Origin of the sequence: Aureibaculum marinum (genome assembly GCF_003813905.1) — a bacterium.
In the GTDB taxonomy this organism is placed as follows: Bacteria; Bacteroidota; Bacteroidia; order Flavobacteriales; family Flavobacteriaceae; genus Aureibaculum; species Aureibaculum marinum.
The window spans coordinates 288,357-403,699 of the sequence record NZ_RPFJ01000011.1; the positions used below are offsets into that span (position 1 = coordinate 288,357).

At 30.3% G+C, this 115,343-nt stretch carries 96 protein-coding genes and 2 tRNA genes (2 of these 98 cut by a window edge); 60 read left to right on the top strand and 38 right to left on the bottom strand.

Features of this window, described 5'->3' with window-relative positions; all coding sequences use genetic code 11:
- From EGM88_RS09770 to EGM88_RS09780, 3 genes are all read left to right on the top strand, one after another.
- Window positions 1-1,063, top strand: the 3' portion of a protein-coding gene (locus EGM88_RS09770; RefSeq protein ID WP_123898219.1) for a glycoside hydrolase family 31 protein. Its footprint begins 1,352 nt before the window's first position; 1,063 of the gene's 2,415 nt are visible here — the last part of the coding sequence; the start codon falls outside the window, past its left edge; its stop codon occupies window positions 1,061-1,063.
- A gap of 73 nt (window positions 1,064-1,136) precedes the next feature.
- The gene (locus EGM88_RS09775; RefSeq protein WP_123897994.1) at window positions 1,137-2,195 is read left to right on the top strand and encodes an NAD(P)/FAD-dependent oxidoreductase; all 1,059 of its coding nucleotides are present in this window, start codon (window positions 1,137-1,139) and stop codon (window positions 2,193-2,195) included.
- Window positions 2,196-2,255: 60 nt separating this feature from the next.
- Window positions 2,256-2,606: a 2Fe-2S iron-sulfur cluster-binding protein gene (locus EGM88_RS09780; protein WP_123897996.1), complete on the top strand. Its 351-nt coding sequence runs from the start codon at window positions 2,256-2,258 to the stop codon at window positions 2,604-2,606.
- A gap of 7 nt (window positions 2,607-2,613) precedes the next feature.
- Here the strand turns inward: EGM88_RS09780 and EGM88_RS09785 are convergent, their stop codons facing one another.
- The 3 genes from EGM88_RS09785 to EGM88_RS09795 all read right to left on the bottom strand — a co-directional run bounded on the left by EGM88_RS09785 (window position 2,614) and on the right by EGM88_RS09795 (window position 6,400).
- Window positions 2,614-4,437: a cation:proton antiporter gene (locus EGM88_RS09785; protein WP_123897998.1), complete on the bottom strand. Its 1,824-nt coding sequence runs from the start codon at window positions 4,435-4,437 to the stop codon at window positions 2,614-2,616.
- Window positions 4,438-4,517: 80 nt separating this feature from the next.
- Entirely contained in the window at window positions 4,518-5,546 is a 1,029-nt protein-coding gene (locus EGM88_RS09790; protein ID WP_123898000.1) for a glycosyltransferase family protein, read from the bottom strand.
- Complete coding sequence (locus EGM88_RS09795) at window positions 5,543-6,400, bottom strand: UDP-2,3-diacylglucosamine diphosphatase (protein WP_123898002.1); 858 nt, start codon at window positions 6,398-6,400, stop codon at window positions 5,543-5,545. The genes EGM88_RS09790 and EGM88_RS09795 overlap by 4 nt, the downstream gene beginning before the upstream one ends.
- Window positions 6,401-6,582: 182 nt before the next feature.
- Here EGM88_RS09795 and EGM88_RS09800 point away from each other — a divergent pair, with 182 nt between their 5' ends.
- From EGM88_RS09800 to EGM88_RS09815, 4 genes are read left to right on the top strand one after another with little or no spacing between them, the layout of a single operon-like run.
- Entirely contained in the window at window positions 6,583-7,392 is an 810-nt protein-coding gene (locus tag EGM88_RS09800) for a hypothetical protein (protein WP_123898004.1), read from the top strand.
- A 38-nt stretch (window positions 7,393-7,430) separates the two neighbouring features.
- A complete protein-coding gene (locus tag EGM88_RS09805; RefSeq protein ID WP_123898006.1) occupies window positions 7,431-8,045 on the top strand; it encodes a deoxynucleoside kinase in 615 nt (204 codons plus the stop codon).
- Between the two features lie 43 nt (window positions 8,046-8,088).
- Window positions 8,089-8,913 carry a phosphatase PAP2 family protein gene (locus tag EGM88_RS09810; protein WP_162497566.1) on the top strand — a complete coding sequence of 275 codons (825 nt, stop codon included), beginning with the start codon at window positions 8,089-8,091 and terminating at the stop codon, window positions 8,911-8,913.
- 46 nt (window positions 8,914-8,959) lie between these two features.
- Window positions 8,960-9,202 carry a hypothetical protein gene (locus EGM88_RS09815; RefSeq protein WP_123898010.1) on the top strand — a complete coding sequence of 81 codons (243 nt, stop codon included), beginning with the start codon at window positions 8,960-8,962 and terminating at the stop codon, window positions 9,200-9,202.
- Window positions 9,203-9,259: 57 nt separating this feature from the next.
- On the opposite strand, the gene EGM88_RS09820 is transcribed toward EGM88_RS09815, so the two are convergent.
- Window positions 9,260-9,709 (bottom strand): nucleoside deaminase, encoded by a 450-nt coding sequence (locus EGM88_RS09820; protein WP_123898012.1) that lies wholly within the window; start codon window positions 9,707-9,709, stop codon window positions 9,260-9,262.
- Window positions 9,710-9,785: 76 nt separating this feature from the next.
- Between EGM88_RS09820 and dxs the strand changes: the two genes are divergently transcribed.
- The gene (gene dxs, locus EGM88_RS09825) at window positions 9,786-11,564 is read left to right on the top strand and encodes a 1-deoxy-D-xylulose-5-phosphate synthase (RefSeq protein WP_123898014.1); all 1,779 of its coding nucleotides are present in this window, start codon (window positions 9,786-9,788) and stop codon (window positions 11,562-11,564) included.
- Between the two features lie 53 nt (window positions 11,565-11,617).
- On the top strand, window positions 11,618-12,994 hold the full coding sequence (locus tag EGM88_RS09830) for a DUF3078 domain-containing protein (RefSeq protein ID WP_123898016.1): 1,377 nt from the start codon (window positions 11,618-11,620) through the stop codon (window positions 12,992-12,994).
- A gap of 36 nt (window positions 12,995-13,030) precedes the next feature.
- On the opposite strand, the gene EGM88_RS09835 is transcribed toward EGM88_RS09830, so the two are convergent.
- Window positions 13,031-14,368, bottom strand: coding sequence for a deoxyguanosinetriphosphate triphosphohydrolase (locus tag EGM88_RS09835; RefSeq protein ID WP_123898019.1), 1,338 nt, complete (start codon window positions 14,366-14,368; stop codon window positions 13,031-13,033).
- Between the two features lie 204 nt (window positions 14,369-14,572).
- Window positions 14,573-14,645: transfer RNA gene (locus EGM88_RS09840), tRNA-Phe, on the bottom strand.
- A gap of 101 nt (window positions 14,646-14,746) precedes the next feature.
- Here EGM88_RS09840 and EGM88_RS09845 point away from each other — a divergent pair.
- The 11 genes from EGM88_RS09845 to pckA all read left to right on the top strand — a co-directional run bounded on the left by EGM88_RS09845 (window position 14,747) and on the right by pckA (window position 29,930).
- Window positions 14,747-15,466 carry a type III pantothenate kinase gene (locus EGM88_RS09845; RefSeq protein ID WP_123898021.1) on the top strand — a complete coding sequence of 240 codons (720 nt, stop codon included), beginning with the start codon at window positions 14,747-14,749 and terminating at the stop codon, window positions 15,464-15,466.
- Window positions 15,463-16,731 carry a hypothetical protein gene (locus EGM88_RS09850; RefSeq protein ID WP_123898023.1) on the top strand — a complete coding sequence of 423 codons (1,269 nt, stop codon included), beginning with the start codon at window positions 15,463-15,465 and terminating at the stop codon, window positions 16,729-16,731. Before EGM88_RS09845 ends, EGM88_RS09850 begins: the two co-directional genes overlap by 4 nt.
- Window positions 16,732-16,776: 45 nt before the next feature.
- Window positions 16,777-18,144, top strand: a complete 1,368-nt coding sequence (locus tag EGM88_RS09855; protein ID WP_123898025.1) for a tetratricopeptide repeat protein — start codon at window positions 16,777-16,779, stop codon at window positions 18,142-18,144.
- A gap of 256 nt (window positions 18,145-18,400) precedes the next feature.
- Window positions 18,401-18,991: an LPS export ABC transporter periplasmic protein LptC gene (gene lptC / locus EGM88_RS09860; RefSeq protein WP_123898027.1), complete on the top strand. Its 591-nt coding sequence runs from the start codon at window positions 18,401-18,403 to the stop codon at window positions 18,989-18,991.
- 146 nt (window positions 18,992-19,137) lie between these two features.
- The gene (locus tag EGM88_RS09865) at window positions 19,138-19,359 is read left to right on the top strand and encodes a hypothetical protein (protein WP_123898029.1); all 222 of its coding nucleotides are present in this window, start codon (window positions 19,138-19,140) and stop codon (window positions 19,357-19,359) included.
- 8 nt (window positions 19,360-19,367) lie between these two features.
- On the top strand, window positions 19,368-20,627 hold the full coding sequence (locus tag EGM88_RS09870) for a hemolysin family protein (RefSeq protein WP_123898031.1): 1,260 nt from the start codon (window positions 19,368-19,370) through the stop codon (window positions 20,625-20,627).
- A gap of 153 nt (window positions 20,628-20,780) precedes the next feature.
- On the top strand, window positions 20,781-22,922 hold the full coding sequence (locus tag EGM88_RS09875) for a peptidylprolyl isomerase (protein WP_123898033.1): 2,142 nt from the start codon (window positions 20,781-20,783) through the stop codon (window positions 22,920-22,922).
- A gap of 136 nt (window positions 22,923-23,058) precedes the next feature.
- Window positions 23,059-24,423: an OmpA family protein gene (locus tag EGM88_RS09880; RefSeq protein WP_123898035.1), complete on the top strand. Its 1,365-nt coding sequence runs from the start codon at window positions 23,059-23,061 to the stop codon at window positions 24,421-24,423.
- 134 nt (window positions 24,424-24,557) lie between these two features.
- Complete coding sequence (locus EGM88_RS09885) at window positions 24,558-27,290, top strand: PD-(D/E)XK nuclease family protein (RefSeq protein WP_123898037.1); 2,733 nt, start codon at window positions 24,558-24,560, stop codon at window positions 27,288-27,290.
- A complete protein-coding gene (locus tag EGM88_RS09890) occupies window positions 27,287-28,129 on the top strand; it encodes an alpha/beta hydrolase family protein (protein ID WP_123898039.1) in 843 nt (280 codons plus the stop codon). Before EGM88_RS09885 ends, EGM88_RS09890 begins: the two co-directional genes overlap by 4 nt.
- A 166-nt stretch (window positions 28,130-28,295) precedes the next feature.
- Window positions 28,296-29,930: a phosphoenolpyruvate carboxykinase (ATP) gene (pckA, locus tag EGM88_RS09895; RefSeq protein ID WP_123898041.1), complete on the top strand. Its 1,635-nt coding sequence runs from the start codon at window positions 28,296-28,298 to the stop codon at window positions 29,928-29,930.
- Window positions 29,931-29,993: 63 nt separating this feature from the next.
- Here pckA and EGM88_RS09900 read toward each other — a convergent pair whose 3' ends face one another.
- The 8 genes from EGM88_RS09900 to ahcY all read right to left on the bottom strand — a co-directional run bounded on the left by EGM88_RS09900 (window position 29,994) and on the right by ahcY (window position 40,209).
- Window positions 29,994-30,707 (bottom strand): SDR family oxidoreductase, encoded by a 714-nt coding sequence (locus EGM88_RS09900; protein WP_123898043.1) that lies wholly within the window; start codon window positions 30,705-30,707, stop codon window positions 29,994-29,996.
- Between the two features lie 97 nt (window positions 30,708-30,804).
- Window positions 30,805-32,157: an alkaline phosphatase family protein gene (locus EGM88_RS09905; protein WP_123898045.1), complete on the bottom strand. Its 1,353-nt coding sequence runs from the start codon at window positions 32,155-32,157 to the stop codon at window positions 30,805-30,807.
- A gap of 8 nt (window positions 32,158-32,165) precedes the next feature.
- On the bottom strand, window positions 32,166-33,575 hold the full coding sequence (locus tag EGM88_RS09910) for a tetratricopeptide repeat protein (RefSeq protein ID WP_123898047.1): 1,410 nt from the start codon (window positions 33,573-33,575) through the stop codon (window positions 32,166-32,168).
- Between the two features lie 11 nt (window positions 33,576-33,586).
- A complete protein-coding gene (locus EGM88_RS09915; RefSeq protein WP_123898049.1) occupies window positions 33,587-36,742 on the bottom strand; it encodes a TonB-dependent receptor domain-containing protein in 3,156 nt (1,051 codons plus the stop codon).
- A gap of 35 nt (window positions 36,743-36,777) precedes the next feature.
- Window positions 36,778-37,350, bottom strand: coding sequence for a sigma-70 family RNA polymerase sigma factor (locus tag EGM88_RS09920; RefSeq protein WP_123898051.1), 573 nt, complete (start codon window positions 37,348-37,350; stop codon window positions 36,778-36,780).
- Window positions 37,343-38,311, bottom strand: coding sequence for a FecR family protein (locus EGM88_RS09925; RefSeq protein WP_123898054.1), 969 nt, complete (start codon window positions 38,309-38,311; stop codon window positions 37,343-37,345). The genes EGM88_RS09920 and EGM88_RS09925 overlap by 8 nt, the downstream gene beginning before the upstream one ends.
- Window positions 38,312-38,809: 498 nt before the next feature.
- Window positions 38,810-38,883: transfer RNA gene (locus EGM88_RS09930), tRNA-Ala, on the bottom strand.
- Window positions 38,884-38,892: 9 nt separating this feature from the next.
- Window positions 38,893-40,209, bottom strand: a complete 1,317-nt coding sequence (gene ahcY, locus EGM88_RS09935; protein WP_123898056.1) for an adenosylhomocysteinase — start codon at window positions 40,207-40,209, stop codon at window positions 38,893-38,895.
- A 65-nt stretch (window positions 40,210-40,274) separates the two neighbouring features.
- On the opposite strand from ahcY, the gene EGM88_RS09940 reads away from it, so the two are divergent.
- From EGM88_RS09940 to EGM88_RS10005, 14 genes are all read left to right on the top strand, one after another.
- On the top strand, window positions 40,275-40,916 hold the full coding sequence (locus EGM88_RS09940) for a 4'-phosphopantetheinyl transferase family protein (RefSeq protein ID WP_123898058.1): 642 nt from the start codon (window positions 40,275-40,277) through the stop codon (window positions 40,914-40,916).
- A gap of 45 nt (window positions 40,917-40,961) precedes the next feature.
- On the top strand, window positions 40,962-41,693 hold the full coding sequence (locus EGM88_RS09945) for a geranylgeranylglyceryl/heptaprenylglyceryl phosphate synthase (protein WP_123898060.1): 732 nt from the start codon (window positions 40,962-40,964) through the stop codon (window positions 41,691-41,693).
- The gene (locus EGM88_RS09950; protein WP_123898062.1) at window positions 41,677-41,937 is read left to right on the top strand and encodes a thiamine-binding protein; all 261 of its coding nucleotides are present in this window, start codon (window positions 41,677-41,679) and stop codon (window positions 41,935-41,937) included. The genes EGM88_RS09945 and EGM88_RS09950 overlap by 17 nt, the downstream gene beginning before the upstream one ends.
- A complete protein-coding gene (gene pnuC / locus EGM88_RS09955) occupies window positions 41,921-42,634 on the top strand; it encodes a nicotinamide riboside transporter PnuC (protein WP_123898064.1) in 714 nt (237 codons plus the stop codon). The genes EGM88_RS09950 and pnuC overlap by 17 nt, the downstream gene beginning before the upstream one ends.
- Complete coding sequence (locus EGM88_RS09960; RefSeq protein ID WP_123898066.1) at window positions 42,592-43,251, top strand: AAA family ATPase; 660 nt, start codon at window positions 42,592-42,594, stop codon at window positions 43,249-43,251. Before pnuC ends, EGM88_RS09960 begins: the two co-directional genes overlap by 43 nt.
- A 151-nt stretch (window positions 43,252-43,402) precedes the next feature.
- Window positions 43,403-43,807, top strand: coding sequence for an alternative ribosome rescue aminoacyl-tRNA hydrolase ArfB (gene arfB, locus EGM88_RS09965; RefSeq protein ID WP_123898068.1), 405 nt, complete (start codon window positions 43,403-43,405; stop codon window positions 43,805-43,807).
- Window positions 43,808-43,988: 181 nt separating this feature from the next.
- On the top strand, window positions 43,989-45,572 hold the full coding sequence (locus EGM88_RS15930; protein WP_203229451.1) for a hypothetical protein: 1,584 nt from the start codon (window positions 43,989-43,991) through the stop codon (window positions 45,570-45,572).
- 6 nt (window positions 45,573-45,578) lie between these two features.
- Entirely contained in the window at window positions 45,579-45,890 is a 312-nt protein-coding gene (locus EGM88_RS09975) for a hypothetical protein (protein ID WP_123898070.1), read from the top strand.
- 281 nt (window positions 45,891-46,171) lie between these two features.
- Window positions 46,172-46,369 (top strand): hypothetical protein, encoded by a 198-nt coding sequence (locus tag EGM88_RS09980; RefSeq protein WP_123898071.1) that lies wholly within the window; start codon window positions 46,172-46,174, stop codon window positions 46,367-46,369.
- Window positions 46,370-46,372: 3 nt separating this feature from the next.
- Window positions 46,373-47,056, top strand: coding sequence for a hypothetical protein (locus EGM88_RS09985; RefSeq protein ID WP_123898073.1), 684 nt, complete (start codon window positions 46,373-46,375; stop codon window positions 47,054-47,056).
- A gap of 28 nt (window positions 47,057-47,084) precedes the next feature.
- Window positions 47,085-47,486, top strand: coding sequence for a hypothetical protein (locus EGM88_RS09990; RefSeq protein ID WP_123898075.1), 402 nt, complete (start codon window positions 47,085-47,087; stop codon window positions 47,484-47,486).
- A 164-nt stretch (window positions 47,487-47,650) separates the two neighbouring features.
- Window positions 47,651-47,860 carry a hypothetical protein gene (locus EGM88_RS09995; protein WP_123898077.1) on the top strand — a complete coding sequence of 70 codons (210 nt, stop codon included), beginning with the start codon at window positions 47,651-47,653 and terminating at the stop codon, window positions 47,858-47,860.
- Window positions 47,841-48,437: a hypothetical protein gene (locus EGM88_RS10000; RefSeq protein WP_123898079.1), complete on the top strand. Its 597-nt coding sequence runs from the start codon at window positions 47,841-47,843 to the stop codon at window positions 48,435-48,437. Before EGM88_RS09995 ends, EGM88_RS10000 begins: the two co-directional genes overlap by 20 nt.
- A 117-nt stretch (window positions 48,438-48,554) precedes the next feature.
- The gene (locus EGM88_RS10005) at window positions 48,555-50,438 is read left to right on the top strand and encodes an OmpA family protein (RefSeq protein ID WP_123898081.1); all 1,884 of its coding nucleotides are present in this window, start codon (window positions 48,555-48,557) and stop codon (window positions 50,436-50,438) included.
- Between the two features lie 67 nt (window positions 50,439-50,505).
- Here the strand turns inward: EGM88_RS10005 and EGM88_RS10010 are convergent, their stop codons facing one another.
- A complete protein-coding gene (locus tag EGM88_RS10010; RefSeq protein WP_238988419.1) occupies window positions 50,506-50,784 on the bottom strand; it encodes a hypothetical protein in 279 nt (92 codons plus the stop codon).
- Window positions 50,781-51,551 (bottom strand): 5'/3'-nucleotidase SurE, encoded by a 771-nt coding sequence (surE, locus tag EGM88_RS10015; protein WP_123898084.1) that lies wholly within the window; start codon window positions 51,549-51,551, stop codon window positions 50,781-50,783. The genes EGM88_RS10010 and surE overlap by 4 nt, the downstream gene beginning before the upstream one ends.
- A 256-nt stretch (window positions 51,552-51,807) precedes the next feature.
- Between surE and EGM88_RS10020 the strand changes: the two genes are divergently transcribed.
- On the top strand, window positions 51,808-53,919 hold the full coding sequence (locus EGM88_RS10020) for a carboxy terminal-processing peptidase (protein ID WP_238988420.1): 2,112 nt from the start codon (window positions 51,808-51,810) through the stop codon (window positions 53,917-53,919).
- 61 nt (window positions 53,920-53,980) lie between these two features.
- On the opposite strand, the gene EGM88_RS10025 is transcribed toward EGM88_RS10020, so the two are convergent.
- Entirely contained in the window at window positions 53,981-55,777 is a 1,797-nt protein-coding gene (locus tag EGM88_RS10025) for a chloride channel protein (RefSeq protein ID WP_123898088.1), read from the bottom strand.
- A 16-nt stretch (window positions 55,778-55,793) separates the two neighbouring features.
- On the bottom strand, window positions 55,794-57,539 hold the full coding sequence (gene aspS, locus EGM88_RS10030; RefSeq protein WP_123898090.1) for an aspartate--tRNA ligase: 1,746 nt from the start codon (window positions 57,537-57,539) through the stop codon (window positions 55,794-55,796).
- Window positions 57,540-57,554: 15 nt separating this feature from the next.
- On the opposite strand from aspS, the gene EGM88_RS10035 reads away from it, so the two are divergent.
- A complete protein-coding gene (locus tag EGM88_RS10035; protein WP_123898092.1) occupies window positions 57,555-57,851 on the top strand; it encodes a hypothetical protein in 297 nt (98 codons plus the stop codon).
- 16 nt (window positions 57,852-57,867) lie between these two features.
- Here the strand turns inward: EGM88_RS10035 and EGM88_RS10040 are convergent, their stop codons facing one another.
- The gene (locus tag EGM88_RS10040) at window positions 57,868-58,254 is read right to left on the bottom strand and encodes a hypothetical protein (protein ID WP_123898094.1); all 387 of its coding nucleotides are present in this window, start codon (window positions 58,252-58,254) and stop codon (window positions 57,868-57,870) included.
- 180 nt (window positions 58,255-58,434) lie between these two features.
- Between EGM88_RS10040 and EGM88_RS10045 the strand changes: the two genes are divergently transcribed.
- Window positions 58,435-61,008, top strand: a complete 2,574-nt coding sequence (locus tag EGM88_RS10045; RefSeq protein WP_123898096.1) for a carboxylesterase family protein — start codon at window positions 58,435-58,437, stop codon at window positions 61,006-61,008.
- Between the two features lie 52 nt (window positions 61,009-61,060).
- On the opposite strand, the gene EGM88_RS10050 is transcribed toward EGM88_RS10045, so the two are convergent.
- Window positions 61,061-61,597: an RNA methyltransferase gene (locus tag EGM88_RS10050; protein ID WP_123898097.1), complete on the bottom strand. Its 537-nt coding sequence runs from the start codon at window positions 61,595-61,597 to the stop codon at window positions 61,061-61,063.
- 194 nt (window positions 61,598-61,791) lie between these two features.
- Here EGM88_RS10050 and mutS point away from each other — a divergent pair, with 194 nt between their 5' ends.
- The 3 genes from mutS to EGM88_RS10065 all read left to right on the top strand — a co-directional run bounded on the left by mutS (window position 61,792) and on the right by EGM88_RS10065 (window position 65,366).
- The gene (gene mutS, locus EGM88_RS10055) at window positions 61,792-64,365 is read left to right on the top strand and encodes a DNA mismatch repair protein MutS (RefSeq protein WP_123898221.1); all 2,574 of its coding nucleotides are present in this window, start codon (window positions 61,792-61,794) and stop codon (window positions 64,363-64,365) included.
- A 136-nt stretch (window positions 64,366-64,501) separates the two neighbouring features.
- The gene (locus EGM88_RS10060) at window positions 64,502-64,789 is read left to right on the top strand and encodes a Sec-independent protein translocase subunit TatA/TatB (RefSeq protein ID WP_123898099.1); all 288 of its coding nucleotides are present in this window, start codon (window positions 64,502-64,504) and stop codon (window positions 64,787-64,789) included.
- Between the two features lies 1 nt (window position 64,790).
- Complete coding sequence (locus tag EGM88_RS10065) at window positions 64,791-65,366, top strand: phosphatase PAP2 family protein (protein WP_123898101.1); 576 nt, start codon at window positions 64,791-64,793, stop codon at window positions 65,364-65,366.
- A gap of 37 nt (window positions 65,367-65,403) precedes the next feature.
- Here EGM88_RS10065 and EGM88_RS10070 read toward each other — a convergent pair whose 3' ends face one another.
- The 6 genes from EGM88_RS10070 to EGM88_RS10100 all read right to left on the bottom strand — a co-directional run bounded on the left by EGM88_RS10070 (window position 65,404) and on the right by EGM88_RS10100 (window position 74,585).
- Window positions 65,404-66,054 (bottom strand): O-methyltransferase, encoded by a 651-nt coding sequence (locus EGM88_RS10070; protein WP_123898103.1) that lies wholly within the window; start codon window positions 66,052-66,054, stop codon window positions 65,404-65,406.
- 85 nt (window positions 66,055-66,139) lie between these two features.
- Window positions 66,140-71,143, bottom strand: coding sequence for a DUF4132 domain-containing protein (locus EGM88_RS10075; protein WP_123898105.1), 5,004 nt, complete (start codon window positions 71,141-71,143; stop codon window positions 66,140-66,142).
- Between the two features lie 4 nt (window positions 71,144-71,147).
- A complete protein-coding gene (locus EGM88_RS10080; RefSeq protein WP_123898107.1) occupies window positions 71,148-71,564 on the bottom strand; it encodes a hypothetical protein in 417 nt (138 codons plus the stop codon).
- Window positions 71,565-72,084: 520 nt separating this feature from the next.
- Window positions 72,085-72,654 (bottom strand): sigma-70 family RNA polymerase sigma factor, encoded by a 570-nt coding sequence (locus EGM88_RS10090; protein ID WP_123898112.1) that lies wholly within the window; start codon window positions 72,652-72,654, stop codon window positions 72,085-72,087.
- A gap of 103 nt (window positions 72,655-72,757) precedes the next feature.
- A complete protein-coding gene (locus EGM88_RS10095; protein ID WP_123898114.1) occupies window positions 72,758-73,717 on the bottom strand; it encodes a succinylglutamate desuccinylase/aspartoacylase family protein in 960 nt (319 codons plus the stop codon).
- Window positions 73,698-74,585, bottom strand: coding sequence for a RimK family alpha-L-glutamate ligase (locus tag EGM88_RS10100; RefSeq protein WP_123898116.1), 888 nt, complete (start codon window positions 74,583-74,585; stop codon window positions 73,698-73,700). Before EGM88_RS10100 ends, EGM88_RS10095 begins: the two co-directional genes overlap by 20 nt.
- Window positions 74,586-74,825: 240 nt before the next feature.
- Between EGM88_RS10100 and EGM88_RS10105 the strand changes: the two genes are divergently transcribed.
- Genes EGM88_RS10105 through EGM88_RS10120 form a run of 4 tightly spaced genes read left to right on the top strand, consistent with a single transcriptional unit; the run spans window position 74,826 to window position 79,213 of the window.
- Complete coding sequence (locus tag EGM88_RS10105; RefSeq protein ID WP_123898118.1) at window positions 74,826-75,485, top strand: succinate dehydrogenase cytochrome b subunit; 660 nt, start codon at window positions 74,826-74,828, stop codon at window positions 75,483-75,485.
- Window positions 75,486-75,499: 14 nt separating this feature from the next.
- Window positions 75,500-77,503, top strand: a complete 2,004-nt coding sequence (locus tag EGM88_RS10110) for a fumarate reductase/succinate dehydrogenase flavoprotein subunit (protein WP_123898120.1) — start codon at window positions 75,500-75,502, stop codon at window positions 77,501-77,503.
- A gap of 8 nt (window positions 77,504-77,511) precedes the next feature.
- Window positions 77,512-78,258 carry a succinate dehydrogenase/fumarate reductase iron-sulfur subunit gene (locus EGM88_RS10115; protein WP_123898122.1) on the top strand — a complete coding sequence of 249 codons (747 nt, stop codon included), beginning with the start codon at window positions 77,512-77,514 and terminating at the stop codon, window positions 78,256-78,258.
- A gap of 10 nt (window positions 78,259-78,268) precedes the next feature.
- A complete protein-coding gene (locus EGM88_RS10120; RefSeq protein ID WP_123898124.1) occupies window positions 78,269-79,213 on the top strand; it encodes a M28 family peptidase in 945 nt (314 codons plus the stop codon).
- 138 nt (window positions 79,214-79,351) lie between these two features.
- Here the strand turns inward: EGM88_RS10120 and EGM88_RS10125 are convergent, their stop codons facing one another.
- On the bottom strand, window positions 79,352-81,445 hold the full coding sequence (locus EGM88_RS10125; RefSeq protein WP_123898126.1) for a S46 family peptidase: 2,094 nt from the start codon (window positions 81,443-81,445) through the stop codon (window positions 79,352-79,354).
- 282 nt (window positions 81,446-81,727) lie between these two features.
- Here EGM88_RS10125 and EGM88_RS10130 point away from each other — a divergent pair, with 282 nt between their 5' ends.
- Window positions 81,728-82,225 carry a hypothetical protein gene (locus tag EGM88_RS10130; protein WP_123898128.1) on the top strand — a complete coding sequence of 166 codons (498 nt, stop codon included), beginning with the start codon at window positions 81,728-81,730 and terminating at the stop codon, window positions 82,223-82,225.
- Window positions 82,226-82,379: 154 nt separating this feature from the next.
- Window positions 82,380-83,159, top strand: a complete 780-nt coding sequence (locus EGM88_RS10135; protein WP_123898130.1) for an amidohydrolase — start codon at window positions 82,380-82,382, stop codon at window positions 83,157-83,159.
- An 84-nt stretch (window positions 83,160-83,243) separates the two neighbouring features.
- Here EGM88_RS10135 and EGM88_RS10140 read toward each other — a convergent pair whose 3' ends face one another.
- The 4 genes from EGM88_RS10140 to EGM88_RS10155 form a co-directional block, all read right to left on the bottom strand.
- A complete protein-coding gene (locus EGM88_RS10140) occupies window positions 83,244-83,675 on the bottom strand; it encodes a hypothetical protein (protein ID WP_123898222.1) in 432 nt (143 codons plus the stop codon).
- A 40-nt stretch (window positions 83,676-83,715) separates the two neighbouring features.
- Entirely contained in the window at window positions 83,716-85,074 is a 1,359-nt protein-coding gene (locus EGM88_RS10145) for an endonuclease (RefSeq protein WP_123898132.1), read from the bottom strand.
- 70 nt (window positions 85,075-85,144) lie between these two features.
- Window positions 85,145-86,248, bottom strand: coding sequence for a hypothetical protein (locus EGM88_RS10150; protein ID WP_123898134.1), 1,104 nt, complete (start codon window positions 86,246-86,248; stop codon window positions 85,145-85,147).
- A gap of 10 nt (window positions 86,249-86,258) precedes the next feature.
- The gene (locus EGM88_RS10155; RefSeq protein WP_123898136.1) at window positions 86,259-88,799 is read right to left on the bottom strand and encodes a TonB-dependent receptor; all 2,541 of its coding nucleotides are present in this window, start codon (window positions 88,797-88,799) and stop codon (window positions 86,259-86,261) included.
- 491 nt (window positions 88,800-89,290) lie between these two features.
- Here EGM88_RS10155 and EGM88_RS10160 point away from each other — a divergent pair, with 491 nt between their 5' ends.
- Entirely contained in the window at window positions 89,291-91,681 is a 2,391-nt protein-coding gene (locus tag EGM88_RS10160; RefSeq protein WP_123898138.1) for a TonB-dependent receptor, read from the top strand.
- Window positions 91,682-91,728: 47 nt separating this feature from the next.
- On the opposite strand, the gene rlmN is transcribed toward EGM88_RS10160, so the two are convergent.
- The 3 genes from rlmN to queA form a co-directional block, all read right to left on the bottom strand.
- Window positions 91,729-92,766 (bottom strand): 23S rRNA (adenine(2503)-C(2))-methyltransferase RlmN, encoded by a 1,038-nt coding sequence (rlmN, locus tag EGM88_RS10165; protein WP_123898140.1) that lies wholly within the window; start codon window positions 92,764-92,766, stop codon window positions 91,729-91,731.
- Window positions 92,763-94,448, bottom strand: coding sequence for a T9SS type A sorting domain-containing protein (locus EGM88_RS10170; RefSeq protein ID WP_123898142.1), 1,686 nt, complete (start codon window positions 94,446-94,448; stop codon window positions 92,763-92,765). The genes rlmN and EGM88_RS10170 overlap by 4 nt, the downstream gene beginning before the upstream one ends.
- Window positions 94,449-94,609: 161 nt before the next feature.
- A complete protein-coding gene (queA, locus tag EGM88_RS10175; RefSeq protein ID WP_123898144.1) occupies window positions 94,610-95,659 on the bottom strand; it encodes a tRNA preQ1(34) S-adenosylmethionine ribosyltransferase-isomerase QueA in 1,050 nt (349 codons plus the stop codon).
- 212 nt (window positions 95,660-95,871) lie between these two features.
- Here queA and ubiE point away from each other — a divergent pair, with 212 nt between their 5' ends.
- Both ubiE and porT read left to right on the top strand, forming a co-directional pair.
- Window positions 95,872-96,600, top strand: a complete 729-nt coding sequence (gene ubiE / locus EGM88_RS10180) for a bifunctional demethylmenaquinone methyltransferase/2-methoxy-6-polyprenyl-1,4-benzoquinol methylase UbiE (protein ID WP_123898146.1) — start codon at window positions 95,872-95,874, stop codon at window positions 96,598-96,600.
- 87 nt (window positions 96,601-96,687) lie between these two features.
- Window positions 96,688-97,386 carry a type IX secretion/gliding motility protein PorT/SprT gene (porT, locus tag EGM88_RS10185; protein WP_123898148.1) on the top strand — a complete coding sequence of 233 codons (699 nt, stop codon included), beginning with the start codon at window positions 96,688-96,690 and terminating at the stop codon, window positions 97,384-97,386.
- Between the two features lie 3 nt (window positions 97,387-97,389).
- Here porT and EGM88_RS10190 read toward each other — a convergent pair whose 3' ends face one another.
- Window positions 97,390-98,112, bottom strand: a complete 723-nt coding sequence (locus EGM88_RS10190) for an RNA methyltransferase (RefSeq protein WP_123898150.1) — start codon at window positions 98,110-98,112, stop codon at window positions 97,390-97,392.
- Window positions 98,113-98,202: 90 nt separating this feature from the next.
- On the opposite strand from EGM88_RS10190, the gene tamL reads away from it, so the two are divergent.
- From tamL to rpe, 8 genes are all read left to right on the top strand, one after another.
- Window positions 98,203-100,749: a translocation and assembly module lipoprotein TamL gene (tamL, locus tag EGM88_RS10195; RefSeq protein ID WP_123898152.1), complete on the top strand. Its 2,547-nt coding sequence runs from the start codon at window positions 98,203-98,205 to the stop codon at window positions 100,747-100,749.
- Window positions 100,750-100,870: 121 nt separating this feature from the next.
- Window positions 100,871-101,938, top strand: coding sequence for a class II fructose-bisphosphate aldolase (fbaA, locus tag EGM88_RS10200; protein ID WP_123898154.1), 1,068 nt, complete (start codon window positions 100,871-100,873; stop codon window positions 101,936-101,938).
- A gap of 92 nt (window positions 101,939-102,030) precedes the next feature.
- On the top strand, window positions 102,031-102,906 hold the full coding sequence (accD, locus tag EGM88_RS10205; RefSeq protein ID WP_123898156.1) for an acetyl-CoA carboxylase, carboxyltransferase subunit beta: 876 nt from the start codon (window positions 102,031-102,033) through the stop codon (window positions 102,904-102,906).
- Between the two features lie 324 nt (window positions 102,907-103,230).
- The gene (locus EGM88_RS10210) at window positions 103,231-104,229 is read left to right on the top strand and encodes a lipoate--protein ligase (protein ID WP_123898158.1); all 999 of its coding nucleotides are present in this window, start codon (window positions 103,231-103,233) and stop codon (window positions 104,227-104,229) included.
- A 231-nt stretch (window positions 104,230-104,460) separates the two neighbouring features.
- A complete protein-coding gene (gene rpsO, locus EGM88_RS10215; RefSeq protein ID WP_123898160.1) occupies window positions 104,461-104,730 on the top strand; it encodes a 30S ribosomal protein S15 in 270 nt (89 codons plus the stop codon).
- A 149-nt stretch (window positions 104,731-104,879) separates the two neighbouring features.
- Window positions 104,880-107,093: a polyribonucleotide nucleotidyltransferase gene (locus tag EGM88_RS10220; RefSeq protein ID WP_123898162.1), complete on the top strand. Its 2,214-nt coding sequence runs from the start codon at window positions 104,880-104,882 to the stop codon at window positions 107,091-107,093.
- 294 nt (window positions 107,094-107,387) lie between these two features.
- Window positions 107,388-108,251 (top strand): sigma-70 family RNA polymerase sigma factor, encoded by an 864-nt coding sequence (locus EGM88_RS10225; RefSeq protein ID WP_117879914.1) that lies wholly within the window; start codon window positions 107,388-107,390, stop codon window positions 108,249-108,251.
- A gap of 87 nt (window positions 108,252-108,338) precedes the next feature.
- Window positions 108,339-108,989 carry a ribulose-phosphate 3-epimerase gene (gene rpe, locus EGM88_RS10230; RefSeq protein WP_123898164.1) on the top strand — a complete coding sequence of 217 codons (651 nt, stop codon included), beginning with the start codon at window positions 108,339-108,341 and terminating at the stop codon, window positions 108,987-108,989.
- A gap of 52 nt (window positions 108,990-109,041) precedes the next feature.
- Here rpe and recJ read toward each other — a convergent pair whose 3' ends face one another.
- Complete coding sequence (gene recJ / locus EGM88_RS10235; protein ID WP_123898166.1) at window positions 109,042-110,739, bottom strand: single-stranded-DNA-specific exonuclease RecJ; 1,698 nt, start codon at window positions 110,737-110,739, stop codon at window positions 109,042-109,044.
- Between the two features lie 131 nt (window positions 110,740-110,870).
- On the bottom strand, window positions 110,871-111,461 hold the full coding sequence (locus EGM88_RS10240; protein ID WP_123898168.1) for a carboxymuconolactone decarboxylase family protein: 591 nt from the start codon (window positions 111,459-111,461) through the stop codon (window positions 110,871-110,873).
- A gap of 260 nt (window positions 111,462-111,721) precedes the next feature.
- Here EGM88_RS10240 and EGM88_RS10245 point away from each other — a divergent pair, with 260 nt between their 5' ends.
- The 3 genes from EGM88_RS10245 to EGM88_RS10255 are packed head-to-tail and all read left to right on the top strand — an operon-like array spanning window position 111,722 to window position 114,182.
- A complete protein-coding gene (locus tag EGM88_RS10245) occupies window positions 111,722-112,735 on the top strand; it encodes a dipeptide epimerase (RefSeq protein ID WP_123898170.1) in 1,014 nt (337 codons plus the stop codon).
- Complete coding sequence (locus EGM88_RS10250; protein ID WP_123898173.1) at window positions 112,735-113,763, top strand: aminotransferase class I/II-fold pyridoxal phosphate-dependent enzyme; 1,029 nt, start codon at window positions 112,735-112,737, stop codon at window positions 113,761-113,763. Before EGM88_RS10245 ends, EGM88_RS10250 begins: the two co-directional genes overlap by 1 nt.
- Window positions 113,760-114,182: an OsmC family protein gene (locus tag EGM88_RS10255; protein ID WP_123898175.1), complete on the top strand. Its 423-nt coding sequence runs from the start codon at window positions 113,760-113,762 to the stop codon at window positions 114,180-114,182. Before EGM88_RS10250 ends, EGM88_RS10255 begins: the two co-directional genes overlap by 4 nt.
- Before the next feature lie 69 nt (window positions 114,183-114,251).
- On the opposite strand, the gene EGM88_RS10260 is transcribed toward EGM88_RS10255, so the two are convergent.
- On the bottom strand, window positions 114,252-115,343 hold the 3' portion of the coding sequence (locus EGM88_RS10260) for a RagB/SusD family nutrient uptake outer membrane protein (protein ID WP_123898176.1). It continues 621 nt past the right edge of the window; only the last 1,092 of its 1,713 coding nucleotides appear in the window; its start codon lies beyond the right edge, outside the window — the gene reads right to left on this strand; it ends in the stop codon at window positions 114,252-114,254.

Sequence of the window (115,343 nt, forward strand, 5' to 3'; positions counted from 1 at the left end):
TTACCATGGTTTAAAAAAGTTTGCTTTTCCTAAAAGGCCTTTTGTAATTACTAGAGCTGCTTATTCTGGTACACAGCGTTATTGTTGTACTTGGACTGGTGATAATGTGGCATCTTGGGAACATTTATGGATTGCTAACGTACAAGCTCAACGTATGTCAATGTCTGGATATTCTTTTGTAGGAAGTGATATAGGTGGTTTTGCAGAGCAGCCAGATGGCGAATTATTTGCAAGATGGATTCAATTAGGTATTTTCCATCCATTTTGTAGAGTACATTCTTCTGGAGACCATGGAGATCAAGAACCTTGGACCTTTGGAGATGAAGTAACGGGTATTGTTAGAAAGTTTATAGAATTACGTTACCAATTATTACCTTATTTATATACAGCCTTTTGGAAATATTATAACGATGGTACTCCTATACTAAACTCATTGGTAATGTATGATCAATCCGATATACAGACACATTTTAGAACTGATGAATTTATTTTTGGAGATAAAATTTTAGTTTGTCCTATTCTAGAACCTAACTCTAAAGGAAGAAGAATGTATATTCCTAGAGGAGATTGGTATAATATGTGGGATGATGAGTTAATTTCTGGAGGAAAAGAATTATGGGTAAATTCTGATATTGATACGATGCCTATTTTTATAAAATCTGGAGCTATAATACCTAAATATCCTGTTCAACAATATGTTGAAGAAAAGAATATAAAAGAAGTTACTTTAGATGTTTATTACAAATTAGGTGCAGAAAAATCATATTTATTTGATGATGCTCACGATGGATTTGATTACACCAAAGGAAAATACAGTTACAGAACTTTTAAACTTAAAGGAAAAGAAGAGGAACTTATCGTTCAGCAGCATAAATCTGGTAGATATTCTGCAGGGTACGAAAAATTTAAAATAAAGCTACACGCATTACCTTTTATAATGTCTAAAATAGAAATTGATAATGAAGAGATAGAATTAGATTTAGTGAAAGGAAATGATGATAATACATTAATTATTGATAAAGATTTTAATGAATTGCATATATCAGGGCAAAAGATTGTATAGAAATGATAATGTGTGATAATTATCACATTTCTTTAACTTTTAAGTCTTTACTTTTGCAAAAAATTGAATAAAAATGATAAAAACTGATATTCTTATAATAGGTGCTGGTCCAGTTGGTCTTTTTACTGTTTTTGAAGCAGGTTTGTTAAAGTTACGTTGTCATTTAATTGATGCGTTGCCTGTACCTGGAGGTCAATTGGCTGAAATTTATCCTAAAAAACCTATTTATGATATTCCTGGTTATCCTTCTGTATTGGCAGGAGATTTAATCTCAAATTTAGAAGAGCAAATAGCTCCATTTCAACCTACATATACATTGGGTGAACGTGCAGAAACTATTGAAAAATTAGAGGATGGTACTTTTGTTGTAACAACAAATAAAGGAACACAACACAATGCACCAGTAGTCGCAATAGCTGGCGGTTTGGGTTCTTTTGAGCCTCGAAAACCACCGATAAAAGAAATTGGTGATTACGAAGATAAAGGTGTTGAATACATTATTAGAGAACCAAATTTTTATAAAGACAAAAAAGTAATTGTTGCTGGTGGTGGAGATTCTGCATTAGATTGGTCTATATTTTTAACTGATATTGCAAAGGAAGTTACCTTAGTACATCGTAGAACAGAATTTAGAGGAGCGTTAGATTCTGTAGAAAAAGTAAAAGAATTGGTAAAAAAAGGTAAAATCAATTTATTAACAGAATCAGAAGTTATTGCAATTCATGGTAAAGATAAAGTAGAATCTGTAACTGTGAAACACGCCTCAGAAGGTAATAAAATTATTGAGGTTGATCATTTTATACCTCTCTTTGGTTTATCTCCTAAATTAGGTCCAATTGCAAATTGGGGATTAGAAATTGAAAAAAATGCTATTGTTGTTGACAATGCAACTGATTATAGTACAAATATTCCTGGTATTTTTGCTATTGGTGATGTGAATACTTATCCTGGTAAATTAAAATTAATACTTTGTGGATTTCATGAAGCTACAATTATGGTGCAATCTGCATATAAAATTATTAATCCTGATGCTAAAAAGTTGGTTATGAAATACACTACAGTTTCAGGGGTAACAGGTTTTGATGGTGTTAAAAAAGAACAGCAAAAAGCAGTAACTACAAAAATACAATAACAATTATTAGCTCTATTGCTATAAAAAATAGAAAGTTATAGATGCTATTTTAGAATAATCATGGAGGAAAATACAATTAAAGTAACGGTTGTAGATCGTAATGGTAAAACACACGAAATAGATGCTCCAACAGACATGAATATGAATATTATGGAGTTGGTTAGGGCTTATGAATTAGCTCCTGAGGGGACAATTGGAATTTGTGGAGGTATGGCTATGTGTGCCTCTTGCCAGTGCTATATTGAAACCACAGATATAGAACTTCCAGAAATGAGCGTAGAAGAAGAGGATATGTTAGATCAAGCTTTTTATGTTAAAGAAAATAGCCGTTTGGGATGTCAAATATTTTTAAAAGACGAATTGGATGGACTAAAAGTTACGTTAGCTCCAGAATCTGAGGTAGGCGATTAAGAATATTTTATTTTTCAAATTCTTTACCTAAATATACTAATTTAGAACCTTCGCTAATTTTTACTGTTTTGCTATATGAAGGAATAATTTCTAATACACCATTTTTATTTTTGATAAAAATAGGTACAATGTCTTTGTCTTTATTAGTAATTTCAATTAATTGGTCGTAATGTTCTTTAGATTTTAAATCAATTTCATGGATATTAGGATGATGGTTAGCAACTTCATTTAAAGAATAATAATCGTCAGTATGAGAAAATAATCCTTCTTTGGGGTTGCTTTGAGTATCATTCATTTCTGTTGTGGTAACTAATCTAAAAGTACCATTTTCTCCAAAAGAATCTTTAAAGGTATCAATAACATATTTGTTTATATCTGAATTTGCAGTTAATGCCATAAGAAAACCAACATCATTCAATTCAATATTATCCGTTAAGGTATCAGAATATACATCTGCATTCATGGTTTCTAGACCTAATTCTTTTGCTTTATCTAAATTAGATTGATTGCTGTCAATAAGTACAACATGTCTGCCATTTTTTAATAAATATTGACCTATTAAACGTGATATTTTTGAAGCTCCAACAATTAAAATACCCTCTGATTTAGTTAAAAACACCCCTACTAACTTGGCAAATAATCTGGCTGTAGTTGCATTTAATAAAACAGTACCAAGTACAATCATAAAAACTAACGGGGTTATATAATCAGCTCCTTCAACGCCTTTTCTAATTAACTTGCTTCCAAAAAGTGAAGCTATACCAGCTGCTACTATACCGCGTGGTCCAACCCAACTTATAAATAACTTTTCGTTAAATTTTAGCTTAGAACCTGCTGTACTTAAAAAGACTGCTAATGGTCTAATAACAAAAACTACTATTAAAAATAAAATAAGAGTATTCCAATTATAAAGCAACATTAAATTTTTCATATTCATGTTGGCGGCTAATAAAATAAAGAGAATAGAAATTAGTAATACACTTAAAGATTCTTTAAAATATAGTAATTCTTTAATATTATTTAGTTTGTTATTTCCTAAAACCATACCCATAACTACTACGGCTAATAAACCAGATTCATGAGCAAATAAATCAGACTCTACATATACTAAAAGAACAGTAGAAAGTGAAACAACATTTAATAAATAGTGAGGAATTAAATTTTTATTTATTGCAAATGCTAACGCATGGGCAAAGGTGAAACCGAAAGTTGTTCCGAAAAGAATTATTTTACCAAATTCTAGTAAAGCCGTTTTTGTAAAACCACTACCGCCACCAACACTAATAAATTCAAAAACTAATACGGCAACTAAGGCTCCTACTGGATCAATTAAAATACCTTCCCATTTTAATACAGTAGATACGTCTTTTTTTAAAGGAATATTTCTTAAAATAGGTGTTATTACAGTTGGTCCGGTTACTATAATTAATCCAGAAAATAAAAAACACAATTCCCAACTAAGGTTAAACAAATAGTGTGTAACAATAGCGGCACCAAAAAAGGTAATAGCGGATCCTAATGTAATTAATTTAGTAATTGAAGGTCCTACAGATTTAATTTCATTTCTTTTGAGAGTTAAACCACCTTCAAATAAAATAATACTTATGGCTAAGGAAACAAAATAATAAAGTCCTTCGCCTGGAAACAACCCTTTTTCGCCATTCCATACTGGTTCTATCCACTTTGTTCCGTCTGAAGATAAGTATTCTGCAGCTATCGGACCAACCAATAGTCCAATTAGAATCAGAGGTAAAATGGCGGGTATTTTAAATTTCCATGCTACCCATTGTGCTAAAATTCCTAAGATAATAATACCTGCTAACTCAATCATTGGTAAATTTTGGGCTCAAAATACTAATTAATTTTTAACTAATAAACTATAATCTACAATGATTGTAATAATAATATGGATTAACTTATATTTTCAATAATCTCTTGAGAAAGTTCAGTAATAATTATATAGTTTGTAAGAATTTTATCGATAATAAATTGATTTTGATCTGGAAAGGAGATAGACACAATTTTATTTGAATATAGCCATTGTTTTATATCAAAAAGGTGTTTTTTGTCCAATTTATTAATAACCGTTACTCCTAGTTTTTTTAAACTAACAGCATTACATGCTTGCTCGTATTGTCCTTTCATTGGAATAACCAATAATTTCTTTTTTAAAAAAAGTGCTTCAGCAGGAGTTTCAAATCCGGCACCACAAATTATTCCTTTACAGTGGGCCATACTTCTTTGAAATTTCTTGTTGTCAATGGGTTTAATAGTTATATTTTCATAAGAATAGGCTTTTTTACAATTTTTGGAAAAAACTTTCCATTTGGTAGATTTAATTTTTGATAAAACTTTAATTATTCTCTTGTCACTATATGAAGGCAAATAAACAGTATAATAATTTTTTTCTTTTATAGTTTGTTCTCGTATTTCTTTTCTAATTATAGCGGGAAAAATTGAATTGTCATAACTTTTAAAATGAAAACCATATTTTTCGCTAGCAGGTGCATAATTTCTTAGTATAAAGTTTCCTATTCTGCTTTTTGTTTTTGGTTTAGGAACTTTATTTGACAATAAGGCATTTTGATGACTTAAGGAGATGCATTTTTTTCCTTTTAGAAAGCACGCCCATGCAGAAATGGGTTCAAAATCATTTATTACTAAATCGTAATCCTTTACTTTACATTTGTAAATTTCTTTGATAATTCTAAAAAGATTATTGCTAGTAAAGGTTTTCCAATAATCTATACCTCCTTTTTTTCCAAATACGAAAGGAATTCCTTTAAAATCATACTTAACTTCATATGGAAATGGCACTTCAGACTGTTTTCCACTAATTAAAATATCTACTTGAGCTCTATTTAATAACGTGGGAATAATTTCTGTTGCTCTAGTTAAATGCCCATTTCCTGTACCTTGAATAGCATATAATATTTTCATCTTATATAATTCATGTTAATTTCAGCTACTAGTTCTTCAAAAAGTTCTTTATTTGATTTTTCAATTAAATCTGTTTTTTCATCTAAAATTTCAGTATAATCGTCTTCATTATATTTATAGATTGACCATTTGCTTTTATTGTATTCTAAAGTGGTTAAATTTTCTATCCAATCTCCTGAGTTTAAATAAGTAACAGTTCCTTTTTTAGAGTTGTAGATTTTAATTTTGGGCTGGTGTATGTGCCCACAAACAACAAAGTCGTATTTGTTTTCAATAGCTATTTCTGCTGCGGTAAGTTCAAAGTTATTAATGTATTTGACAGCTCCCTTAACGCTATCTTTTATTCGCTTTGAAAGTGAAATCTTTTTTTTTCCTAATAACTTACTAAGTTTATTTATAACTCCATTTAGTAAAATTAAAAAGTCGTATCCAATAGCTCCCATTCTAGTGAGCCATTTCGAATGTTGCATGGTAACATCAAAAACATCACCATGAAAAAACCAAGCTTTTTTTGAATCTAATTTTAATACAACTTTATTTACTATGGTAAACGAGTTTATTTTAAAATTTACAAACTTTCTTAACATTTCATCGTGATTGCCAGTGATATAATAAATTTCTACTCCATCAGTTATCCACTTAATAAAATGTTTTACTATTTTCATGTGAGATTTTGGCCAATAGTACTTTTTAAATTGCCAAATGTCAATAATGTCACCATTTAGAATTACTTTTTCTGGATTAATACTTTTTAAATAAACCAATAATTCTTTTGCATGACAGCCATAAGTGCCAAGATGAACATCTGATATAACTACAACTTCTACGGCCCTTTTACATTTATTTTTGCCCATTTAATTAATTAATAGTTATCAAAAATTGAATGGGTGAAATTTAATAGTGATATATAAACTAAATGTAATCTTAAAATTATTAATTTGTTAAATTAAAGGTAATTAGTAGTCATTATTCAAAATAAACTTTAAAAGTTCTATATAAGTTATAATTGATTATTTTTACGGTAAATTAGGTTTTAATGAAATGTTTACCATTAATTTTTTTCTTTAGTATTTGTTCTTTGGTTAAAGGGCAACAAATAGACTCAATTATTAAAACTTCTTTTGTAAGTAAAATTGAATTAGATGCAGATCAATTTATTGGCGTTGATGAGTTTGATAATATCTACTATATAAAAGAAAATACTTTTTATAAAAAAAGTGACAAAGAAAAAACATCTTATACCAATACGCAATTTGGTACAATAACCGCTGTAGATATTAAAAACCCTTTTAAAATAGTACTTTTTTATGGTGATTTTAACACTGTAATTTTATTGGATAATAATCTAAATGAATTGTCTAATAAAATAGATTTTAATGAGGTTTTATTTTCAAAGAACATTGCATTAGTATCAGGTTCTTCTGACAATAATTTATGGATATTTAGTTCAGATGATAATAAATTATATCGTTACGATTATAATAGAAATAGAATAGTTTCAAGTTCAGCACCTGTAAATTTTCGAGAAAGTGATTTTATACCTAACCGTATGGTTGCTAGTTATAAAACATGTTGGTTAATTCATGAAAATGTTGCATTAGAGTATGATGCATACTCAAATTTTAAAAAGCGTATTGTTTTAAATGAATTTCAATTATTTAACTGGTTTTATGATAGTTATTATTGGGTAAAAGATGGGGAGTTGTTTAAAAGTAATTTAATAGAAGGTGTGTTTAAAATAACATTTAATAATTCAATTACAATAGAATCTTTTTATGTTTTAAACAATGAAATATATATATTTGATGACGAAAAAAAAGTTGTGTATAAAACAGCTAAAATTTAAGTATCTTTAAAAACTTTTATTAAACTAAAAATAACAGCATGCACGTTGCCATTGCCGGAAATATAGGAGCAGGAAAAACTACTTTAACAAAATTATTAGCAAAACATTACAAATGGATACCACATTTTGAGTCTGTTGAAGAAAATCCATATTTAGATGATTTTTATTCTGAAATGGAGCGGTGGTCATTTAATCTTCAAATCTTCTTTTTAAATAGTAGATTTCGTCAGATATTAGAGATACACGAAAGTGGTAAAAATATTATTCAAGATCGTACTATTTATGAAGATGCCCATATTTTTGCTCCAAACCTACATGCTATGGGCTTAATGACTAATCGAGATTTTACAAATTATGCCACATTATTTGAGTTGATGGAGAAATTAGTTTCGCCACCAGACTTGTTAATTTATTTACGTGCAAGTATTCAAACTTTAGTAGGTCAAATACATAAACGAGGAAGAGAATATGAAAACTCAATTAGTATAGATTATTTAAGTAGATTGAACGAACGTTATGAAGCTTGGATATCTACTTATACTAAAGGAAAGTTACTAATAGTAGATATAGATAATTTAAATATTGTTGATAATCCAGAAGATTTAGGTTTTATTATTGATAAAATTGACGCTCAATTACACGGGTTATTTTAATATAAATGACGAAAATAAAATAACAATGTGTATTAATTCAAAAATGAGATTTTTTTTAATACTATTTTTTTTTTCAACATTAATTTATTCGCAAACGGATAGTACTTCTAATAAGAACAATAGAATTTGGGAAGATTTAAAATACGATGGTAATGTTGCTTTTAAAGGGTTAGTAAATTCTTATAAACAACCTCTAAGTTGGAAAAAAGACGATTTTTTAACTGCCGGAGGAATACTTGTGGGTACAGGGTTGATGTACTTGGCAGATAATGAAGTTAATGGTTTTTTTGTAAAACAAGATAAACATATACCGCATTTAGTAAAGCAAGTTGGTTTTTATGGAGGGAAACCCCAAACTTTTTTTTTAGTTTCTGCGGGAGTTTATGGATTTGGTCTTTTAACAGATAATGAAAAAATTAGGCGTACAGGAGTTTTGATAATTACATCTGCTGCAGCTTCTGGTATTCTTCAATCCTTTTCAAAAAACATTGCAGGTAGAGCAAGACCATCTAATGGAGACCATAATGATTTTAAACCTTTTAATGGCAATGCGGGTTTTCATTCTTTTCCTTCTGGTCATGCAATGTTGTCATTTTCTATGGCACACGCTGTAGCAAAACAATTTGATAATTTTTGGGTTAAAGCTGGTATTTATGGAGTAGGTTCTATTGTGCCAATATCAAGATTATGGGCAAATGCTCATTGGGTAAGTGATGTAGGATTAGGAATGGTGATAAGTATTGTTTTTGTAGATGGAGTTGATAATTTTATGAATAAAAAGAATTACTATCCTTCGAATAAACAAACTAAAATTAGTTGGAAATTAAAAGCAGGGTTAGGTACCATTGGTGTTGTTGGTACTTTTTAATAAGATTTGATATCTTTGATGGAATACAATCTATAATTGTCAGTTAATGAAAACTCTTTTAAAAATATTATTTATTCTTTTCCTTGTTGGTTTAACAGTTGGAGGTTATTTGAAATATCAAAATCAGCCTGAAGGAGAAATTGTTATTGGACTTTCAATATTGTTTTTATCTTTTATTTTAATGCCTCTATTTATTTTTTATCGTTTTAAAAACGGAAAATATAAAAAGTATGTAGTAGACCCTAAGAGTAAAAATCCTTTTAAAATTGATAATGAAAATTTAAAATAGGTTGTACAAACAACAAATAACTTCTTTTTACATTTTTCAATGTACTTTATGATACGCTTAGTTCAAATTTCTTTTTTCTATAAAAAAGCGTTTAATAATTTCACTACATTCAAACTCTAAAATACCACCAATTACTTTGGTTTTAGGGTGTAACTGTGTATTGTAATGCTTAAAACCTCGATGTTCATCTCTTGCACCATACACAATTTTACCAATTTGAGTCCAGTAACTAGCTCCCGCACACATTTGGCAAGGCTCTAGCGTAACATAAAGTGTACAGTCTCTTAAATATTTTCCGCCTAAATAGTCTGAAGCAGCAGTAAAAGCTTGCATCTCTGCATGAGCAGTAACATCATTTAAAGTTTCTGTAAGGTTATGAGCTCTGGCAATAATTTGATTTTTAATAACAATTACGGCACCTATTGGTACTTCATTTTTATCAAATGCTGTTTCAGCTTCTTGCAAAGCACGTTTCATAAAATAGGTATCATCAAAAGGATTAATCATTGTATTAATTTTTGGTAAAAGTACAATTTCGCTTGATAATATTAACAAAATCAAAAGCAACTCGTACATTTGTCATATGTCAAAAAGTTTATTGCAACATATATCAACTCCAAAAGAGTTACGTAAGCTCTCTAAAGAACAATTACCTAAGTTGGCAAAAGAGTTACGCGAGTTTATTATTAATATAGTTGCAACTAAAGAAGGACATTTAGGAGCAAGTCTAGGTGTGGTCGAACTTACTATAGCATTACATTATGTTTTTGATACGCCAAATGATTTATTGGTTTGGGATGTTGGTCATCAAGCCTATGGACATAAAATTTTAACTGGAAGAAAAGACGTTTTTGAAACCAATAGGCAATTTGGAGGCATTTCTGGATTTCCAAAACGTAGTGAAAGTGAATATGATGCTTTTGGAGTAGGTCATTCTTCTACTTCAATTTCTGCAACGTTAGGCATGGCAATTGCGTCAAGACTTAATGGAGACGTTAATAAACAACATATAGCTGTTATTGGTGATGCAAGTATAGCTAGTGGTATGGCTTTTGAAGCTTTAAATCATGTTGGCGTTAGTAAGGCAAATATTTTAATAATATTAAATGACAATGCCATGGGTATTGACCCCAGTGTAGGTGCTCTAAAAAATTATTTAACCAATATTAAACACAATAAAAGGGTTAGAAAACATAATATAATTAAGGCTTTTAATATTGACTATTCTGGTCCTATTGATGGGCATGATTTACCTGCGTTATTATTCGAGTTAGAACGATTAAAAACAGTTAAAGGACCAAAATTTTTACACATAATTACTACTAAAGGAAAAGGACTTAAAAAGGCAGAAGAAGATCAGGTAAAATATCATGCTCCAGGAAAATTTAATGCAAAAACAGGAGAACTTATTGCCAAGTCAAATCTAGACCAACAACCACCAAAATATCAAGATGTGTTTGGGTATACATTAGTTGAATTGGCTAAGAAAAATAAAAAAATTGTAGGTATTACTCCTGCAATGCCAACAGGCAGCTCTCTTAAATTTATGTTAGAAGAAATTCCTGAGAGAGCGTTTGATGTAGGCATAGCAGAACAGCATGCCGTTACATTGGCAGCAGGAATGGCCACACAAGGATTAATTCCTTTTTGTAATATTTATTCTACCTTTTTGCAACGAGCCTATGATCAGGTAATTCATGATGTAGCTTTGCAAAAGCTTCCAGTTATTTTTTGTTTAGATAGAGCTGGTTTAGTAGGAGAAGATGGAGCTACACATCAAGGTGTTTTTGATTTAGCTTATTTGCGTTGTATCCCTAATTTAATAATTTTTGCTCCTCGTAATGAAAAAGAATTACGCAATATTATGTACACTGCACAATTGGGGTTAGAAAGACCAATAGCTATTAGATACCCAAGAGGAATTGGTACTACACAAAATTGGAAACAGCCATTTTCGCCAATTGAAATTGGAAAAGGTGAAACTATAAAAGAAGGTTCAAAAATTGCAGTGTTAAGTATCGGAACTATAGGTAATAGAGTTGTTGAAGCGTATTCTGATATTGAAAATTTAGATGAGATTGCCCATTTTAATATGCGATTTTTAAAACCCTTAGATGAAGACTTACTTCATAAAATTTTTAAAAAATATAACACTATTATTACTGTTGAGGATGGCACAATTATTGGTGGATTTGGTTCTGCGATATTAGAATTTTCTCAAAAACATGGGTATATGAATAAAAAAATTAAAAATTTAGGTATTCCAGACAAATTTATAGAGCATGGTAAAACCAATCTATTATTTAACAGTATTGGTTTGTCAATAGATAATCTTAAAAAAACACTATCTTTGCGAACTTAGTTTTTCATTCAAGTACTAAACCAAGCAATTTTAACGTTTTGAAATTTTTAAGTTTGAAAAATAAGACCACCTTAATTCTATTAGCACTTTTTTTTTCGTTAAGTGTTTTTTCACAAATAGACAGTACCAAAATAGATATTATTAATAGTATTAGTAATATTGACTCTACAAGAACTTCTGGTTCTGTAAAAAAAGTGTTAGATATGTTTTTATCTGATACTATTAGTCCTGTTCAACCTCGAGATACAATTAAAAGATTTCAGCTAAATGATACTTTAGATGTTGTTATACAACTTGATTCTGTAGGGAACTATATTAAAATAGATTCAGTTAGAAGATTAACTAAGCTTGATTCGTTAAGAATTAAAATGGAGTCTTTATTAAAGCCATTCTATACTATTGAATTTGACTCTTTAAAGAATGATTATGTTTTTAAAGAACGTTACAGAATGACTGTAAATCATTTAACTAACGATACTATTTATGTCCCTTTACCCAAAGAGAATAGTTATATAGCTCCAATAAAAAACTTGGTTATTGATACTTTAAAAGTAGTTAATCCTATTAAAGTTACAAAAATTAGAAGAAGAAAATATGCAAATGATCCAATTTGGTGGGAAAAGAAAAATAGTATAGGGTTAGATTTAAGTGAGGCTGCATTTGTTAATTGGAGTGCTGGTGGTAATAACTCTATTTCTGGATTGTTAAAAATTGATTTAGTAAGGCTTTATAAGAAATTACACTTACTGTGGAATAATGAGCTTTATATGCGATATGGATTAAATTCGCAGGAAGATAGAGAGTTGAGAAAAACAGAAGATAGATTTGAGTTTAAATCAGTTTTTGGTTATAGGCGAGACACGGTTTCGAATTGGTTTTACTCAATGCAGTTTAATTTTAAAACGCAATTTACAAACGGATATTCATATCCAAATACAGATAGTCCTATTTCAAGAATGTTTGCCCCTGCTTATATATTTCTTGGAGCAGGTTCGCATTATGAAATTAAACAACAGAAATTCTCTTTATACCTTTCTCCAATAACACTAAAATCAACGTTAGTTTTTGATGAAGATTTATCCAACAGTGGTGCTTTTGGAGTTGAAGCCGGACGAAAATCAAGAAATGAATTTGGTTTTTTATTAGAAAGTGAATGGAATAAAGAAATTGCTAAAAATGTAAAAATGTCAAATGATCTCAGTTTGTATACTGATTATTTGAATAATTTTGGAAATATTGATATAGATTATGATTTAACTTTTGCTTTTAAAATTAATAGGTTTTTAAGTGCAAGTATTGGAGGGCAATTAATTTATGATGATGATGTGAAGTATAAAGAAGATATTAATAATGATGGTACCTTAGAAACCCTTGGTCCAAGAGTTCAATTTAAACAATCTTTAAATATTGGATTTTTATACAAATTTTAAAAACGTATATACTTTGCAGGCTCTTTAGTTGTGAAATTATATTTCTATTCCTTTTAGTTTTTTATGTAATAGAATTGCAGATCCGTCTGACATGCTAGCAATAAAGCTACAAATAGAAAGAATTCTATCATATAAATTATCGTTTATATTTTTGTATTTTTCTGGTAATAAACTCATTATTAATTCGTCGTAGCTACTTGGAGTTTGTAAAAATGTATTATTAATAGCTGTAATAAATACATCTAATAAGTCGGCTAATACTTTGTAACCAGAAATTTCTTTTTCAATAACTTCTTTACTTCTATATATTTTATTGATACTTATTTTTATAATATCATTTATCTGAGCTTCATATTTACATTTTTCTAATAAAGAAATTTGATATTGTCCAGCGAGTATTTTCTCTTCGTTTTCTAAAAAGACTTTAGCAGCTTCATTAATTAAGTTGCCAATTGCTAAGGCACGTAAGTAACTTATTCTATCTCGTTTTGTGGTTAATTGATGATATTTTTCAGTGTTTATAGTATCTTTTACCAAGTTTATTAAATACTCTAATGCAAATTCTTCTTCAATCCATCCTAAGTTTATACCGTCTTCAAAATCAATAATAGTATAACAGATATCATCAGCGGCTTCCACTAAAAACGCTAAAGGATGTCTTAAATAAGAAACATCATTTTTTCTATTTTTTTCTAAATTTAGAGATTTAGCAATATCTAAAAACGTTGCTTTGTCAGATTGAAAAAAACCATATTTTTTATCTACTATGTTAGATGTTGGTTTTTTAGGTAAAGATTCTTTTGGATATTTCATAAAGGCTCCTAAAGTAGCATAAGATAATCGTAATCCACCTTCAATACCTTTTCTTGTTTCTGTTAAAATTTTGAACCCGTTGGCATTACCTTCAAAGTCAATTAAATCTTGCCACTGTTTCTCAGATAATTCATTTTTATATTTTAATCCTTTACCGGATTTAAAATATTCTCCAATCGCTTTTTCTCCACTATGTCCAAAAGGAGGATTTCCAATATCATGAGCCAAACAGGCACTAGCTACAATTGCTCCAAAATCGTTAATTTGATATCCCAATTTTTTTAAATTCGGATATTTTTCTAAAATGGCTTTGCCAACAATTCTACCTAAAGATCGACCGACTACAGATACTTCTAAACTATGTGTTAACCGTGTATGTACAAAATCTGTATTTGAAAGGGGAATTACTTGAGTTTTGTCTTGTAAACTTCTAAATGAATCAGAAAAAATAATACGATCGTAGTCCACTTCAAAACCTACTCTTGTTTCGTTTTGTGTTTTACGTTCTCTAGGTTGTGTGTCACCATATTTTTTTAAAGAAAGTAATTGCTCCCAGTTCATATTTGTATTAAATTTTTATGAAGTGCAAGTTACATTTTTTAAGTCTATTTTATACTTAATTAGTCTTTTCATAAAAAATAAGTGCCTTAAAAGATATCATAAATCTACTAAAATAGTATGTATAAAAGGAGTATTATTTGAGTATCAGACCAAAATAAGGAAAGTTGTAAAATCAAAAAACCCAAGTAAAACTTGGGTTTTTTGTGGTGCCTCCAGGAATCGAACCAGGGACACAAGGATTTTCAGTCCTTTGCTCTACCAACTGAGCTAAGGCACCATTGCTCAAATGCGGATGCAAATATAAATTTAAATTTTTTCTAAATCAAAACAATTTCATAAAAAATCTATTTGTATTTTTACATTCTCATAAAAATGTAAATGAATTTAATAATTGATATTGGAAATACTAGAACGAAACTGGCTGTTTTTAAGGGAGATGAGTTGTTAAATAGTTTAGTTTCTGATCATGTAGATATTGAATCAAATATTGAAAAATTATACAATACTTATCAATTAAAAAATTGCATTTTAGCCTCAGTTACTAAATTTTCACCAAATATTGATAAGTATAAGTTCAATATTATTGTTAAATTAAGTCATCAAACTAAGGTTCCTTTTATAAATAATTATAAAACACCTAGTACATTGGGTGTAGATAGAGTTGCTTTGGCTAGTGCTGCTGCTTATCAATATCCAAATAATAATGTATTGATAATTGATTCAGGTACATGCATTACATATGATTTTATAAATAATAAAAATGAGTATCTCGGTGGAGCTATTTCACCAGGATTGCACTTGAGATATAAATCATTACATGAATTTACATCTAAATTACCATTACTAGAACAGGCAGAATATAAATTAATAGGAAATGATACCAATAGCTCAATCCATTCAGGTGTTTTAAATGGTTTTGTACAAGAAATAGACGGTGTTATTTCGCAATATCAACAAAAATATCCAAATTTAACAGTAGTTTTAACAGGAGGAGACACAAATTTCTTGGCTAAAAAATTAAAAAGTAGCATATTTGCCATTCCAAGTTTTTTATTGGAAGGACTTAACAGCATATTGATATACAATCTAAACGAATGATTAAGAAACTTATAGGATTATCACTTATCCTTTTATCAGTTCAAAGCTTTGCTCAAAAAAATAATTCTTCACCATATTCTTTTTTTGGTATTGGCGAAGAGACTTCACAAAAAACAGTTGAAGAAATGAGTATGGGACAAATAGGGGCAGCATTTAATAGTTCATATCAATTGACTTTTACAAATCCTGCAGCATTAGCTCACCTTCAATTTACAGCCTATACAATTGCAGGAGAAAACAAATCCATTCAAATTAATGATGGTGATAATAAGGCAAGTTCCTCAACGGCATCTCTTTCATATTTTGCTCTAGCAATGCCTATTGGTCAAAAAGCAGGTTTTTCCTTTGGTTTACAGCCTAATACTACTGTTGGTTATTCGCTTTCTGAAGAATTTTATACTACTGAAGGAGAACTTAATGAAATTAACTATTTTAATGGAAGTGGTGGTACTAACAGGGTGTTTTTGGGGCTAGGATATAGTGTAGTTAAAAATTTCAGCATTGGTCTTGAAGCTGCTTATGTTTTTGGATCTATTGAAAATACATTGTTAAATAGACGAAATGAAGTGCAATTAGCAACAATGCATAGAACTAATTCTGAGTTAAGCGGTTTTACTGCTAAAGCAGGATTACAATACAATGCTAAAATTTCGGATAAATTACTTTTAAAAAGTGGAGCTGTTTTTCAGTTAGAAAATAACTTATCAGATGATGGTGATGAAGTTTTATTTTCCTTGTTAAATACAGGTGATGGAACAATTAGTCCTAGAGATACTTTATTTAGTAAATCATTCAGCGGCGAAGTGAAAAAGCCTTTAAATACAATATTAAGTGTTGGTTTAGGAGAAGAAGGTAAGTGGTATGCTGGGGTTGAGTATAGTTTTCAAGATGCAATTGAATTTACTGAAGGCGTACTCTCTAATTCTGCTGGTGTAAGCTATGATAAAAAGAATAGAGTTTCTGTTGGAGGATATTATATTCCAAATATAAGCACTCTTTCAAGTTACTGGAAACGAATTACTTATAGGGCGGGGTTTACTGTTAAACAGACAGGGTTAGTTATAAATAATGATAAAGTTAATGATCTTGGCATGTCTTTTGGAGTAGGGTTACCAATAGGTAGACAATTATCTAATTTAAACCTTGGTTTTGAATTTGGTAAAAGAGGAAAGACAAAAAATTCGCTTATTAAAGAAAATTATTTTAACTTTCGCCTCGGTTTAACCCTTAATGACAAGTGGTTTAACAAAACATTTATACAATAGTTTGTGAAACTTTGAAATGATTTATGAATATTAATATCTTTTAAAATGGAAAGAAAAGTTACAAAATTAATTTTAAGCTTATTGCTGGTAGTGGGATTAGGCAATGTTTATGCACAAGACGACAAGTATGGTGCCGAACCTGATAAATGTAAGCAGAATTTATCTCTTTTTCACGAAAGTGTAAAAGCAGGTAATTATGATGGAGCTTATGATATGTGGAAATGGTGTTATGATAACTGCCCAAAGGCTTCGCTGTATATTTATGTTGATGGCTTAAAAATAGCCGAAAATATGTACGAAAAAGGTGCAGATAAAGCTGCAGCAGGTAAATTAATTGACGAAATTTATACAAAACGATTACAGAATTTTCCAAAAAATTCAGCTAAAGTATATAGTGACTGGGCAATTTCTTTACAAGAAAGAGGAGCATCTAACGATGCTGTTTTTGAAAAACTTGAAGCGGCTTTTAAAGAAAATCCAGCTGAGATGAGTATCAAAAATTTAGCACTTTATTTTAAAGAAGTTACAGAAAGAAATAAAGATACTGATCCGCAAAAAGTATTTGATACTTATGATGATGTACTAGATGGTGTAAATGCTAAAATGGATAGATTAACTGTTGAGCTAGATAAATTAAATGAAAAGGATTCTTTAGGGCAACAATTAACTTCTAGAGAAAAAATTAAACAAAAAAATAATGCGATTAATCTTAGAGGATTAAGTCAAGTTGAACCAATTTTAGATCAAACACTTGGAGAAGTTGCTACTTGCGAAAGATTAATTCCATTATATAATAAAAGTTTTGAAGCTAATAAAAATGATGCAAAATGGTTAAAAAGAGCAGTTTCTAGAATGTATCATAAAGAATGTACTGAAGATGATCTTTATCCTAAAATGGTTGAAGCTTGGGTGCATGCAGAGCCTTCAGCTAATGCCTATGTTTTCTATGCAGGTATCTTAGAAGATAGAGGTGAGTCTGCTAAAGCATTAGAATATAAAAACAAAGCAATAGATTTAGAAACAGATCCGTTTAAAAAAGCCAAATTATTGTTAGGTATAGCAAGTCAGTATAGATATAGCAACAAATCTTTGGCAAGAAGTTTCGCATACAAAGCTATAAAAGAAAGACCTAGTTACGGAGATGCTTACTTGTTTATTGCAGGATTATATGGTAGTAGTGCGAACAGTTGCGGTACCAATGAATTTGAGAAAAGAATGGTGTATGTAGCAGCAGCTAATATGGCAGCTAAAGCAAAATCTGTAGATCCTGGTATTGCTACAAAGGCAAAAAGATCTATGAATGGTTATTTAAAACATGTACCTTCGACCAAATTAATTTTTAATGAAGGTAAAAAATCTGGAACTCCTTATAAAATTGGATGTTGGATTAATACAACCGTTAGAATTCCATAGCGTTATAGAAATATAAAATATTAAAAAAAGCACCTTGAGCAATTAATTGCTCAAGGTGCTTTTTTTAATTGATACTTTATCTAAAAGCTGTATACAACTGTTAGTATTATTAATAAGACGAAAAATAAGAGATATTTATTAAAAATTAATTGTTTGATTAATGAAATCGCTGTGTATTACCCTTACATGAATTAAAATAATAAAGTCTTTTAAATTTCCTTGATTTCAGAACGTTAATATTCCGTAAATTTGTAACATGATTAAGTATATATATCAAGTTGTAAAGTATTTTACTTCTATTACATTAGTAACATTACTTTTTTCGTGTGGTAATGATATTAAAGAAGTACAAGATTTTTTAGCTGAAAAAAATATGCCTATTGGTGTGGCTTATGATGTTCATTTAATTCATACCGATTCAGGTAGGGTTAAAACAAAACTTGTAACTCCTTTAGTTAATGATTTTGGAAATAGAACTGAACATCCATATCAAGAGTTTCCTGAAGGGTTAGAGGTAACTAGTTATGATATAAATGGAGATTCTGTTACATTAATGGGTAATTATGCCAAAACATACACGAAAACTAAAATTTCTGAAGTAAAAGGAGATGTTGTGGTAATTAATCATAAAGACAAAAGTAGATTATATACAGATCAACTTTTCTGGGATCAGAATACACATTATGTTTATACTGAAAAAGCATTTAGGTTTTACAGAAAATTAGATACGTTAAAAGGTTCGGGGTTTGAGTCTAAAGAAGATTTAACAAAAGTAATTACCTATAATCAAGGAGGAGTAGTGTATGTAAAAGAAAATAACATAATAGAATCTGACACCTTAAAGTAGCAGAAATATGTTATTTAGAGATAACAAAAAAGCTTAAAAAAACGTTTAAAAAAAAGTAAAATCCTTTCGCATTTTTAAAAGGGCTCTTATAAGGTATATGAACCTTAAAAAAAGCAAAGTGGATTTAGGAGCAATAATATAAAACAATGAAAAAATTAAAACTCTTTTTTGAATTTGGATATTTGATAATAGGTATAGTTTTATTAGTTGATGGAATTTATAGGTTCAATCAACCTGGAGAAAGAAATAATTCATATTTTTTAATTGCTTTTTCTGTGCTAGCTGTATTTATGTTCTTTTTTAAAAGACATTTTAGAAGAAAATTTGAAGCTAGAAATAGTCAAAATAAAAATAATCAAACTAAATAAGCTGTAATTTGGAGCTGCAAATTGTTATTATAATCCTTTCAATATTAATGTCCGCATTCTTTTCCGGAATGGAAATTGCTTTTGTTTCGGCAAATAAAATGCACATTGAATTAGAAAAAAAGAAAGATTCTTTTTTATCTAGGGTGTTGACAAAGTTAACAGAGAATCCTTCTAAGTTTATTACCACAATGTTGGTGGGTAATAATATAACTCTAGTAATATATGGTTACTTTATGGGTGAATTATTAATGCCTTATCTTTTGCCATATTTGTACAACGATTTTGTTATTTTACTAGTACAAACTCTTATTTCTACATTAATAATATTGGTAAGTGCAGAGTTTATTCCAAAAGCAATTTTTAGAGTATATGCTAATGAAACACTAAAAATATTTGCCATTCCTGCTTACATATTCTTTTTGCTGTTTTATTTCATTTCTAGTTTTATTATGATGATATCTGATTTTATGCTTCGGGTATTTTTTAAGTCGTCAGAAGATGAAGTACAACTCGCATTTACTAAAGCAGAATTAGGTGATTATATTAGTGAGCAATTAGAAATTTCTGATGAAGAAGTAGATTCTGAAATTCAAATTTTTCAGAATGCACTAGAGTTTCATAATGTTAGAGCTAGAGATGCGATGATTCCCCGAACTGATATTGTTGCAATTGATGTAAATGATAGTATAAAAAACTTAAAAACACTTTTTGTAGAAACTGGGCTCTCAAAAATAATGGTTTATAAAGAATCTTTAGATGATGTTATAGGTTATATTCATGCTTTTGAATTGTTTCAAAATCCTAAAACTATACGTTCAATATTGTTACCAATAGAAACGGTTCCAGAAACAATGATGATTAATAATATTTTAAATGATTTAACTAAAAAGCAAAAAAGTGTAGCTGTAGTTATTGATGAGTATGGTGGTACTTCTGGACTAATAACTATTGAAGATATTATTGAAGAATTGTTTGGAGATATTGAAGATGAGCACGATACTATAGAACTTTTAGAAAAAAAGATTAATGATAGAGAATTTGAATTTTCTGCCCGATTAGAAGTAGATTATATAAATGAAACGTATCACCTAACACTACCAGAAGATGATGCATATGAAACTCTTGGCGGGTTAATTGTAGCTACTACAGAAAACATTCCTCAAAAAAATGAAGTAATAGAAATTGATAATTATCAATTCACAATTCTTGAAGTTTCTTCATCAAAAATTGAGCATGTTTATGTTAAACGAGTATTTAAAGAAGACTAGCAACCTTGGTTATATCAAATAATTTAGCTTTTTACTTCATCAATCTTTTAATTTTTTTGTATTTTCGCGGACTGAATTTAAATTAACCCTTGTTCTTTTAATTCAGTGCTTTAAGTAATTAAAATCATAATCTAAACATATACATAAATAAAAATGGCAATTTTATCTAAAATTAGAGAGCGTTCATTATTCTTAATTATCATAATTGCATTAGCATTATTCTCTTTTGTAATTGGTGATGTTTTTACTAGAGGTGGATTTGGAAGTCAATCAAATTCAATTGGTGAAGTTAATGGAGAAAACATAGGTCGTGAAGAGTTTGTACAGATGGTAGAACAACAAAAAACATTATCTGGAGGTAGAGGAAGTCAAATGCAATATGTAAATATGGCATGGGAAAATTTGTTGCGTCAAAAAATCTATAAAGCTCAATTAGAAAAATCTGGAGTTACTGTTGGTGAAAAAGATGTTTGGGATGAAATTTTAAAACAACCTTGGGTACAAGAAAATCCTCAATTTAAAAATGAAGTTGGTCTTTTTGATGAAGATAAATTTAAGGAACATATTGCCACTTTAAATGATGCTAAAAATGATGATGAAAGTAGCAGACAAGCTTGGTTAAGTTGGTTAGATTATGAAAGAAATATTAAAAATAGTTTAGAACTAAGAACATATAATAACCTTGTAACAGCCGGATTAGGAGCTACTTTTAAAGAAGGTGAGCGTTATTACATGGCTAACAACACAAAACTTGATTTAGAGTATGTTTATGTGCCTAATACTTTTATTGCAGATAGTTTAGTCTCTGTTACAGATAAAGAAATAGAAGAGTATGTGAAAAATCATCCTAATGATTATAAAGCTGAAGCTTCTCGTGATATTAGTTTTGTAAAATTTGATATTAAGGCATCTCCTGAAGATGAAGCTGAAATAAAAAAAGAAGTAGAAAGCATTATTGAAGATAGAGAAGAATACAGTACAGCGGCTAAAGGTAATGTAAAAATTGAAGGTTTGGCTAATACTGAAGATGTAGAGGACTTTTTTAGAAATAACCCTTCAGATATTCCTTTGGATAATAACTATTATAACAAATCTAAAGTTAGTCCAATATTAGCAGATACTATTTTTAAAATGAATGTTGGTGATGTTTATGGTCCTTATAAAGAGGGTAATTATTACAAGGTTACAAAATTAGTAGCTGTTAAACAATTACCTGATTCAGTTAAAGCTCGTCATATTTTAATTCCGTTTATTGGTTCAACCAATGATCCTTCTGTTATGGAAACAGAAGCTCAGGCTAAAGAAAAAGCAGATAGTCTTTTAACTGTTCTTAAAAAAGATAAATCTCAATTTGCAGAAATTGCAAAAACAATGTCTAGTGATAAAAGTAGTGGAGTAAAAGGAGGAGATTTAGATTGGTTTGTTTACCAAACAATGGTGCCTGAATTTAGAGATTATACTTTTGAAAATAAAGTTGGAGATATGGGAGTAGTAAAATCTCAATTTGGATTCCACATTATAGATATTCAAAATCAAAAAAATATTCAAAAAAATGTTAAACTAGCAACATTTGCAAGAGCTATTGTAGCATCTGATGAAACTGAAAGTAATGTTTATCAAAAAGCAGAAACATTTGCTTCTCAACTAACTGAAGGAAAGGATATTGAAGATTTAGCAAAAGAAGAAGGGTTAACTCTTCAGCCAGTAGTTGGTTTAAAGGCTATGGATGAAAGAGTTTCAAATTTAAGTAATCAAAGACAAATTGTTACTTGGGCTTTTAGTTCTGATACTGATGTAGATGATATAAAACGTTTTGATATTGAAGACGGTTATGTTGTTGCTAAATTAACAGCAAAACACGAAAAAGGATTAAATGTATTAGGTACAGCTAAAGCAACATTAAGAGCTAAATTACTTAATGAGAAGAAAAGTAAATTAATAAAAGAGAAAATGAAGGGTGATAATTTGCAAGATATTGCAAAAGTATTTAATACTACTGTGCAAACTTCTAAAGCGGTATCATTAGGTAGTCCAATATTACCTGGTATTGGAAGAGCTGAAGAAATAGTTGCTGTTTTAGTATATTTAGATGAAAACAAATTATACTCAGGTATAGATACCCGTAACGGTGTTTTTGCGGCAATAATCACTAAGAAAGACAGTCCTAAACCATTAGAAAATTACGCAAGTTCAATAACTGCAGTAAAAAATACAAATAGAACCAAAGCATCTAAAGTTTATAGTGTACTTAAAAAGTTTAGTGATATTGAAGACAATAGAGCTACTTTTTATTAACATTATAATATTGGCAAATATTTAACCAAACATATTACAATTCTAAAAATAATAATGTGAAAAAGTTGCAAATACACTATATTTCGTATATTTGCACAAAATTTAAAAACAGAAACAATAATTTAAATTAATTAAAATGAAACATTTAAGAAAAGTTTTATTCGTAGTTGCTCTTTGTGCTGGAATAAGCATGAATGCACAAGACGAAAACAATCCATGGTCTATAGATATCGGTGCAAATGCAGTTGATTTCTATCCAACAAATCAATCTGGAATGGGTGGATGGTTCGATGAGTTTGTAAACGCTGATGACCATTATAATATTATTCCTTCAATTTCGAGACTAAGAGTTGGTAGATATTTAGGCAGTGGTTTTTCTTTAGGTTTAGCAGGTTCGTTAAACAAAATTGAAAAAGTAGGAGATAATTCTGTAAGTGACTTATCTTATATTGGTGCAGATTTAGATGTTAGATATGCATTAAATAACCTTTGGGGTGGTAAAAAATGGTTTGATCCATATGTACACTTTGGTGGAGGTTATCAATTTATAGATGACAATAGTGCTGGAACTGCTAATGGAGGTATTGGTGTTAACTTTTGGTTTAATGACTTTATTGGTATTAATGTACAAACTGCTTACAAACATTCATTTGATGAAGATAATGTAATGCCTCATTTCCAACATGCTGCTGGATTATCAATCAGATTTGGTGGAAAAGATACTGATGGTGACGGTGTTTATGATAAAGATGATGAGTGTCCAGAAGTTTTCGGTTTAGAAGCTTTCAACGGTTGTCCTGATACTGACGGTGACGGAATAAAAGATTCTGATGATGCTTGTCCTGAAGTTGCTGGTTTAGCTGCTTTAAATGGTTGTCCTGATGCTGATGGTGACGGTGTTGCTGATAAAGATGACCAATGTCCAAATGATGCTGGTACAGCTGCTAATAACGGTTGTCCTGATGCTGATGGTGACGGTGTATATGACAAAGATGATGAGTGTAAAGATGTTGCTGGTCCAAAAGAAAATAAAGGTTGTCCTTGGCCAGATTCTGATAACGATGGTGTTTTTGACAAAGATGATAACTGTCCAAACGAAGCAGGACCTGCTTCTAACCAAGGTTGTCCAGAAAAAGTAATTACTGTTGAAGCTAAAAAACAATTAGATGAGTTCGCTAAGAATATTTACTTCAATACAGGTAGATCTTCTTTCCAACCAGGTGTTGCTGAAAAATTAGACCTTATTGCTGATATTATGAAAGAATATAAAGATTCTAACTTCCATATCGAAGGTCATACTGATAGTTCAGGTTCTGATAAATTAAATCAAAAATTATCTGAAGAAAGAGCTAAAGCTGTAATGGATTATTTATTAGGAAAAGGTATCGCTGCTGATAGATTAACTTCTAAAGGTTACGGTGAATCTAGACCAATTTCTTCTAATAATACAAGAAGAGGTAGAGCTGAAAACAGAAGAGTTGATATTAAATTAGCTAACTAATATATAGTTAAACTAATTAACCATATTAAAGCCATCTCGAATAAACGAGATGGCTTTTTTTTATGAAATAGAATTTTATCTATATGCAAATATGTTACATCTGTTCTTTGTAACTTTGTGTTAAATACTATTTTATGCAAAGCTTTTTAATTGATGTTGTAAAAGATGTTTTTAATAAAAATTCTAATCCTGAACAGTTAACTTTTGTATTGCCTAGTAAAAGGGCAGGTATTTTTTTAAAAAACATTATTAAAGTAGAATTATCTAGTACTACTATTCTTCCTAAAGTAATAAGTATTGAAGAGTTTATAGAAAATCTATCCAATATTAGTGCTATTGACAGCACTACGCTTTTATTTGAATTTTACACCATCTATAAAAAGTTAACTCCAAAAGACGCAGTAGACTCTTTTGAAAACTTTATCAAATGGGCACCACTTTTGTTACAAGATTTTAACGAAATAGATAGGCATTTGGTTGATGCCAATTACCTTTTTTCTTACCTAACAGATATTAAAAGACTTGAAACACTACTTAAAGGAGAAGAAATAACCGATTTAATCTCTAAACAAGTAAAGTTTTATGAAAATTTCGAAACCTATTATACTGCTCTTTATACACATTTGTTAAAAAACAAAGTAGGCTATCAAGGCATGCAATATAGAGAAGCTGTAGCCAATATTCAGTTGTATATTAATAATACTACAGACAACATTGTTTTAGTAGGTTTTAATGCATTGAATGAAGCCGAAGAAACCATCTTTCAAGATTTACTAGATAATGAGTTGGCCACCGTTTATTGGGATATTGATGCGTATTACATAAAAAATAATCCACAAGTAGCAACGTTTATAACTAAGTATAAAACCAAATGGAATTATTTTAATACTAATACTTTTAAATGGGCTACAAACAACTTTTTAGAAAAAAAGAATATTACCATTATTGGAACGCCTAAAGATATTTCTCAACTAAAATATGCCGGAGAAATTTTGAAAGATATAGCCAATGAAACCCAAAATTTTTCTGATACCGCTCTTGTTTTATCTGAAGAATCGTTGTTATCGGCAACCTTAAATTCTTTGCCTAGTGAAGTAGCAAATGTAAATATTACCATGGGTTATGAGCTTAAAAATATTCCTTTAGGTACTATTTTTGAATATTTATTTAAACTTCAAATTCATCAAAAAAACGGAGCTTTTTATTATAAAGAATTATTAGCTCTATTAAATCATCCTCAATTCAAGGCATTTTTTAAAGATGCTACGAGTATTGATGGTTTGTTACATAGTATTGCTAAAAACAACTTTACTTATATTACTAAAAATGCCTTGCTAAGGCTATCAGATTTTGATAAAACATTTAGTACACTTTCTTTTCTTTTTGAGAATTGGGAAAACGATTCGTTTTTAGCCATAAAAAATTGTATTCGTTTTATTGAATTGATTAAGGAAGATACGCATTTAAGTAAACTTGAAAAAGAATATTTATTCCGCTTTTATACCATTTTTAAAGAGTTACTTAACCTGAATCAAAAATTTGGGCATATTCAAGATATTAAAACCTTAACTATATTTTACAATCAGTTGCTAAAGACTGAAAAATTATCTTTTAAAGGAGAGCCATTAGTAGGATTACAAATTATGGGTGTTTTAGAAACTCGTGTGCTCGATTTTAAAAACATTATTATTACTTCAGTAAATGAGGGTATTTTGCCTGCCGGGAAATCTGATAATTCATTTATACCTTTTGATGTAAAAAGAGAAGTTGGTATACCAACATATAAAGAAAAGGATGCCATATTTGCATATCACTTTTTTAGACTAATACAACGGGCAGAAAATGTTTATGCTCTTTATAATACTGAGGCAGACAGTTATGGTTCTGGAGAGCAAAGCCGCTTTTTAACACAATTGGAAATTTTTAAACAAGACGAAATTAAAAAAATAGTAGTTGGTCCGGAGGTTACCAAAACTAATATAAACCTTAAAGAAATTCCTAAAAACGAATTTGTAAATAATGAGCTGAAACAGTTGGCTGAAAAAGGATTCTCACCATCCACATTAACCAATTATATTCTAAATCCTTTAGAATTTTACAATCAAAAAATCCTTAAAATTAGAGAAATTGATGAAGTGGAAGAAACAATAGCGTCAAATACGTTAGGAACCATCATTCATAAAACCTTAGAAGCTTTTTATAAGCCTTATATTGATCGAATTTTAACTGAGCAGGCATTAATTGAGATGAAAGCAAATGTAGCCTCAGAAGTTAAAAAATGGTTTACAGAAGTGTACCGAAACGGAAATATAGCAACAGGTAAAAATTTATTGGTATATAATGTTGCCCAACAGTTTGTGCGTAATTTTTTAAATCAAGAGTTGCATCTTGTAAAACAAGGCAATTCGATTAAAATTTTAGCTTTAGAGAAAAAATTAGACTTAAAAATAAACGTTGAAGGAATTGATTTTCCTATTCAATTAATTGGTGAAGCAGATAGAATTGATGAGCTTAATGGAACCAAAAGAATAATTGATTACAAAACGGGAAAGGTTACACAAACAGATTTAAATATTAAAGATTGGACCTTAATTACCAAAGATTATAAGCATTACAGTAAAGCTTTTCAAGTACTTTTTTATGCCTTATTGTATGCTGAATCAAACCATTTAAATTTAAATAACCAACCTTTAGAAAGTGGTATTATATCATTTAAAAATTTAAAATCAGGATTTTTAAAAGTAAATAAGTCGCTAGTAACTCAAGAAGATATTGACAATTTTAAAACGGAGTTAGATCATCTTTTATTAGAAATTTTTGATGTTAACACTCCTATAATAGAAAAAGAATCACCATTTATATTATGACAATCAAAAGGAATATTCAACTCGTAGGCAAGCACCAAAAACCCATATTAACAGATGTTTTTTATCAAGAAAACAATGACTCAAAACCAATAGTAATTTTTGCTCATGGCTATAAAGGATTTAAAGATTGGGGCTGTTGGGATTTAGTAGCAGAAAAATTTGCCAAAAACAACATCTTTTTTATAAAGTTTAATTTTTCACATAATGGAGGTACGGTAGAGCAACCAATTGATTTTCCGGATTTAGAGGCATTTGGTCAAAATAATTTTATAAAAGAATTAGATGATTTAGAATCGGTTATTGATTGGATTTCAGATGAAAATACCTATACAAATGAAGTGGACATTTCTAATATTACTTTAATAGGACACTCTAGAGGGGGCGGTATTGTAACCATTAAAGCCTATGAAGATAGTCGCATTACCAAAGTAATTACTTGGGCTGGAGTTTCTGATTATGGATCTCGCTTTCCAACAGGTGAACTTCTAGAAATGTGGAAAAAACAGGGTGTTTCTTATATCGAAAATTCCAGAACCAAACAACAATTGCCACATTATTATCAATTTTATGAGAATTTTTTAGAAAATAAAAAAAGGTTGTATATTAAAACCGCAGTAGAGAATTTAAAAATTCCATATTTGATTATCCATGGAACCAATGACGAAACTGTCCCATTAAATGAAGCAGAAAATTTAAATTCTTGGTGTAAAACTAGTGAATTGTATTTGGTTAAAAATGCTAATCATACGTTTGGAGGTAAACATCCTTGGGAAGAAAAATTGTTACCAACACATCTTCTTGAAATAGTTGATAAATCAAACGTTTTCGTAAAAATTTAAGGAAAATTTAGTTTAAATCATATGATAAATATCATGATTATTACTTGTTTCCTGATTTATCTTTGTACATGAATTAAGAGGTTAGCCAATAGGTATTTAGACAACGAAATCATTTAATTAAAATTAATATTAAAATCAACAGGAAAAAACTTTAAATTAGAATAATATGGAAAATTTAACAAATATGAAAAAAGATTTAAATTTAGAAAAGTATGGATTAAATGATGTCACTTATCATTGGAACTTATCTCCAGAAGAGTTACAGAAAATTGCAGTAGAAAAAGAAGGTGGTGTAGAGACTGATAATGGTACATTAGCCATTAATACTGGTAAATTTACAGGTAGATCTCCTCAAGATAGATTTATTGTAAAAGACGATTATACTAAAGATAGAGTTTGGTGGGGTAATGTGAATAAACCAGTTTCTCCAGAAAATTTTGATAAACTGGAAGCAGAAGTTGTAAAATATCTTTCAGGAAAAGAAATTTATGTGAGGGATGCCGCTGTTTGTGCTGATCCTAAATATAAAATGAATGTTAGAACAGTTACTGAGTATGCTTGGTCTAATATGTTTGTTTTTAATATGTTTTTACGTCTTGAAGAACAAGAGTTAGAAAACTTTGAAGAAGAATGGTTGGTACTTTGTGCTCCAGGATATGAGTGTCCAGATCCAAAAGCATATGGTATCCGTCAAGGTAACTTTTCTATTTTAAATTTTACTAAAAAAATAGCATTGGTTGGTGGTTCTGCTTATACTGGAGAAATTAAAAAAGGTATTTTCTCTGCCTTAAATATGATTTTACCTACAGACAAAAATGTATTGCCAATGCACTGTTCTGCTAATGTAGGTCCTGATGGGGATACAGCAATTTATTTTGGATTGTCTGGTACTGGTAAAACCACATTATCTGCTGATCCAGAACGTAAATTAATTGGTGATGATGAGCATGGATGGACTGAAGAAAATAATATTTTTAACTTCGAAGGAGGTTGTTATGCTAAAGTAATTGACTTATCAGAAGAAAAAGAACCAGATATCTTTAACGCTGTTAAACCGGGTGCATTATTGGAAAATGTGGTGTTTAAAGAAGGAACTAAAGAAGTTGATTATTTAGACGGTTCAATTACTCAAAATACACGTGTAAGTTATCCTATTTATCATATTGATAACATTCAAGTACCATCAGTAGCTCAAAATCCTAAAAATATTTTCTTTTTAACAGCTGATGCTTTTGGTGTATTACCTCCAGTTTCTAAATTAACTCCAGGTCAGGCTGCATATCACTTTATTTCTGGTTATACTGCTAAAGTAGCAGGTACTGAAGCAGGTGTAACTGAACCAGTACCATCATTCTCAGCTTGTTTTGGAGCTCCTTTTATGCCTTTACATCCAACTGTATATGCTGAAATGTTAAGCAAAAAAATGAAAGATGCTGGTGTAAATGTATGGTTAATTAATACAGGATGGTCTGGCGGACCTTACGGAGTAGGTTCTCGTATTAAATTAAAATATACAAGAGCAATGATTGCTGCTATTTTAAAAGGCGAATTAGAGAATGTAGAATATCATCAACATCCAATTTTTGGATTGTATATGCCTAAATATTGTCCAAATGTACCTGTAGAAATTTTAGATCCAATTAATACTTGGTTACAAAAAGGTGGATATGTTAGCAAAGCAATAAACTTAGCACACTCATTCCATTTGAATTTCGAAAAATTTGCAAATGAAGCTTCCGAACAAATTTTGGAAGGTGGACCATTAATTGACGAACATCACAAATTAGGTGATGGAGTGTAATGTTTCCTGTTATTTTAATTAAGAAAGAGGGCTTATTTTATAAGCCCTCTTTTTTATTGTAGTTTATTTTAGATCTGGTCGTGATGGTCTAACTTCAATTTTACTTGGTAAGGTACGTGGATGCATGGTTAATAAATCCACTACCAACTTGCCAATATCTTCTGGTTGTATTTTCCAAGCATCGCTATCATCAGGTATATTGTTATTAAAATAAGTAGCTACAGAACCTGGCATAATCGTAGAAACTTTAATGCCATATTTACGTAAGTCTAACATGGCTGCTTGTGTAAAACCTACTAATCCAAATTTTGAAGCATTATAGCCGGCTCCTTGTGCAAAAAAATTAGTACCTGCTAAACTGGCAAGAGTGATATAATACCCTTCTGATTTTTTTAATGCTTCTACACCTGCTTTTAATGTAAAAAATGCTCCTGTAAGGTTGGTGTCTATCATAGCATTCCAATCAGATGTTGTAAGTTCATCTACCGGAGCAAATTTTCCGATGCCTGCATTTGCTAAAACAACATCTAATTGACCCCATTTTTCAATAATTTTTGCAACAGCATTTTTTTCATTTTCTAAGTTGGTTACATTAGATTCTAATGCCAATACTTGGTCTTTGTCACCTAATGTTCTTGCTGATTTTTCTGCAGCCTCTAAGTTTCTTCCACTTATAGCTACTCGCATACCAGCATCAACTAAACATTTGGCTACACCATAACCTATTCCTTTTGTTCCGCCTGTAATATATACTACCTTGTTTTTTAACGTACTCATTTGTTTTTATTTTTAATTTAAACTAACTATAACAAAGATAGTAGAGGAATGTAAACGAATGTAAAAAATAGTATTAAAATATTGTTATAACTAAATTCTATTTTTTAGAAATTAGCATGCTTTTATAAATTACTCCTTTTGAATTCTTTAGATTGGTTCCTAATAGTTTGGCAGCTAATGGAGCTATATCTTCAATTTGAATTTCAGGAATTAAACGATTTTTTTGAAAACTAGGACCAAAACCAATAAATCCGGTTTGGATATTTCTATTATCAGGATAATATCCATGTTTACCTCCATGTGTATTGTTTAGTAAATTACCATCTCTTTTGTTACTAAAACCATAACCATTTGTACCTGAAATGGCCAATACTGCATTAGGATCTGCCCCTCTAGTTATCATTTCTTCTTTTGAAATAATTCGAAACATTTTTTTTATAGAATAGGGTAAATTATTTAGTTTTTGTCTTATTTTTTGTAATGTATTTTTATCATTTTTATCTTTTAAATGTAAAAATGCAGAACCTCCTGTACTAAAGAAAAAAGCTTTGTCTTTTTGGTTATTTTCTTTACTTAATAATCCCAATTGGTTTAACCAGATATTAGGAGATATGGTAGTATGTACAGTAACAAACCCATGATCTCCAGTTATAATTATGTCGGTTTGATTTAGTAAATCAGCCTTTTTTAGTCCTTCAATGATTGTACTTACCGCTTGGTCAGCTCCTGCAATAGCTTTCATTACTAAATCTCCTTCACGTCCTTGTTTGTGTTGAGCACCATCAGTATTAGGAAGATGAATAGTTAATAAATTTGGTTTATATTCTTTTAAAATATAGGAAGCTATTCTAGCTAAATTTTGATCCATTGCTAATGAAGTTAAATTGTATTCATCTATATCTAATTTTCCTGTGGCATTATCTATTGTTTCTTCAAATAATCCTTTTGGATTAGCATATTTTTTGGTTGCATCTCTTCTATCTAATGGATTTTGAAATGACCATATTTCTGGAATATTATAATCTATAAATGGGCAATTAGCAGTTATAGGCCATGAGACCGAAGCAGTTGTTAATCCTTTTTCCTTTGCAACTTCCCATAACGTTTGTTCTTGTATACTTGAAAAATCATATATCCAATTTCTAGATTGGCCTTTATCGTCAATTTCTGTATTGTAATACACACCATGTTTATCTGGACCAACTCCTGTTACTAATGTAGTATGTGAGGGGTAAGTCACTGTTGGAAAAATACCATTAACGCCGTTGACATATACTCCATTTTTTGCTAAAGATTTCAAATTAGGGGTCGGCCATTTTTTTTCTAAATAAAAATCAGGCCTAAAACCATCAATACTTATTATTACTAGGTGTTTATGATTTTGAGAAAATACGCTAATTGAAATTAAGTATAGAGCTATTGAAAAAATTATCTTGTTTAATGTTGTCATAATTGTTTTTAATTAAAAGGAAGAACGTATTCGGATGTTTTATTTGCAACTAAAACACTGTTCATATCATGAAGTATTGTAATGTTTCCAGTTTTAGAATCTACCAAGAAATTGTCAAGTTCAAAATTTAATGGTATAAAATTAGGGATCAGAGCTTGTGTAAATTTATCAGAAATATTAGGATTGTTTTGTTGTTCTGTTTCAGAAACAGGAAATTTAATACCTAAATCTGCAGAACGCCTCCCTTCACTTATAAATATTTCTTGACGCAATCTATATATTAAATACAAACCTTCATCTAGTGTAGTAATATTGTTAATGTCACTAGTAGTCACTTTAGTACCAGATATAGTATGAATTTTAATTTTTCCTGATTGACGATCCAAAACATAATCCGGCAAATATGGTTTGGTGTTGTCAAATCTAATATTAACTGCAGTTTTAGGATAATCATCACGATTACTTCCATTTCTTAATTCACGACTATCATCTATATAAGCGATAGGTCTATTTTCAATTACATCGGTGATTAAATTTTTTAATATCGTTTTGGCTTCTGTAATTTTATTTTCAGTAGTAAGAGCTTCAGCTAATATCAAATAGGCTTCTTCTGCTTTTACTAAAGCTATAGGTTTTTGATCTGAAACTGCGGTACCTTCATCGTAATATTTTGGATCGAGAAAATCTAGTCGAGGTAGTGGAGCAAATCTATTTTCGCTTGCTGTGAAAGTGGCGTTTTGCATTTCATTAATTACACCATTGGTTCCATCAAAATAAACATTAAATAGTAATTCTGTTTCTCCAATAATTTTTGATGCATAAAGTTTTGCATTTACAGTATCTCCTAAAGAGCGATACACTCTAGCTTTTAATAGTTCGTAAACTTTTTGAGTGCTAATATCTGGTTCGTATTCAATTGCCAAATCCAAATAAGAGAGACTTTTTAAAAGTAATTCTTTTGAAGAAAGAACAATTCCATTAGTTTCATCTGGAAGGCCAATAAAATTTTCTCCTGCTAAAATAAGTGCATAAGCTTTTGAAAAATAAGCATATGACCAGTCTGAATCAACAGCTTCAGAATCTTTTGGTAAGACTGTTTCAATGGCATATTCAGCCATTTCTCTTAAAACGCCTATTTCTACTTGAGTTCTATTTACATCTAAATCTGTAAAAACTATTTCAGGCTTATCAAAGACTTTACTGTAAAGAGTGTAATTATTAAAATAATTATCAGAAGTCATTTCGGAATTTATTACCACTTGATTCATTGTTAGAGCTAGTTGCCTTTTAAGACCATTTACCCAACTACTGCTGGGATTGTAAGTGTCAAAAAACACATCTTCTGTAACATTTGGGTTTTCTACACATGAAGTAATAATTAAAAATAATAGTGATATATAAATATATGTTCTTTTCATGATTTTATTTTTTAGAAATTGAATTTTAATGATGTTAAAAATTGACGTGGAGCAGAGTATGTAGCATATGAAATACCACCTGTTGAAGCTCCTCCTTGACCAGTAGCAGAACCACTGATTGTTGCCTCAGGATCAAATGATGACGAGGTAAAGTTTAATGGATTATTTACTGTCAGGCCAATAGAAATTGATTTTATACTATTCTTATTTTTTGGAATTAAATTGTAATTTAGTCCAATAGTTCTAATTTTTAAAAAATCTGTCTTTTCAGTAAATAGGTTTGTAAAATTTAACCAATTTGAAGTTCCGTTTGCATCAACTTCTGCTTGAGGCACAATGTCGTCTGAAGCTCCATAAAGAAATCGAAATTGTTGATCAAAACTGTTAGCGTAGGCTCCCTTTTGATAGTTTGCATTAGCAAAGAAGGTAAGTTGTTTATAATTTAAATTAAGTCCAATATTACCATATAAGTTAGGAATAGTAGTACCTAAATAAGATTGTGCAGTTGTTGATGTTAGAATACCATTGTTATCAAACTTACCTAGATTACCTCTTATGTATCCAATTGGGTACCCTTCTTCTACTACCGTTTGAATAGTTCTTGAACTAAATCCATTAATATTAAAAGGAGCTATACCACCTGAATTCACTACAAGATTCTTTAATGTATTTACAGATATGTTTAGAGCTAAAGTTGTATTGTTAGTTTGTATAGGTACTAAATTTGTACTAATCTCCCATCCTTTATTTTCTATTTCACCTACATTGTATAATTGACTAGTAGAAAAACCGCTTGATGGTGTAGGTGGTACGTAAAATAATGCGTCTTTTGTATTGGCATTGTAGTACCCTGCTGAAAATTGAACACGATTTTTCCATAAAGAAATATCGATACCAAATTCATAAGTTGTAGTTTTTTCTGGTTTTAAATCTGCATTTCCTGGTTGTCCAAAAAATGCAACTTGTCCTTCTCTAAACCCATCAAAATCTATAGTTCTTTCGTTAACAAATGCAGGTGGTAAGTTTCCTGCTAATCCATAATTAGATCGAAATCTTAGTGAGTTTATTATTGATTTTTTTGTAAACCATGGTTCTGAGCTAGCTATCCATGACATTCCAATTTTTGGATAATATTGAGTTCCAATGTTGTCACCAAAAGAAGGATTTTTGTCACCCCTTACACCAAGGTCTAAAAAGAGTCTGTCTTTATAACCTATATTTTCTTGAATATAAATTCCGTAATTTAAAACTTCACTTAAGTATTCATTACTGGTTTTAATCGCAGCTCCATTAATAGTTTGAGCACCATCACGGATATTACTTCCTTTAAATTGAATTTGATGATCTTTATTTCTAAATAATTGACTTCCTAGTGTAGAAATGAACGAAAACGAGCCTGTTTTAAATTTATGTTGAAGGTTAAGTTCTAGGGTGATTCCGAAGTATTTTCTGGTTACATTATCAATACTACCTTCACCTTGAACATTTCTTTGTGTGGTATGAGTAAGATATTCATTTGTTTGAATTGTCTGATCATCTTGTACTCTGAAATCAATACCTCCAGTAAACTTTGCTTCGAAACCATTGAAAGGACGATAACTGAAACTTTGTGATGTTGTGAACCTATTTACATTTATTTGGTTGTCTTGTAATTCTTCTGCTTTATCTACATAAGTTTTTATTGCTTCAAATTCTTCAGGTGTTAAATCGTCTAGTCTGTTATTAAAACCATTTCTCAAAGAAGCACCACTTTCTGTAAACCATAATCCTGTGTACCCCCCTTGATTGCCATTTCTATTTCGTTTAAAAGAATTGTTAACATATATGAATGAACTTTTATATGTTACTTTATCACCAATCTTAGCACGAAACCCAGTACTGAAATCTAGTTTTTCGTTGGCATTATTATTATGAATCTGAACACCTTTATTATTCAAATAATTTCCAGAAAAACTATATCCAAACCCATTATCGTTTCCTCCACTAATACTTAAATTATATTTTTGATAGGATCCAGATTTAAAAAGTAAATCTTTGGTATGTTTGAAATATAGAAAATCTGTTGTTGGTGTAACAACACCAGCTATAGAAGATACGGATATTTGAAAACCTTCTCTACTTCCTTTTTTAGTAAAAATTTGAATTACTCCATTTGCTGCATCAGAACCATATAAAGTAGTAGCAGCACCACCATTTATATATTCTATTCTTTCAATATTATCCATTGGAATGTCAGCAATAGAACTTATTGCTGCTCCTTGTGAACTTCCACCACCTAATGTACTAGTTGTATTTAGGTTATCCATTCTTACTCCGTCAATGTAAAATATAGGAGTTGAACTTAAAAATGCGGAGTTAATACCTCTAGCTCTAATTATTGATGTTGCTCCAGATTGTCCTCCTGTTAAATTAATTTGAGCATTTGGTAATTTAGTTGACAATAATTGATCTATACGTTGGGCAGGAATTTTTTCAAGATCAACTGCTTTTATAGTTTCTACATGGTTGGATAAACGTTTCTTGCTTACACTTGCTCCTTGTCCTGTTACTACTACTTCATCTAATTGTGAAGAATTTATTTCTAATTTAATATTGAGTGTTGAGTTACTTCCAAGAAGTATTTCTTTTCTTTTGTAACCTAGGTAGGTTACTATTAGTTTTTTTACAGATGTAGGAATTGTAATTTTAAACTTACCGTCAAAATCAGTAATAGTACCTATTTTTAACTCTTCAACAAAAACATTTGCTCCAATTGCTGGCATGTTTGTGTCATCCACAACAGTTCCTTTTATTGTTCTTTTTTCTTGATTAGATTTTTTGATATTCGCTTTAATGGTTTTTACTAGAATTTTATTCTTAACTATTTTAAAATCAATAGGAAGAATATTTTTGATGATGATTAAAACATCCTCAAGACTTTGGTTGGTTACATCAATAGATATTCTTTTTTCAAGAAAAGGTTCATTTGATATGTATATAAATTTTTTGTTAGACTGTTTTTCTATAAGTGCAAATACGTCACTAGTTTTAATACTTTTTAAATGTAGGTTTATTTGATTATTGTAGAGATTAATATAATTCACTTTTGGATGTAAATTGGCTGCATATAAATTTGAAAAAATTAATGCAGCAAACGCCAATAGGATAATAGTAATTTTTATTTTCATTGTATATTCTTTTATTGAGATTGTGAAGATGTTTTTTATTTATTTTTGTATTTAGACATTGATTTATTTATGTACTTCAAAGCTAGACCCATGTGATTTTCAACTGTTTTTGGACTTATTTCAAGAAGTTCTGATATCTCTTTATACTTAAATCCATCAATTCTGCTTAATTCAAATACTTGACGAGTTCTTTTTGGAATATCATCTAATATGTTGGTGATTATATTTTTATTGATTTCCATTTGTTCTTTAATAATTATTTCATCTTCAATACTTGGTGTTTTAAAATGATTGTTTATACGGATTGTATCTACATGATGTGTTGTAGTTATTTTTCTAAGGTTGTTTTTTACGATTACATAGAGATATGATTTTGGATTATTAATTTCATTTAATTTGTTTTTATTGTCCCATAGAGCTATGAAAACATCAGCTACTTTTTCTTCAATAACATGAATATTTGTTTCATAAGTTTTTCCAAAATTGCACAAGTCTTTATAGTATTTTTTGAATAGTAAAGTGATAGCTTCGTAATCTCCTTTGTTTATTTTTTTAAACAAAAGCATATCTTCACTTATTAATTCTTTAGCTTTATTTTGTTTAGTCATCTTCTTTTGTTTTAATTATGTATTTATTAGAAGTAAGATGATGGATAGATATATCCATGATGAATTCTAATGAATTAATAAATTGGGATAAATCTTTATCTTTAAATACTCCAGTTATTCTTTTATTAGCTATGTTTTTATCGTTTATATAAAATTGAGTTCCGAAGTAGTTGTTAATTTTAGGAAGAGCTGTTTTTAGAGGAATATCGTCTAGGATTAAAGAATTGTCTTTCCATGACAATACGTCTTTTAAAATAAAATTTCGTTTAGTAATATTTCTTGATTCTGTATTAAAAACAAGCTCTTCATTAGGGTGTAAGTTTAGTTTATCGGAAGATTGTTTAATAAAAATATTTACGTTACCTCTCTCTAAAGAAACTGTTTTGTTTTCTGTAAATGTATTTACGTTAAATGCAGTACCTAAAACATTTATTTTTAGGTGTTCTGTATGAACTATAAAGGGTTTGTTTTTATCATGATTTACATCAAAATATACTTCTCCAAAAACCCATACATCTCTTGTGTTTTTGAATAAATTAGGATATTTAATTTCACTATTTTTATTTAACCATACTTTAGTGCTATCTGGTAATAGTATCATTTTATATCCGCTATTACCAGCGGTTATATGGTTAGAGTATATTACAGTTTGTTTTGTGGAGTAGTATACGCCTATTAAACTAGTTATTATTACCAAACTAACTACTATAAATCTGAGCTCTTTAGAGATTTTATTATTTAAAAAAAAGATATTTTTCTTATTATTTTTGGATGAGAATTTATTATTTAAATGATTTTTTTCAATAGGATAAATTTCCCATATCATTCTATACTTTTCGAATGTATCATAAAGTTCATGATCTATTTTAAGTTCTATTTCAAAGACAGCTTTTTCGGATTTAGACATTTCTTGAGCTAAATATCTTATACATTTTAATTCATTTTTACTGACTTGATTCATTAGGTATTTTTATTTACCTATAGGAGTCGAAAATTAGAAAATACCCTCAAGAATGCGTATGAAGTATTTGACAAGTAATCTTTAAGGAATTGTTAACTCTTTTAAAAGTAATTGTCTTGTTGTTTATAAAACTCATTACTTTAGTAAAAGAAAATATTGATTACAGTTCTTTAATTATCAGTTTTTTTGAAAACCAAGTTCCTATTGTAGTAGTAAAGAATAGGGTTTAAAGACTTAGTTATGTAGTTGATTGAAATTTTTGAGTTGTATTGAACTTATTTCAAAATAGTTGTTTGTTCAAAAATATTCAAACAAGCTTGTTGTTAAATTAAGGATTAACTACGTTTTTCCGAAAAAGTTCCAATTCTGCAAATAGCAAAACTACACCATCCTATTGGATGATGTTTTTTTATTTTATAAGAAATTTAAGAAAGCTCGCTTTCTTAAATTTCTTATAAAATAAAAAACCACACGAAAGTGTGGTTTTTCTGCTTGATGTGGAGCATATCGGATTCGAACCGATGACCCCTACGCTGCCAGCGTAGTGCTCTAGCCAACTGAGCTAATGCCCCAACAATTTATTAATATCTATAATAATCTGGTTTATATGGTCCTTCTACTTTTACACCAATATAGTTGGCTTGTTCTTCATTTAAGGTCTCTAATTCAACACCTATTTTTGCTAAATGTAAACGAGCTACTTTTTCATCTAAATATTTAGGTAACATGTATACTTTATTCTCATAGTTTTTGTGATTTTTCCACAATTCTATCTGAGCCAATGTTTGGTTGGTAAATGAATTACTCATTACAAAACTTGGGTGACCTGTAGCACAACCTAAATTTACCAAACGACCTTCTGCTAATAAAATAATATCTTTACCATCAATAGTATATTTATCAACTTGAGGTTTTATTTCTACTTTGGTATTACCATAATTTGTATTTAACCATTCTACTGCAATTTCATTATCAAAATGACCAATATTACAAACTATAGTTTTGTCTTTCATTTTTGTGAAATGTTTTCCAGTAACTATATCTTTATTCCCAGTAGTAGTAATAACAATATCGGCTTTTTCAATTACAGTTTCTAATTTTTTAACTTCAAAACCATCCATTGCAGCCTGTAATGCACAAATAGGATCTATTTCAGTAACCGTAACTATTGCACCAGCACCTTTAAATGAAGCGGCCGTACCTTTACCAACATCTCCATAACCACAAACAACAACTCTTTTTCCTGCAAGCATAATGTCTGTTGCTCTTCTTATGGCATCAACAGCACTTTCTCTACATCCATATTTGTTGTCAAATTTAGATTTAGTTACAGAGTCGTTCACGTTTATAGCAGGCATGGTTAAAGTGCCTTCTTTCATTCTATCATATAATCTATGAACACCAGTAGTTGTTTCTTCAGATAATCCTCTAATTTCAGAAACCAATTCTGGATGATTGTCTAAAACCATATTGGTTAAATCTCCACCATCATCTAAAATCATATTTAAAGGCTTTTTATCTTCACCAAAGAATAAAGTTTGCTCAATACACCAATTAAATTCTTCTTCAGACATTCCTTTCCAAGCGTAAACTTGTACTCCTGTTGCTGCTATTGCTGCAGCTGCTTGGTCTTGTGTAGAAAAAATATTACAAGAACTCCAAGTAACTTCAGCTCCTAAAGCTGTTAGTGTTTCAATAAGTACCGCAGTTTGAATAGTCATGTGCAAACATCCTGCAATACGAGCCCCTTTTAAAGGTTGTTCATCTTTATATTCTTCACGGAGACTCATTAGGCCAGGCATTTCAGCTTCAGCTAATTCAATTTCTTTTCTTCCCCAATCTGCTAAAGAAATATCCTTAACTTTGTAAGGTATATATGTTTCTGTCTTGGTACTCATATATTTGTTGTTTTTTTAAAATTAAAATTTTGGACTGCAAAGTTACAAAATAACTTGATAAATCTATGCCGCTATATAAAACTCTAAAAGTTAATGAAACCACTAAGGTATTAATTTGGAAAATTGAAGAGTCACTTGAAAATTTAAATAAAGGTATTACACTCACTACACATTGTCAAAACCGAGTGGATGGAATGAAATCGGAATTGCACAAACGTGGATTTATGAGTATTAGACATTTACTAGCTGAAGAAGGTTATGTTGATGCCGATTTATATTATGATAAATTAGGAAAACCTCACTTAAAAGATGGTACCTTTATTTCGATTACACACTCTTTTATTTTTACTGGAATTATTTTAAGCAAAACCAAACATGTAGGTATAGATATTGAGAAACAGCGTGATAAAATTGTTAGAATTGCACATAAATTTACTACAGTAGAAGATTATAAAAATATTAATAATGAAGATGAATTGATTCGAAAATTAACTATTGTTTGGGGGGCAAAAGAAGCTCTTTATAAAATTTACGAACAAGAAGGTCTTAGTTTTTTGCAACACATTTATGTTGATGATTTTACCTTTGATGCTGCAAAAACAACAGCTACAATTACTTATAAAAATAAAAAAAGTACGTATCGCATTTATTTTTTAGAATTTGAAGGGTTTATGTGTACTTATGCAATGGATCAAGTTATTAATTAACAGCTAAATTTCTATACGTATATTTGACGTTTCAAAAAAATACTCTTGAATATATACCAACATATAATTGATTGTGCCCAACAGGGTAAAAAATTACTAGCTATTTTATTAGATCCTGATAAAATAGAAGTAACTAGCATTAAGCCTTTGGTAGAAAAAATTAATAAAAAAGCCAATTTTGTTTTTGTTGGAGGAAGTACAGTACAAAATGGAGTTACTGAAAAATTAGTTGATGCCTTAAAAGAACACACTCAACTACCAGTTGTTCTTTTTCCTGGAAATTATACGCAACTTAGTGATAAAGCAGATGCATTGTTATTTCTATCATTAATATCTGGTGATAATCCTGAATATTTAATCCATCAACAGGTAAAATCTATTCCTAAATTAAAAAATATGGGTTTAGAAATAATTTCTACAGGTTATATTTTAATTGATGGAGGTGTAGAAACTTCTGTTCAAAAAGTAAGTAACACAAAACCAATTTCGCAACAAAATATAGAACTTATTTCACATACCGCTTTGGCAGGGCAATATGCTGGTAAAAAACTTATTTACCTAGAAGCCGGCTCTGGAGCAAAAAATTTTGTTAGTGAAAAAATAATTAAAACAGTAAAAGCAACATTAGATATTCCATTAATTGTAGGTGGTGGTATTCGATCAAAAGAACAGTTACTAAATGCCTATAAAGCAGGTGCTGATGTAGTAGTTGTAGGCACCGCATTTGAACAAGATGTTGACTTTCTAAATACATTACACGATGAAAATTTCAGTTGAATTAACTTTTAGTCCTTTACAAGACAATTATGAAGAGGAAATTATTGCTTTTATAAAAGTACTTAGAAACAGTGGACTCACAGTATTAGAAAATCCATTAAGTACACAAGTTTATGGCGATTACGATCAAGTTTTTGGTATACTTAAAGATGAAATAAAAAAGTCTTTCGAAAAAATTGATATCGGATTGGTGTATATGAAAATAGTTAAAACCGACAGACACGACTATGAACGAAATTATTGATTTCTTTATAGCACCCTACAGAGAAGCATCAACACTAGATATTTTTCTTGAATTTACCGCCATGTTATTTGGCGTTGTAGGGGTTTGGTTTGGTAAAAAAGAACATATTTTAGTATATCCATTAGGGATTATTAGTACCGGTATTTATATTTATATCTGTTACAAATTTGTACTTTATGGAGATTTTATTATCAATATTTATTATACCATAATGAGTATTTTTGGTTGGTATATGTGGAGCAAAGTAATTGACGATAAGAAAAATCATATACCTATATCTAGAACAACTACTTCTGATAATCTAAAAGCTTTAGGCATTTTTCTTTTTACTTCACTATTTGTAATTGTAGTCTATAGATATTATAACGTAATGCCTAATCATTTAAATTTTTCAGAGAGCGTTTCTTATGCTATTAAAAATATGACTTCAGGAAGTTTAGAAGATTTTAGAAAAATAACCCCATTTTTAGATACCTTTACTACAGGAATCTTTTTTGCTGCAATGTGGTTAATGGCTCTAAAAAAAATAGAACATTGGATATTGTGGATATTTGGTAACATAGTAGCTATTCCTTTATATTTTGTAAAAGGACTTGGATTTACAGGAATTCAATTTATCGTATTATTGGTAATAGCTTATTTAGGATATAAAGAATGGAAAAAGAGCTTAGACAAACCAAAGATGCAAACATTGTAAAAGTTGTATTGTTTGGACCAGAATCAACTGGAAAAACAACACTTTCAGAACAGTTAGCACGTTATTATAATACCGTATGGGTGCCAGAATATGCTCGTGAATACCTTCAAAATAAATGGAATAATTATCGCAAAACTTGCGAAAACTCTGATTTATTACCTATTGCAAAGGGTCAAATGAAATTGGAAAATAAATTGGCAAAAAAAGCTGATAAAGTGCTTATTTGTGATACCGATTTGCTTGAAACCAAAGTATATTCTGAAGAATACTATGGAGGATTTGTAAATCCTAAATTAGACGAAGCTGCCATTAATAATACCTATGACTTATATTTGTTAACCTATATCGATACACCTTGGGAAGCTGATGATTTACGCGACCGACCCGATTTGCGAGAAGAAATGTTTACTGCATTTGAAAACGCATTAAAAAAATACAATCGTCCGTATATTTTATTAAAAGGAGATTTGCGTACTCGATTAAAAACTGCAACAAAAGCCATTGATAAAATTTTGGCTGAACATTCAGATTTAGATAGTTTTTCAAAAAATTTAGAAGATTTAGATATGCATTTTTTGCATCAGAATACTGACTTTAGTTCAAATTTTGATTACTAAGTATTTAGTTAGGTCTGTACGCAACAACTAATGAATTTATAAACAGTTTGATGTCAGGCTATTTACTTGTACAGACTAGATTTTTTTGTTTCGTTTTTTTACTAATGGAAAATGAAAATAATACAAACCTTAGTTATTTCTTTGAGAGATTATGAACATAGAAAACCTAATAAAAGAACTTTCTTTTAAAGCTGTAAGAAGTAGTGGTGCCGGTGGTCAGCATGTAAATAAAGTATCTTCTAAAATAGAGTTGACTTTTAATATCGAAGGTTCTGGTGTGCTTACTGAAGAACAAAAAGCAATTTTATTAAAAAAGTTATCCAACCGTCTTACCAAAGAAAATGTACTCATTCTTTTTTGTGACGATAGTCGTAGTCAACATAAAAATAAAGAAATTGCTATTGAACGTTTTTTAGAACTTATAAAAACCGGACTAAAAAAAGTAAAACCTAGAAAAGCCACAAAGCCATCAAAATCGGCAATTCGAAAACGGTTAAAATCTAAAAAACGATTGTCTCAGAAAAAGGCAAATAGGCAAAAACCTGATTTGGAGTAAGGTTTTGCCTTACAATTGCTTAAAGGTGTGTGATTACCTTACTTGATTGCGGTTCAAACCGTAAAAATTTGCGGTCAAACCGTAATAAAAACTAAAATAAGTTTATTAATTTGCCAACAACTCAACTATAGATTATAGGATTCAAAGTTGCTTTATTCTACTAACTTTAAACCTTACTGTTATGAACAACACTTTTAGATTACTTACACTATTATTTACATTTGTGTTGTTGACAAATTGTGAGAAAGAAGAAGTTGCTATTCCAAATTTAAAAAGCGATAATGTTGTAATAGAACAATATAATTTTGAAGAGGCAAAAGAAATACCCGACTTTATTGAACTAACTTCAAAATTTATAGCCATTAAAGATGTAGATGACCAAAATTTCAAAAAGAGTTCGGTCCAAAAAAATACCGATGTTGAAGTAGATTTTTCTACCATTAACAAAATTACTACAGACAGTTTAATTTCATATACTTTTCGAATAATAACAAATAAAGAAAGTGTACGAACTTTTGAAAACTTAGTTATAGAAAAACGTAATGATTCTATTAGAGGTTATATTATGAGATATGAGGACTACTCATTCATTGAAAATGGGGATAATATTGAATTTGATGCCAAAATATTTAAAACAGCTTATCAAAAAAACCTCGACGAACTAATCAATAAAATAAACGATATTAGAAAATACGTTGCACCGGAATGTAGTTGGGTAAATGTTTATACATTAAGGGTTTGTGGAAAGCATGGTGCTTTTAATGACAATAACCCTAGCTGTGCCCATTATGGAAAAGGTAATTATACCGTTAGTAGGAGTTACGTTTGTTCAGGCGGTGGTGGGTCTGGAGGACAAAATGTTGGAGGACAAAATGTTGGAGGAAGCGGTAGAGGAAGCTCTAGTGGGTCTTCAACATCTGTTGTTTATCCTTGTAATGATCCCGTTCACGGTTGTTTGTCAAAAAATATGGCATTGGCCAATCATTTAGGTTTAGAACAAGAAGCCAAAGCTTGGCTTATGAGCCAAAATGAAGATGTAATAAACAATTTTGAGAATTTTTTGGAAGAAAATGATGATAGCCAAGAGGCAATAAATTTGGCTAAAGCTGCAGTTGAAACATTAATGGATGGAATTGAAATAGATTCAGGGTCATCAGATTTTGTCGATGAAGAGCCAGTGAAGACATATCTAGGCACAGTTGATGATTTTAAGAAGCTATTAGATAATAGCCCTAGAGGTGTTGGAAAATTTAAAGGGAAAGAGGCAAGTGATTATTTAAAAAGTTTGGGTGAAACAAAATTTAATTGGAAACAAATGCGACCTCTTCCTACACAAACAGGATATTTTAACACAAAAAAAGGGAGATATATTTATACTAAAAAAGGAGGATGGATAGATATGGCACATTTTATGTTTTACGCTGGTACGGCTTATCAATACCAACTTGACGATGTAGGTAATCCAATTGGAGAGGCTGTTCAGGATGGTTTCTATCAAGAACTATCAGATTCTGTTGTAGCTGAACATTCTGCATATAGTTATGAAGACTTACCAAGTGACAAGTTTGGAGCTGAATTTGCAATAAATTATTTCGACTCTGAAAGTAATTTAAGTTTTGGTGAGCAATTAGCTAATTATTTAAATGATATACTTATAGGTGCTCAGCCCGATGATGCACCAAATTATGACAGTATACCAGATGAAGACTCTAGAAATAAACCGACCAAAACAAATAAAACGACAACCCCTATATACACAAAATAGAATCAAATGAAAAAAATAGTTATTTCCATTTCAGGATCTTTAATTTTGATTATAGCTGCATACTTTTTTTTAAGAAAATCACAACTAAATGATTATAAGGAAAGAGGCGATATAATAGTTCAAAAAGTGAAAAATTATAAATTTAGGAATGGAAATTTACCGAATTCAGTCATTGACATTAATTCTGATTTAGAAATGGGAGAAGGTCCTTATTACGAAAAATTAAATGATACAGTTTTTATAGTCTATTTTAATATTGGATTTGACGATATGCTGCTTTATAATTCTAGTAAAAACGAATGGGAAAGTAAGCCGTAAGCACAAAATAGTACTTATTCTATTTAACCCCCGCTCCCGCCAGTTTTTTATGGCAAAATTCTATGTAAATCCAATAGCGTCCGGTCTAAGAGAATTTGACGAAAAGACGTATCCTTTGATAATTATAAGTATTGGGCATGGACTGGACTACATGATTACGGTGTGTTGATGGAATATTTTACTCCTGAAGAAAATACAATATTCTCTAATTTATCTAAAATAGTTAAAAATGATACACATACAAACGTTTTCATATAAGTGAGAAACTAAATGGAATACCCTTGCCTTCAAGCAACCATTTAACGGAACACGCAAAATACAGTTTAAAAATTGAACAAAAATTAATTCAGTTAAGTACAATTTCTCCTAACAATGAAATTGCTTACCAAAAACTTACAGGTTTTATTAATGATTTGACTATATTAATAAAAAACAATCCTAATAAAAATTTAGGACAAATTGCAGATTTAATAAATTAAATTATGAAATATTATTATTTATCGGTAAGTATTGACTTTAAGGAAGTTGGAATATATCCGCAATCTACTAGTTTTAATGAAATAGGAAGTGTTCAAGAATATGGTTTAGGTTTTAATGCTCCTATCAATAGCATTAAACTACCAGAGCTAATTTTGGATAATAAGGCCAAATTGACAAATTTGATTAGTGTTACTTACATAAATAGAAGTGTATTTTTAATCTTGGATCATAGTTTTATTTCTATGTTAAAATCTAACGATAGTATAAATGATTTTCAATATTGGAATTTAAAAGTTTTAAAAAAAAACAGTACAATAAATAATTATTACTTATTTCATTTGTCATATCCAAGTGATATAGATATAATTGATTTTGAAAAATCTACCTTTGAATTATCAAATGATAATTTGGGCAGTGGAATAAAAAAAAGATTTGAAGATTATATTGATTATAAAAAAGAATGGGATAAAACTATAAACCTGGGGAATACTCTAAAATTTGAAAAAATTTTCCTTGATTTTCGAAAAATGAATAGTGATTTAATAAGGATATTAAATATTGACTCAATGTTTATAGGATATTACATATCTGAACCATTAAAAAAGGCTATTGAAAAAGAAAGGTTTACAGGTTTGGTTTTTCAAGAAATTGAAGAAATTGATAAACGAATAAAAGCTATCTATTAATTTGATTAAAACTACATGAAAAACACTTATGATAAAGATTAAATGTTGTTTGGTGTTTATGCTTTATTTTTCTGCATTTGTATGCGTAAAAGCACAATGCACTATTGAACTACCTGATTCAAATTTGGAAGTAAACTATAATAGTTTAACACCATTTTTCAATGTTAAAGTATGTTCTAATGAAAATGTTTATATAGAAGATACATTAGTTGAAATTGAAAACTTGGCAGATTCTCTTTTTGTATATAAAGATGGAATATCGGCTGAATTAATGTTAAGATTACAAATTCATTTATTTGCTGATAAAAATGTCAAATCCTCCTTAATAGATAAGATAAAATCACAAATAACCAGAGCCCACATTTATACCTTGATGTATAGGACTAATAATATTGAAGATGTTATGCAAGGTATTTTTTTACAAGCTTAAGTCAAACATTCGGAGTATTATTATATCAAGAAAAAGAAATCGAAGAAAATAATGCTATCAATAATACCATTGACTTCCCTAAAATAATCAAAATATCGCAACCTAAAGAGATAGAGTTTAACAATGATATATATGATGTCCTTACTTATTCCGGGCGTACTTACATGGCGAAGTATTTTATAGATCCATTGACATTAGGAATAAGAGAATTTGATGAAAACATACATCCTCTAGAAAATTACAAGTTTTATGCTTGGACTGGTTTAGGTGATAGAGGTAAGTTAAATGGATATATAAATCAAGGAGAACTTGAAAACCTTGCCGGTTTAGCATTAATAATTAAAACTTACACACATGAAAACCCTTGTGACTAAAAACACTATATTCTTTATTATTATTATAACTTTTATAGGCTGTTCGAGTAGAAAAAATACAAATTCTTTATTTAAAGATACTTATACTGATATTTTATCTAAAGAAATATTTAACTTTAGAAGTATTAGACCTCCAACTTTTGAAGAATTTCAAAGAGGTATTGAAGGACCTCTCCCTAGTAAAATGGACACTATAAATCCATTAAGACTTTATGTGCAAAAAGAGCACTTAGATGTAAATTTTAAAGAGTTAAAAGTAAAATTACCAGAAGATTTCAAATTTATTTATCAGATTGAAAGTCAAACATTAGATTATTTACCAGAGGATATAGAACAATACTCAACCAAGAAATATGAATTCATTGAGTTTGTTAGTCTTGATGAAGTTTCAAGAAATGACATAACACTAGAATTAAATTACGGAGGAATTTTACAGTTTAGTAGGGCTTTATTGAATAAAGAACGGAATAAAGCAATCTTATTTGTTAGGGATACTTATGACAAATTAGATTCTGTTGAAAATATAATTTTATTAGAAAAAAATAATGGGAAGTGGGAAATATTCAAAAGTATCTGAATTTCGCTTTCTTAAATTTAATAAGTTTAGAATTCAATTAAAAACCAAACTATTCAGAATAGTTTGGTTTTTTTCTTAACTTTACAATTACCTACTCAGTAAAACGCTAAACAATCCATGAAAAAACATTTCTTAAACCTAACCCTTTTATCTCTTTTCTGTACAACAGTTTTTAGTCAAAACACATACGACATTGTTTTTCCACAAGCTGACAGAGACCAAAAATGCCAATATTATAATCAGCTTTTTAATCAAAAGCCTAAAGAAGTTGGTTTTTCAGTGCAACAAGAAAAAAACAACCTCTATTTTCAAATTAACGACAAAAAGTTTTTTCTACAACTTTTTAAAAAAGTGGGCGATGGTATTGCCATAGATGTTGTACCTAAAAGCCTTTATGATTGTGCTGAAGAAGCCATAGCAGACACCCAAATTAAAGGTATGTTGTTAAAGCCTGTATATATGCAAAAACTAAAGCAAGGCTTAAAACCGTTTGGAAAAGGAACATTTAGAGTATTGGTAGGTACATTACCGGAAGCTCTTGTTTCTGAAGAATTAGAGTTTAATATTTTATTTTTAAACAATAAAAATTTATGTAGATACCAACGTGTTTATGAAATTGAACGTTATCCTTGGGATTTATTGGACATGGGTATGTACTTGGATTCATTGACCTACCAAACCAAAAAAATAAAACCAGCGGATAAAGAGAGTTTTGTAACAAAATACAAGACGTTCAAGTTTGAAATTCCTTTTGAAAAAAATAAAGCTACCTATTCAAAAGAAGATATAAAACCGATGTATGATTCTTTGCGATTGACAGAATTTAATATTAAAACAATAAATATAAGAGCGTACTCATCAGTAGAAGGAAGTTTAGAAAGGAATATAGAATTACAAGAACAACGGGCTAAAAGTATTGCAGATGCCTTACAAACTTTTCAAGAACCTACCATTACAACTGAAGTAAACTCCTCCGAAAATTGGGTAGATTTTTTAAACGATATTTCTAATACAAAACATGCTAATTTAAAAACCTTAAGTAAGGTGGCTATAAAAAGTAAATTGGTAGGTAATCTTGCTCAGGAATTAGAACCCTATTTAAAAAACCATAGAAAGGCTGTAATTACATTAGAATTAGAAAAGAAAGATCTATATAATGATAAATCAACGGAAGAGCTGATATCCTTGTTTAATAAAGTTTTAGCAGCTAATGATGTTGAAATAGCCAATGACATTCAAAATTCAATATTTGAGAAATTAAAGGAGAGTCAATCTTCGCCTGATATTCTTAATAAGATGAATGTGCCTCAACAAGCTAAGTATGCCCGTTTTATAAATAAAAACAGTGTAAATAAATTTCTATTAAAACAAAGTTATTTGTTAATTGCTTATAATGAATTATTAAAGCTTGAAAAATTAGTACCAAGAGATAAAGAAGTAAAGTACAACCTTGTTGCTTTAAAAATGGTAATGTTTAAGCACAACGCCCAACCTGTTGATGCCGAGAAATTTAAAAGACAGATTTATCAATTGAAAAACTACGGAATAAAGCAAATTTTGATTGATAGGATGATGGTCAATTATCACATTATTAAAAGTGAGCAATATATGCGTAAAGGAGATTATACCAATAAAGACAAATCGGTTGCTTATATTGAAAAGAATTATAAAAAATTTCCTCTTTCTGATTATGATTATTTGAGTCTTGCACAATTTTTAACCTATTATTCAAATCACGATAAAGCAGTTAATTTGTTAGATAAAAAAGTGAGAAGTGTTACCGTAGATGAAGATTTGTTGTTTTATTATTTAAACTTAACGTTAATAAAACCTGAATTAACAGCATCATCTAATTATCGAACTATCATGTTAAACGCAATAAATATGAATCAAAAAAGATTTTGTAAAATATTTAATTCCATTAATGATGGTGGAGTAACTTTTCAACTTTTAGAAGATGAATACTTAAGGAAAACCTATTGTGAAAATTGTAATGAATAGGTTGAAGTCTTTCAGGACTAGAAAATTTAATAGTTACGATTGTCCCCTTGAGGGGACTTTAGGGGTGTCAAACAAACTGAGCCACCAATATCATTAAAGCAACGACCAACGTTGCAATTAGCACACCTCTTGCCCTATAATCTTGACGTTTTTTAATAAATATAAAAAAAGCAATTAGGTTGGGTATTGCAGCAATACTTAATACTTGTCCGTAAAGGCTATTTTGTTTTAAAACTGCAAGAGACTCTTCAAATGTACCTTCTAATGCATACTCTACATAGAGATAAAAACCACCAGCAGTAGCCGCCAAACCAACTAAAATTCCAATAATTATTTCTTTTTTCATAGATTCCATGTATTCAAATTTTTAATGTAATGATGTGCTGTCATGTCAAATTGAACAGGAACCAATGATACATAACCATTTTCCAACGCCCACATGTCAGTATCTTCACCTTTATCAAGATTTACAAATTGACCTGTTAACCAATAATAGTCTTCTCCTTGAGGACTAACACGTTTTTCAAATTCTTCTTTCCAGTTGCCATGAGCTTGTCTGCAAACTTTAATTCCTTTTATTTCTTCTTTTTTTAAATCAGGAATATTTACATTTAATACAACGCCTTCTGGCAATCCTTGTTGTAATACGTTTTCAGTAATTGTTTTTACATATTCTTTACAAGCATCAAAGTTAGCATCCCAGTTGTAATCCAATAAAGAAAAACCAATGGCAGGTATTCCTTCAATACCAGCCTCAACAGCAGCACTCATAGTACCGGAATAGATTACATTTAAAGAAGCATTTGAACCATGGTTAATACCAGACACACAAATGTCTGGTCTTTTATTTAAAATTTCATTCACTGCCATTTTAACACAATCTGCCGGCGTACCAGAACAACTATACTCTAATTGTGGTCCCTCATCTACTGTTATAGGATTACATCTTAATGTTGTGTTTACGGTTATGGCATGCCCCATTCCACTTTGTGGATTGTCAGGAGCAACAACCACTACATCGCCAATTTCATTCATTACAGAAATTAAGGTTCTTATGCCAGGAGCAGTGATTCCATCATCATTACAAACTAAAATTAATGGTTTTCTATTCATTTTTATTAGTAATTCTCAGTTTTTACAAAACTACCATTTTTTCTTCTAAAGTAGTTTATAATCACCTTTACTATTTCTTTAACACTTGAATAATAATAGATTTTAAATATGCTCGTTTAGCATAAGCATTGATGCTGCAATTTTTAAATCAATTGCAAAAAATGTGTTAAAACCTTTACATATTCAATTATTGGCACTATTTTAGTAAACTGATTATGTAGTTGTTTGTATTTAAATGAAAAAAATAATAAAATTTATGAAATCGAATTATAAAATTATACTCCCAATAATTTTAGTGGCTGGACTATTGTTGAGTTTTAATTTAAAACCAGATCCAGATCCTGAAAAAGAAAAGATATTATTGGGCTTAGTTAGATCTGCTTTAACTCAAGGACATTACCAACCGCATACTATTAATGATGACTTTTCTGAAGCAGTTTTTAATAATTTTATAGAAGGGTTAGATCCTGCAAAACGCTTTTTTACACAAGAAGATATAGCATCGTTTGAAAAGTATAAATTTCAAATTGATGATCAGATTAAATCTGAAGATCTGACTTTTTATAGGGTAGTTACTTCAAAATACTTACAACGTGTACAAGAGGCAAAAGGGTTTTACAAAGAAATTTTAAAACACCCATTCGATTATAGTAAAGACGAGACTTTTGATGTTGATTATGATGAAAAAGAGTTTCCTAAAAATGAAATTGATTTAATAGTTAATTGGAGAAAACAGTTTAAATTATCTACTTTATCACGTTTACATAGTAAAATTGAAGCTCAAGAAGATAAAATAAAAGAAGAAGATTCTGTTGAAGTAAAATCTTTTGCAGAGCTTGAAGTTGAAGCTAGAGAAGCTACTTTAAAGAGCATGGAAGAATTTTTTGGTTATAAGGATGAGGAAGATGATGAAGATTGGTATGCCGTTTTTATTAATAGTATTTCTACAGAGTTTGATCCTCATACTACTTATTTTGCTCCAAGAACTAAGAAGAGATTTGATATTGATATGGCTGGGAAAATCGAAGGGATTGGAGCCAGACTGCAACGAAAAGGAGAATATACTCGTGTAGATGAGCTTATTTCAGGAGGACCAGCTTGGAGAGATGGCAACCTTGAAGTGGGTGATATTATTTTAAAAGTAGCACAAGAAGATGGAGAACCTCTTGATATAGTGGGCATGCGTTTAGATGATGCCATTGAATATATAAAAGGGAAAAAAGGTACTGAAGTTAGACTTACAGTTAAAAAATTAGACGGTTCTATTGAGATAATTCCTATTACTAGAGATGTAGTTGAAATTGAAGAAACATTTGCTAAAACTAGTATTGTTAAAATGGATGATAGAAAATTTGGTGTTATTGATTTACCTAAATTTTATATCGATTTTAGTGAAAAGAATTTTAGAAATTCTGCTACAGATATGGCCTTAGAGGTTGATAGATTGAATAAAGAAAATGTTGAAGGTTTAGTTATAGATTTACGTAATAATGGTGGTGGATCTTTAGATACCGCAATAGATATTGCAGGGCTTTTTATTGAAGAAGGGCCTATTGTTCAAGTAAAATATAAAGATGGTAAACCTAAAGTACGTTCAGATAAAGATTATAGAATTCAATGGAACAAACCTTTGGTTATTATTGTAAATGAAATTTCAGCATCAGCTTCAGAAATTTTTGCAGCCGCTATGCAAGATTATAATAGAGCTGTTATTATTGGAAGTAAACAAACTTATGGTAAAGGAACTGTTCAAAACTTATTAGCTCTTAATAGATATTTTGACTATGAGAAAGATTTAGGGGCATTAAAAATGACCATTCAAAAATTTTATAGAATTAACGGAGGGTCTACACAACTTAAAGGTGTGGTTTCTGATGTGGCTTTGCCAGATAGATATGCTTATATGGATATTGGTGAACGTGATGAAAAAAATTCCTTAAAGTGGGATAAAATAGAAAGTGCAGCGTATAAAACTTGGGATGGATATTTAAATTTTGATGAAGTTATAAATAAGAGTAAAAAACGAATTGCAGAGAATGAGCAATTTAAGTTAATTGATGCCAATGCAAAATGGTTAAAGGAAGGACAAGATGACACTATAGTTTATTTAAATTACGATAAATATGCTGAGGACCTAAAAATGAGAGAAGAAGAAAGCAATCAATTTAAAGCTCTTTACGATTATAAAAATAATCTAAGTTTTACATCTCCTAGTTATGAATTAGAAGCTTTAAAAAAGGATTCTATTTTAGCTAAAAAGCGTGAAATTTGGCACAAAAATCTTAGTAAAGATATTTATATTGAAGAAGCTTTAAATATAGTAGCAGATTTAAAGGTTAAGAAAGGAAAAACACTAGTAAAAAATTAATTAACTTTTAATAGATAAACAGATTGTAAACTCCCTATAAGATGATATTCTTTTAGGGAGTTTATTCGTTTCCAGTAACATTTATAAGTGTTTGTCTGTACGCAGTTAGCAATCTTGATTTTGAGATAAAACCAAAATATTTACCATTTTTAACAACCACTAAATTCCACGCACCGGTAGCTTTAAATTTATTTAATATATCTTCAGCTGAATGTTTTTCGTAATAAATAATATCTTGAGCACTACGCATTAAGCTTTCTACTTTTACAGTATCATATAATTTTTTATCAAACATGATACCTCTAATGTCATTTAAGGTTAATATTCCTAAGAATTCATGATTTTCATTTACTACAGGAAAATGATTTCTTGGAGATTTTACCACAGCGTTTTTTACAACTTCTCCTAATGTCATTTCTGGTGTTAAAATAATAAAGTTGGTTTCTATAACCTTATCTAAATCTAACATCATTAATACATTTTTGTCTTTATTATGTGTCAATAACTGTCCTCGTTCAGCCAGTTGTTTATGGTAAATATTAAGAGGAACATATTTTTTAGTGATGATATAAGAAATTGATGAAACTATCATTAATGGTATAAACAACTCGTATCCGCCAGTAATCTCTGCAATTAAGAAAATGGCTGTTAGCGGAGCATGTAAAATACCAGCCATTAATCCTGCCATACCAACCATTGCAAAATTTGTTAATGACAATTGGTGTACAAATAAATTGCTATGATTAATTATAAGTGCAACCACATATCCTGTAACACTTCCTGTAAATAGGGTTGGACCAAAAATACCACCAACACCACCAGCTCCAAAAGTGAAAGAAGTGGCCACTATTTTAAAAACAATTAAGCCTAATAAAAGCAAAATAACAATCCAAATATTATCAGTTGGAGAATTAAATATATTATTAACCAATACAGGTTCAATATTTCCTTTTAAAACATTATTGACAGTTTCATAGCCTTCACCAAACAATGGAGGTACAAAATAAACAATAACGCCTAGTAGTATTCCACCTATAAGAAGTCGTTTGTAGAGGTTGGTAATAGATCTAGAAAAATCATTTATTTTGAAATATACTTTGCTAAAATAGACCGATACGGTACCAGATATTACACCTAAAAATACATAGAATATAATGTCTTTAAAACCAAAAGATTCTTGTAATGTAAAGTGTAATAATACATCATCCCCAAAAAAGAAATATGAAGTTAATACCGCTGATATAGAAGCTAATAACAAAGGAATCATAGAAGCCATTGTCAATTCAAGGCTAAATATTTCGACGGTAAAAACTATAGCAGCAATAGGTGCCTTAAAAATAGAAGCCATTGACCCAGCTGCGGCTGCTCCAATTAATAAGGTACGTGTTGTTTGATTTATGTGAAATAATCGTGTAAAATTAGATCCTATAGCAGATGACGTTGCAACCGCAGGCCCCTCTAAACCAACAGAACCACCAAAACCAACAGTTAATGGAGCTGTAATTAAAGAAGCCCACATTTGATGTTTAGGCATAAATCCTTTTTGTTTCGAAATTGCAAACAACGTAGATGGTATACCATGACCTAATTTCTTCTTAATTATCTTCTTCTTGATTATTAGAACAAGAAATAACCCTATTAATGGAAATATAAAATAAAAAGCCTGATGCAATTCTTTTATAAACTGACCTTCTAAAAGTTTTTGAATTAAATGTACTAAGTTTTTAATGGTTACGGCTACTAAACCCGCTAATAAACCAATAACAGCACTTAATATATATATAAATTGTTTTTCTGGAATGTGTTTGTATCTCCAGATTAAAAATTTACGCAATATTATTTTCAGTTGGTCTGGCATTTTTAATTTATAACGACTACCTTAATTTCAAATTTAGTTCTTTTAATTGACTTTCATCTATTGGTGCAGGAGCATCTATCATTACATCTCTCCCTGAATTGTTTTTAGGGAATGCTATGTAATCACGTATGGTTTCTTGCCCATTTAATATGGCTACTAATCTATCTAAACCAAAAGCAATACCACCATGTGGTGGAGCTCCATATTCAAAAGCATTCATTAAAAATCCGAATTGAGCTTTAGCTTCTTCTTTTGTAAACCCTAAATGATCAAACATTAAAGATTGTGTGGTTTTATCATAAATTCTAATTGATCCACCACCAATTTCATTACCATTTAAAACCAAATCATAAGCATTAGCTCTTACTTTTCCTGGGTCTGTATCTAATAATTTAATGTCTTCAGGTTTTGGTGATGTAAATGGATGATGCATGGCATGGTAACGGTTGGTTTCTTCATCCCATTCTAATAGTGGAAAATCAACTACCCATAAAGGTGCAAATTCTTTCGGGTTACGTAATCCTAAACGTTCAGCCAATTCCATACGTAAAGCACTCAATTGTGCTCTTACTTTATTGGTTTGTCCAGAAAGAACACAAATTAAATCGCCAGCTTTTGCACCAGTAATTGCTGCCCATTTGGCTAAATCTTCTTGATCATAAAATTTATCAACGGAAGATTTATAAGTACCATCATCATTACAACGTACATATACCATTCCTAAGGCACCAATTTGAGGACGTTTTACCCAATCAGTAAGTTTATCAATTTCTTTTCTTGTAAAAGAATTTCCTCCAGGTACAGCAATACCTACAACCAGTTCTGCTTTATTAAATACATTGAAATTTTTATGTTGAGCAACTTCGTTTAATTCGCCAAATTCCATTCCAAAACGAATGTCAGGTTTGTCATTACCATATTTTTTCATGGCTTCTTCAAAGGTCATTCTTGGAAATTTCTCTATTTCAACACTATTAATTTTTTTTAATAAATGACGTGTTAATCCTTCAAAAGCATCTAAAATATCTTCTTGCTCAACAAAAGCCATTTCACAGTCAATCTGAGTAAACTCAGGTTGTCTATCAGCTCGTAAATCTTCATCTCTAAAACATTTTACAATTTGAAAATATTTATCTAAACCACCAACCATTAACAATTGTTTAAAAGTTTGTGGACTCTGAGGTAACGCATAAAATTGACCTTCATTCATTCTTGAAGGAACAACAAAATCACGAGCACCTTCTGGTGTCGATTTTATTAAATAAGGCGTTTCAACTTCAATAAAATTTTCTTTAGATAAATAATTTCTAACAGCTTGAGTTACTTTAGAACGAAAGATTAATTTCTCTTTTACAGGATTTCTTCTAATATCTAAATAGCGATATTTCATTCGCAATTCTTCACCACCATCGGTTTCGTCTTCAATGGTAAACGGAGGTAATAATGCTTCATTAAGCACTGTTAATTCAGAAACCAAAACTTCAATTTCTCCTGTTGGGATATTAGGATTTTTAGAAGTTCGTTCTATAACTTTTCCTTTTACTTGGATAACAAATTCTCGTCCTAATTTTTGAGCGTTATCTAAAATTGCTTTAGGTGTACGTTCTTCATCAAAAATAAGTTGGGTAATTCCGTATCGATCACGTAAATCTACCCAAATCATAAATCCTTTATCTCGTACTTTTTGTACCCATCCAGAAAGTGTTACTTCTTCATTAATGTTTGAAGCGTTTAATTCGCCGTTAGTATGTGTTCTGTACATGTTTAAAACCGTTGGTTGAATAAGTCCGCAAAATTAATGAATTTTGATGGGTTTACTATCAATTTTTTGATTCAATATTGCGGTATAATTTCACCTTATTTGATGTTTTATGAACGTACTGGAGGAGGTGGGGCGATTTCAATTTTTTCTAATAAGGATATATATAAAGGCGTTTTAACGTTAATTGAATCAAATGATTTTGTGATTTTATCAAGTAGTTCAATTAGATTGTCTATTTTATCATTTGTTTCATACATAATTGTTATCCCTATTCTTTCAGGTCTATCGCTATACCTAGGGTCTTTTCCATAATTGTTATAATCTTTATTCATGATATAGTACAAACTATGATGGGAAAATTATCTGTAACCTTAAAAACAGAATCTTTAGTTACTTCTATAATGTTTTTTAGTCTGGGACAATAAATTATACCGCTTGTATAGCAAAATTGATAAAAATAAACAGTCTTTAAAATAGTATCAGATTTAAATGAAATTTTGGGTGTACTATCGTTGCAAGCTAGTTCTTGCATTCTGTTGTCAAGTTTAGAATAAGTAGGGTAATTATCAATATTTATTGCTACATAAGTACTATCATTATCTACAATTTTTTGCCCATATTCTTTTCTGATAAGAGTTTCTTTTTTTGAATGTTGCTTTATGCATCCTTGAAGAATAAAAAGAAATGCAATACATAAAAAAGAGAATCGATACATCTAATTGGGTTTGAAAAGCATGTAAATTGCATCAAAAAACAAGCCAAGTCTTTTTATTAGTTTATTAATTCTTTTTATAAAAACTACTTTGAGGTGTTAATAATAGCTCTTGGTCTAAAAAGTTATATCAAAATTAGATTTATTAATATTTTAGAGAATTAAAAACTAACACCCCAATAAATGAAAACAATTAGACCTCTAAAATTAGTATTAACCTTAACCCTAATGTTTACTTTGAGCTATGTTTACGCTCAAAAAACAGGTAATATTGTTGAATACTTCGGTAAAGAGAAAATTAACGAAGTAAGTGAAGGTAAAGTATTGCATATATTTAAAACTGGATTGGCATTAAAAATGCAGCGTTTTGGTTTTGAATCTTCCTCTTTTCCAGAAGACCCTGTTTTTAATCGATTTTTAATTGATAACAATTATAGGGCAACCAAAGCATCAACTTTTGATATTGATTTTTTAGGAAATCCTATGCAGTGGAAATCTATAAAAGTAGATAGTGCTAGCAGTTTTTCTGGTCGTGATTTAAGATCTGCTTATGTCTACTTGTCTTATAAGTCAACTTCTGAAAAAGTTGTACTTTTTGAAGCATCAGGGCATTCTGTAGCATTAATTAATGGGTTTCCTCATGAGGGCGATCATTACGATTTTGGCTATAGCTTAATTCCTATAAAACTTAAAAAAGGAGAAAATATATTCGTTCTAAAAGTAGGACGTTTTCCAAGAATTAGAGCTCGGTTAATTACACCTTCAACGGGATTGCAATTTACTACTAGAGACATGACGCTTCCTGATGTTCAACAAGAGGAACGTAAAGAATATTATGGAGCAATTAGACTTGTAAATGCTACTGAAAATTGGATAAAAGACGCCGCTATTGAAGCAAAATTGGCAGACAATACTACTAAAACAATTGTTGCTAATATGCCACCCTTGTCAGTTCAAAAAGTGCCCTTTTCTTTTACATCTGACCCTATTGAGGCTACAAAAGAGAATGTTGAATTACAATTAAATTTAAAGAATAAAAAAGGAACAACTGTTGATCATCAAAAAATATCTTTAAAGGTAAAATCTAAATTTAAGCATCATAAAAAAACGTTTATTAGTAAAATTGATGGTAGTGTACAATATTATAGTGTAGCTCCATCAATAAGTAAAGAAGAATCACAAGCATTGTTTTTGTCTGTACACGGAGCTTCTGTAGAAGCAGTAAATCAAGCGAATGCATATCAACAAAAAGATTGGGGTAATTTAGTTGCACCAACAAATCGACGTCCGTTCGGGTTTGCTTGGGAAGATTGGGGAAGGTTAGATGCTTTAGAAGTATTGGAAGATGCAACAACTATTTATAAACCTGATCAGAGTAAAATTTACTTAACAGGACATTCTATGGGAGGACATGGCACTTGGTATTTAGGAGCTACTTATCCAGATAAATTTGCTGCAATAGCACCTTGTGCTGGTTATCCTGATTTATTAGCATATCGTGATGGTTTTTCAAATCAATTGTTAACAATGTCTCCAGAAGAGCTAAAAGAACGAGGAATTTCAACTAAAGTTGTAGAACGTATGAAGTTGAAATCTGTTAATACACCTCTACAAAAAATAATTACAAGAGCCGGTACACCTAGTAGAACATTAAAATTAGAACGAAATTATTTACAAAGTGGTGTGTACGTTTTGCATGGTGAAAAAGATAATGTAGTGCCTACAGCTATTGCAAGACAAATGAGAGAGCGTTTGGGTAAATTTCATAACGATTTTACCTATTATGAGTATCCTGATGGTACGCATTGGTATGGAAACCATAGTGTAGATTGGCCTCCAATTTTTGACTTTTTTAAACAACGTACCATTAAAAAAGATTCTGCCGTTAAAAAATTAGAGTTTTTTACTGGGTCACCAGGAGTTTCGGCAACATCTCACTTTATAACCATCCATCAACAACAAATACCTTTTGAGGTAAGTTCTTTTAACTTTTCTAGAGAAAATGGAGTACACATAACAACAAATAATGTTGCATTGTTAGAAGTTGATTTGTCTCCGTTAACAGAAAATATCAGTGAAGTTACTATTGATGGAAATGTATTGAAAGTGTCTTCAAAAGGTAAAACTTTCTTTAAAAAAGATAACGAGAAATGGATTACAACATCTGCTCCATCATTAAGTGAAAAAGGTCCTCATAGAAATGGTGGTTTTAAAGATGCATTCAGAAACAATGTAGTTTTTGTATATGCAACTAAAGGATCTGCTGCTGAGAATAATTGGTATTACCATAAAGCTCTTTTTGATGCGGAAACATTTTATTATAGAGCCAATGGAAATGTTGAAATGATTAGAGATACTGACTTTTCTTTGAAAAAATACGCTGATAGAAATGTTATTATTTATGGAAATAAAGATAATAATGCCGCATGGAGAGTATTGTTAAAAGATAGTCCTATTCAAGTTAAAAATAACCAAGTAAGTTTTGGTGATAAAAAATTATCAGGCAATCAATGGGGGTTGTATTTTACTGTGCCTAGAAAAGATAGTGATATAGCAACCATTGGTGTGGTAACTGCAACTGGAAATGAAGGAATGAAAGCTGCTTATGCAAATCATTATTTAGTAAATGGTACTACCTTCCCTGATGTTGTACTTTTTGATAATCAAATATTAAGTCAAGGTATTAATGCTGTTAAACAAGCTGGCTTTTTCGGTAATGATTGGACTATTGAAAATGGAGACTTTGAGTGGAATTAAAAATAAAATAGGTTTTAGACGTGAGATTTTTTTTATTTCTCACGTTTAAAATTTAATGTTTTGTCGCTATTTTATTAAACAAATCCCATAAAACTACACCACAACTTACCGAAATATTTAAGGAATGTTTTGTGCCGTATTGCGGAATTTCAATGCAATAATTAGAAGTTGATACTACGGCTTGTTGTACGCCTTTTACCTCATTTCCAAAAACAACGGCTAATTTTTTATCTTTTGTGGGATAAAAATTTTGAAGTTCAATACTGTTTTCAGCTTGTTCGATAGATGCAATTTCAATATTTTCTTTTTTTAATTTTTTGATAAGAGTTAGCGTGTCTTCAGCATATTCCCAATCAACAGAATCAGTAGATCCTAAAGCCGTTTTATGAATGTCTCTATGTGGAGGTTGAGCGGTAATACCACAGAGATAAATTTTTTCAATTAAAAATGCATCTGAAGTTCTAAAAACGGAACCAATATTATTTAAACTTCTAATATTATCTAAAATTACTATTAAAGGTGTTTTTGAGGCTGATTTAAATTCTTCTGTGTTTAATCTTTCTAGTTCGCTATTTTTTAGTTTACGCATTATTATTTAGTCTTCAGTAAAAAATATGTAAGTTTTAGCACGTTGCTATTTAATTTTCAAAAGTAAAAAATAAATATGATGATTGTGAATAATTGATTGAGCATGATTTTAAACTCACCTCAAAAAAATGTAACTTCGCGTCTTATCAATTAATCTTTAGAACATTGGGCAAAAAGAAGAAAGTTACTCCTTTAATGAAACAGTACAACACCATCAAAGGTAAATATCCTGATGCGATGCTGTTGTTTAGAGTAGGCGATTTTTATGAGACTTTTGGAGAAGATGCTGTTAAAGCCGCAGGTATTTTAGGAATTGTTTTAACCAAACGAGGGGCAGGAAGTGAAAATGAAACAGCATTAGCCGGATTTCCACATCATTCTTTAAATACCTATTTGCCTAAACTGGTTAAAGCTGGAATGCGAGTTGCTATTTGCGATCAGTTGGAAGATCCAAAAATGACAAAAACCATTGTAAAACGTGGTGTTACAGAATTAGTTACTCCAGGAGTGGCATTAAATGATGAGGTATTGCAATCTAAAACCAATAATTTTTTAGCAGCAATTCACTTTACCAAAAGACAGTTAGGAATTTCTTTTTTAGATATTTCTACAGGTGAATTTTTAGTGGCAGAAGGCAATGAAGAGTATATTGATAAACTACTTCAAAATTTTAGTCCAAGTGAGATTTTAGTTCAAAAACAATATAAAAATAAGTTTAAAGAAGCTTTTGGTGAACGTTATTATACGTTCTATTTAGATGATTGGATTTTTCAAGATGATTATGCTAATGAACAACTTACTGAACATTTTAAAATAAAATCTTTAAAAGGTTTTGGTATTGACGATTTGCAATATGGTATTGTTGCTGCAGGTGCAATTTTATACTATTTGTCAGAAACGCAGCATAAAAAATTAGAACATATTGCTACCATTCATCGTGTAGAAGAAGATCATTATGTATGGATGGATCGTTTTACAGTTCGAAATTTAGAACTGTACTATTCTAATCAACCTGAGGCGGTTACTTTATTAGATGTTATTGATAGAACCATTTCGCCTATGGGTGGCCGACTATTAAAACGTTGGTTGGCATTACCATTAAAGAGTATAGAAAATATAAAACAACGACACGAAATAGTAAAGTATTTAATAGATAATGATGCTTTTTATAATGGAATTACTTATCAAATTAAACAAATAAGTGATATTGAACGGTTAATTTCTAAAGTAGCTACAGGAAAAATAAATCCACGTGAAGTAGTTTTACTAAAAGATTCTTTAAAAGCCATTTTACCCATTAAAGTAAATACTGAAAAAAGTAATAATAAGGCTCTACAACATTTAGGGAAACAATTACATAATTGTACTGATTTAATTGAAAAAATATCAAAAACGTTAAATAATGATGCTCCCGTAAATATCAATAAAGGAAATGCTATAGCAAGTGAGGTATCACAAGAATTAGATGATTTGAGGTCAATTTCTGTTAATGCCAAAGATTATCTGGATAATATGTTGGAAAGAGAAACAGAACGCACCAAAATACCTAGTTTAAAAATTGCATTTAATAACGTTTTTGGATATTATATTGAGGTAAGAAATACACATAAAGACAAGGTTCCGGAGGAGTGGATAAGAAAACAAACATTAGTTAATGCAGAGCGTTATATTACCGAAGAACTTAAAGAATATGAAACTAAAATTTTAGGTGCAGAAGAAAAAATTGCTGTTTTAGAACAACAAATTTTTGCTGATTTATTACAGTTTATGACTGTGCATATTCAACAAGTTCAGGAAAATGCCCAACAAATAGCAAAATTAGACTGCTTATGTTCTTTCGCTCTTACCGCAAAAGAACATAACTATGTACGTCCGAAAATAGATGACACTACAGATTTAGAAATAAAAAATGGCCGCCATCCTGTAATAGAAAAACAATTGCCCATTGGTGAGCAATATATTGCAAATGACGTAGTTTTGAATAGACATCAGCAACAAATTATTATGATTACAGGGCCTAACATGAGTGGTAAATCTGCTATTTTACGTCAAACCGCATTAATTGTATTATTGGCTCAAATGGGAAGTTATGTGCCAGCTCAACAAGCTAGAATTGGTGTTGTTGATAAAATTTTTACAAGAGTAGGGGCTAGCGATAATATTTCTATGGGAGAGTCTACTTTTATGGTAGAAATGAATGAAACAGCTAATATTCTCAATAATATTTCTGAAAGAAGTTTGGTGCTATTAGATGAAATTGGTCGAGGTACAAGTACCTATGACGGAATTTCAATTGCATGGGCAATAGCTGAGTATTTGCATGAACATCCTGCAAAAGCGAAAACATTATTTGCAACACATTATCATGAATTGAATGATATGACCGAAACCTTTGAACGTGTTAAAAACTTCAATGTTTCCATAAAAGAATTGAAAGACAATGTTATTTTTCTTAGAAAATTAATACCTGGTGGTAGTGAACATAGTTTTGGAATTCATGTAGCAAAGCTTGCCGGAATGCCAACTTCGGTAATTCATCGGGCAAATAAAATGTTAAAAAAATTAGAAGCAAGTCATTCTTCAGACGAAATAAAAGACAAATTAAAAAAAGCTACAGAAGAGGATGTTCAGCTAAGCTTTTTTCAACTTGACGATCCTTTGTTAGAAGATATAAAAGAAGAAATTTTAGCAACTAATATTGATGCATTAACTCCGATTGAAGCTTTAATGAAGTTGAATGAAATTAAACGGATGTTGATAAAAAAATAATTTTAATGCTTTAGTTTCTAATTAGATTCTTTTTTAAGAAAAGAAATAGAATCAAAAATTTGAATTATATAGCGTTGAAAATAAATAACCAATTCTTCTAAATTCTATTATCTTTGTATCTTACTTAATTCTAATTATGTATTTTTTATTTATAAGTGGAGGCGAAATATTTGTTGTGCTAATAATAGTACTTATGTTGTTTGGTGCCGATAAAATTCCTGAAATTGCTAGGGGATTAGGTAAAGGAATGCGACAGTTAAAAGACGCCACAAATGAAATAAAAAAAGAAATTACAGAGACAGCAGAAAAGCAAGGAATAGACACTGATTTAGCAAAAGACTTTAAGAACGATATTAAATCTTTAAAAGAAGATGTAAAAAGTAGTGTTGATGATATTACAGGACCCATAAAACGTAATATGTAAATTGGATGTTTTAGATCAAATAATAGAATACGACAAGAGATTATTTGTCTTTTTAAATACGTTAGGATCTGAATCTTGGGATGGGTTTTGGAAAATTCTTACCAATCAATTTAATTGGACACCTTTTTTCTTGTTACTATTTTATCTGGTGTTTAAAGCCTATGGTTGGAAAAAAGGTATTGTTTTAATATTAGTTACGGCTGCTTTGGTTACGTTTTCTGATCAATTTGTTAATTTTATAAAAGATACTGTTGCTAGGTTACGGCCAAATAACGATCCTACAATTAATGAATTAATTAGAATTTTAAAAAGACCCAAAAGTTTTAGTTTTGTTTCTGGTCACTCCACAACCTCATTTGCTGTAACAACTTTTATGATTTTAATACTAAAGAAACATTATAAATATACATTTTTATTGCTTATCTGGCCTATTTTATTTGCTTATAGTAGAATTTATATTGGGGTACATTTTCCTATGGATATTTTTATAGGGATGTTATTAGGTATTGTAATTGGTTTGATTTTTTATGAAATTAGTCTGTTTTTTTTAAAAAAGCTTCAGAAAACAAATACTTAAACCAATTAGTAACGCTTATTTAATGTGGTAGGTAGCATTAACTTTTATTTTTAACACGACTTATTGTTAACCCATCTCTTATTGGCAATAAAACAGTCTCAACTCTAGAGTCTTCTGCAAGTAATTTATTGTATGCAATCAATGCTTTAGTGTCTTTGTCTTTTGGGTTCAATTTTTCTACTACTTTTCCACTCCATAAAACATTATCTGATAAAATAACACCACCAAAATTCATTTTATCAATTACTAATTTAAAATAATTTGCATAGTTACTTTTGTCAGCATCAATAAAAACTAAATCAAATTTATCGTTTATTTTCGGAATAATATCTAAGGCATTACCTATGTACTGTTTTATTTGATTTTTATATGGAGATTTGCTAAAATATTTTTCTTGAAGTGTAGCCAATTCCTCATTTCGATCAATGGTATGTAATGTTCCATTTTTAGCCATTCCTTCTGCTAAACACAAGGCAGAATAACCAGTATATGTTCCAATTTCTAAAATAGATTTTGGTTGTATTAATTGTGATAACATAGCTAATAAACGCCCTTGAAAATGGCCACTTAGCATTCTTGGATTTAAAACTTTTTGCCAAGTTTCTCTATTTAACTGACGCAGTAATTCAGGTTCTTTTTCTGAATGAGCAATAATATATTCTTCAATTTTTTGAGGTAAAAAATCCATAGCGTAAAAGTAAAAAATCAATTTTCAAACACCAAATAGCCTTAGTAGTTTAATTAGTGAAAATAGCAATAAATAGGTTTTATTTTTAATACGAATTCAGTTGAGCCAAAATAGTTGGATCTTTAATTTTATCATCTTCAGAAAGTAGTTTCATTTTCGAAATAATTTCTGCTGATTTTGGATCGTCATCTACAAAAGGTAAAAATAAACGTCCTCTATGTTGGCTGTGAACAGGAATAATAGAAAGTCTTAATCCGTTTTTACTTATTAATCCGCTTCCTAAATGTATGGTATAATCTGCTAATTTACCATTGATTAAAATATGTCTTTCTTTAACTTCTACATTTGTTGCTTTAAATAAGCGGGCAGTTTCTCTTGCTAGTGCTCCCCGCATTTGCATGGTAGAGTGGCTAGCTTCAGGGTCAACACCACCCACATGAGCAACACTTACTACCAAATCAATATCTCGCATTACTTCACTAAACGTAACAGCATCAATATCTTTTAAAGGTATTGGTTTATAGTCTTTTCGTGAATAAAAACAAACTTGTTCTAATGTTGGAGCTTCAATATCTGATGGTGAAAACCAATCAGCCATTGCATACATAGTAGCAATATATCCCTTTTTATGATATACTTTTTGTAAGCCTTCTTCATTACTCACTGTCCAACCTCTAGAGCGTAATAATGCAATGGTTTTTTTAGGTTGAATTTGATGTCCTTGGTATCGTTCAGACTTAATGCCTAATTCAATTTCATCTTTAGTGATAACATAAAGTTCTCTAAAAATCTGTTTAAAAGGTTGTGTAAGTTTAGTGTCAAAAGCATATTTTTGATATAAATCCCATACTACATTTTCATATAAATGAGATGGATGTGCAATTACAAATGAGTCTTCTTTTTTAATTTTAATAATTTTACCTTCCGCTGTTTGTAAATTTCCATTATTCCAAAATCCAAATTCTTTTGTTTTTTTATTAAACAGTACAAGTTTTTTTAATAATGGATTTACTATAGGATGAATCAAAATTCCTGAGATTTCTTCTGCACTAAACTCATCTTCTCTTAACATAGCATTTTCTAGTGAAATTCGAGTTCTTGAGTATTGTTTTTTAAGATAAGATCTGTTGTTTTGCAATGCTTTTACAGCTTTTTCCTTTTTATACTTTGCAGGAATTGTTTTTTGTGATTTACCATCTTTAGTAACTGTAATATTAGTTTTACCGTCTTTGTTTATAATAAGTTGTATAACAACATTATCAATGGTTACTGTTGCTTGTTCCATAATGGCTTGTGTAGCCTCTGCTTCCATAGCCCAAGAAAAGCGGATACTGTCTTCAAAACCTGCATTTCTAGATAAATTATCTAGAGCAATGTTAACTGCACTTTTTTCACTTTCTTGTCGTTGAGAGCCAAATTGTTTACTTTCTTTTAAAAAATCTTGTAATAGATTATATCTTGCTAATAAGTCTTTTTTTGCATTGGCCTTGCTTAATGGAACTAAACCTAGTGCTTTTACATAATCCTTGTCTCGTTTCTCTTTAATCTTGGCTAATGTTTCTCGAATTTTTATTTCACCTAACATTACTCCAGAATATAATTTTACTTGTCGGTGTCCATTACCATCTGTAATATATTTTGCTGCATCATGTAATAGTTTCCAATTTGATTTTCCAGTTGCGACATATACTTCATTAAACCAATCTATGTCTATTGCACCTTTAACAAAATCAGCTCCTTCTATGCTTGAATAGCGAGAAATTACAGTTTCTTTTTCGGCATTCATATAATCAGAGCCATGAGCGTGAAACCACCAAATAGCATCTTCTAATTTATCTATTTTTAAATATTGTTCAATCCATGAAGCCCATTGTGGTGCATACAAAGCCAATTCTAACCAACGTTTTTTAGTAATCTTAGAAGTTTTGGCCAATTCAATAAAATCTTCAACAGTTTCATGAGGTGCAGGTACACTCTTTTTTATTAATCCGCTAAAAGTATTTTTTCTAGATTCATCATAATAATATCCGCGACTAAAATTATCTTTTCCTAAACGACTTAATAAATCAATTAAATAATGACTTCCTTTAATGGTGTTAAAGCAATTCATATAAGGTGTAGCTTCTGTTTCTAAATCACCACGTTCTAATTCTGTTTTTAGTAAGTTTTCTTTTAAACTTGTTATAATGTCTTTTGGAATTTGATCAATTCCCATTCTTTTGGTACGGTAATTAATTTTACCATCAACGGCTTCAAATAAATTGGTGTTTAATAGACATTGATAGCGAAAATCATTGTCTCCAATAGCATTATTTTTATACAATAAAACGGTGTGTAAGCCAGAAGGTATTGGTAACGACTTCTTTTTAGGGTTTATAGTTGCTACCTTAGATATAGATTCTGGTGGGTTTGGAATTGACAGTTTACATGCGGTCAAATACATTTTTAAATCCCAGTAGTGCAATAGTTGATTGGTACTTAGTTTGCCATTTTCAATGTCCTTTTCAACAGTACCCATTCCTAAATAGATTAAGTTATCGCACCAATAATTGCCATTGTTACTCCATCTATTTTTTGTTAGAGGCTCATTTTTTAAATTTTCAGGAAAGCGAGCAATCATATCTTCAAGTACATCTATTTTAAACTGTGTTAGTATAGTGTAATCAGCATTAGCCTCTTGTAAATAGCTTAGTATTGTGTTTATTTTTCGGTTAATACTGTTCCAATGAGCACTTTTATCCAAATTTATTGTTCTGAGTTCTGGTATGTATTGTTTTAAAAAAGGTATTAATCTGGAAGTTGAAGAATAGGGATTTGCAAATTTATCGCTATAATGAATTGCAGCCATCATTTCAAAATTATTTAATTTTGAATCGTTGTACCATTTTTTCCAAACTTCAGCTAGTGGCAACGCATCTAATTTTTCTTGTGCGGTAGCATCTTCACGATTATAGCGTTCGTAGTTTGTTAAGTTTACACCGTTTTCAAGTATTACTGTTTCTACACTATCATCTGCTCTTCTGATTTGATATTCGTAATTTTTGTTTTTTATAAAAAGGGCAATTAAATTATTTATTGCATTAATTGTCTTTTTTTCATTAATAATATCATTAAATAAAAAAGTTGAGGTATTTGGTTTTATCAGTTTAGATAAGAAGTTTGTTTTCTTATTTTTAAACTTTAATTGCGGTTTAAGTAAAGGTCTTAAATTATTATAATTAACGATATTAAACCCGTTGGCAAATGTAAATTCTTGAGCATTTCTTGAAAATTTATTTAAAAATACACTTTCGTTTTTCGAAAGTTTTGGTCGTTGTTTATAGCTTGCTACTTGCTCTTCAACAAAAGTTGACAATTGCTCTCTATCATGCAATATGGTTAGTATTTCTAAGCCTGCTAATCGTTGCTCTATTTTATTTGAAGAGACTAAGTTAGATGTAATTTGTTGTGTCTTTTTATCTTCTTGTTTTAAGATAATATCAATTACAAATTTTCTTAAAATTTTTGCTTTTCGAGTTAATAAGTCTTCTAAAATATCAAAATCATCGCTAGTTAATTCCATAGAATCGAAAAGACGCATTCCGGTTGCCATTACAGATTCATTTCTATCCATTATACATTGATGTATTAATGGTTTTTTCCAAGGCTCACTTTTAAAATCAATACTAGGCAATTCTTTTTTATCATAATTATAAGACCATGTATAATGATTAGGGAAAATTTTTCTAATTAAATCTAATCGTTTTTCAGAAGGAATTTGGCTAATATCAGAAGCCAAAGATTGAACTTGATCATCACTTCCATACCGAATTAAAAATTGGTAAAAACTATCAGCAGTAACCGTATAAGAATTCCATTCAAAAACAGATCCAGTAAATTGTTTGCCTGTTTTAGGTAAAGCTTTTGCAATTTCTATACATTTATCGAACACTTCTTGTTTTAATTCAAATTTAAAAGGCACTGTTTTTAGCAACCAATAATCTAAATCTAGGTTATTGCCAAAATTATCGTTAATTACATTTACCACATCACTAAAAGTGCGTTCTGTTTGAACAATGAACATGCAGGCTAATATTTTTTTCTCTTTGGTGCCTGTTTTCATTAAATCTATGGCCAATAAGTTGGCTTTATCAACATCTGTTAAGCCAATAAACCATAAAGCGGTATACACTTCTAAATTGTCTTTACTTTTTAAGGCTTTTTCAGTTAAATTAGAATCTTTAAAATACGATTGACATAAGGTTAAAATCTTTTTAATAGTAGTGCTTTTTGGGGCTTCCCAACCAAAACCAAACCAAGTGTCAATAGCTCTGATTACACTACTAAAACGAACAAGGTTGTTTTCTAAAATAACGTTTATAAAATAATTTAAAGCACCTATAGAAGTTTCATCTAATGCTTCTAATATGGTTTGGCGTAACCCTTCTTGACGCTGTGCAGCAAGTAATAAATCTTCAACTAACTTCCAATTTTCATTAGCATTACTTAATAATAGACCCTTTATTAGATTGCGAGAAACCCCACCTATTTCATCTTCACCTTGAATTATATCTTTAATTAATTCAAATAAACCAGATTCGTTTCTGTTTAATGCAACAGCAAAAATATAGGCATGTTGACTGTAAAAATTAGTATAAACATCATATTGAGCTAGTTCTAAAATATCCAAATTAGATTGACCTAGCTTTATTGATTTGTATAACTGTTGTAGGTAAGCTATTTTATTCTTTAAATACGTATTTTTAGGTTTAGCTCTAAAAGATCTGCGATTCCAGCTTGTTTGATATGGAGTAGTTTCTATGATATCCCAAACATCTGCAATATATTTATCTTGTTTTCCGAAAAGTAAGGTGGCTAAGGTTGCTCCTTCTTTACTTTTCCATGGGTTTACGCTGGCATCTTCACCAAAATATTTTTTAAATGTGGATAAATGAGATGTAATTTTTGTAGTTACATTTTTTTTAGAAGGTGGAACAATTATTTTAGCGAGTTCCCGATATGCTTTGCTAAAATTATTTAAACTAGATTCTGATATACCACTTGTTTTTTTGCTTTCGAAATAATTACTAGCTTGTTCTTGTTTAATCATAATATTACCAATATGTTCCTGTTAAAAATGTCATGCGTATTATAGAGATTTCATCCTTTGGTTTAAGATTAATTTCTTGATTTAAAGAAGTAATTTCATTATTGTTTATAAACACTAAAAACAAACCATTTTCAAAGCCAATTAATACATTTTCTATACTTTTATCGATGTCGGCTAAGTTTTTATTATCGATGTCTCCAAAACCTATCTTTCCAGTTTCTGATTGTTCTTGTATGGCTGATGGACTTAAGAAATTTAAGAGTATAATGCTTTCTCGTTTCTTGTTAAACGTATTAACCTGTTGTTTTACACATGCAGTTAATAGCATTTTTAAATTCTTAGGCTGTTGTTCAATATCTACTTCAGTTTTATAGATTTTCTTTTTGCCTAATCTTTTTAAATTGATGGTAAATTTGTTCATGTTTTATTTTAAAAGTGATACTCTGAAAAATAGATATAAGTTTACAACCGTATTAAATTAACTTCATTATCATCACAAATATATTGTTTAGATATTTTTTAATACCCCCTGAATTCAGTGATTTAAGTAAAAAAGATTTAAAGAAAAAAATAAGAAGTATTATTGAAGAATAAATTTATCAATTTGTTAGTGCTGAGGCTGCGTGTTTTGAAAAATTAAAAATGTACGGAAAAGAAAAGTGCTAATGTTTGTCTTTTATTTTTTTTATTACTTCAGTTTGTAATAGTTCTTTTTCTTCCTTACAAAGTTTGTATTTTTTATTTGTTTTGTGTAAATGTTTGCTACAAATTTTGGTTACTGTTGCATTTTGTTTAGAGTATGTTCTACAGAGTTTACAGCTAAAAATATGATACCTTAATTTGATTATCTCCCAAAAAGAAGCTTCTTTGTATTGGCTTTTATTACAAATTGTAGTAGCCTCATCGCAGTTAATAATAAATTTTTTACTCATAATAAAATGCTATTTTGCAAACCAATTATCTTCTAGACATTTTCTTAATTGATGTCTCGCTCTATGTATAATTACCCATAAATTAGACGATGTAATACCCATCTCATTACAAATTTCTTCGGTTTGAAAATGTTCAACATTTTTTAGTATGAATACGGTTCTGTATTTGTCAGGTAAATTATCTATACATTTATTTAATACATCTTTTAACTCGGTATTTTCAATGTCATTTTCAACTTTATTATCCCATAATTGGGGTACACGTTCTTCTAACCAACTTCCTTTTTTATCTCCTTCTTCATAAAAATTGACTTTTAGCTCTGCTTTTCCTTTTTTAGAATTAATTTTTCTATAGTGATCAATTATTTTTCGTTTTAATATGGAAATAAGCCATGTGCGTTCTGAAGCTTGTCCTCTGTAATTTTCAGCAGCTTTTAATGCTGAAAAAAAAGTTTCTTGTACTAAATCTTTAGCTTGCTCGTGGTTGTTAACACGTGTAACGGTATAATTAAATAAAAAATCTGCATAGTTTTTTACCCAATTATTTGGTTCTAGGCTATATTTTGTTTCCGTTGACATATATGGTTTACGAACTTTGGTACAAAATACGATAAAAAAATGTTTTAATTATTAAAAAATAAAAAATGGTTAACAACTGTTCTTCATACTCTGATATTCTTTGTTATTTACCAATATGAAAAAGTGCGTCTCCTCTATTGATTACTGGAAAGTGATTTACTGCAATAATATAGCCATTATAGGGAGCTTTTACACTTATGGTTGATGTTCCGTATGTATCTGTAATGTATGCTAAAAGTTGTCCTTTGGTGACTTTATCTCCATTTTTTACTCTTAAGTTTAACATTCCTGCAATTTTAGCTCTAATCCACTTTCTGCTTGTTATTTCAATAGATGGATGTATTTTTTTTAATTTTCTTTTCGGAATCATGTCAAAATGCTCCAAAATATTTAAAATACCTTCTTTACCTTTTTTAATAGCAAATTTGTTAAACCTTAGAGATTCGCCACCTTCATACACAATTATAGGAATGTTGTAGTTGTGAGCTGCTTTTCTAAATGATTTAGAAATTAACTTTGAAGCGAGTAGATAGGGTGCATTAAAAATTTCTGCTAAAGTTTTTCCTTCTTTAGATTCTGGTGTGTATCTTATTTGTGGGTAGTTACTCCGTTGTTTTCCTCCTGTATGTATGTCTATTCCAAAATCAATATTTTTTGCAATTTCTCTGATGTGAAAGTAAGCAATTCTACTGGCCAAAGAACCTGTTTTCGATCCTGGAAAACTACGGTTTACATCTTTGTCGTGTACATCTCTAGAAAAGTGTAAGAATCCAAAAACATTCAATAACGGAACTACAATTACACAACCTTTTTTAACATTAAAATAGTTTTTGCTCAGCATGCTACGAACTATTTCAATACCATTTAGTTCGTCTCCATGTAAACCGGCTTGAACTAACACGGTTGGTCCAGCTTCTTTGCCATTAAAAACATAGGTTGGAATTTCAATTTTGGTTCCTGTAGCCAATCTGTCAATTTCAAATTTTATAAGTTTTTGCTCTCCCAACCCCACTTCAATACCTTTTAGGTTTACAGGTTCGTTTTTAAATTCTTTTTCGAACATTTTTTTCTATATGTTTTATAATATAATATGCTACATTAATTTGAGTGTAAGCCTCAATGCCTTGTAATCCTGGAGAAGCATTTACTTCTAATAGTAGAGGGCCTTTTTTAGATCTAATAATATCAACTCCTGCAATTGGTAAATTTAAATGTTTTGAGGCTTCTAAGGCCATCTTCTTTTCTTGGTTTGTTAGGTAAGCTATTTCTCCAGTGCCACCTCGATGTAGGTTTGACCTAAATTCGTCTATTTCTCCTTTTCTTTTCATAGAGGCGATAATTTGATCACCAGCAACTATTATCCGAACATCTTCACTGTTAGATTCTTCAATAAATTCTTGCACTAAAAAACTAGTATTCATATTGTAAAAAGTATCCATGATAGACTTAGCTGATTTTCGAGATTCAGCTAAAATAACACCAGTGCCTTGCGTACCTTCTTGTAATTTTATAATAACGGGTGGCCCACCTAACAATTCAATTTGTTCGTCAATGTTTTTAGGATTAATAGAAAAAACAGTTTGAGGAATAGGAATGTTTTTCTGATTCATTATTTGTAAGGTGCGAATTTTGTTCTGAGCTCTTAAAATTCCCAAAGAACTGGCAGTACTATATACACCATTCATTTCAAATTCTTTAACAATGGCGGCTCCATGTTTACTTACTGAAGTACCTATTCTAGGGATAATTACATCAGGAATGTCAATGATGTTTTTACCTTCAAAAATTAGTTGTGGTTTGCCTTTTCCTAATTTTACTGAACATTGAGTGTGATTAATAACATGAATGGAATGCCCTAAGTTTTTGGCTTCTTGAACTAATCTATTTGTAGAATAGATGTTTTTACCAACGGAAAGAATATAGATATTCATTGATTTTATTTAGCTAAAATGATTTATATTTATAAGAAAGCTTGTATTTGTGTTAAGTATCACTTCTTGTGGGGCTATAAAATGAATGTTTTTTAGATACATAATTTTATATTACTTTGTTAAAAGTGTTAAATATAATGTTTTTATAATCATTCTAAATAAGAAAAATATTCATGGACTAGTTGTAATTAAAAGAATGTAAATATTATCTTTGCTAAACATTCAAAAAAACTAATTAATATGAGTGGATTTTTATCTTCTTCAATAGCTCGAAAGTTTGCAATGGCATTATCTGCACTCTTTCTGATTTTCTTTCTTATTATTCATTTAGCAGTAAACATTACCTCAGTTTTTAGTGAGGATTTGTTTAATCAGTTGTCTCATTTTATGGGTACAAACCCAATGGTACAGTTTGCTTTACAACCTGTTTTGCTTGTTGGCGTAATTTTCCATTTTGTAATGGGGTTTGTATTAGAGATTAGAAACAAAAGTGCCAGAGATGTAAAGTATGTTAATTATAAAGGCTCTGCTAACTCTTCGTGGATGAGTAGAAATATGATTTATAGCGGACTTGCCATTTTAGCCTTTTTATTAATACACTTTATTGATTTTTGGGCTCCAGAAATGAATTACAAATACATTGAAGCCTTACCAGAAAACCCAACACGATATTACCATGAGTTACAAGAAAAGTTTATGCCACTTTGGCGTGTTGTACTTTATGTAATTGCTTTTGTTTTATTAGGATTACACTTGTTACATGGATTTCAATCGGCTTTTCAATCTATTGGGTTTAATAATAAATATACAAGTTTTGTAAAAGCGTTAGGAAAATGGTATTCTATTCTTATTCCTGCAGGATTTATTTTTATTGCTTTATTTCATTACTTTAACCATTAATCTTAAACTATAAAATGACGACTTTAAATTCAAAAGTACCAAAAGGTCCAATAAAAGATAAATGGACAACTTATAAAGATCATATTAATCTGGTAAATCCAGCTAATAAAAGAAATATTGATGTCATTGTAGTAGGTACTGGTTTAGCCGGTGGTTCTGCTGCCGCTACATTAGCCGAATTGGGTTACAATGTAAAGGCATTTTGCTATCAAGATTCACCACGTAGAGCACACTCAATTGCTGCTCAAGGAGGAATAAATGCTTCTAAAAATTATCAAGGAGATGGAGATTCTGATTATCGTTTGTTTTATGATACTATAAAAGGTGGAGATTATCGTTCTCGTGAAGCGAATGTTTATCGATTAGCGGAGGTGTCAGGAAATATTATTGACCAATGTGTTGCACAAGGGGTTCCTTTTGCTCGTGAATATGGAGGATTATTAGACAATCGTTCATTTGGTGGAGTATTGGTTTCTAGAACCTTTTATGCGAAAGGTCAAACAGGACAACAATTGTTATTAGGTTGTTATTCTGCAATGAACCGACAAATTGCTCGTGGTAAAATAGAAATGTACAACCGTCATGAAATGCTTGATTTAGTGAAAATTGACGGTAAAGCTCGTGGTATTATTACACGTAATTTAATTACAGGAGAAATTGAACGTCACTCAGCACATGCAGTAGTTATTGCTTCTGGTGGTTATGGTAATGTTTATTATTTATCAACCAATGCCATGGGATCTAATGCTACCGCTGCTTGGAAAATTCATAAAAAAGGAGCATTTTTTGCAAATCCATGTATGACGCAAATTCACCCAACTTGTATTCCACGTTCTGGTGACTATCAGTCAAAATTGACATTGATGTCTGAATCTTTGCGTAATGATGGTAGAATTTGGGTTCCTAAAAATATTGAAGATGCTAAGGCAATTCAACAAGGAAAATTAAAGCCAACAGAAATTCCTGAAGAAAATAGAGATTATTATTTAGAAAGACGTTATCCTGCTTATGGTAACTTAGTACCTCGAGATGTGGCATCTAGAGCTGCCAAGGAGCGTTGTGATGCTGGTTATGGCGTTAATGCTACTGGAGAAGCTGTATACTTAGATTTTTCGTCTGCTATTGAACGTTATGGTAAAATGGAGGCAAAAATTCATGGTATTCACAATCCTTCCAAAGAGAAAATTACTGAATTAGGTGAGGGTATAATTCGAGCTAAATATGGTAATCTTTTCCAAATGTATGAAAAAATTGTTGCAGAAAATCCATATAAAACTCCAATGATGATATATCCTGCTACTCACTATACAATGGGTGGTATTTGGGTTGATTACAATTTAATGACCACAGTACCTGGATTGTACTGTATTGGAGAGGCTAATTTCTCTGACCATGGTGCTAATAGACTTGGAGCCTCAGCTCTAATGCAAGGATTGGCTGACGGATATTTTGTATTGCCTTATACAATTGGAGATTATCTTGCTGACGATATTCGTACAGGTAAAATACCAACTGACTTACCTGAATTTGAAGAAGCAGAAAAAGATGTTAAAGAGAGAATAAACTTCTTCCTTAATAATAATGGAACTCATTCTGTTGATTATTTCCATAAAAAACTAGGAGTAGTAATGTGGAACAAAGTTGGTATGGCTCGTAATGAGAAAAACTTAAAAGAGGCCATTAAAGAAATTCAGGAAATTAGAGAAGATTTCTGGAAAAACGTTAAAGTTACCGGAAAAAATGAAGAATTTAATCAAGAATTAGAAAAAGCTGGTAGAGTTGCTGATTTCTTGGAATTGGGTGAATTATTTGCCAAAGATGCTTTAGAAAGAAAAGAATCTTGTGGAGGACATTTCCGAGAAGAATATGTTACTGAAGATGGAGAGGCTTTACGTGATGATGAAAACTTTGCGTACGTTGCTGCTTGGGAATATACTGGTAAACCAAGTGAAGCTAAATTGCATAAAGAGCAATTAGAGTTTAAAGATATTGAATTGAAGACGAGATCGTATAAATAAGATACATTATGAATTTAACGTTAAAAATCTGGAGACAAAAAGACTCAAAAAGTAAGGGTCAGATGGTCGAATATAAAGTAACTGATATTTCTGAACATATGTCTTTTTTAGAAATGATGGATGTTCTTAACGAACAACTCGTTTCCAAAAATGAAGAACCGATTGCTTTTGACCATGATTGCCGTGAAGGTATTTGTGGGATGTGCTCATTACATATAAATGGAGAAGCTCATGGTCCTGATAGAGGAATTACTACTTGTCAGCTTCATATGCGTATGTTTAAAGATGGTGAAACCATTACTATTGAGCCTTGGAGAGCAAAAGCTTTTCCTGTAATTAAAGATTTAGTTGTTGACCGTTCTGCTTTTGAACGAATTCAGCAAGCTGGTGGGTATATCTCTGTAAATACCTCTGGTAATACTCAAGATGCTAATGCAATTCCTATTCCTAAACATGATGCTGATTTATCTATGGATGCAGCAACATGTATTGGTTGTGGTGCTTGTGTAGCTTCTTGTAAAAATTCTAGTGCTATGCTGTTTGTTTCTGCTAAAGTATCTCAGTTTGCTTTGTTACCTCAAGGTAGAGTGGAGGCAACAGAACGTGTTTTAAATATGGTAAGACAAATGGATGAAGAAGGTTTTGGTAACTGTACAAATACCGGAGCTTGTGAAGTTGAATGTCCTAAAGGAATTTCTTTAGAAAATATTGCTAGAATGAATAGAGAATATTTAGCAGCTAGCTTAAAGAGATAACTTTTAATTAATGAACTCCAGATATTTTTTTTACGCATGGGCGTTTTTAGTGATATTTTCTGGATGTAAATCACAGTCAGATACTAAGAGGCAAATTGTTGCTAATAATAAGTCAAGTACGTTTTCTAAAGACTCTTTATTGCACCATATAAAAGTGTTGTCTTCAGATAAATTTGAAGGGCGTAAAACGGGTTCTGAAGGTGCTGCAAAATCTAGAAATTACATTACCTCTAAATTTGAACAACTAGAAGTTTTACCTTTATTAAAAAGTTATAATCAATCTTTTTCTTTTATTAGTAGAAGAGACGGTAAAGAGTACAATGCTGTTAATATTTTGGGAGTTGTAAAAGGTGAAGTAAATCCTGATAAATACATTGTTATTTCAGCACATTACGATCATTTAGGAATAGAAGATACTATAATTTTTAATGGGGCAGATGATGATGCTTCTGGTGTAAGTGCATTGTTTAGTTTTGCTGAATATTTTAAGAAGAACCCTCCTAAACATTCTGTTATTTTAGCTGCTTTTGATGCTGAAGAAATGGGACTTCAGGGTTCAAAATATTTTGTTGAAAATTCTGTTGTTGAGAGCCAAAATATATTGGTAAATCTCAATATGGATATGATTAGTAGAAGTGATCGAAATGAGCTCTACGTTGTTGGATCACGTTTCTATAAAAATTTAGAATCAGCAATTACAGCAGTTCAGCTTCCTGATAATTTTAAATTGTTAATTGGTCATGATGGCTCTGATGGTAAGCAAAATTGGACTAGTTCTTCTGACCATGGTTCATTTCATAAAAAGCAAATTCCGTTTTTGTATTTCGGTGTAGAAGATCATGAAGATTATCATAAAGAAACCGATGAGTTTAAAAACATTCATCCTCACTTTTATGCCAAAGCTGTAACAGTTATTATCTCTGTTTTCAAAGAATTGGATAACAGAATAGATTGAATTAAATAAATTTTAATTGTTATTGATAATTGGCTGTTTTTTAGGAATAAAAATTTACCTATACTTTTAAAGTGTAAAAACAAATAACCCTCAATTATTAAATAATTGAGGGTTATTTGTTTTTTGAACTTTATTTGTCTATTTAGTTTTTTTCGGATGTACTAATTTCATTTCATCAATTAAATGTTTTGCACCCGCGTATTTATCAATAATAAAAAGAACATATCGTAAGTCAACCATTATATTTCTACAAATTTCTGGGTCGTAATAATAATCACTCATTGTACCTTCCCAAACACGGTCAAAATTTAAACCTACTAAATTACCGTGAGCATCAATAGCCGGACTACCTGAATTACCACCAGTTGTATGATTTGTACCTAAAAAGCAAACAGGAACTTTACCTGTAGCATCTTTATATTGGCCATAATCTTTGTTTTTATATAATTCTTGTAATTTTTCAGGTACGTCAAATTCATAATCTCCAGGAACATACTTTTCAATAACACCGTCTAAATAGGTCAAAGGCTCATAATAAATGGCATCTCTTGGTTTATACCCTTTTACTTGTCCATAAGTAACACGCAATGTGCTGTTGGCATCAGGGAAATATCGCTGATTTGGTAATACTTCCATTTGTGCCTTCATATAGGTAGTTTGGTATGCATTTATCTCTGTGTTAATTCGTTGAAATTCAGGTTCAATTTGAGTATAAAATTCAATAATATATGGCTTGGCATATTGATAGGCAGCATCTGAATTTAATTTTTTAACTATTTCATCAGGTTTGCCGTCTAAAACAGCAAGAGCTTTCTCTAAATCTATAAAACTTGTTTTATCATAAATTGATGCATCAACATTATCGGTATAAAAAGGCATAATAGCTTCAAAAACTCCTTTGTCCACATCAACATTATAATTTTTATGGACATTTTTAACCATTGAAATCATTGAAGGTAATAACTTTTTAAAACGTTCTTTATTTTGGTTAGCAGCATTCTCTAATTGAGTAAGTCTAAACATCATCTGCATTAATTCGTTAGTACGAATAAAAACCTCAATAAAATTAGAACGTTTTACTGTTATAGGTTCAATTTCAGTATATAATTTTTCAAATTTTGGGAGTAAATATCCATATTCGCTTTCTAATTTTTTTGCTTTTAGTTGTTGAGTAAACTTAGATTCAAACGCTTGTCTTTTGGCAATGGCATTTGTTTTTTTAAGACCAAGGTTTTCACCAATCCATTTTTTCCACGCATTTGCAATTCTTGCTTGTTTTGAAGCATATTGAATTCTAATTTTATCATCACTTTTCATGGCAGCATCAATTACTTTTAAGGCTGCTTCTCTAATGGCAATATTACTTGGGTTTATTTTTTCGACAATTTGTTCAACTGCAACTGCTGGTAAATATTCGTCTGTACTTCCTGGAAAGCCAAAAACCATTGTAAAATCACCTTCTTCAACACCGTCTAGAGATATTGGAAGAAAGTGTTTTGGGGTATATGGTTTATTGTCTTTTGAATATTTTGCTGGGCGATTATTTTTGTCAGCATAAATACGGAATAAGGAAAAATCACCAGTATGTCTTGGCCATACCCAGTTATCAGTATCTGAGCCAAATTTACCTATACTTGATGGTGGTGCACCAACTAAACGGATATCTTCAAAACGTTCAGTTACAAACAGAAAGTATTGATTGCCTTGAAAAAAAGCTTTTACTTTAGTGTTTTGCCAAGCTTCTTTTTTAGTGTTTTTTTGAATAATGTTACTGTTTTTATCTATTAATGATTGCTTTTCTTGTTCAGACATTTTTTTGGTTATACCTTTCAAAACAGCATCAGTTACATCTTCAATACGCACAATAAATTCAATATATAAACCTTTATTGGGTAATTCTTCTGATAAATTCATTGCCCAAAACCCATCTTTTAAATAATCGTTTTCTAAGGAAGAATGAGATTGTATTTGACTAAAGCCACAGTGATGATTAGTTAAAATTAATCCTTTAGGAGATATAACTTCACTTGTACAACCTCCATTAAAATGACCAATAGCATCCTTTAAGCTAGAGTTATTTATATCGTAAATGTCTTTTGCTGTGAGTTCACTACCTAAGGCTTGCATTTCTTGTTCGTTCATACCTTCTAATAAAGAAGGAATCCACATGCCTCCTTGTTGAGCAGAAAGTTGAAATGCAATTAAAAAGATTAAAATTTTAAATATTTTCATAAGATTAGATTTTTATTTTGATAAACATCAAAGATAAAAAAAGTAGGTCTATTAATTAATCAATTTATTTTTTTAAGTCTTAAAACATATTAAATACAGATTTATTTTAAGTTACCTAATGTGGAGACTTCTATTTTTAGTACGGATAGTATTGATAAAAAAATACTATGTTTTTTTACAAAAAGAGAGAAATGCTAGAAAGAGCGATGGAGGTTTTAACTAAAATATAAATGTGTACATAGCTATTTTGGTTAACTTTGCACAAATTTAAAACGTAATACTATGAAAAAGAAAAATGGATTTATAACACTTGTGTTATTGCTAATGACATTCACTTTTGTACAAGCTCAGAAAGTGGAATATCAAGGTAAGGAGTACAAAATAAAAAAAGATTTAATCTTTTTAGATGGTGTAGATGTAACTCCAACTTTGACTGTATCTGAACAAACCGCAATAAAAGATGCGTTAAAGAATCAGATTGAACTTGAAAAAGCTGAAAAGGAAAAGAAAAAAGCCGAAAAAGAGAAGAAAAAAGCGGAGAAGGAAAAGAAAAAGGCTGAAAAGGAAAAGAAAAAAGCAGAGAAAGCAATTAAGAAAAAAGAAAAGGCCGAAAGTAATTTAGAAAAAAGTAAAAAAAAGTTAGTAAAAGATACTGAGAAATATGAAACTTTAAGAGACAAAGGAAAACTATCGCCGGTTGATGAAGAGAAATGGTTAAAGAAATTAGACAAACAAAAAGAGAACATTGAAAAGGCAGAAAAAAAATTAAGAAAGATGTAAAAAAGTAGCTATTTTCTTAATTTGATTTTATATATAAAAGGTTACCCTTAGAAGGTAACCTTTTTGATATAACGTTATTCGGTTTATTGATTATTTTAGTGTTGTCTTTTGAAGTGCATCATTAATTTATATAAAAAAGAGAAAAGAAACTAAAATGTCAGAAATTCTTAAAATAGCAATAATTCAAACAGATTTGATATGGGAAAACCCAGAACAAAATCGGGCTAATTTGGCTATAAAAATTGAGGGTATTGAAAATGATGTAGATTTAATTATTTTACCAGAAATGTTTACTTCTGGTTTTACAATGCAACCTAACAAGGTTTCAGAAACCATGTCTGGGGTTACAGTATCATGGTTAAAAGAATTGGCTTTAAAAAAGAATTCTGCAATTTCTGGGAGTTTAGTTATTGAAGAAAATAATAAATACTATAACCGTTTATTATTTGTTTTTCCAAATGGAAGTCTAAAAACGTATGATAAACGACATACTTTTACACTAGCTGGAGAGCACAAATTATACACAGCAGGCTCTGAAAAATTGATAGTAGATTATAAAGGATGGAAACTCTGTCCTTTGATATGTTACGATCTTCGTTTTCCTGTTTGGGCGAGGAATGTAGAGACTTATGATTTATTGTTTTACGTTGCAAACTGGCCAAAACCCAGAATTGAGGCTTGGAGCAGCTTATTAAAAGCAAGAGCTATTGAAAATATGTGTTATTGCATTGGAGTAAACCGTATTGGTACTGATAGTAATGGACATGAATATACTGGAGACTCTGTTGCATTTGATGCGTTAGGATGTCAAATTTCTAATATAAAACTTCACGAAGAGACTACCGAGATTATAACCATCTCAAAAGTAATACTTTCACGTACACGCAAAAAATTCAAATTTTTAGATGATATAGATAAGTTTACCATTAAATAATACTTACTTTAAAACTATTTATAAAATTAAAGAGAGTGTCATAGAAGGCACTCTCTTTTTTTAAGTAGTATTTTTATTAATAATCTATGAATTGAACCACTGTGTCCAAGGAATTCTACTCAATACAAATAATAACCCTAGACCATAAAAAATAGCAATTGCTTTAAATTTCCCTTTATCTGTAGTTTGCTTTTTATGCTTAGACCATCCTATTGTAATAAAAATTATGGCTATAATCATCATTAAAGGATGTTCTACGGTTAATAAGCGTAATCCGGAATTGCCCATAGCTTCTCCCATACCAACCTCTTTTAAGGCTTTATAGGAAGGAGACATAAAGTACCAGCCAAGTCCAATTAATAGTTGAATGTGGGTAACTATTAGCGTAAATAGTGAAATTCGTAAATCTTTATCTTTAAATTCTTTATTTTGAGTTAAGCCTATTATTGCATTTACTGTTGCTATAATTAATAAGGCTAACACTAAGTATGCCCAATAAGAGTGGATTATTTTCATCATGATGATTTAGTTTTTATAGTTAATAGGTGTTTAATTATTATTCCCAAGTATTTTCAGCATCAGTGCCTCCCCAAATTAATGTGGCCATATATGGATTATCAATAAACGGATTTCTATTTCCTTGTGCAGCTTCTATTACATTGTTGCGTTGTATCTCAAAATCAGAAACAGGATCTTCTCTATTCCATTTTAGAAATAATTCTAAAGAACCTACTTTTTCAAATTTTTCACCATATCTAATATTTAAATACATAACCATTCTTGCAACATCGCCTTTCCAATCGTCTCCTGGATACCATTTCTCATTATCTAATTTATAGGTTCCACTTCCTTCAGTAAATGGATGGTTACTTCTGCTTGAGTTAACAGCATCATTACATGATCTTAAATGATGTAAATCTGTAACTGCTGTAGTTGAGCTCAGTAACGATTGTGGATAAATATGTTCTGTATTAAAGGTTTGCGGACTATAAGTATTTGAATTAGATGTGTATTCTTTCCAATAGGTTTTAACACCAGAGTACATTAATACAACACTATCTGTATCAATTAGATCAGCATCTGCATTGTAAAGATAATTATGTCTTTCTCCGTAAGATAATATGGTGGTGTGTTTTTCAGTTGTATGATTTTTCAATAACTCATAATTCAATTCTTTATTAGTTGTTAATCCTAAATCTGAATAGTAATCAACTAATTCTGTTGGAATGTTAAAAGCTATTGTTTCAAGTATAGTAACAGTTATTGTGGCTGTAGAACAAGTAGCTGTAGGAGAGTCATCATCACAAATTGTATATGTAAAGGAGTCTTCTCCAATATAATCATTGGCAGGAACATATGTTATACTACCATTTTCATTTAAAGTGACTGTACCTAGAGTACCATGGGTGTCTATTGAACTTAAAGTAGCATTATCCAATAAATCATCATTATCTAAAAAATCAGAAAATGTTCTTGTAGTATTTTTAGTACTGCTATAGTTATCATCAATAGCAGTTGGTGAACCTTCATCAATAACAGTTATGGTAACAGTAGCTGTTGAGCAATTTTCAGGTGTTTCTCTATCACAAATCGTATATGTAAATGTATCAGAACCAACATAACCTTTGGGAGGAGTATATGTATAAGTATTATTTCTGTTGTCAACTATAGTTCCATTATTAGTACTAGAGGAATCAAAGCTGGTAATTCGTGCAGTGCCTAAATCTGTATCGTTTGTTAATAAATTAGATAGTATTAATGGGGTATCTTCGGTAGCTTCAAAATTATCATTTACTGCAACTGGTTTTTTGATTTCAGGATCTGGGTCAGGATTAGGTGTAACACTGTTGCCACTGTCACTGCTACAATTGATAAAAAATAAACTGATAAATAGTAAAAATACAAGGTTTTTCATAGTGTGTAAAGATAAAAAAACCTCCCATTATTTTAAGAATGGGAGGTTTAAATTTAAAAATTTTAACTTTTTATTGTAGTACGTATTCTGGACCTACTTTAATAACATTCATTGTATAAACTGCATTAGAACCGTTGTATACGTTGTATGAAACTGAAAATTTTTGCCCCTCTTCAGCATCAGGGAAATTGTTCAATAATATGGTATTAATTTTCTCTAAACGAACAGTTTCACTTTCTTCTGCTTTACCAGCTCTAACATCAAAATTTTTGTAATAACCATTACCAACCAATTCATAATCAGCAGCAGTTAATGTGTATTTAATAGTGTTGTCTGGTACCCAAGTAGAGCCATCATGACCAAATTTTACAGTTTCTTGAGCTACATTATTATATTCAGACCAAGAAGTACCATCAAAAATGAAATATTTTATATAACTATATGTTGTGCTATCTTCTGTTGAGCCGTCTCCGTCTAAATCGCTTACATCTGAAGTGTACAATTTATACATAGTAGCAACTATATCTCCAGCAGCGTAATTGTCGTACTTAAATTTATCTAACAAAAAGATAGGAATTTTAGCAGTAGCTTCATCTTCAGAAGAAAAATTTGGATAACCTTCTCCCATGCTTTTGTATTCATCTTCAGTAAACCCTTCAATAAAGTGCCATTCGTTATCGCTATAGAAAAATCCATTATTTAACTCTCTATTACTTCCATCGTAATAGTCATATGTAAGCGAAACTAACATATTGTTTACAGGGTTAGGAAATTTACTTTCTACCAAATCGTAAATTTGATCTAAATCATCAAAATTACCATAGCTTGTACCAAATTCATCATAGTCATCAGATGATACAGTATATACAATTATACTATCTTGATCTTGTTTTGGAGCATATACATCAAAAGTAACTTCTACTAAGGCTCCTTCACCCCAAACTGGGTATTTATCAGAAAGTAAACTAGGAAGCATAGCTTTTGCATCGTCAACAGAATTAAAGTTACCATAACTTAAATCTAACTCGTCATAATCTTCATCAGTTAAAGTATATGCTATTTCACCAGTAATTACCTCTTCTTGTGCATCAATATCAGCATGAATATCTTCCATTGGGTCACAGCTCGTTAAGACTACGCCCAACATCATTATTAAATAAACTATTTTTTTCATTTTTTTTTGTTTAAAAATTAATTTTAGCACTAAAGTTAAAAGTTCTTCCGTAACCATACCAAACTAATGCACTATAAGCATCGTGGTTTGCACCATCCATTGCATCAGCAATGTATTCAGTATCAAAAACATTGTTCATGCGAGCAGTTAATACTGCGTCAAATGGGCCAAAATCAAAGCCATATCTTATACTTGCATCAAAAGTGCTGTAATCTGGAGCTTTCCATGATTGAGGAGCTCCTTCTGTAGTTCTATCGTTAGGATCGAAATCTGCGTAATAATCGCCAAAATAGTTGTAATCTACAGTAAAGAAAGTTTTATCCATAATTTCCCAGTTTAATCCTAATGCAGCAGTTGTTTGTGCAGCATCAGAAACTTTTAAACCTTCAATATATAAATCTATAGGATCTCCCACAGGATTGTTTGATTCGTCGTAAACTTGTGCTCCTAAAACATTGTTATCCCATTCCCAATTACCTAATGATAACATTCCTGTTAATGATAATTTATCTAAAGGTCTGTAATCAAAATCAATTTCTACACCTTGATGTAAAGCATTTACACCTAATAAATTTACAAAATAGTCAATATTATCTTCAGTAAAGTTATCAGTAAAAGTTCTATCATCCCATTTCGTATGGTAAAGGTTAACATTAGCAGCTAATTTTTCGCTTCTATATCCGTAACCTAATTCAAAGCTAAATATTTTTTGATTTACAGCATCTTCATTAATATGCTCATTATCATAGTTTAAGAAAACAGCATCAAAACCAGGGGCTTTTTCGAAGTATCCAAGGTTAAGAAATACATTATGGTTTTCATTTAAATTGTAGTTTGCACCACCTTTAATACCAAAACCACCAAAGTTATATTTGTCAGTTTCTTGTAATGGGTCACTATCTAAATAGTTAAAGTAATCAATTCTTTTATAAGATGTGTTAGAAACTGAAGCAGAAACAAAACCAGCAAGAACGTCATTATTGTACTCTAACTGAGCAAATAAACCTTGCCAACCCACTTTACCATCATTCCAATAGTCACGTTTATCACCTACTTTTAAGGCTCTGTTAGGGTTGTTTACATCACTATCATCAAGTGCATAAGCACCTCCTAATAAGTCAGTAACTTCGGAGAAGTGTTTACCTGTATATGTTCTTATATCAATACCTCCAACAAAGGCTAAATTATCAGTTAAATCAGTTTTAAAAGTAGATAAGCCACCAAACCAACTATGGTCATTTCTAGAAGCTCTTAAGTATGCTACAGATCCAAAACCTTGTTCTCCGGCAGCTCTATTTAGAGCCACTATATTGTCAATATCAATAGGTTGATCATCACCACCAATTCTTTGAGTAAATAAGCTAGTGTCACCAGCAGTTCCACCGCCGCCACCTTGACCCCAAGATGCATAAAGAGCTGTAGATAAACTTGATTTTTCACCTATAGTCCAATAGTGGTTTAATGAAGTTTGTGATTTGTGATAAAAATTATCTTCAACATTTACTACATTACCGTCTCTTAAACCCCAATCTGGATTAAATTTAGTACCGCTTTCTGCATTTCTATAGGTTTCAATAGAACTTCTGTTTTGTCTTTGGCCATGCCATTGTGGAGCACCAAAAGTAGTAAATGACAATTTGTGATTTTCATTTAATTGTTTAGAGATGTTTAAGAAATAGTTATATCCTTCAAATTGAGTTCCATCAACATAACCATCACCTGTTGTTTTTGCTCCAGAAGCTGAAACAGCAAATCCATTATCTAATAAGCCTGTAGAAATTGTAGCACCGTATTTTTGATAGCCATCATTACCTACACCAACAAAAATATTTCCGCCTTTTTCAACATCTGTAGTTTTTGATAATATATTAACGGTACCACCAATAGAAGGTACAGCAACTTTAGAAGCTCCTAGACCTCTTTGCACTTGCATAGCACTTGTTACATCTGCTAAACCAGCCCAGTTAGACCAATATACTCTTCCGTTTTCCATATCATTAACAGGTACACCGTTAATCATTACAGCAACGTTTTCAGAGTTAAAACCTCTTAAGCTTAATCTACCATCTCCAAAACCACCACCAGACTTGGTAGCATAAACACCAGGTGTAGATTTTAAAATTTCAGGAAATTCTTGTGTTCCTAATTTTGCTTCAATTTCTTGAGCTTTAATTGTAGAAACAGCAACTGGAGTTTCTCTGTCAATAGCAAAAGAAACAGCTGTAACAACAATTTCTTCAAGTGTATTATCAGAAGCTAATGAGATAGTGCCTATGTCTTTAGTTTCACCTGAAGCCAATTTAAAGCTAATCTCTTTATTAATAAAGCCGATAAAGGAAATTACAATTGTTCCTGAACCTTCTTTCACTTTTAACGAAAATTTTCCGTCAAAATCTGTTGTCGTACCATTAGTTGTACCTTTTTCCAAGATATTAGCTCCAGGTAACGGTCCTGATTCATCTTGTACCGTACCTGTAATGGTTTGTGCATAAATTGCTGATGATATTATAAAAAATAATAGCATCAAACATAATTGAGTAATTTTTTTCATTTGTGTAAATTGAATTTAGTTTTAAATTTTACCCAGCAAAAATAACTATTTAAAAACAATTACAACTTTAAGAAAACATTAACTTTTCAACTGTTTACTTCTTGATGTTGATAAATGTTTAGTGTTTGATTGTCATTTTTATGAATAATGTATTTTTTTTTAAAAATACTATGTATTTATTAAATTTTTAGTTAGGTATTTGTGGAACTGCTATTTTATTGACAACTTCATGTTATTTTTTTTAAGAAAAAAATGAAAATGATTGGAAGCAATTAATAATTCTAATCTATATTTGTGGCATCTCAATAAAGGGGTGCCTAATATCGGCTGAGATTATACCCATTGAACCTTGAACAGGTAATGCTGTTTAGGAATTCTAAGTTCTAATGCTTATTAAGCATTTTTCTTAGAGAAAATTCAATACAATTTTATTAAAAAAGAATAATTACCTCTTTTTATTCGATTAACTATTTTAAAATATACTTAATCGTATGAAAAATTTATTTTTATTCACACTGTTTTTTTTATTGTCAATTTGCGTTTTTGCACAAAAATTTACTATTTCCGGTAATGTTATTGAACAAAATGGAGAACCCTTGCCCGGTGCTTCTGTTCTTGTAAAAGGTACAAATAAAGGTACTTCTACAGATTTTAATGGATTTTATCAATTAGAGTTAGATAGAGGGCAATATACCTTGGTTTTTAGTTTTATGGGACGATCTATTGAAAAATCAATTTTTTTAGCTGCTGACAAAACGTTAAATGTCAATATTGATCAAGAACCTGAAATGCTTGATGAAGTTTTAGTTAAAGCTGTTAGGGTTGAAGCTACTTCACCAATAACACATTCCAATCTTGAAAAGGATGAGATTGTCAAGCGTAATTTAGGGCAAGATGTTCCTATTTTAATGAACTATATGCCTTCTGTGGTAACTACCAGTGATGCTGGTGCAGGGATTGGGTATACTGGCATAAGAGTACGCGGTGTTAGCTCTCAGTCTACTAATATTACTATAAATGGTATTCCGTATAATGATCAAGAATCATTAGGTACTTTTTGGGTTAATTTACCTGATTTTTCTTCGTCAGTGGAAAATTTGCAATTACAACGTGGTGTAGGTACTTCTACTAATGGTTCTGGAGCTTTTGGAGCGAGTATTAATGTGCTTACTGATGCTGTTTCAGATGTTGCTTTTGGTGAAATTTCAAATTCTTTTGGAAGTTTTAATACCAGAAAACATACTGTAAAATTTAGTACAGGGTTATTAAATGACCATTTAGAATTAGCAGGACGTCTTTCTCAAATAAAGTCTGATGGATATGTTGATAGAGCTGAGGCTAATTTAAAATCGTATTTTTTACAAGCCGCATATGTAGATGAAAACACATTGTTAAAAGCAATAGTTTTTGGTGGGCATGAAAACACCTATTTGGCATGGAATGGAATAGAAGATTTAGATATTTTAGAAAATAATAGAACTTATAATATTTCAGGTAGATATACAGATGCTGAAGGAAATGAACAGTTTTATGAAAATGAAGTTGATGACTATAAACAAGATCATTATCAACTCCATTGGAATGAGCGAATTTCTAACAATTGGTCAACAAATATTGGACTCAACTACACTTATGGTCGTGGTTATTATGAACAGTATAAAGAGGATGAAAGTTTTGAAGATTATGGTTTAAACGAAATTACAATTGGTAATACTGTAATTAATGAAACTGATTTGATACGACGTAAATGGTTGGATAATGATTTTTATGTGGTGAATGCTTCTGTAAATTATAAGAATAATAAGTTAAACATTACAACAGGTACTTCTTATAGTTATTATGATGGAGATCATTTTGGGGAGATTATTTGGACTCAATTTTCTGGTGATAATTTTAAGAATCAACGGTATTATGAAGGTAATGGTATTAAAAAAGATTTAAATTTCTTTTCAAAGGCAACTTATAAGTTGAATGAAAATATTAGTCTGTTTGCTGATTTACAGTTGAGAATGTTAAATTATAATACTACTGGATTAAATTCAGATAGAACCCCTTTAATACTTGATAAAGATTATAGTTTTTTTAATCCCAAAGCGGGAATTACATATTTGTTAAATGAAAATAATAATTTCTATTTTTCTTATGCTAGAGCAAACAGAGAACCTAATAAAGATGATTTTGAAGCGAATGCTAATGTAAAGCCAGAGCAGCTTAATGATTTTGAATTGGGATGGAGGTATAGCACCAATAAAACTAAAATTAATACCAATTTATACTATATGTTATATAATGAACAATTGGTTTTGACTGGAGCTTTAGATGATGTTGGTTCTCCAATAAGAGCCAATAGTGGAGAAAGTTATCGTTTAGGTTTAGAAGTAGATGCTCAGTTTCAAATTCATAAACAGCTTTCATTCCAACCAGCCATTGCTTTAAGTTCAAATAAAAACATTGATTATAATACAAAATTAGACGGTGAGTTAGTAAGTTTAGGAAAGACAAACATATCTTTTTCACCTGAAATTGTAGCTTCAAATGCTTTAGTATATAGGCCGATTGATAATTTACAGGTAACTTTATTAAGTAAGTATGTGGGTGAGCAATATATGGGTAATGTAGATTCTGAAAGGTCTAAATTAAAATCTTATTTTGTAAGTGATTTTAATTTGTTTTATGAAATTAAACCTAAAAGTATATTTAAGTCTATAGTAATATCAGCATTGGTGAATAACATATTTAATAAAAAATATGTTTCTAATGGTTATTATTATACTTATGACGATACATGGTCAAATCCAAATCAGACCACAACAATAGAAGGAGCTGGATATTATCCACAAGCAACTACTAATTTTTTAGTAGGGGTTTCGTTAAAATTCTAATTTTAAAACCTCAGAGATTTTAAAATCTCTGAGGTTTTAATTTTTTATTAGCTTTTGTTTGCCAGTTGACCACAAGCAGCATCAATATCTTTACCGCGACTTCTACGAACGTTTACTACAATACGATTAGCCTCTAGGGTGTTTACATACATGTTAATAGCTTCTTCAGAAGCTTGTTGAAACTCACCATCATCAATAGCATTGTATTCTATTAAATTTACTTTTGAAGGTACTTTTTTACAATAATCAACCAAAGCATTTGCATCTTTTTGAGTGTCATTAATTCCCTTCCAAACTACATATTCAAACGTAATTTTTTGTTTGGTTTTGGCATACCAATATTGTAATGATTCTAATAGTTCTAAAAGGTTGCTTTTTTTATTAATGGGCATCATTTTAGACCGAACTTCATCAATAGCAGAATGTAAAGAAACCGCTAAGTTAAATTTTACCTCATCATCTGCTAATTTTTTTATCATTTTAGGAATACCCACTGTAGAAAGTGTAATTCTTTTTGGCGACATGCCTAACCCTTCAGCAGAAGTAATTTTTTCTATTGATGCTAATACGTTTTTGTAGTTTAGTAAAGGTTCTCCCATACCCATAAAAACAATGTTTGATAGTTTATGTTTATGGTATAATCGACTTTGCTTATCAATTGCAACTACTTGATCGTAAATTTCATCAGGATTTAAATTTCGCATTCTTTTTAAACGGGCTGTAGCACAAAAATTACAATCTAAACTACAACCAACTTGGCTAGAAACACAGGCTGTTGTCCGGGTTTCGGTAGGAATTAAAACCGATTCTACAATCATATTATCATGTAGCTTAATGGCATTTTTAATGGTACCATCATTAGACCGTTGCATTTGATCTACTTCAATATTGTTGATAACAAAATTGTCTTCTAACATGGTTCTCGTTTCTTTTGAGATATTTGTCATATCATCAAAAGTATAGGTGGCCTTGCTCCATAACCACTCATAAACTTGGTTGCCACGAAAAGCTTTATCGTTGTTTTTGACAAAAAAATCACGAAGTTGTTCTTTGGTTAAAGCTCTTATGTCTTGTTTGTTTTTCATTCTTTATTTAATACAATTTTTTTAACCAAACTATTGTTGGTTTCAATTTCATTTATTCTAATAAAATAGATGTTATTGGGTAAATTATTTAAATAGATAGTATTATTATTAATTGGTGTTTTGCTAATTATTCTTTGTCCTAATAAATTGAAAATTTCGTAAGTTAAACTTCCTGTTGTTTCATTTATTTTTACTTTAATTATTCCGTTGGATGGATTAGGATAAAGTGTAATATTATTACCAAAGTACCCATCATCAACTTTTAGATTAGATAAGCTATTTAAACTAGAAACATTTGTTTGTTGAGGATCTAGCCAATCTTTTAATCTAGTTGATGGAGTTGAGCCGCCATTCCAAGAAACGGCAAAACGACCATAAAGATCATAGTCATCATTATCAGTTAGGTTGTCACAAAGGGCATTGCCTCCATATAGCTGACCAATTATATGACCATTTTGATTAAATAGAGCAGACCCTGAAGATCCACCTTCTGTAACACCAATTTCCCATCCATCTCCAATGCCATTACCGTCATTTAGTCCACCAATTAACCATAGTTGTTTGTCATCTGCAATAGCCTTTGTAGGGCCAGTATCGTCTCTTGAAATTTTCATTATGTCACCTTCTGGATGATGAATACCCACTCCAAAAGTTGGGTTTATATCTGATGTATCCCATCCTGCAAAAGTAATGTCCCAATCAATAGGAATTGGGTTGTTTAGTTCTAAAAGAAGCATATCTGAATTATCATACTGTGCTACGATATCAGCACCCATCATAGTAAATTCATCTGTAGTGTCTGTACTTGCAGTGATAGCTGCACAAACAGGATTTGGACTAATCCAATTAAATCTCATGGAGAAATTGGTAGTATTGGCAGCTCCATTTTCTCTTTCTAAACAATGCTGAGCGGTTAAAAAATAGGGCTTTTTGTCTTGAGCGGTATTGTTTACTAATGTGCCAGAACAAATATAACCATCTCCCATATTAACTAAAGCTACAGCTTTTTTAAGTTCATCTTTATATGCTTCAAAGTCTGATCCTATATCACAATTTACATCATAATTGCAATCGCTTGAAGTATTTATTTTTAAAATTGATTTATCTAAATAGCCTTTCTGAAACATTTTGCCTAATCTATATCCTTGAACTATAGACCCTACATTTAATTTACCTTGACCTTTTACTTCTTTAGGTTCGTAATATTCTATCCAAATTTTATCTCCTTTTACAAACCAAGTACCCAATTGATTTTTATCATTATTTGCAGCTGATGTTATGGCACCTATTAAATCAGTTTTGTCATTATTATAGAGGTATAGAGAACTGCCTTTTGGTAAATAGAATTCATTAAAATTAACACTTAAATGTAATGTGTTAGAAGATTCAAAAGAAAGTCTCCAAATACGATCTCCATTTGATAGCTTGGTCCAAAATCCTGCATTTTTTAATCCATAATTTACTTTTTTGGCAACACCAATTCTATAGGGTTTTGTTTTTACTTTATCGTCTTTTACATCTTCAGCTTTTAGTTGTTGTAAATCCAGTTGTTGTAATACAATTGGTGTAAATGAAGATTTGGTACTAGTTAGGTTCCAACTTGCAGGTTCTCCTGTGTTAGTCACTTGTGCAGCAATTAAAAAGGGACAGCTAAAAAAAATAAAGAGTATAAATTTTTGCATATTTTTAAATGTATAATAAACGGTATTATTATGTTCCTTTTAAAAATGGAAAGGATTAGGTTGGCATTAGACCATAGATGAGTGCAATTTTTGTAAATATATTAAAAAAGCCTCATATTATTGAAATACAAGGCTTTTCTATTTTATATTATCAATACTAATTATTTAATTAACATGGCGTCACCATATGAATAAAAATTGTACTTTTCTTTAATGGCTTCTGCGTATGCTTCTTTCAGAAAATCATGGCCGGCAAAGGCTGAAGTCATCATCATTAAAGTAGATTTTGGAGTGTGAAAATTGGTTACCATAGCATCAGCAATGCTAAATTCGTATGGAGGGAAAATAAATTTATTGGTCCATCCACTAAATGGTTTTAGATGGTGATCAGCAGAAACTGAACTTTCTAAAGTTCTCATTACAGTTGTACCAATGGCTACTACTCTTTTTTTAGAATCAATGGCTGCATTAACCATTTTAGAAGCACTTTCAGGAATGTTAATTTCTTCAGAATCCATTTTATGCTTAGATAAATCTTCTACTTCAACAGGATTAAAAGTGCCTAAACCAACGTGTAATGTTACTTCGGCTAATTTAACACCTTTTATTTCCAATCTTTTTAAAAGGTGTTTAGAGAAGTGTAAACCTGCTGTTGGTGCAGCTACGGCTCCTTCATGTTTTGCATAGATGGTTTGATATCTTTCATCATCTAAAGGTTCTACATCTCTTTTTATATATTTTGGTAAAGGTGTTTCGCCAAGTTCTTTTAGTTTTTTTCTAAACTCTTCATAAGATCCATCAAATAAAAAACGTAAAGTTCTTCCTCTAGAGGTAGTGTTGTCTATAACTTCAGCAACTAAATCGTCATTATCTCCAAAAAATAATTTATTACCAATTCTTATTTTTCTTGCCGGATCAACCAATACATCCCACAATCTACTCTCTGCATTTAATTCTCTTAATAAGAAAACTTCAATTCTAGCTCCAGTTTTTTCTTTGTTTCCATATAATCTTGCTGGAAAAACCTTGGTGTTGTTAAAAACCATTACATCATCTTCATCAAAATAATCAACAAGATCTTTAAATAGTTTATGTTCAATTGTTTGAGTCTTTCTGTCCAAAACCATTAATCTGGCTTCATCTCTTTCAGGAGAAGGATAGTTGGCTAATAATTCTTCTGGTAAGTCAAATTTAAAATGTGATAATTTCATCTTCAGTGTAAGGGTATTAAACTAATATTAAAAAAAAGAATGCAAATATACATTATCCATATACCCTTTGTCAAGTGTTTACTTGAATATATTTTATGATATGAGTTAAAAAGGGGGATAATATTTTAATTCTAATGTAGAATTTGTCTTGAATATGTATCTTTGCAAATTCATACTCCAAAGTGATAACAATGGAGTGCAAAAACTTATTAATGAGCTCAAAAGTAACGCCATATAAAGATTCTGAACTAAGCAAAAAAGAACAAGTTGCAGAAATGTTTGATAATGTTTCTGGAAATTATGACTTTATAAACAGAATTATGACCTTTGGTATTGACATAAAATGGCGTAAAAAAGTTGTTAAAATTGTAGGAAAAGAAAACCCAAAAACTATTTTAGATATTGCTACTGGAACAGGAGATTTTGCTATTATGTTGGCAAAACTTAAGCCTGAAAAAATTGTTGGGTTAGATTTGTCAAAGGGGATGTTAGATGTTGGTATAAAGAAAGTTAAAGAGAAAAAACTTGATGGGTTAATTGAAATGGTATTAGGAGATTCTGAAAATTTACCTTTTGATGACAATAGCTTTGATGCAATTACTGTTGGTTTTGGAGTTCGAAATTTTGAAAATTTAGATAAAGGATTGCAAGAAATTTATCGTGTGTTAAAACCTAATGGTATTTTTGTTGTGTTGGAAACATCTCAACCTGAAAAATTTCCTGTAAAACAGTTATTTAAGTTTTATTCAAAATATATTATTCCAACCATAGGTAAATTAGGGTCTAAAGATAAAAGGGCATATACTTATTTGCCAGAATCTGCAGCAATATTTCCTTATGGCAAAAAATTCAACAATATTTTAGAAAAAAATGGGTTTAATAATGCAACTAACAAACCTTTAACTTTTGGGTCAGCTTCTATTTATACTGCAACAAAATAAATTGGAAGTCGCTCTCGTTTATGGTAATGAGTTTAGAATGTGTTATTTATCAATTAATGCTATTCTAAAAATTAAAAAATAAAAAGAATGAATAAATCATTTTTGTGTATAGTTAGTGTACTTTTCTTTATTAGCAATGTATTTGCTCAAAAAGATAGAGTTGAAAATTTACCCAACAAGGATAAGAAAAAAATTCATTACGGTTATTATTTAGGAATCAATAAAAAAGGCTTTAAGGTTAGTTATGAAATCGATAATTCGTTTGTAAATGTTGAAGAAAAATACGGTTTTAATATTGGTTTGGTATTAGGTTATAATATTAATGATAATTTGAATCTTAGATTAGAACCTGGCTTATCTAGTAACTCTAAAACATTAACATTTTCAAACCCAACCATACCAGATACTGAAAATGATAGGGTTAGAGACGTTCCTGCAACTTATTTTAGAATTCCTTTATTACTTCAGTTTCGAACAAATCGATTAGATAATATGCGAGCTTTTGTTATTGGAGGGGTATCTTACGATTATAATTTTTCTAGTAATCAAAAAAATTCAGACGATAATTACGATGGTGAATTTAGAATGAAAACCAACAACTTTATGTACGAAGTTGGTTTAGGTGTTGACTTTTATTTGCCATACTTTAAATTTTCACCGTCTATTCGAGGAATTTTTGCTATAAACAATGAATTGGTGCGTGATGATAATCCAAGTAGCCCATGGACAGTACCTATTGATTATTTTGGTACAAGAGGAGTTTTTCTTAATTTAACTTTTGAATAAGTTTTATCTTTTAAATTCATTCAATAAAATTGCAGTTGCAGTGGCCACGTTTAGGCTTTCTGGAGTGTTTGTTTTGCTAAACTTTGGAATTGTTATTTTATGACTTATTAGTTTTTCAATTTCAGATGAAATACCATTAGACTCATTACCCATAACCAAAATGGCCTCTTTTTTTAATGTGCTACTATGAGCATTTTTTCCATCCATTACGGCACCATAAATAGGGAGATTGCTATTTTTTAAATATTCTTTTAAATCTGTATAAACTATTGGAATCCGAGCTAAAGAACCCATAGTGGCTTGCACTACTTTACTGTTATAACAATCAACAGTGTCTTTAGAACAGACAAGTTGTGTAACGCCAAACCAATCGCACAATCTTATAATAGTACCTAAATTTCCAGGGTCGTTTACTACATCTAAGGCTACTATTAATCCTGTTGGTTTAGTAATAGAAACTTTAGGAATTTTAAATATGCCAATCACTTTATTTGGTGTAGATAAATTACTAAGTTTGAGCAATTCTTTTTCTGAAATAATTTTTGGCTTATATTTTGATATTGATTGGTAATAATCTTCAACACAGAATAACTTTTCTAACAGAAGATTAGAATTTAAAAATTCGTTTACAACTTTTATGCCCTCAGCAACAAATAATTGATGTTGAATGCGGTACTTTTTTTGTCGTAAACTCGTTATTAACTTATGTTCATTTTTGCTTAACATTTAAATAGTAGTATTTTTGGTGTTTTATTGTAATATTCAGTCATTTGTTTTATTCCTACAGAAGTAGGAGCCTTTAAATAATAAATTGCATTGCTTAACTATTTTGCTAAAATAATAGTATTTATCATATTAATTGCTGTGATTATTTCTTGTAGTGCAACCAAAAGGGTTCCACAAGGAGAATATTTACTTGCAAAAAATACAATTATAGTAGATAATAAAAAAATTGGCAATCCTGATATTGCCAGTTATTTAAGGCAGACGCCAAATACAAAGATACTAGGAATTCCTATTTCTTTACATATTTATAATTTTGCCAAGCCAAATTATGAAATTAAATTTCAAGAGTGGTTAGATAAAAATCCAAATAGAGAAAGAAAACTAGTTAATGTTTTTTCAAAGAAGCAAGTAAAGGCTATGGAAAAGGCATATAATGGTATAAATACTTGGTTTTTAAAAAATGGAAATGCTCCTGTAATTTCTGACAGTACCAAAATAAAAAAATCGGTAATTTCTTTGACTAAATATTATCAAAGTAAAGGGTATTTTGATGCAGAAGTAACTTTTAAACAAATAAAAAAGGATAATAAAAAAATTACTGTTGATTATTTGGTTACAAAAAATAATCCCTATTTTATAGATAGTTTTTCAACTGAAATATCCTCACCAGTACTTGATTCGCTTTACAATCTTCATAAAGACAACTCATTTGTTGTAGTAGGAGATCAAATTGATTATACAAAATTTGAAAATGAAGAAGAAAGACTTATCAATATTTTTAGAAATTCTGGTGTTTATGATTTTGGGAAAAATAATATGGAATTTTGGATAGATACTTTAGGGTTATCACCATACAAAACTCATGTACTTTTAGAGATTAAAGATAGAGTAGTAGAAAAAGATAGTGTTTATACAGAACCTTTTAAGATTAGAAAAGTAAGCAAGGTTAATGTTTATACTGATTTTTCTTTTACCGATAAAAATAAACCAATTAAAGACTCTGCTTATTATAATGGATACAATTTTAAGTCAACCAACAAATTGGCTTATAATCCAAAATATTTAGCAAATGCGATAATTATTCAAAAAGATAGTATTTATAAAGAATCTGAGCAACAATTAACAAGAACATATTTAAGAGAATTACAAAACTTTAAACCTTCTTTAGATATAAAATATGAAGAGAACGAGGATGGTTCACTTACTTCAAATATTTATTTATCTCCACAAAAAAAATATTCATTTGGTTTTGATAATGAATATATTACCTCAAATATAAAGCCCTTTGGTATATTGGGTAAGCTTTCGTGGTCGAATAGAAATGTATTTAGAGGAGCAGAGGTGTTCGAATTGTCTTTTCAGGGCTCTTTTTTAAATGTAGCTAGAGATATAGCAGATAGTGATCGTTTCTTTAATGCTTGGGAAATAGGTTCAAGTGCTACTTTAAAATTTCCAAGAATACTATTTCCAATAAATACTCGAGGAATTATTCCAAAAAGAATGGCTCCTAAAACTAATATAGAATTAAGTATTGCACTACAACGCAATATTGGTTTAGATCGGCAAAATATTACTGGAGGAATTAGTTATACATGGCAAAGTTCAAATACTACAGATCATAAATTTGAATTGTTAAATATGCAGTATATTAAAAACTTAAGAACTGATAAATATTTTACTATTTACAAATCTGAAGCATATAAATTAGAAGATATTTCAGAAATTATTGTCCCAGATAGTACTTATGTTGATGTTAATGGGGGTAAGTTATATGATGAAGATGGAGAATTGAATTCGTCAAATTATTTAGGATATCTTTTAGATCCTAATCAAGGGTTTTCTGCCTCAAACCCTACTGAATTTGAAGCGGCTCAGGATGTTGCTGAACGACGAAGTATTTTAACAGAAGATGTATTGGTGCCTGTGATGTCTTACACTTATAATTATACAAATAGAGAAGGTTTTTCTGACAATACTTTTTCAGGCTTTACTGCGAGATTGGTTTCATCTGGAAATTTAACATCGCTTTTTGTTAAAAATTCTTCAGAATCTAATAAAAAAGAACTTTTTGGGCTGGAAATAGCTCAGTATTTAAAAACAGAGTTTGAGTACAAAAAATATTGGGGTATAAATTCAAAAACATCATTAGTACATCGTACTTTTATTGGAGCGGCTTTTCCTATGGGTACTTCAGATGCTATACCATTTAGCAGAAGTTATAGGGCTGGTGGGTCTAATGATATTAGAGCTTGGAATACATTTAAATTAGGTCCAGGTTCAGAAAAAAATGGTTTAGAATTTAATGTAGGCAGTTTAAAACTAACGTCAAATTTAGAATATCGTTTTCAAGTAGTAAATAATATTTATAGTGCCATTTTTATAGATGCTGGTAATATTTGGGATATCACTAAATCTACTGTAAACTCAAGTAAGGGTCAATTTAACGGATTATCTTCATTAAAAGATATTGCTGTGGGCTCAGGAATTGGTATTCGATACGATTTTAGCTTTTTGGTATTACGGCTAGATGCTGGGTTTAAAACCTATGAACCCTATTTAGATTCTCCTAACAAATGGTTTAAGAATTATAATTTTGGTCATGCTGTTTATAACATAGGAATTAATTATCCTTTTTAACATAAGTTTTAAACTTTATTTCTACTTTTTAAAATATAACGTTTTCGTATTTTTATACTTAGTCGTATCTACATACTATTTAATTTTTGTAATTTTACAGTTCAATTTTAATCAAGAAATTATGGCTCATAATATTAAACCAGGAGTTGCTACAGGCGACCAAGTTCAAGAGATTTTTAAATATGCAAAAGAAAAGGGGTTTGCTCTTCCTGCAGTGAATGTAATTGGATCTGATACTATTAACGGAGTGCTAGAAACAGCTAGAGATTTAAATGCTCCAGTAATTATTCAGTTTTCTAACGGAGGTGCTCAGTTTAATGCTGGTAAAGGGTTAAGTAATGAAAACCAACGTGCAGCTATCGTAGGAGGTATTGCAGGGGCAAAACATATTCATACATTAGCTGAAGCGTATGGTGTTCCAGTAATTTTACATACAGATCACTGTGCAAAGAAATTATTACCTTGGATAGATGGTTTATTAGATGCAAGTGAAAAGCATTTTGCAGAAACAGGAAAACCTTTATATAGTAGTCATATGATTGATCTTTCTGAGGAACCAATTGAAGAAAATATTGAAATTTGTAAAACCTATTTAGCTCGTATGAGTAAAATGGGAATGACTTTAGAGATTGAGTTAGGTATTACAGGAGGTGAAGAGGATGGTGTTGATAATAGTGATGTTGATGAGTCTAAATTGTATACACAACCAGAAGAAGTTGCTTACGCATACGAAGAACTTTCTAAAGTAAGTGATAAGTTTACTATAGCCGCTGCATTTGGTAATGTTCATGGGGTATACAAACCTGGTAATGTAAAATTAACTCCAAAAATTCTTAAAAATTCTCAAGAATATGTTTCTAAAAAATATGGTGTAGAACATAATCATATTGATTTTGTTTTTCATGGAGGATCTGGTTCTTCAGTTGAAGAAATTAGAGAAGCGATTAGTTATGGAGTTATAAAAATGAATATTGATACAGATATGCAATATGCTTTTATGACTGGTGTTAGAGATTATATGAATGAAAAGGCAGATTATTTAAAATCTCAAATTGGTAGTCCAGACGGTGTTGATTCTCCTAATAAAAAATACTACGATCCAAGAGTATGGTTACGTAAAGGGGAAGAAACTTTTGTAAAAAGACTTAAAAAAGCTTTTGAAGATTTAAACAATGTTGACACATTGTAAAAGTTTTTTTATATTAAAAAGCCCAATAAAATATAATTTTTGTTGGGCTTTCTTATTTTTTATTAACTTGCATCTTAATAAAATTATACAATATGTCGTCTTGGTTTAAAAGAAAGGATAAAGGAATTCAAACAGCAACAGAAGATAAAAAAGATGTGCCAAAAGGACTTTGGTACAAAACACCTAGTGGTAAAATAGTTGATACAGAAGAGTTAAAAGAAAATTTTTATGTGAGTCCAGAAGATGGTTACCATGTAAGAATAGGAAGTAATGAGTATTTTGAAATTTTGTTTGATGAAAATAAATATAAAGAACTTGATGCAAAAATTACTGCCAAGGATCCTTTAAAATTTTCGGACACAAAAAAATATACTGATCGTTTAAAAGAAGCTCAAGAAAAAACAAAATTAAAAGATGCTATTAGAACTGCTGTTGGTAAATCTTATGGCAAAGATTTGGTAATTGCAGCTATGGATTTTGCTTTTATTGGAGGATCTATGGGGAGTGTTGTGGGAGAAAAAATTTCTAGAGCAATAACATACTCTATTAAAAATAAAATACCATTTTTATTAATTTCTAAATCTGGTGGAGCTAGAATGCAAGAAGCATCTTATTCTTTGATGCAAATGGTAAAAACTTCTGCTAAATTAGCACAATTGGCTGAAGCAGGAATTCCATATATTTCTTTGTGTACAGATCCTACAACTGGAGGTACAACAGCTTCGTATGCAATGCTTGGAGATGTAAATTTTGCAGAACCTAACGCTCTTATTGCTTTTGCAGGACCACGTGTAGTAAAAGATACAACAGGTAAAGACTTGCCAGAAGGTTTTCAACGTTCAGAATTTGTTTTAGAACACGGATTTTTAGACAAAATAATTGAACGTAAAAATTTGAAAAAGCAAATTAATTTATACATTGATTTGATTCAAAATTTACCAATTAGAACAGAGCCCAAAACCGAATAGAAATAATATAAGGTTAGACCTGATTAGTTTTAATTTTTTATTAGCTTTTTGGAATGTAACGAAAAACTAATCAGGTCTGCTTTAAAGGTATTTATAAATCTTTATATCGTTTACTTAAATGAAAATTCTAAATAGAATATTTGTTTAAGTTTTTTATATGAAATTCTTCATTAAGTTATCTTTATTTCTGCTTTTTTCGTTAAAATAGAAATTGACTTATTTCATAAGTAATAGTTTTATGAGTTATGTTTCTACGATAAGATAACCAAAAGGTTTAAAATTTTAGTTTTTCATTACTATCTTTACGCCTAAATAAATTAGGAAATGATTTTTATAGAAAACGAAGGAAATACTGACCCACATTTAAATCTTGCATTAGAAGAATATGCCTTAAGAAATTTTAGTGTAAACCATGATTATTTGTTGTTTTATATTAATGAATCATCTATAATTATTGGTCGAAATCAAAATACTTTAGAAGAGATAAACCAGCAATATGTAAAAGATAATGCTATTCATGTAGTACGAAGAATTTCTGGTGGAGGTGCTGTTTATCATGATTTAGGAAATCTAAATTTTAGTTTTATTACCAACCACGATGGCAAAAGTTTAAATAACTTTAAGAAATTCACTGCTCCAGTTATAAAAGTATTAAATAATATGGGGTTAGATGCTGAACTAAAAGGAAGAAATGATATTCAGGTAAATGAAAAGAAAATTTCAGGTACAGCCCAATTTTCAACGGGAAAACGTATGATTAGTCATGGTACCTTACTTTTTAATACAGATTTAGGTGAAGTTGCAAATGCACTTAATGTAAAAATGAGTAAAATTGTTTCTAAAGGTCATAAGTCAGTACGAAGTCGTGTTGCTAATATTTCTGAGTTTTTAAAAGACCCAATGAAAATTGAGCATTTTAGAGCATTATTATTAGAAGGGCTTTTTGAAGAAAGTGAACCTTTTGAAAGTTATCATCTTACGGCAGAAGAATGGAAAGAGGTACATCAGCTAAAAGCAGAAAAGTATGATACTTGGGATTGGAATTATGGACGTTCACCCAAATTTAATATTCAACGAACCAAGCGTTTTACTGCAGGAGAAATTGATTTGAGAATATTTGTAGAAAAAGGATATATAAAAGAGTTTGTAATTTATGGAGACTTTTTTGGTAAAGAACCTGTTGAAAACCTTGAAAATTTATTGCATGGTATTCGATACGAAAAAGAAGATGTTACTGTTGCGTTAAAAAACATCAATATTACTGATTATTTTGGTGATATTCAAAAAGATGAGTTTATTGATTTGGTTTATGGTGAGGATTAAAATTGTGGTTTAGTTGCTTTTAAGTGATATAAAACAATAAAATAAATTTTTAATCACACTGACTAATCCATTAAGGTATTTATAACTGGATTATGAGTTGTTTTTTATAATTTAGATTTTTTATTTAATCTCATACCGACTAAATATTGTTAATCAAAATAATAGCCCTATATTTGCCGCTCGAAATCATTCGATACATAAAAATTATTAATTAAAAAATTTAATGTTAGCATGTATTTAACAGCAGAAAAAAAAGCAGAAATTTTCAAAAAATATGGAAATTCTGAAAAAGACACAGGTTCTATTGAAGGTCAAATAGCCTTATTTACCTACAGAATAAACCATTTGTCAGATCATTTAAAAAAGAATCAAAAAGATTTTAATACTGAACGTTCTCTAGTAAAATTAGTAGGGAAACGTAGAAATTTACTTGATTATTTAATTAAAAAAGATATTGTAAAATATCGTGAATTAATTAAAGAATTAAATATTAGAAAATAAACTAAAAGAGGCTTTTTTGCCTCTTTTTTTTAATCCTAAAGTCATTTTTAGGGAGAAAAAGCTTACTTCTTTTCATTGGTTAACACACAACACAACAAAAACCAATTGTTTAATTAAACCTGTCAAAAGATGGGTTAAAAAATTTATTTATGATACCTAAGGTTTTTACCGAAATTATCGATTTAGGAGATGGACGAACCATCTCTATAGAAACAGGAAAGTTAGCTAAACAAGCTCATGGTTCTGTTGTTGTACGATCAGGAAAGTGTATGTTATTGTGTACAGTTGTTTCCAATTATAAACAAGGAGATGTTGATTTTTTACCATTAACGGTAGATTATCGTGAGAAGTTTTCCGCAGCTGGACGTTACCCAGGAGGTTTCTTTAAAAGAGAAGCACGACCAAGTGATGGTGAAGTTTTAACAATGCGTTTAGTAGACAGAGTTTTACGTCCATTGTTTCCAAAAGATTATCATTCTGAAACACAGGTTATGATTCAATTAATGTCTCATGACGATGATGTAATGCCTGATGCGATGGCAGGTTTAGCAGCTTCTGCAGCCATTCAATTATCAGACTTTCCATTTGAATGTCCAATCTCAGAAGCGAGAGTAGGACGTGTTAATGGAGAGTTTATTATTAACCCTACCAGAGCTCAGTTATTAGAATCAGATATAGATATGATGGTTGGAGCTTCAGCTGATTCAGTAATGATGGTTGAAGGTGAAATGAAAGAAATTTCTGAAGAAGAAATGGCTGAAGCAATAAAGTTTGCTCATGAAGCTATAAAAGTACAATGTGAAGCTCAAGTAAAATTAGCTGAAGCATTTGGTAAAAAAGAAGTACGTGAATATGAGCCAGAAAGAGAAGATGAAGAATTGGCAAAAAAGATTCATGACATGGCTTATGATAAAGTTTATGCCATTGCTAAAGCAGGTTCTGCTAAGCACGAAAGAAGTGCGGCATTTGAAGCTATAAAAGAAGAAATTATTGCCTCGTTTTCTGAAGAAGAACAAGAAGATTATGGGAATTTAATTTCAAAATATTATCATAAAGCAGAAAAAGAAGCTGTACGTAATTTAACTTTAAATGAAGGATTGCGTTTAGATGGTAGAAAAACAAATGAAATTAGACCTATTTGGTGTGAAGTGGATTATTTACCATCTACCCATGGTTCTGCTATTTTTACAAGAGGAGAAACTCAAGCGTTAGCCACAGTAACTTTAGGTACAAGTAGAGAAGCAAATCAAATTGATATGCCATCTTTTGAAGGTGAGGAAACATTTTATTTACATTACAACTTTCCACCTTTTTCAACTGGTGAAGCAAGACCAATTAGAGGAACATCGCGTAGAGAAATAGGTCATGGTAACTTAGCTCAACGAGCTTTAAAAGGTATGATTCCTGCTGATTGTCCATATACAGTTCGTGTTGTTTCTGAGATATTAGAATCTAATGGTTCTTCTTCTATGGCAACAGTTTGTTCTGGTACAATGGCTCTTATGGATGCTGGTGTAAAATTAAAAAAACCAGTTTCTGGTATTGCTATGGGATTAATTTCTGATGCTGATTCTGGAAAATATGCAGTGTTGTCTGATATCTTAGGAGATGAAGATCATTTAGGTGATATGGATTTTAAAGTAACAGGTACTGCAGATGGTATTACAGCTTGTCAAATGGATATTAAAGTAAAAGGTCTTTCTTATGAAATTTTAGTAAATGCATTAAAACAAGCTAAAGAAGGGCGTTTACATATCCTAGAAAAAATTACTGATACTATTGCAGAACCAAATGCTACTGTAAAAGAACATGCTCCTACAATGGTTACAAGACGTATTCCTAACGAATTTATTGGAGCGTTAATTGGTCCTGGTGGAAAAGTAATTCAAGAATTACAAAAAGAAACGGATACAACTATTGTTATTAATGAAGATCCTATAACAGAAGAAGGTATTGTAGAAGTTTTAGGTGTTGGTAAAAAAGGTATTGATCAAGTATTATCAAAAATAGACTCTTTACTTTTTAAACCTGAAGTTGGTGGTGTATATGAAGTAAAAGTTATCAAAATGTTAGATTTTGGTGCTGTTGTAGAGTATACCCAAGCTCCTGGAAATGAGGTGCTATTACACGTAAGTGAATTGGCCTGGGAACGTACAGAAAATGTATCTGACGTTGTAAATATGGGAGATGTATTTGAAGTGAAATATTTTGGAGTAGATTCTAGAACCCGTAAAGAAAAAGTTTCTCGTAAAGCTTTATTACCTAAACCAGAAGGGTTTGTTGAAAGACCTCCAAGAGAAAATAAAGGAAGAGACAATCGCGGACGTGACAATCGTCGTGATGATAGAAGAAAAAGAGATTAAATTTTAATCTTTTCAAAAGGTATAAAAAGCTCGAAAAATTTAATTTTTCGAGCTTTTTTGTTTTTTAAAAACACTATTAACTCGCTATTTAAATTTTATTTTAACAAACATTTATCTATTAATTTATAATAATTCTAGGAAATTTTCGTCTTTAATTGTTGTAATATAGGAGATTGTTCATATCAATTAAAAAATTTTTAAAGAAAAATGAAATAATTGTAACATTTAAACAATCATTCACGTATATATAGGTACACAGCAATATTTAGTAACAATTAAAACAGCAGAAATTAAATGAGACAACTTAAAATTACAAAACAGGTAACTAATCGCGAAACAGCATCATTAGATAAATATTTACAAGAAATAGGTAAAGTTGATTTAATTACTGCTGATATGGAAGTGGAATTAGCCCAACGTATTAAAGCCGGAGATCAAGTAGCTTTAGAACGATTGACTAAAGCGAACTTGCGTTTCGTGGTATCTGTTGCTAAGCAGTATCAAAATCAAGGATTAACCTTACCAGATTTAATTAATGAAGGGAATTTAGGGTTAATTAAAGCTGCTAAACGTTTTGATGAAACTAGAGGTTTTAAGTTTATTTCTTATGCAGTATGGTGGATTAGACAATCTATTTTACAGGCATTAGCTGAGCAATCAAGAATTGTACGTTTGCCTTTAAACAAAATTGGTTCTATTAATAAAATTAATAAAACGTATGCCCGTTTAGAGCAAGATAATGAAAGACCTCCTTCTGCTGAAGAAATTGCAAAAGAGTTAGACATGACAATTAATGATGTAAAAGAGTCGTTAAAAAATGCTGGCCGTCATGTATCTATGGATGCTCCTTTAATTCAAGGTGAAGATTCAAACTTATATGATGTATTGCGTTCTGGAGAGTCTCCAAATCCTGACAAAAGTTTATTACATGAGTCTTTAAAGGTAGAAATTGAACGTGCTTTAGAAACGTTAACTCCAAGAGAAGCTGATGTTGTTGCTTTGTATTTTGGATTAGGTGAAGCTCAGCCAATGACCTTAGAAGAAATTGGAGAAACTTTTGATTTAACTCGCGAAAGAGTTCGTCAAATTAAAGAAAAAGCAATTAGAAGATTAAAACATACATCAAGAAGTAAGATTTTAAGAACTTACTTAGGATAATAGTTTAATTCAAATTAAATATGAAAACTCTCAACATTGTTGGGAGTTTTTTGTTTTATAATACTACTTTTGTAAAAAACAAAAAACATGAGTCATTTAATTGCTCCTTCAGTATTAGCTGCTGATTTTGCTAATTTACAACGTGATGTAGAAATGATTAACGACAGTGAAGCCGATTGGTTTCATATAGATGTAATGGATGGTATGTTTGTGCCAAATATTTCTTTTGGTATTCCGGTAATTAAAGCAATAAAAAAGCACGCTAAAAAACCAATGGATGTACACCTAATGATTGTAGATCCTGATCGTTATATTAAAGATTTTAAAGAAGCGGGAGCTGATATTTTAACGGTACATTACGAAACTTGTACTCATTTGCACAGAACAATTCAAGCTATTAAAGCAGAAGGTATGCAAGCAGGAGTTGTGTTAAATCCTCACACTCCAATTGCTGTTTTAGAAGATATTATTTTAGATTTAGACTTGGTATTGTTAATGAGTGTAAATCCTGGTTTTGGGGGACAATCATTTATAGAAAATACCTACAAAAAAGTTATTCAGCTAAAAGATCTTATTGAGAAGTCTGGCTCAAAAGCATTGATTGAAATTGATGGAGGTGTTAATGATAAAAATGCACCTATGTTAGTTGCTGCAGGTGCTGACGTATTGGTAGCTGGTAGTTTTGTTTTTAAAAGTGAGAACCCAACTGAGACTATTGCTAGACTGAAAAGTATTTAATATAATAGCGTAAAGTCTCTTCAAGAGAGTATAAATATTCTTAAAACAAGTATTATTCTGTAACTTTTAAATCTTTAATATTTAATTGAAGTGTAGTATTGTTGTTCCAAGTATTTTCGTCAATAGTATAAACAATATCAAAAGGTTTTCCGTTAGAAATTTGAGGGTGTTTATTACCTAAATTAAAACCGATACCGTTGAATTTTGTTCCGTCTTCAGAAATAATACTCAACTTTAAATGATCTTCATCGGCACCTACTTTTCTAGAGTATCCTGTGTCTTTTACATTTTTACTTACAAAAGTAGGTCGCATATTCTGTGGTCCAAAGGGAGCAAATTGTTGTAAAATTCTATAAAACTTTGGAGTTATTGCAGATAGCTCTATTTCTAAATCTATTTTAATTTCAGGAAGTAGCAACTCTTTAGGAATACTATTTTTAACCACTTGCTCGAATTTATCTTTAAACTTTTGATAATTCTCTTCTAGTAAGGTAAGTCCAGCAGCATATTTATGTCCGCCAAACTGTTCTATATATTCTGAGCATGCTTCTAATGCATTATACACATCAAAACCGTTTACGGAACGAGCAGAAGCAGCTAATTTATCTCCACTTTTAGTAAAAACTAAAGTAGGTCTATAATAGGTTTCAGTTAACCGAGAGGCTACAATACCAATAACACCTTTGTGCCAATTTTTTTGATAAACCACAGAAGAAAAGTTTTTAGTTTCTTTATTTTCTTCAATTTGTTTTAAAGCTTCTTCGGTAATTAATTTATCTAAATCGCGACGGTCATTATTAAAAACTTCAATACCTGCAGCCATAGTGTTGGCTTTGTCAATATTTTCTTCTGTTAATAGTTCTACGGCATAATTACCATGTTTCATTCTGCCAGCCGCATTTATCCTTGGTGCAATAACAAAAACTACATCTGTAATAGTTAACGTTTTCTTTTTTAATTGATGAGTCATTGCTCTAATTCCATTTCTAGGACTTGAGTTGATCTGTTTTAAACCATAATAAGCAAGAATGCGATTTTCGCCTGTCATTGGAACTATATCGGCAGCAATGGCTATAGCCACTAAATCTAAATATGACATTAAATCATCAATAGTTTGATTGTGTTTAGAGGCCAAAGCTTGTATCAATTTAAAACCAACACCACAACCACACAATTCATCATAAGGATAATTACAATCTTCACGTTTAGGATCTAAAACAGCTATGGCATTTGGAAGCGTCTTTCCTGGTCTATGGTGGTCACATATTATAAAATCAACACCTTTTTCCTTAGCATAATTAACTTTGTCAATAGCTTTGATACCGCAATCTAAAGCAATAATTAGTGAAAAATTATTGTCTTCAGCAAAATCAATTCCTTGAAAAGAAACACCATAACCCTCAGCATATCTGTCTGGAATATATGTAGCAACATTAGGGTAAAAGCTTTTTAAGTATGTAAACAGTAAAGAAACGGCTGTAGTTCCATCCACATCATAATCACCAAAAATTAAAATATTTTCGTTATTGGATACAGCTTCTTCAATACGTTTAACTGCCTTTTCCATGTCTTGCATTAAAAAAGGGTCGTGTAAATTTGATAGGCTTGGTCTAAAAAAACACCGTGCTTGTTCAAAAGTTTCAATTCCACGTTGTACTAAAAGTTTAGCCAAATTAGAGTCAACAGACAATTTATTTGCTAGATGATTAACTTTTTCTAAAGGAGGTACTGGTTTTAGCGTCCAACGCATATAGTTATTTTTTGTAAATTAATAGGTTTACGATTAAGGAACAAAGAATTGTCAATTTCTATTTTCCTTTCTACTTTTAGAAATGCTCTTTTTATTACTAAGATATGTGTTTTAAATGCAGATGAGAAAAACTACTGATGCTTTCCTTTTTCCCAACCATATTTTCCTAGATATTGGGTACCGCTTTTAATAGCATCTTCTTCTAAAGTTGTTCCCATGGAATCGTTCCATCTATTTAAATATCCAAAAAGAGAAATAACTCCTAGCATTTCTACTATTTCACCTTCATTCCAATGTTCATAAAGTTTCTTTTTAATTTTATTGTCAACGGCATTTGGTACTTGACTAGCCGCTAACGAAAAATCAAGTGCAGCTCGTTCTGCTTCATTAAATGCTGGGTGAGTTCTGTATTCCCAAATATTGTCTAATTGTTCTTGTTCAGCTCCATAACGTTCTGCCGCCCTAATAGCATGTGCTTGGCAGTAACGACAGCCTGTGGCATTGCTACTTACCCATGCAATCATTCGTTTTAAAGCGGAAGTTACTCTACCCTCATTTGCCATTACGGCTTTGTTTAAATTGATAAAGGCTGTACTTATTGCTGGTCTATGTTGCATGGTTAAAACAGAATTAGGACAGAAACCTAAGGTTTCATTAAAAAATTCAGCTAATTTTTGTGTTTCTTTATCGTGTTCAGAAGATAATGGATTTACTAAAGGCATAATTATATATTAGATAAATTAAAACAGATATAATCTAAGTATTTAAAGGACAAAGTACAAATAAATTTCTAGTTCAATATATAATGATGTCATAAATAATACCATTTAGCAATTTAAAAGATTAAAGTACTTTTCTTAATTATAAGAAGAAGGGAAACTAATATAAAAGTAATGATTTTTATATTATGAAAATCTTTAGAGTTTGTTGCTGGTAATTTGAATTTTTACCTTTATTTTTATTCTTTATTAAAATAGAATTTATGCAATTAATATTAAGACCTTACGAATTAAAATTAGAACATACTTTTAGAATTTCTAGAGAATCTAGAGATATTCAAGAAAGTTTAGTGGTAGAGTTAAAAGATGGAGAATTTTCTGGTTATGGAGAAGCTACAGCCAATCCATATTATGGAGTTACTGTAGAAACCATGTCGGCAGATTTAACAGCTGTTGAACCATTAATTAAGGCTAATGCAGGTTTAGAGCCTACAGAATTTTGGCAAATTATGTATTCTGAGCTCAAAGAAAATATGTTTGCTTTGTGTGCTTTGGACTTGGCTTATAACGATTTGTATGCTAGAAAAAAAGGAATGAAGCTATACGAATATTGGGGTCTTGATATAAGCCATAATCCTATTACTGATTATACTATTGGTATTGATACTATTGAAAAAATGGTATATAAATTAAAAGAAAAACCTTGGCCTTTATATAAAATAAAACTTGGTACAAAAGAAGATATTTCTATTATAAAAGAATTAAGAAAACACACAGATGCAATTTTTAGAGTTGACGCTAACTGTGGGTGGGGAGTAGAAGAGACTTTAAATAATGCTATTGAACTTAAAAAATTAGGTGTTGAATTTATAGAACAACCTTTAAAAGCAGATGATTGGGATGGACATAAAACACTGTTTTTAAAATCTGTATTGCCAATTGTTGCTGATGAAAGTTGTATTGTTGAGTCTGATGTAATTAAATGTCACAATCATTTTCATGGTGTTAATGTAAAATTGACAAAATGTGGTGGATTAACTTCCGGTAAAAGAATGTTAGAACAAGCTAGAAAGTTAGGTATGAAAACCATGGTTGGCTGTATGACTGAATCTTCAGTGGGAATTTCAGCTATAGCTCATTTGTTACCATTATTGGATTATGTTGATATGGATGGTGCCATTTTACTTTCTAATGACATTGCAGATGGTGTTAAAATAAAAGATGGAGTAATAAGTTACAGTGAGTTGAATGGTACTGGTGTAAAATTAATGGATTAATGATTGTAGAAAAGTTTCCAGATAGAATGCTAACTCTTAAGGGTAAAGACTATCTTTATTTTGGCGGTACAGGATACTTAGGATTGGCAACACATCCTGAATTTCAGGATTTTTTAATAAGTGCATTTAAAAATTGGGGAACCTTTTATGGTAGTTCTCGAAATTCTAATATTAAATTATCTATTTATAAGAAGTTTGAAAGCTATTTTGCTGCACAAATTGGGGCAGAAGCAACGTTAACGGTTTCTTCTGGAACATTGGCTGGTCGGTTAATTATTGACTTTTTAGCAAAACGTAATCCCGTTTTTTTTCATTATCCGAAAACGCATCCTGCTATTTTAGCTAAGAACAGTTTACCTCTATTTATAAATGGACAGTTAAATCCAAGATTAACTACAGATACTAATGAAGAAATTGTTATTACTACTGATGCAATTTTGGGACTTGAAGTTGAACCTGTTTCATTCTCTTTTTTAGATTTAATAAATAAGAATAAAGAAATTACTTTGGTAGTTGATGAGTCACATAGTTTGGGGGTTGTTGGTAAAAATGGAAATGGTATCTTTAACAATATAAAACATAAAAAATTAAGTAATAAAATAATGGTTTCTTCTTTAGGGAAGGCATTAAGTTTGTCTGGTGGTATTATAGGGGGGAGTCAAAATTTTATTAAAAACTTAGTAGATGAATCTATGTTTGTATCTTCGTCTGCAGCAAATCCTGCATATTTAGAAGCGTATTGTAAGGCTTCGAAGATTTTTGAGACTCAAAGAAGAAAGTTAGCATACAATTTGAACTATATTTCTGATCGATTAAATAATAATAGTACCATAAAGTTTGATAAAAGATATCCAGTCCTTTACAGTGAAGATGAGTATATTTATAACAAATTATTTGAAGAAGGTATTATCATTACTAGTTTTAAATATCCTACTTATAAAAATAGAATGAATAGAATTGTGATTACGGCTAATCATACTGAAGATGATTTAGATAAATTAATAAAAATTTTAAATATAAAAGAATGACGAATACAGTAAAAACTACTTGGAAAGGGAATATGAAATTTGAATCTACAAATCCTAGTGGATTAAATTTAAATATTGATACCGGTGCTGAACATGGAGGTAATGGAGAAGGGTATAGACCAAAGGCTTTAATGCTTTCTGCCTTAGCAGGATGTTCGGGATTAGATGTAGTTTCTCTTTTGAAAAAAATGAGAGCTGAGGTTGATGATTTTAACATTGACATCACAGCCGAACTTACTGAAGAGCATCCAAAGTTTTACAAAGAAGTACATGTAGTTTATAATTTTTATGGAACTGACTTAAAAAAAGATAAAATTGAAAAGGCTGTAAATTTATCAATAGATAGATATTGTGGAGTTATGGAAATGTTTAGGCAGTTTGCTGAAATTACCACAGAAATTAACTATTTTGAAAAATAGCAGTTATAATAAGAATAAAAAAGCCTCCTAAATTAATTTAGGAGGCTTTTTTATTCTTATTAATTTAATTTACCAACCTGGGTTTTGTGTTAAAACGTAACCTTGGTCTTCATATAATTTAATTTGATCTAATGGAATAGGGCTCAAATAAACTCTTGGATCATCAAAAACTCTTAAAGACGATGCTGAGGAAGCAGGTATTATATATCCTGTGTCGCCATTGGTTAACGTAATGTCTGTTAAGTTTGCATCAGGATAATCAGCTTTATTTAACCAAGCTCCTTGATTTATGTCAGGGTTAGCAACCATATCAACATATTCTAACTTTTTCCAACGTTTTAAGTCATCTAATCTAAAACCTTCCATCATTAATTCAATTCTTCGTTCTCTTCTAATTTCCCAAATAATTGAAGGCACATCAGAATCTCTATTAGGATCGTCATAAGTAATTCCATTAATACCAGGTAAACCTCCAATTACTTCTAAATGTGGTAAACCAATACCAGGTCTGTCTCTTAATACATTAATTGATTTGTCTATATCTGCTTGTGTTAATGCGTCACCTCCTAAAGTTTCAAGTTCAGCAGATGCTTCTGCATAATTAATTAGAACTTCACCATATCGTATTATAGGAGCATCTGTTGGGTTTAAGTTTGAGCTTCCTTCAGGTAAATCTTTAATACTTTCATTTAAAAATTTATGTGTTGCTATTGCAGTAGTAGAATAATTACCTACAATTCCATTAATTCTTAATTCATCAGAAACTAATGTTTCATACATTCTTGGATCTCTATTTGCCATTAATTTATCAATACCATGATCGTCTTGATATTCACCAGATATTGCAATTGGTAATCCGTCTTTTGCGAGATAAGAATCTAAAGCATTTTTAGAAATACCAGTTTGAGCTTCTTTATTATTGTAACTATTAAGTGCATGCGTAATTTGACCATCTTCATATTCTCTATATAGAATAACTTCTGGATTGCTAGATAGACTTAATGAGTTAAATACTTCTCTATAATTTCCTAAAGAATATTTTCCTGATGCGATTACCTCATTTGCTGCCCATTTTGCTGCAGTTAAATATTCTTTTGCTTTTTCATTATTATTTTCATGATATTTTTGCCAAGTACCTTCAAAGAGCATAATTCTTGACAT

Coding starts and splice junctions, on each gene's coding strand:
- EGM88_RS09775 (WP_123897994.1), top strand. CDS start 1,137: ATGATAAAAACTGATATTCTTATAATAGGTGCTGGTCCAGTTGGTCTT.
- EGM88_RS09780 (WP_123897996.1), top strand. CDS start 2,256: ATGGAGGAAAATACAATTAAAGTAACGGTTGTAGATCGTAATGGTAAA.
- EGM88_RS09785 (WP_123897998.1), bottom strand. CDS start 4,437: ATGATTGAGTTAGCAGGTATTATTATCTTAGGAATTTTAGCACAATGG.
- EGM88_RS09790 (WP_123898000.1), bottom strand. CDS start 5,546: ATGAAAATATTATATGCTATTCAAGGTACAGGAAATGGGCATTTAACT.
- EGM88_RS09795 (WP_123898002.1), bottom strand. CDS start 6,400: ATGGGCAAAAATAAATGTAAAAGGGCCGTAGAAGTTGTAGTTATATCA.
- EGM88_RS09800 (WP_123898004.1), top strand. CDS start 6,583: ATGAAATGTTTACCATTAATTTTTTTCTTTAGTATTTGTTCTTTGGTT.
- EGM88_RS09805 (WP_123898006.1), top strand. CDS start 7,431: ATGCACGTTGCCATTGCCGGAAATATAGGAGCAGGAAAAACTACTTTA.
- EGM88_RS09810 (WP_162497566.1), top strand. CDS start 8,089: ATGAGATTTTTTTTAATACTATTTTTTTTTTCAACATTAATTTATTCG.
- EGM88_RS09815 (WP_123898010.1), top strand. CDS start 8,960: ATGAAAACTCTTTTAAAAATATTATTTATTCTTTTCCTTGTTGGTTTA.
- EGM88_RS09820 (WP_123898012.1), bottom strand. CDS start 9,709: ATGATTAATCCTTTTGATGATACCTATTTTATGAAACGTGCTTTGCAA.
- dxs (WP_123898014.1), top strand. CDS start 9,786: ATGTCAAAAAGTTTATTGCAACATATATCAACTCCAAAAGAGTTACGT.
- EGM88_RS09835 (WP_123898019.1), bottom strand. CDS start 14,368: ATGAACTGGGAGCAATTACTTTCTTTAAAAAAATATGGTGACACACAA.
- EGM88_RS09845 (WP_123898021.1), top strand. CDS start 14,747: ATGAATTTAATAATTGATATTGGAAATACTAGAACGAAACTGGCTGTT.
- EGM88_RS09850 (WP_123898023.1), top strand. CDS start 15,463: ATGATTAAGAAACTTATAGGATTATCACTTATCCTTTTATCAGTTCAA.
- EGM88_RS09855 (WP_123898025.1), top strand. CDS start 16,777: ATGGAAAGAAAAGTTACAAAATTAATTTTAAGCTTATTGCTGGTAGTG.
- lptC (WP_123898027.1), top strand. CDS start 18,401: ATGATTAAGTATATATATCAAGTTGTAAAGTATTTTACTTCTATTACA.
- EGM88_RS09865 (WP_123898029.1), top strand. CDS start 19,138: ATGAAAAAATTAAAACTCTTTTTTGAATTTGGATATTTGATAATAGGT.
- EGM88_RS09875 (WP_123898033.1), top strand. CDS start 20,781: ATGGCAATTTTATCTAAAATTAGAGAGCGTTCATTATTCTTAATTATC.
- EGM88_RS09880 (WP_123898035.1), top strand. CDS start 23,059: ATGAAACATTTAAGAAAAGTTTTATTCGTAGTTGCTCTTTGTGCTGGA.
- EGM88_RS09885 (WP_123898037.1), top strand. CDS start 24,558: ATGCAAAGCTTTTTAATTGATGTTGTAAAAGATGTTTTTAATAAAAAT.
- EGM88_RS09890 (WP_123898039.1), top strand. CDS start 27,287: ATGACAATCAAAAGGAATATTCAACTCGTAGGCAAGCACCAAAAACCC.
- pckA (WP_123898041.1), top strand. CDS start 28,296: ATGGAAAATTTAACAAATATGAAAAAAGATTTAAATTTAGAAAAGTAT.
- EGM88_RS09900 (WP_123898043.1), bottom strand. CDS start 30,707: ATGAGTACGTTAAAAAACAAGGTAGTATATATTACAGGCGGAACAAAA.
- EGM88_RS09905 (WP_123898045.1), bottom strand. CDS start 32,157: ATGACAACATTAAACAAGATAATTTTTTCAATAGCTCTATACTTAATT.
- EGM88_RS09910 (WP_123898047.1), bottom strand. CDS start 33,575: ATGAAAAGAACATATATTTATATATCACTATTATTTTTAATTATTACT.
- EGM88_RS09915 (WP_123898049.1), bottom strand. CDS start 36,742: ATGAAAATAAAAATTACTATTATCCTATTGGCGTTTGCTGCATTAATT.
- EGM88_RS09920 (WP_123898051.1), bottom strand. CDS start 37,350: ATGACTAAACAAAATAAAGCTAAAGAATTAATAAGTGAAGATATGCTT.
- EGM88_RS09925 (WP_123898054.1), bottom strand. CDS start 38,311: ATGAATCAAGTCAGTAAAAATGAATTAAAATGTATAAGATATTTAGCT.
- ahcY (WP_123898056.1), bottom strand. CDS start 40,209: ATGAGTACCAAGACAGAAACATATATACCTTACAAAGTTAAGGATATT.
- EGM88_RS09940 (WP_123898058.1), top strand. CDS start 40,275: ATGCCGCTATATAAAACTCTAAAAGTTAATGAAACCACTAAGGTATTA.
- EGM88_RS09950 (WP_123898062.1), top strand. CDS start 41,677: ATGAAAATTTCAGTTGAATTAACTTTTAGTCCTTTACAAGACAATTAT.
- pnuC (WP_123898064.1), top strand. CDS start 41,921: ATGAACGAAATTATTGATTTCTTTATAGCACCCTACAGAGAAGCATCA.
- EGM88_RS09960 (WP_123898066.1), top strand. CDS start 42,592: ATGGAAAAAGAGCTTAGACAAACCAAAGATGCAAACATTGTAAAAGTT.
- arfB (WP_123898068.1), top strand. CDS start 43,403: ATGAACATAGAAAACCTAATAAAAGAACTTTCTTTTAAAGCTGTAAGA.
- EGM88_RS15930 (WP_203229451.1), top strand. CDS start 43,989: ATGAACAACACTTTTAGATTACTTACACTATTATTTACATTTGTGTTG.
- EGM88_RS09975 (WP_123898070.1), top strand. CDS start 45,579: ATGAAAAAAATAGTTATTTCCATTTCAGGATCTTTAATTTTGATTATA.
- EGM88_RS09985 (WP_123898073.1), top strand. CDS start 46,373: ATGAAATATTATTATTTATCGGTAAGTATTGACTTTAAGGAAGTTGGA.
- EGM88_RS09990 (WP_123898075.1), top strand. CDS start 47,085: ATGATAAAGATTAAATGTTGTTTGGTGTTTATGCTTTATTTTTCTGCA.
- EGM88_RS09995 (WP_123898077.1), top strand. CDS start 47,651: ATGGCGAAGTATTTTATAGATCCATTGACATTAGGAATAAGAGAATTT.
- EGM88_RS10000 (WP_123898079.1), top strand. CDS start 47,841: ATGAAAACCCTTGTGACTAAAAACACTATATTCTTTATTATTATTATA.
- EGM88_RS10005 (WP_123898081.1), top strand. CDS start 48,555: ATGAAAAAACATTTCTTAAACCTAACCCTTTTATCTCTTTTCTGTACA.
- EGM88_RS10010 (WP_238988419.1), bottom strand. CDS start 50,784: ATGAAAAAAGAAATAATTATTGGAATTTTAGTTGGTTTGGCGGCTACT.
- surE (WP_123898084.1), bottom strand. CDS start 51,551: ATGAATAGAAAACCATTAATTTTAGTTTGTAATGATGATGGAATCACT.
- EGM88_RS10020 (WP_238988420.1), top strand. CDS start 51,808: ATGAAATCGAATTATAAAATTATACTCCCAATAATTTTAGTGGCTGGA.
- EGM88_RS10025 (WP_123898088.1), bottom strand. CDS start 55,777: ATGCCAGACCAACTGAAAATAATATTGCGTAAATTTTTAATCTGGAGA.
- aspS (WP_123898090.1), bottom strand. CDS start 57,539: ATGTACAGAACACATACTAACGGCGAATTAAACGCTTCAAACATTAAT.
- EGM88_RS10040 (WP_123898094.1), bottom strand. CDS start 58,254: ATGTATCGATTCTCTTTTTTATGTATTGCATTTCTTTTTATTCTTCAA.
- EGM88_RS10045 (WP_123898096.1), top strand. CDS start 58,435: ATGAAAACAATTAGACCTCTAAAATTAGTATTAACCTTAACCCTAATG.
- EGM88_RS10050 (WP_123898097.1), bottom strand. CDS start 61,597: ATGCGTAAACTAAAAAATAGCGAACTAGAAAGATTAAACACAGAAGAA.
- mutS (WP_123898221.1), top strand. CDS start 61,792: ATGAAACAGTACAACACCATCAAAGGTAAATATCCTGATGCGATGCTG.
- EGM88_RS10060 (WP_123898099.1), top strand. CDS start 64,502: ATGTATTTTTTATTTATAAGTGGAGGCGAAATATTTGTTGTGCTAATA.
- EGM88_RS10070 (WP_123898103.1), bottom strand. CDS start 66,054: ATGGATTTTTTACCTCAAAAAATTGAAGAATATATTATTGCTCATTCA.
- EGM88_RS10075 (WP_123898105.1), bottom strand. CDS start 71,143: ATGATTAAACAAGAACAAGCTAGTAATTATTTCGAAAGCAAAAAAACA.
- EGM88_RS10080 (WP_123898107.1), bottom strand. CDS start 71,564: ATGAACAAATTTACCATCAATTTAAAAAGATTAGGCAAAAAGAAAATC.
- EGM88_RS10090 (WP_123898112.1), bottom strand. CDS start 72,654: ATGTCAACGGAAACAAAATATAGCCTAGAACCAAATAATTGGGTAAAA.
- EGM88_RS10095 (WP_123898114.1), bottom strand. CDS start 73,717: ATGTTCGAAAAAGAATTTAAAAACGAACCTGTAAACCTAAAAGGTATT.
- EGM88_RS10100 (WP_123898116.1), bottom strand. CDS start 74,585: ATGAATATCTATATTCTTTCCGTTGGTAAAAACATCTATTCTACAAAT.
- EGM88_RS10105 (WP_123898118.1), top strand. CDS start 74,826: ATGAGTGGATTTTTATCTTCTTCAATAGCTCGAAAGTTTGCAATGGCA.
- EGM88_RS10110 (WP_123898120.1), top strand. CDS start 75,500: ATGACGACTTTAAATTCAAAAGTACCAAAAGGTCCAATAAAAGATAAA.
- EGM88_RS10115 (WP_123898122.1), top strand. CDS start 77,512: ATGAATTTAACGTTAAAAATCTGGAGACAAAAAGACTCAAAAAGTAAG.
- EGM88_RS10120 (WP_123898124.1), top strand. CDS start 78,269: ATGAACTCCAGATATTTTTTTTACGCATGGGCGTTTTTAGTGATATTT.
- EGM88_RS10125 (WP_123898126.1), bottom strand. CDS start 81,445: ATGAAAATATTTAAAATTTTAATCTTTTTAATTGCATTTCAACTTTCT.
- EGM88_RS10130 (WP_123898128.1), top strand. CDS start 81,728: ATGAAAAAGAAAAATGGATTTATAACACTTGTGTTATTGCTAATGACA.
- EGM88_RS10135 (WP_123898130.1), top strand. CDS start 82,380: ATGTCAGAAATTCTTAAAATAGCAATAATTCAAACAGATTTGATATGG.
- EGM88_RS10140 (WP_123898222.1), bottom strand. CDS start 83,675: ATGAAAATAATCCACTCTTATTGGGCATACTTAGTGTTAGCCTTATTA.
- EGM88_RS10145 (WP_123898132.1), bottom strand. CDS start 85,074: ATGAAAAACCTTGTATTTTTACTATTTATCAGTTTATTTTTTATCAAT.
- EGM88_RS10150 (WP_123898134.1), bottom strand. CDS start 86,248: ATGAAAAAAATAGTTTATTTAATAATGATGTTGGGCGTAGTCTTAACG.
- EGM88_RS10155 (WP_123898136.1), bottom strand. CDS start 88,799: ATGAAAAAAATTACTCAATTATGTTTGATGCTATTATTTTTTATAATA.
- EGM88_RS10160 (WP_123898138.1), top strand. CDS start 89,291: ATGAAAAATTTATTTTTATTCACACTGTTTTTTTTATTGTCAATTTGC.
- rlmN (WP_123898140.1), bottom strand. CDS start 92,766: ATGAAAAACAAACAAGACATAAGAGCTTTAACCAAAGAACAACTTCGT.
- EGM88_RS10170 (WP_123898142.1), bottom strand. CDS start 94,448: ATGCAAAAATTTATACTCTTTATTTTTTTTAGCTGTCCCTTTTTAATT.
- queA (WP_123898144.1), bottom strand. CDS start 95,659: ATGAAATTATCACATTTTAAATTTGACTTACCAGAAGAATTATTAGCC.
- ubiE (WP_123898146.1), top strand. CDS start 95,872: ATGAGCTCAAAAGTAACGCCATATAAAGATTCTGAACTAAGCAAAAAA.
- porT (WP_123898148.1), top strand. CDS start 96,688: ATGAATAAATCATTTTTGTGTATAGTTAGTGTACTTTTCTTTATTAGC.
- EGM88_RS10190 (WP_123898150.1), bottom strand. CDS start 98,112: ATGTTAAGCAAAAATGAACATAAGTTAATAACGAGTTTACGACAAAAA.
- fbaA (WP_123898154.1), top strand. CDS start 100,871: ATGGCTCATAATATTAAACCAGGAGTTGCTACAGGCGACCAAGTTCAA.
- accD (WP_123898156.1), top strand. CDS start 102,031: ATGTCGTCTTGGTTTAAAAGAAAGGATAAAGGAATTCAAACAGCAACA.
- EGM88_RS10210 (WP_123898158.1), top strand. CDS start 103,231: ATGATTTTTATAGAAAACGAAGGAAATACTGACCCACATTTAAATCTT.
- rpsO (WP_123898160.1), top strand. CDS start 104,461: ATGTATTTAACAGCAGAAAAAAAAGCAGAAATTTTCAAAAAATATGGA.
- EGM88_RS10220 (WP_123898162.1), top strand. CDS start 104,880: ATGATACCTAAGGTTTTTACCGAAATTATCGATTTAGGAGATGGACGA.
- EGM88_RS10225 (WP_117879914.1), top strand. CDS start 107,388: ATGAGACAACTTAAAATTACAAAACAGGTAACTAATCGCGAAACAGCA.
- rpe (WP_123898164.1), top strand. CDS start 108,339: ATGAGTCATTTAATTGCTCCTTCAGTATTAGCTGCTGATTTTGCTAAT.
- recJ (WP_123898166.1), bottom strand. CDS start 110,739: ATGCGTTGGACGCTAAAACCAGTACCTCCTTTAGAAAAAGTTAATCAT.
- EGM88_RS10240 (WP_123898168.1), bottom strand. CDS start 111,461: ATGCCTTTAGTAAATCCATTATCTTCTGAACACGATAAAGAAACACAA.
- EGM88_RS10245 (WP_123898170.1), top strand. CDS start 111,722: ATGCAATTAATATTAAGACCTTACGAATTAAAATTAGAACATACTTTT.
- EGM88_RS10250 (WP_123898173.1), top strand. CDS start 112,735: ATGATTGTAGAAAAGTTTCCAGATAGAATGCTAACTCTTAAGGGTAAA.
- EGM88_RS10255 (WP_123898175.1), top strand. CDS start 113,760: ATGACGAATACAGTAAAAACTACTTGGAAAGGGAATATGAAATTTGAA.